This is a genomic window from Klebsiella sp. GN_Kp190, assembly GCF_040061795.1.
GTDB lineage: Bacteria > Pseudomonadota > Gammaproteobacteria > Enterobacterales > Enterobacteriaceae > Klebsiella > Klebsiella michiganensis.
The window spans coordinates 1-115,343 of sequence record NZ_JBEAFN010000014.1 but is presented as its reverse complement, the minus strand read 5'-3'; the positions used below and the strand labels follow the sequence as shown (position 1 = coordinate 115,343).

98 protein-coding genes and 1 pseudogene (1 of these 99 running past the window's edge) are annotated in these 115,343 nt (G+C 56.4%); 33 read left to right on the top strand and 66 right to left on the bottom strand.

From position 1 onward, the window contains the following. A protein-coding gene (gene bcp / locus ABLU67_RS11800; RefSeq protein WP_004104423.1) for a thioredoxin-dependent thiol peroxidase crosses the window boundary here: on the top strand, positions 1-157 show its final stretch. 314 nt of this gene lie to the left of the window's left edge; the window shows 157 of its 471 coding nt (coding positions 315-471); its start codon lies off the left edge, out of view; its stop codon occupies positions 155-157. Between the two features lie 78 nt (positions 158-235). On the opposite strand, the gene ABLU67_RS11795 is transcribed toward bcp, so the two are convergent. Then, on the bottom strand, positions 236-1,303 hold the full coding sequence (locus ABLU67_RS11795; RefSeq protein ID WP_102803369.1) for an AI-2E family transporter: 1,068 nt from the start codon (positions 1,301-1,303) through the stop codon (positions 236-238). 229 nt (positions 1,304-1,532) lie between these two features. On the opposite strand from ABLU67_RS11795, the gene bepA reads away from it, so the two are divergent. Together bepA and arsC are read left to right on the top strand one after the other, a co-directional pair. Continuing rightward, positions 1,533-2,996 (top strand): beta-barrel assembly-enhancing protease, encoded by a 1,464-nt coding sequence (gene bepA / locus ABLU67_RS11790; RefSeq protein WP_004853093.1) that lies wholly within the window; start codon positions 1,533-1,535, stop codon positions 2,994-2,996. 9 nt (positions 2,997-3,005) lie between these two features. Continuing rightward, entirely contained in the window at positions 3,006-3,365 is a 360-nt protein-coding gene (arsC, locus tag ABLU67_RS11785; protein ID WP_004853095.1) for an arsenate reductase (glutaredoxin), read from the top strand. A gap of 26 nt (positions 3,366-3,391) precedes the next feature. Here the strand turns inward: arsC and ABLU67_RS11780 are convergent, their stop codons facing one another. The 5 genes from ABLU67_RS11780 to bglK form a co-directional block, all read right to left on the bottom strand. Then, positions 3,392-4,093, bottom strand: coding sequence for a DnaA inactivator Hda (locus ABLU67_RS11780; RefSeq protein WP_211800913.1), 702 nt, complete (start codon positions 4,091-4,093; stop codon positions 3,392-3,394). Positions 4,094-4,188: 95 nt separating this feature from the next. Continuing rightward, the gene (gene uraA / locus ABLU67_RS11775) at positions 4,189-5,478 is read right to left on the bottom strand and encodes a uracil permease (RefSeq protein ID WP_004853099.1); all 1,290 of its coding nucleotides are present in this window, start codon (positions 5,476-5,478) and stop codon (positions 4,189-4,191) included. Between the two features lie 96 nt (positions 5,479-5,574). Next, the gene (gene upp / locus ABLU67_RS11770) at positions 5,575-6,201 is read right to left on the bottom strand and encodes a uracil phosphoribosyltransferase (protein WP_004123492.1); all 627 of its coding nucleotides are present in this window, start codon (positions 6,199-6,201) and stop codon (positions 5,575-5,577) included. A 182-nt stretch (positions 6,202-6,383) separates the two neighbouring features. After that, positions 6,384-7,814, bottom strand: a complete 1,431-nt coding sequence (locus tag ABLU67_RS11765) for a 6-phospho-beta-glucosidase (protein ID WP_014230344.1) — start codon at positions 7,812-7,814, stop codon at positions 6,384-6,386. A 9-nt stretch (positions 7,815-7,823) separates the two neighbouring features. Then, on the bottom strand, positions 7,824-8,717 hold the full coding sequence (gene bglK / locus ABLU67_RS11760; RefSeq protein ID WP_224384633.1) for a beta-glucoside kinase BglK: 894 nt from the start codon (positions 8,715-8,717) through the stop codon (positions 7,824-7,826). A gap of 265 nt (positions 8,718-8,982) precedes the next feature. Between bglK and purM the strand changes: the two genes are divergently transcribed. Both purM and purN read left to right on the top strand, forming a co-directional pair. Continuing rightward, positions 8,983-10,020: a phosphoribosylformylglycinamidine cyclo-ligase gene (gene purM, locus ABLU67_RS11755; RefSeq protein ID WP_046878248.1), complete on the top strand. Its 1,038-nt coding sequence runs from the start codon at positions 8,983-8,985 to the stop codon at positions 10,018-10,020. After that, entirely contained in the window at positions 10,017-10,658 is a 642-nt protein-coding gene (gene purN / locus ABLU67_RS11750; protein ID WP_004853109.1) for a phosphoribosylglycinamide formyltransferase, read from the top strand. Before purM ends, purN begins: the two co-directional genes overlap by 4 nt. Before the next feature lie 43 nt (positions 10,659-10,701). On the opposite strand, the gene ABLU67_RS11745 is transcribed toward purN, so the two are convergent. Next, positions 10,702-12,060: a glycosyl hydrolase family 28 protein gene (locus ABLU67_RS11745; protein ID WP_046878249.1), complete on the bottom strand. Its 1,359-nt coding sequence runs from the start codon at positions 12,058-12,060 to the stop codon at positions 10,702-10,704. A gap of 422 nt (positions 12,061-12,482) precedes the next feature. On the opposite strand from ABLU67_RS11745, the gene ABLU67_RS11740 reads away from it, so the two are divergent. Together ABLU67_RS11740 and ABLU67_RS11735 are read left to right on the top strand one after the other, a co-directional pair. Continuing rightward, positions 12,483-13,937: an MFS transporter gene (locus ABLU67_RS11740; protein ID WP_025106613.1), complete on the top strand. Its 1,455-nt coding sequence runs from the start codon at positions 12,483-12,485 to the stop codon at positions 13,935-13,937. Continuing rightward, the gene (locus tag ABLU67_RS11735; protein ID WP_032693135.1) at positions 13,912-15,009 is read left to right on the top strand and encodes a glycoside hydrolase family 88 protein; all 1,098 of its coding nucleotides are present in this window, start codon (positions 13,912-13,914) and stop codon (positions 15,007-15,009) included. Before ABLU67_RS11740 ends, ABLU67_RS11735 begins: the two co-directional genes overlap by 26 nt. Before the next feature lie 3 nt (positions 15,010-15,012). Here ABLU67_RS11735 and ABLU67_RS11730 read toward each other — a convergent pair whose 3' ends face one another. After that, positions 15,013-16,686 (bottom strand): hypothetical protein, encoded by a 1,674-nt coding sequence (locus ABLU67_RS11730; RefSeq protein WP_348852304.1) that lies wholly within the window; start codon positions 16,684-16,686, stop codon positions 15,013-15,015. A gap of 177 nt (positions 16,687-16,863) precedes the next feature. Here ABLU67_RS11730 and ppk1 point away from each other — a divergent pair, with 177 nt between their 5' ends. Both ppk1 and ppx read left to right on the top strand, forming a co-directional pair. Continuing rightward, positions 16,864-18,924, top strand: coding sequence for a polyphosphate kinase 1 (ppk1, locus tag ABLU67_RS11725; protein WP_004123499.1), 2,061 nt, complete (start codon positions 16,864-16,866; stop codon positions 18,922-18,924). Positions 18,925-18,927: 3 nt separating this feature from the next. After that, the gene (gene ppx / locus ABLU67_RS11720) at positions 18,928-20,469 is read left to right on the top strand and encodes an exopolyphosphatase (protein ID WP_064358819.1); all 1,542 of its coding nucleotides are present in this window, start codon (positions 18,928-18,930) and stop codon (positions 20,467-20,469) included. A gap of 39 nt (positions 20,470-20,508) precedes the next feature. Here ppx and ABLU67_RS11715 read toward each other — a convergent pair whose 3' ends face one another. Next, positions 20,509-22,728 (bottom strand): EAL domain-containing protein, encoded by a 2,220-nt coding sequence (locus tag ABLU67_RS11715; RefSeq protein WP_025106610.1) that lies wholly within the window; start codon positions 22,726-22,728, stop codon positions 20,509-20,511. A gap of 370 nt (positions 22,729-23,098) precedes the next feature. Between ABLU67_RS11715 and ABLU67_RS11710 the strand changes: the two genes are divergently transcribed. Next, positions 23,099-23,290, top strand: a complete 192-nt coding sequence (locus ABLU67_RS11710; protein WP_048260607.1) for a YfgG family protein — start codon at positions 23,099-23,101, stop codon at positions 23,288-23,290. A 14-nt stretch (positions 23,291-23,304) separates the two neighbouring features. Here ABLU67_RS11710 and ABLU67_RS11705 read toward each other — a convergent pair whose 3' ends face one another. Further along, positions 23,305-24,192: a LysR family transcriptional regulator gene (locus ABLU67_RS11705; protein ID WP_014230353.1), complete on the bottom strand. Its 888-nt coding sequence runs from the start codon at positions 24,190-24,192 to the stop codon at positions 23,305-23,307. Positions 24,193-24,290: 98 nt separating this feature from the next. On the opposite strand from ABLU67_RS11705, the gene ABLU67_RS11700 reads away from it, so the two are divergent. Further along, on the top strand, positions 24,291-25,487 hold the full coding sequence (locus tag ABLU67_RS11700) for an MFS transporter (RefSeq protein ID WP_025106609.1): 1,197 nt from the start codon (positions 24,291-24,293) through the stop codon (positions 25,485-25,487). A gap of 137 nt (positions 25,488-25,624) precedes the next feature. Here the strand turns inward: ABLU67_RS11700 and guaA are convergent, their stop codons facing one another. Further along, positions 25,625-27,202, bottom strand: a complete 1,578-nt coding sequence (gene guaA / locus ABLU67_RS11695) for a glutamine-hydrolyzing GMP synthase (RefSeq protein ID WP_200914030.1) — start codon at positions 27,200-27,202, stop codon at positions 25,625-25,627. 68 nt (positions 27,203-27,270) lie between these two features. Then, positions 27,271-28,737: an IMP dehydrogenase gene (gene guaB, locus ABLU67_RS11690; protein ID WP_014230355.1), complete on the bottom strand. Its 1,467-nt coding sequence runs from the start codon at positions 28,735-28,737 to the stop codon at positions 27,271-27,273. 158 nt (positions 28,738-28,895) lie between these two features. Between guaB and xseA the strand changes: the two are divergent. The 3 genes and pseudogenes from xseA to ABLU67_RS11675 form a co-directional block, all read left to right on the top strand. Next, a pseudogene (gene xseA, locus ABLU67_RS11685) lies at positions 28,896-30,279 on the top strand (exodeoxyribonuclease VII large subunit); the annotation flags it as partial. 71 nt (positions 30,280-30,350) lie between these two features. Continuing rightward, positions 30,351-31,379, top strand: coding sequence for a M4 family metallopeptidase (locus ABLU67_RS11680; RefSeq protein ID WP_224293067.1), 1,029 nt, complete (start codon positions 30,351-30,353; stop codon positions 31,377-31,379). Further along, positions 31,376-31,720 carry a protealysin inhibitor emfourin gene (locus ABLU67_RS11675; protein ID WP_064375076.1) on the top strand — a complete coding sequence of 115 codons (345 nt, stop codon included), beginning with the start codon at positions 31,376-31,378 and terminating at the stop codon, positions 31,718-31,720. The genes ABLU67_RS11680 and ABLU67_RS11675 overlap by 4 nt, the downstream gene beginning before the upstream one ends. On the opposite strand, the gene ABLU67_RS11670 is transcribed toward ABLU67_RS11675, so the two are convergent. The 13 genes from ABLU67_RS11670 to ABLU67_RS11610 form a co-directional block, all read right to left on the bottom strand. Then, positions 31,717-31,932: a zinc ribbon domain-containing protein gene (locus ABLU67_RS11670; RefSeq protein WP_004853184.1), complete on the bottom strand. Its 216-nt coding sequence runs from the start codon at positions 31,930-31,932 to the stop codon at positions 31,717-31,719. The two genes, ABLU67_RS11675 and ABLU67_RS11670, sit on opposite strands and share 4 nt — an antisense overlap. Positions 31,933-32,051: 119 nt before the next feature. Continuing rightward, a complete protein-coding gene (locus ABLU67_RS11665; RefSeq protein ID WP_048260601.1) occupies positions 32,052-32,444 on the bottom strand; it encodes a cell envelope integrity TolA C-terminal domain-containing protein in 393 nt (130 codons plus the stop codon). Between the two features lie 58 nt (positions 32,445-32,502). Beyond that, the gene (locus ABLU67_RS11660; protein ID WP_025106606.1) at positions 32,503-32,880 is read right to left on the bottom strand and encodes a TonB family protein; all 378 of its coding nucleotides are present in this window, start codon (positions 32,878-32,880) and stop codon (positions 32,503-32,505) included. A 158-nt stretch (positions 32,881-33,038) separates the two neighbouring features. Continuing rightward, a complete protein-coding gene (gene der / locus ABLU67_RS11655; RefSeq protein ID WP_014230361.1) occupies positions 33,039-34,517 on the bottom strand; it encodes a ribosome biogenesis GTPase Der in 1,479 nt (492 codons plus the stop codon). A gap of 115 nt (positions 34,518-34,632) precedes the next feature. Beyond that, a complete protein-coding gene (gene bamB / locus ABLU67_RS11650; RefSeq protein ID WP_004104478.1) occupies positions 34,633-35,811 on the bottom strand; it encodes an outer membrane protein assembly factor BamB in 1,179 nt (392 codons plus the stop codon). Positions 35,812-35,821: 10 nt separating this feature from the next. Then, positions 35,822-36,442, bottom strand: coding sequence for a YfgM family protein (locus ABLU67_RS11645; RefSeq protein WP_025106605.1), 621 nt, complete (start codon positions 36,440-36,442; stop codon positions 35,822-35,824). A 34-nt stretch (positions 36,443-36,476) separates the two neighbouring features. Continuing rightward, positions 36,477-37,751, bottom strand: a complete 1,275-nt coding sequence (gene hisS / locus ABLU67_RS11640) for a histidine--tRNA ligase (protein WP_025106604.1) — start codon at positions 37,749-37,751, stop codon at positions 36,477-36,479. 91 nt (positions 37,752-37,842) lie between these two features. Further along, on the bottom strand, positions 37,843-38,964 hold the full coding sequence (ispG, locus tag ABLU67_RS11635; RefSeq protein ID WP_004104485.1) for a flavodoxin-dependent (E)-4-hydroxy-3-methylbut-2-enyl-diphosphate synthase: 1,122 nt from the start codon (positions 38,962-38,964) through the stop codon (positions 37,843-37,845). Positions 38,965-38,990: 26 nt separating this feature from the next. Next, on the bottom strand, positions 38,991-39,962 hold the full coding sequence (rodZ, locus tag ABLU67_RS11630; RefSeq protein ID WP_025106603.1) for a cytoskeleton protein RodZ: 972 nt from the start codon (positions 39,960-39,962) through the stop codon (positions 38,991-38,993). A gap of 277 nt (positions 39,963-40,239) precedes the next feature. Beyond that, the gene (locus tag ABLU67_RS11625; protein WP_004123586.1) at positions 40,240-41,406 is read right to left on the bottom strand and encodes a bifunctional tRNA (adenosine(37)-C2)-methyltransferase TrmG/ribosomal RNA large subunit methyltransferase RlmN; all 1,167 of its coding nucleotides are present in this window, start codon (positions 41,404-41,406) and stop codon (positions 40,240-40,242) included. Between the two features lie 413 nt (positions 41,407-41,819). Continuing rightward, complete coding sequence (gene ndk, locus ABLU67_RS11620) at positions 41,820-42,251, bottom strand: nucleoside-diphosphate kinase (protein WP_004114414.1); 432 nt, start codon at positions 42,249-42,251, stop codon at positions 41,820-41,822. 170 nt (positions 42,252-42,421) lie between these two features. After that, entirely contained in the window at positions 42,422-44,746 is a 2,325-nt protein-coding gene (gene pbpC, locus ABLU67_RS11615) for a peptidoglycan glycosyltransferase PbpC (protein ID WP_064375079.1), read from the bottom strand. Continuing rightward, a complete protein-coding gene (locus tag ABLU67_RS11610) occupies positions 44,747-49,693 on the bottom strand; it encodes an alpha-2-macroglobulin (RefSeq protein ID WP_049101695.1) in 4,947 nt (1,648 codons plus the stop codon). Between the two features lie 400 nt (positions 49,694-50,093). On the opposite strand from ABLU67_RS11610, the gene ABLU67_RS11605 reads away from it, so the two are divergent. From ABLU67_RS11605 to sseA, 3 genes are all read left to right on the top strand, one after another. After that, positions 50,094-51,305: a hypothetical protein gene (locus ABLU67_RS11605; RefSeq protein WP_049101696.1), complete on the top strand. Its 1,212-nt coding sequence runs from the start codon at positions 50,094-50,096 to the stop codon at positions 51,303-51,305. A 35-nt stretch (positions 51,306-51,340) separates the two neighbouring features. Then, positions 51,341-52,525 carry a M20 family metallopeptidase gene (locus tag ABLU67_RS11600; protein WP_049101698.1) on the top strand — a complete coding sequence of 395 codons (1,185 nt, stop codon included), beginning with the start codon at positions 51,341-51,343 and terminating at the stop codon, positions 52,523-52,525. A gap of 124 nt (positions 52,526-52,649) precedes the next feature. Beyond that, complete coding sequence (gene sseA / locus ABLU67_RS11595) at positions 52,650-53,495, top strand: 3-mercaptopyruvate sulfurtransferase (protein WP_014230369.1); 846 nt, start codon at positions 52,650-52,652, stop codon at positions 53,493-53,495. A 39-nt stretch (positions 53,496-53,534) separates the two neighbouring features. On the opposite strand, the gene sseB is transcribed toward sseA, so the two are convergent. The 11 genes from sseB to trmJ all read right to left on the bottom strand — a co-directional run bounded on the left by sseB (position 53,535) and on the right by trmJ (position 62,428). Beyond that, positions 53,535-54,311, bottom strand: a complete 777-nt coding sequence (sseB, locus tag ABLU67_RS11590) for an enhanced serine sensitivity protein SseB (protein ID WP_048260591.1) — start codon at positions 54,309-54,311, stop codon at positions 53,535-53,537. 111 nt (positions 54,312-54,422) lie between these two features. Further along, positions 54,423-55,709, bottom strand: coding sequence for an aminopeptidase PepB (gene pepB / locus ABLU67_RS11585; protein ID WP_064358815.1), 1,287 nt, complete (start codon positions 55,707-55,709; stop codon positions 54,423-54,425). Between the two features lie 106 nt (positions 55,710-55,815). Then, on the bottom strand, positions 55,816-56,016 hold the full coding sequence (gene iscX, locus ABLU67_RS11580; RefSeq protein WP_004104502.1) for a Fe-S cluster assembly protein IscX: 201 nt from the start codon (positions 56,014-56,016) through the stop codon (positions 55,816-55,818). A 1-nt stretch (position 56,017) separates the two neighbouring features. Next, complete coding sequence (gene fdx / locus ABLU67_RS11575; RefSeq protein WP_004104503.1) at positions 56,018-56,353, bottom strand: ISC system 2Fe-2S type ferredoxin; 336 nt, start codon at positions 56,351-56,353, stop codon at positions 56,018-56,020. 1 nt (position 56,354) lies between these two features. Next, entirely contained in the window at positions 56,355-58,205 is a 1,851-nt protein-coding gene (gene hscA, locus ABLU67_RS11570; protein WP_032750897.1) for a Fe-S protein assembly chaperone HscA, read from the bottom strand. A 15-nt stretch (positions 58,206-58,220) separates the two neighbouring features. Further along, on the bottom strand, positions 58,221-58,736 hold the full coding sequence (gene hscB, locus ABLU67_RS11565; protein WP_064358814.1) for a co-chaperone HscB: 516 nt from the start codon (positions 58,734-58,736) through the stop codon (positions 58,221-58,223). A 75-nt stretch (positions 58,737-58,811) separates the two neighbouring features. After that, positions 58,812-59,135 (bottom strand): iron-sulfur cluster assembly protein IscA, encoded by a 324-nt coding sequence (gene iscA / locus ABLU67_RS11560; RefSeq protein ID WP_004104506.1) that lies wholly within the window; start codon positions 59,133-59,135, stop codon positions 58,812-58,814. Positions 59,136-59,154: 19 nt separating this feature from the next. Next, positions 59,155-59,541, bottom strand: a complete 387-nt coding sequence (gene iscU, locus ABLU67_RS11555) for a Fe-S cluster assembly scaffold IscU (protein WP_002913991.1) — start codon at positions 59,539-59,541, stop codon at positions 59,155-59,157. A gap of 26 nt (positions 59,542-59,567) precedes the next feature. Continuing rightward, entirely contained in the window at positions 59,568-60,782 is a 1,215-nt protein-coding gene (gene iscS, locus ABLU67_RS11550; RefSeq protein WP_004134936.1) for a cysteine desulfurase, read from the bottom strand. Between the two features lie 176 nt (positions 60,783-60,958). Further along, the gene (gene iscR, locus ABLU67_RS11545) at positions 60,959-61,450 is read right to left on the bottom strand and encodes a Fe-S cluster assembly transcriptional regulator IscR (protein WP_004853217.1); all 492 of its coding nucleotides are present in this window, start codon (positions 61,448-61,450) and stop codon (positions 60,959-60,961) included. Between the two features lie 237 nt (positions 61,451-61,687). Then, the gene (gene trmJ / locus ABLU67_RS11540; RefSeq protein WP_025106595.1) at positions 61,688-62,428 is read right to left on the bottom strand and encodes a tRNA (cytosine(32)/uridine(32)-2'-O)-methyltransferase TrmJ; all 741 of its coding nucleotides are present in this window, start codon (positions 62,426-62,428) and stop codon (positions 61,688-61,690) included. A gap of 120 nt (positions 62,429-62,548) precedes the next feature. On the opposite strand from trmJ, the gene suhB reads away from it, so the two are divergent. Beyond that, positions 62,549-63,352 (top strand): inositol-1-monophosphatase, encoded by an 804-nt coding sequence (gene suhB / locus ABLU67_RS11535; RefSeq protein WP_004853221.1) that lies wholly within the window; start codon positions 62,549-62,551, stop codon positions 63,350-63,352. Positions 63,353-63,406: 54 nt separating this feature from the next. Here the strand turns inward: suhB and ABLU67_RS11530 are convergent, their stop codons facing one another. Further along, the gene (locus tag ABLU67_RS11530) at positions 63,407-64,393 is read right to left on the bottom strand and encodes a nickel/cobalt transporter (RefSeq protein WP_025106594.1); all 987 of its coding nucleotides are present in this window, start codon (positions 64,391-64,393) and stop codon (positions 63,407-63,409) included. Then, complete coding sequence (locus ABLU67_RS11525; protein WP_025106593.1) at positions 64,384-65,022, bottom strand: DUF1007 family protein; 639 nt, start codon at positions 65,020-65,022, stop codon at positions 64,384-64,386. Before ABLU67_RS11525 ends, ABLU67_RS11530 begins: the two co-directional genes overlap by 10 nt. A 124-nt stretch (positions 65,023-65,146) precedes the next feature. Here ABLU67_RS11525 and csiE point away from each other — a divergent pair, with 124 nt between their 5' ends. Then, positions 65,147-66,424: a stationary phase inducible protein CsiE gene (csiE, locus tag ABLU67_RS11520; protein WP_032750899.1), complete on the top strand. Its 1,278-nt coding sequence runs from the start codon at positions 65,147-65,149 to the stop codon at positions 66,422-66,424. Here csiE and ABLU67_RS11515 read toward each other — a convergent pair. From ABLU67_RS11515 to ABLU67_RS11500, 4 genes are all read right to left on the bottom strand, one after another. Next, entirely contained in the window at positions 66,421-67,554 is a 1,134-nt protein-coding gene (locus tag ABLU67_RS11515) for a 3-phenylpropionate MFS transporter (protein ID WP_348852303.1), read from the bottom strand. The two genes, csiE and ABLU67_RS11515, sit on opposite strands and share 4 nt — an antisense overlap. 77 nt (positions 67,555-67,631) lie before the next feature. Further along, entirely contained in the window at positions 67,632-68,468 is an 837-nt protein-coding gene (locus ABLU67_RS11510; protein WP_025106591.1) for an aldose 1-epimerase, read from the bottom strand. Continuing rightward, positions 68,468-69,904 carry a sugar porter family MFS transporter gene (locus ABLU67_RS11505; protein ID WP_348836667.1) on the bottom strand — a complete coding sequence of 479 codons (1,437 nt, stop codon included), beginning with the start codon at positions 69,902-69,904 and terminating at the stop codon, positions 68,468-68,470. The genes ABLU67_RS11510 and ABLU67_RS11505 overlap by 1 nt, the downstream gene beginning before the upstream one ends. A gap of 70 nt (positions 69,905-69,974) precedes the next feature. Then, positions 69,975-73,250 carry a DUF5107 domain-containing protein gene (locus tag ABLU67_RS11500; RefSeq protein ID WP_348852302.1) on the bottom strand — a complete coding sequence of 1,092 codons (3,276 nt, stop codon included), beginning with the start codon at positions 73,248-73,250 and terminating at the stop codon, positions 69,975-69,977. 112 nt (positions 73,251-73,362) lie between these two features. Between ABLU67_RS11500 and ABLU67_RS11495 the strand changes: the two genes are divergently transcribed. Together ABLU67_RS11495 and ABLU67_RS11490 are read left to right on the top strand one after the other, a co-directional pair. After that, complete coding sequence (locus ABLU67_RS11495) at positions 73,363-74,559, top strand: ROK family protein (RefSeq protein ID WP_275050769.1); 1,197 nt, start codon at positions 73,363-73,365, stop codon at positions 74,557-74,559. A 73-nt stretch (positions 74,560-74,632) separates the two neighbouring features. Then, entirely contained in the window at positions 74,633-75,055 is a 423-nt protein-coding gene (locus ABLU67_RS11490; RefSeq protein WP_025106587.1) for a DoxX family protein, read from the top strand. Between the two features lie 55 nt (positions 75,056-75,110). Here ABLU67_RS11490 and glyA read toward each other — a convergent pair whose 3' ends face one another. Then, a complete protein-coding gene (glyA, locus tag ABLU67_RS11485) occupies positions 75,111-76,364 on the bottom strand; it encodes a serine hydroxymethyltransferase (RefSeq protein ID WP_009654385.1) in 1,254 nt (417 codons plus the stop codon). A gap of 325 nt (positions 76,365-76,689) precedes the next feature. On the opposite strand from glyA, the gene hmpA reads away from it, so the two are divergent. Next, positions 76,690-77,880 (top strand): NO-inducible flavohemoprotein, encoded by a 1,191-nt coding sequence (gene hmpA, locus ABLU67_RS11480; protein WP_348852301.1) that lies wholly within the window; start codon positions 76,690-76,692, stop codon positions 77,878-77,880. Between the two features lie 58 nt (positions 77,881-77,938). On the opposite strand, the gene glnB is transcribed toward hmpA, so the two are convergent. The 5 genes from glnB to purL form a co-directional block, all read right to left on the bottom strand. After that, positions 77,939-78,277 (bottom strand): nitrogen regulatory protein P-II, encoded by a 339-nt coding sequence (glnB, locus tag ABLU67_RS11475; RefSeq protein WP_002914032.1) that lies wholly within the window; start codon positions 78,275-78,277, stop codon positions 77,939-77,941. A 65-nt stretch (positions 78,278-78,342) separates the two neighbouring features. Beyond that, a complete protein-coding gene (gene glrR, locus ABLU67_RS11470; RefSeq protein WP_014230390.1) occupies positions 78,343-79,680 on the bottom strand; it encodes a two-component system response regulator GlrR in 1,338 nt (445 codons plus the stop codon). Continuing rightward, the gene (gene qseG / locus ABLU67_RS11465) at positions 79,667-80,371 is read right to left on the bottom strand and encodes a two-component system QseEF-associated lipoprotein QseG (RefSeq protein ID WP_348852300.1); all 705 of its coding nucleotides are present in this window, start codon (positions 80,369-80,371) and stop codon (positions 79,667-79,669) included. Before qseG ends, glrR begins: the two co-directional genes overlap by 14 nt. 13 nt (positions 80,372-80,384) lie before the next feature. Further along, complete coding sequence (locus ABLU67_RS11460; protein ID WP_025106584.1) at positions 80,385-81,821, bottom strand: HAMP domain-containing sensor histidine kinase; 1,437 nt, start codon at positions 81,819-81,821, stop codon at positions 80,385-80,387. A 562-nt stretch (positions 81,822-82,383) separates the two neighbouring features. Beyond that, a complete protein-coding gene (purL, locus tag ABLU67_RS11455) occupies positions 82,384-86,271 on the bottom strand; it encodes a phosphoribosylformylglycinamidine synthase (RefSeq protein WP_348852299.1) in 3,888 nt (1,295 codons plus the stop codon). Between the two features lie 174 nt (positions 86,272-86,445). Between purL and mltF the strand changes: the two genes are divergently transcribed. Then, entirely contained in the window at positions 86,446-88,062 is a 1,617-nt protein-coding gene (mltF, locus tag ABLU67_RS11450) for a membrane-bound lytic murein transglycosylase MltF (RefSeq protein WP_014839219.1), read from the top strand. Here mltF and tadA read toward each other — a convergent pair. Beyond that, positions 88,059-88,565 carry a tRNA adenosine(34) deaminase TadA gene (tadA, locus tag ABLU67_RS11445; protein WP_014230397.1) on the bottom strand — a complete coding sequence of 169 codons (507 nt, stop codon included), beginning with the start codon at positions 88,563-88,565 and terminating at the stop codon, positions 88,059-88,061. The two genes, mltF and tadA, sit on opposite strands and share 4 nt — an antisense overlap. A gap of 58 nt (positions 88,566-88,623) precedes the next feature. Next, positions 88,624-89,259 (bottom strand): phosphatidylglycerophosphatase C, encoded by a 636-nt coding sequence (gene yfhb, locus ABLU67_RS11440; RefSeq protein WP_004853258.1) that lies wholly within the window; start codon positions 89,257-89,259, stop codon positions 88,624-88,626. Between the two features lie 209 nt (positions 89,260-89,468). Here yfhb and ABLU67_RS11435 point away from each other — a divergent pair, with 209 nt between their 5' ends. Together ABLU67_RS11435 and ABLU67_RS11430 are read left to right on the top strand one after the other, a co-directional pair. Then, complete coding sequence (locus tag ABLU67_RS11435) at positions 89,469-90,317, top strand: MurR/RpiR family transcriptional regulator (protein WP_014230398.1); 849 nt, start codon at positions 89,469-89,471, stop codon at positions 90,315-90,317. Positions 90,318-90,483: 166 nt separating this feature from the next. Continuing rightward, on the top strand, positions 90,484-90,744 hold the full coding sequence (locus ABLU67_RS11430) for a YfhL family 4Fe-4S dicluster ferredoxin (protein ID WP_004114478.1): 261 nt from the start codon (positions 90,484-90,486) through the stop codon (positions 90,742-90,744). Positions 90,745-90,790: 46 nt separating this feature from the next. Here the strand turns inward: ABLU67_RS11430 and acpS are convergent, their stop codons facing one another. From acpS to rpoE, 11 genes are all read right to left on the bottom strand, one after another. Further along, a complete protein-coding gene (gene acpS / locus ABLU67_RS11425) occupies positions 90,791-91,171 on the bottom strand; it encodes a holo-ACP synthase (protein WP_014230399.1) in 381 nt (126 codons plus the stop codon). Next, the gene (pdxJ, locus tag ABLU67_RS11420) at positions 91,171-91,902 is read right to left on the bottom strand and encodes a pyridoxine 5'-phosphate synthase (protein ID WP_014230400.1); all 732 of its coding nucleotides are present in this window, start codon (positions 91,900-91,902) and stop codon (positions 91,171-91,173) included. The genes acpS and pdxJ overlap by 1 nt, the downstream gene beginning before the upstream one ends. Before the next feature lie 11 nt (positions 91,903-91,913). Then, a complete protein-coding gene (gene recO, locus ABLU67_RS11415) occupies positions 91,914-92,651 on the bottom strand; it encodes a DNA repair protein RecO (protein ID WP_004853269.1) in 738 nt (245 codons plus the stop codon). 198 nt (positions 92,652-92,849) lie between these two features. After that, positions 92,850-93,755, bottom strand: coding sequence for a GTPase Era (era, locus tag ABLU67_RS11410; RefSeq protein WP_004104571.1), 906 nt, complete (start codon positions 93,753-93,755; stop codon positions 92,850-92,852). Then, positions 93,752-94,432 carry a ribonuclease III gene (gene rnc / locus ABLU67_RS11405; RefSeq protein WP_004104573.1) on the bottom strand — a complete coding sequence of 227 codons (681 nt, stop codon included), beginning with the start codon at positions 94,430-94,432 and terminating at the stop codon, positions 93,752-93,754. The genes era and rnc overlap by 4 nt, the downstream gene beginning before the upstream one ends. Positions 94,433-94,658: 226 nt before the next feature. Continuing rightward, entirely contained in the window at positions 94,659-95,633 is a 975-nt protein-coding gene (lepB, locus tag ABLU67_RS11400) for a signal peptidase I (protein WP_224384639.1), read from the bottom strand. A gap of 15 nt (positions 95,634-95,648) precedes the next feature. Then, positions 95,649-97,448 (bottom strand): translation elongation factor 4, encoded by a 1,800-nt coding sequence (gene lepA, locus ABLU67_RS11395; protein ID WP_004853275.1) that lies wholly within the window; start codon positions 97,446-97,448, stop codon positions 95,649-95,651. Between the two features lie 185 nt (positions 97,449-97,633). Then, the gene (gene rseC / locus ABLU67_RS11390; protein ID WP_025106579.1) at positions 97,634-98,113 is read right to left on the bottom strand and encodes a SoxR-reducing system protein RseC; all 480 of its coding nucleotides are present in this window, start codon (positions 98,111-98,113) and stop codon (positions 97,634-97,636) included. Beyond that, positions 98,110-99,066, bottom strand: coding sequence for a sigma-E factor regulatory protein RseB (gene rseB, locus ABLU67_RS11385; protein ID WP_004853278.1), 957 nt, complete (start codon positions 99,064-99,066; stop codon positions 98,110-98,112). Before rseB ends, rseC begins: the two co-directional genes overlap by 4 nt. After that, on the bottom strand, positions 99,066-99,716 hold the full coding sequence (gene rseA, locus ABLU67_RS11380) for an anti-sigma-E factor RseA (RefSeq protein WP_004853279.1): 651 nt from the start codon (positions 99,714-99,716) through the stop codon (positions 99,066-99,068). Before rseA ends, rseB begins: the two co-directional genes overlap by 1 nt. 32 nt (positions 99,717-99,748) lie before the next feature. Further along, complete coding sequence (rpoE, locus tag ABLU67_RS11375) at positions 99,749-100,324, bottom strand: RNA polymerase sigma factor RpoE (RefSeq protein WP_004104583.1); 576 nt, start codon at positions 100,322-100,324, stop codon at positions 99,749-99,751. 424 nt (positions 100,325-100,748) lie between these two features. On the opposite strand from rpoE, the gene nadB reads away from it, so the two are divergent. Further along, positions 100,749-102,368, top strand: coding sequence for an L-aspartate oxidase (gene nadB / locus ABLU67_RS11370; RefSeq protein ID WP_004853280.1), 1,620 nt, complete (start codon positions 100,749-100,751; stop codon positions 102,366-102,368). Here nadB and ABLU67_RS11365 read toward each other — a convergent pair. Beyond that, positions 102,353-103,093 carry a tRNA1(Val) (adenine(37)-N6)-methyltransferase gene (locus ABLU67_RS11365; RefSeq protein WP_014230403.1) on the bottom strand — a complete coding sequence of 247 codons (741 nt, stop codon included), beginning with the start codon at positions 103,091-103,093 and terminating at the stop codon, positions 102,353-102,355. The two genes, nadB and ABLU67_RS11365, sit on opposite strands and share 16 nt — an antisense overlap. A gap of 132 nt (positions 103,094-103,225) precedes the next feature. Here ABLU67_RS11365 and srmB point away from each other — a divergent pair, with 132 nt between their 5' ends. Continuing rightward, entirely contained in the window at positions 103,226-104,557 is a 1,332-nt protein-coding gene (srmB, locus tag ABLU67_RS11360) for an ATP-dependent RNA helicase SrmB (protein WP_004853282.1), read from the top strand. A gap of 44 nt (positions 104,558-104,601) precedes the next feature. On the opposite strand, the gene grcA is transcribed toward srmB, so the two are convergent. Next, the gene (grcA, locus tag ABLU67_RS11355; RefSeq protein WP_004104596.1) at positions 104,602-104,985 is read right to left on the bottom strand and encodes an autonomous glycyl radical cofactor GrcA; all 384 of its coding nucleotides are present in this window, start codon (positions 104,983-104,985) and stop codon (positions 104,602-104,604) included. A gap of 311 nt (positions 104,986-105,296) precedes the next feature. Here grcA and ung point away from each other — a divergent pair, with 311 nt between their 5' ends. Then, positions 105,297-105,986, top strand: coding sequence for a uracil-DNA glycosylase (gene ung / locus ABLU67_RS11350; protein WP_048260572.1), 690 nt, complete (start codon positions 105,297-105,299; stop codon positions 105,984-105,986). A gap of 55 nt (positions 105,987-106,041) precedes the next feature. Here ung and ABLU67_RS11345 read toward each other — a convergent pair whose 3' ends face one another. Then, complete coding sequence (locus tag ABLU67_RS11345) at positions 106,042-107,115, bottom strand: tRNA/rRNA methyltransferase (protein ID WP_004123719.1); 1,074 nt, start codon at positions 107,113-107,115, stop codon at positions 106,042-106,044. Positions 107,116-107,318: 203 nt separating this feature from the next. Between ABLU67_RS11345 and trxC the strand changes: the two genes are divergently transcribed. The 5 genes from trxC to ABLU67_RS11320 all read left to right on the top strand — a co-directional run bounded on the left by trxC (position 107,319) and on the right by ABLU67_RS11320 (position 113,041). Continuing rightward, complete coding sequence (gene trxC / locus ABLU67_RS11340; RefSeq protein WP_004104599.1) at positions 107,319-107,744, top strand: thioredoxin TrxC; 426 nt, start codon at positions 107,319-107,321, stop codon at positions 107,742-107,744. Between the two features lie 69 nt (positions 107,745-107,813). Then, positions 107,814-108,512, top strand: a complete 699-nt coding sequence (locus ABLU67_RS11335; protein WP_014839228.1) for a tRNA-uridine aminocarboxypropyltransferase — start codon at positions 107,814-107,816, stop codon at positions 108,510-108,512. Positions 108,513-108,547: 35 nt separating this feature from the next. Further along, positions 108,548-111,226, top strand: a complete 2,679-nt coding sequence (gene pat / locus ABLU67_RS11330) for a protein lysine acetyltransferase (RefSeq protein WP_128334626.1) — start codon at positions 108,548-108,550, stop codon at positions 111,224-111,226. 93 nt (positions 111,227-111,319) lie between these two features. Continuing rightward, on the top strand, positions 111,320-112,675 hold the full coding sequence (gene pssA / locus ABLU67_RS11325; RefSeq protein ID WP_014230410.1) for a CDP-diacylglycerol--serine O-phosphatidyltransferase: 1,356 nt from the start codon (positions 111,320-111,322) through the stop codon (positions 112,673-112,675). Positions 112,676-112,714: 39 nt separating this feature from the next. Next, positions 112,715-113,041 (top strand): YfiM family lipoprotein, encoded by a 327-nt coding sequence (locus tag ABLU67_RS11320; protein ID WP_014839230.1) that lies wholly within the window; start codon positions 112,715-112,717, stop codon positions 113,039-113,041. Positions 113,042-113,043: 2 nt separating this feature from the next. Here the strand turns inward: ABLU67_RS11320 and ABLU67_RS11315 are convergent, their stop codons facing one another. After that, positions 113,044-114,342, bottom strand: a complete 1,299-nt coding sequence (locus ABLU67_RS11315; protein WP_004853296.1) for an MFS transporter — start codon at positions 114,340-114,342, stop codon at positions 113,044-113,046. A gap of 281 nt (positions 114,343-114,623) precedes the next feature. Then, positions 114,624-115,079 carry a DUF4385 domain-containing protein gene (locus tag ABLU67_RS11310; RefSeq protein ID WP_064358942.1) on the bottom strand — a complete coding sequence of 152 codons (456 nt, stop codon included), beginning with the start codon at positions 115,077-115,079 and terminating at the stop codon, positions 114,624-114,626. Positions 115,080-115,343: the final 264 nt, after the last annotated feature.

The window sequence follows — 115,343 nt, the reverse complement described above, 5'->3', positions numbered from 1 at the left end:
CTGGGGTGAAAAAACCTTTATGGGGAAAACCTACGACGGTATCCATCGTATTAGCTTCCTCATCGACGCCAACGGCAAAATCGAACATGTGTTTGATGATTTCAAAACCAGCAATCACCACGACGTGGTGCTGAACTGGCTGAAAGAAAACGCCTGACGCTAAGATAAACGCAAGACGCCGGGTCGTTCTCAACCACCCGGCGTCTTTTTTTAGGGCATTCCTTGCGGCTTAGCGCTAATGCTCGTCTTCCATTATCAGGCCATCCGGCCAGGCGTGCACCACCGCTTTGATGAGCGTCGCCAGCGGAATAGCGAAGAACACGCCCCAGAATCCCCACAGACCGCCAAAAATAACCACCGACAGAATAATCACCAGCGGATGCAGGTTAACGGCTTCCGAGAAGAGTACCGGCACCAGCAGGTTGCCATCCAGCGCCTGAATAATCAGGTACACCGCAAACAGGCTCCAGAACTCGGTTCCCGCGCCAAACTGGAACAGCGCCACGCCCACCACCGGAATGGTGACCACAAACGCGCCGATATAGGGGATTAATACCGAGAACCCTACCAGCACCGCCAGCAGCAGCGAATAGTTGAGGCCAAAAAGGATAAAGCCAATCCACGTCGCCACGCCGACGACAATCATCTCCAGCACTTTACCGCGAATATAGTTGGTAATTTGCTGGTTCATCTCTTTCCATACCTGTCCGGCCAGGCCGCGGTTGCGCGGCAGCACCCGGCGTACGGCGTTAAGCATCTGCTCTTTATCTTTCAGCAGAAAGAAAACCATCAGCGGCACCAGCACCAGATAGACCGCCAGGGTCAGCAGCCCGACCAGGGAGGCCAGCGAATATTTCACCACCGAGTCGCCGACGGTTAACATGCGGCTGCGCATATTCTCCGCCATCGCGTCGATAATGCCGGCATCCATGAGGGCCGGATAACGGCGCGGCACCGTGGCGGCGAAATCGGAAAGTTTATTCAGCATCCCGGGCATATCGCGAATCAGATAAATGCCCTGCTGCCAGGCAACCGGCATCACCACAAACGCCATCAGCAGCAGAATGCCGACGAACAGAATCAGAACGACCGAGGTGGCCCAGGTACGTGAAAACCCGATACGCTCCAGTCTGACGGTGGGCCACTCCAGCAGATAGGCCAGAACAATCGACACTAACAAAGGCGCCAGCAGGCCGCTGAAGAAAAACATAATGCCGAACCCAGCCAGCAAAATGACCAGCAGCGCTATCGCCTCCGGGTCGCTGAACCGACGACGGTACCACTGCATTAACATCTGGAGCATAAAACCCTTCCCTGAAGAGCGGAGCTGTAACAATCTCAGGAATTGTATCGAAATGTCACAAAAAAGACTTCGCTTTTTATGGGTAAAACCACAAACATTACTGGCCGGATGAATATCATATTTGCAACGCCGCGAACGACGGCTAAACTCGCTGGACCTGCTTGCGGTCAGGGAACATTACGCCGCACAATCGGTCAAACTGGCACACCTACATTACAGGACAGAGGTTATGTTCAGGCAGTTGAAGAAAACGCTGGTGGCGACCGTCATAGCGTCGCTGACGCTGGGTTCAATATTACCTGCTTTTGCCGATACCGCAGACACTCTGCCGGACATGGGCACCTCCGCAGGAAGCACGCTCTCCATCGGCCAGGAAATGCAGATGGGAGATTACTACGTGCGCCAGCTGCGCGGCAGCGCGCCGTTAATCAACGATCCGCTGCTGGTGCAGTATATTAACGGTTTAGGCATGCGCCTGGTGTCGCACGCCAATTCCGTTCGCACCCCGTTCCACTTTTATCTGATTAATAACGATCAAATAAACGCCTTTGCTTTCTTCGGCGGTAACGTCGTACTGCACTCGGCCCTGTTCCGCTACTCGGATAATGAAAGCGAGCTGGCGTCGGTAATGGCGCACGAAATTTCTCACGTCACCCAGCGCCATCTCGCCCGCGCGATGGAAGACCAAAAGCGTAACGCTCCGCTGACCTGGGTCGGCGCGCTGGGGTCGATTCTGCTGGCGATGGCCAGCCCGCAGGCCGGGATGGCCGCGCTGACCGGCACCCTGGCGGGCAGCCAGCAGGGGCTGATCAGCTTTACCCGTCAAAACGAAGAAGAGGCCGACCGCATTGGCATTCAGGTCCTTCAGCGCTCCGGGTTCGACCCGCAGGCAATGCCGGCGTTTATGGGTAAGCTGCTCGACGAGTCGCGCTACTCCACCCGGCCGCCGGAAATGCTGCTGACCCACCCCTTACCGGAAAGCCGTCTCGCCGACGCCCGCAACCGTGCGAACCAGATGCGCCCGGTTGTGGTGCAGTCCTCCGCTGACTTCTACCTGGCGAAGGCCAGAACGCTGGGCATGTACACCTCCGGCGACAATAAGCTGGGCAACGACCTGCTGAGCAGCTGGGAAAAAGGCAATATTCGCGAGCAGCACGCCGCCCAGTACGGCCGCGCGCTGCTGGCCATGGGCAATAACAATTACGATCTGGCGCGCAAAACGCTGCAGCCGCTGCTGAGCGCCGAACCGCAGAACGCCTGGTACCTTGACCTGGCGACCGATATCGATCTCGGGCAAAAGAGAGCCACAGACGCGATTAATCGCCTGAAGGGCGCCCGCGAGCTGCGTACTAATCCGGTGCTGCAGCTCAACCTCGCCAACGCCCTGCTGGAAGGCGGGCAGCCGGGGGAAGCGGCGACGATCCTTAACCGCTATACCTTCAATAATAAAGATGACGTCAATGGTTGGGATTTGCTGGCGCAAGCGGAAGCTAAACTGGGAAATCGCGATCAGGAGCTGGCAGCCCGAGCGGAAGGCATGGCGCTGGTTGGCCGACTCGATCAGGCCATTACCCTGCTCAGCAGCGCCAGCTCACAGGTAAAATTAGGCAGCCTGCAGCAGGCCCGCTACGATGCGCGTATCGATCAGCTGCGTCAGCTGCAGGAACGCTTCAAACCGTACCAGAAAATGTAAGGAGACCTCATGTCCGATACGGTCAAAATCTATCACAACCCGCGCTGCTCCAAGAGTCGCGACACGCTGAGCCTGCTGAAGGCTAACGGCATCGACCCCGAAGTGGTGCTCTATCTGGAGACGCCGCCGGATGCCGCCACGCTGCGCCAGCTGCTGAAGATGTTGGGGATGGCCAGCGCGCGCGACTTAATGCGGCAGAAAGAAGATCTCTATAAATCCCTCGATCTCGCTAACCCGCAGCTGAGCGAAGATGCGCTGATCCAGGCGATGGTTGATAATCCAAAGCTGATTGAACGGCCTATCGTCGTTAGCCACGGCGAGGCCCGTATCGGTCGCCCGCCGGAGCAGGTTCTGGAAATCGTTAACTAAGTTGTCGATCCTCAGGCCGCGGCCCGCTAAAGCTTGAGGATCTCTTTCACGAAAGGAATGGTCAGCTTGCGCTGGGCGGTAATGGAAGCGCGATCGAGCTGATCGAGCGTCATAAACAGCGAACGCATTTCGCGATCCAGCCGCTTAAGCAGGAACCGACAGACGTCTTCCGGCATTTCGAAACCGCGCAGTCTGGCGCGAAGCTGAAGCGCCTGGAGTTTGTCTTCATCCGACAGCGGCTGCAGCTTGTAGATTTGCCCCCAGTCAAGACGCGAAGCCAGATCCGGCAGGCCAAGCTTGAGCTGGCGCGGCGGTCGGTCGCCGGTAATCAGCAGCCGGGTTTTACCGGACTCGAGAATGCGGTTGTAGAGGTCGAAAATCGCCATTTCCCACAGTTCATCGCCCGCTACGCACTCAATATTATCGATACAAACCAGCGACAGGTGCTCCATCCCGTCCAGCACTTCAGGAACAAACCACGTCCGTTTATCCAGAGGTACGTAGCCCACCGCATCGCCGCGCTGAGAGAGCTCCGCGCAGGCCGCGTGCAGGAGATGGCTGCGCCCCGCCCCTTCCCGTGACCAGATGTAGATGTATCCGCTATGTTCCTGCCGCAGCACGTTCTGAAGGGCGGCAAGAAGAGAAGGGTTATCGCCCGGCCAGAAACTCGCGAAAGTTTCATCATCGGGAAGATACAGTGGCAAAGAGAGCTGTGCCGGTGCGTTCAGATGGACCTCAACATAGGCTTGCAGAAAAACGCGGAGAGTTTAGCACAGAAATACGCAAGGAGAGAACCGGGCAGGATCGCCGCCCGGTATAAGGATCAATGTTTTGCTTCTTCGCTATCCGCAGCGTCGAGAACCACCTCTTCCGGACGCAGCACGCTAATCAGTTTGAAGATCAGGCTCAGCCCGACGCCAACGATGGTCGCCAGCGCCATGCCTTTCAGCTCGGCGGCGCCGATATGCACTTTTGCCCCGCTGACGCCGATGATCAGGATAACGGAGGTCAGAATCAGGTTCTGCGCCTTGTTGTAATCAACTTTAGATTCGATCAGCACGCGGATACCCGAAGCGCCGATAACCCCGTACAGCAGCAGCGAGACGCCGCCCATTACCGGCAGCGGGATAATCTGGATCGCCGCCGCCAGCTTGCCGACGCAGGAGAGCAGAATCGCGATGATCGCCGCGCCGCCGATAACCCAGGTGCTGTAGACGCGGGTGATCGCCATCACGCCAATGTTCTCGCCGTAGGTGGTGTTTGGCGTGGAGCCAAAGAAGCCAGAGATCACCGTAGACAGGCCGTTGGCAAACATTGAACGATGCAGGCCCGGATCGCGGATCAGATCTTTTTTGACGATATTGGCCGTGACTACCAGATGTCCAACGTGCTCGGCGATCACCACCAGCGCGGCGGGGAGAATGGTGAAAATCGCAAACCATTCAAAGCGCGGGGTGTAGAAGGTCGGCAGCGCGAACCAGTGGGCCTCGGCGATGGGCGTGGTATCGACGACGCCCATCACGAAGGAGAGCGCGTAGCCGACCAGGACGCCGATTAAAATCGGGATAATCGCCAGGAAACCGCGGAACAGCACCGAACCGAAAACCGTCACCGCCAGCGTCACCATCGAAATAATAATGGTTTTGCTGTCCGGCGATTGCCCGTCAGCGGGCAGCAGACCGGCCATATTCGCCGCCACGCCCGCCAGCTCCAGGCCGATAACCGCGACAATCGCGCCCATCGCCGCCGGTGGGAACATCACGTCCAGCCAGCCGGTTCCGGCTTTTTTGACAATAAAGGAGACGATGCAAAACAGCACGCCGCACATGATAAAGCCGCCGAGAGCGACTTCGTAGCCCAGCGGCAGCAGAAGCAGCACCGGGGAGATAAACGCAAAGCTCGATCCGAGATAAGCCGGAATTTTGCCTTTGCAGATGAAAAGATATAACAGCGTTCCGATGCCGTTAAACAGCAGTACCGTGGCCGGGTTGATATGGAACAGAACGGGCACCAGTACCGTTGCGCCAAACATGGCGAACAGATGTTGCAAACTAAGCGGGATTGTCTGTAAAAGCGGCGGTCTTTCACTCACCCCGATAGCACGGCGCGTCATGGCATTTTCCTCTGAGAGTCGTTTGTTGATTGCTGTTGGTGTGTTTTTATTCAAAAAAAAGCCGACTCTCAAAGTCGGCTTTTTCTACTTCATCATTTATTTCGTACCAAAAATCTTATCGCCGGCGTCGCCGAGCCCCGGAATAATGTATCCGTGCTCGTTCAGGCCCTGGTCGATGGACGCGGTGTACAGCTCAACGTCCGGATGCGCTTTCTCCAGCGCGGCGATGCCTTCCGGCGCCGCCACCAGAACCAGCACCTTAATGCTGGAGCAGCCCGCTTTTTTCAGCAGGTCGATGGTGGCGATCATGGAGCCGCCGGTCGCCAGCATCGGGTCAACCACCAGCGCCATGCGTTCGTCGATGTTGGATACCAGCTTCTGGAAGTAAGGCACCGGCTCAAGGGTCTCTTCGTTACGATAGATGCCCACCACGCTGATACGCGCGCTCGGCACGTGCTCAAGCACGCCTTCCATCATCCCCAGACCCGCGCGCAGAATCGGCACTACGGTAATTTTCTTGCCTTTGATCTGCTCAATTTCTACCGGGCCGTTCCAGCCTTCGATGGTGACTTTTTCGGTCGCCAGATCGGAAGTAGCTTCATAAGTCAGTAAGCTGCCAACTTCTGAGGCGAGTTCACGGAAGCGTTTGGTGCTGATGTCGTGCTCACGCATCAGGCCCAGCTTGTGTTTGACGAGTGGGTGTTTCACTTCCACGATCTTCATTCTCTTTCTCCTCTGAGGGGCAGCCACAAAAAAAATCGCCGGATTATACCGCCTTTTTCCTTTTACGCCATAGCCGATATGTTTGACCGGGATCAACCAAAATGCTTTACGCTGCCTGAGCCAGTATAAGACAAAATAAAAAAACCCCGCGAAGGCGGGGCTGAATGGGGCTTTACGGCCGTTTATAGCTTTTCGCCGTTGCTGCCGATAACCTGCTGATACCAGGCAAAAGATTTCTTACGGCTACGCGCCAGCGTGCCGTTGCCCTCATTATCTTTATCCACGTAGATAAAGCCGTAGCGTTTTTTCATCTCACCGGTTCCCGCGGAAACCAGGTCGATACAGCCCCACGGGGTATAGCCCATCAGGTCGACGCCATCCTCAACAACCGCTTTTTTCATTTCGGCGATATGGGCGGAAAGGTAGTCAATACGATACTGGTCATCCACCGAGCCGTCCGCTTCGCGCACGTCGATGGCGCCAAAGCCGTTCTCCACAATAAACAGCGGCAGCTGGTAATGATCCCAGAACCAGTTCAGGGAGTAGCGCAGCCCGACCGGATCAATCTGCCAGCCCCAGTCTGACTTCTGCACGTACGGGTTGGAAACCAGGCTCTTGCTTTCATCGTAATCCAGCTGCGGATTATCATCCGTTGCTTTCGTGGCGAACGACATATAGTAGCTAAAGCCGATATAGTCGACGCAGCCCTGAGTCAGCGCCACGCGGTCTTCTTCGGTGATGTCCAGCGCAAAACCGCGACGCTCGAAGTAGTTCAGCAGGTGCTGCGGATAGCGGCCGCGCACGTGAACGTCGGTAAACCAGTAGCGGCGATGCATGGCGTTCATCGCCATCATCATGTCGTTGGGCGCGCAGCTCAGCGGGTAAATCGGACACATGGCGATCATGCAGCCAATCTGCAATGACGGGTTAATTTCGCGGGCGGCTTTAACCGCCAGCGCGCTGGCGACCAGCTCATAGTGCGCCGCCTGAAACATGACCGGCTCGCGGTCCTCCCCCGGCAGATATTTCAGTCCGGAGTTGGTGAACGGCGCAAAATCTTCGTGGAAGTTGGCCTGGTTATTGATCTCATTGAAGGTCATCCAGTACTTCACTTTGTGCTGGTAGCGGGTAAATACCACCCGGGCAAAGCGGACGAAGAAATCAATCAGTTTACGGTTACGCCAGCCGCCGTACTCCGTCACCAGATGGTACGGCATTTCGAAGTGGGAGAGCGTAATCACCGGCTCAATACCGTGCTTCAGGCACTCATCGAACAGGTCGTCGTAAAACTGCAGCCCGGCCTCGTTAGGTTCTTGCTCATCGCCCAGCGGAAAGATGCGCGTCCAGGCAATAGAGGTGCGGAAGCATTTGAAGCCCATTTCGGCAAACAGCCGAATGTCGTCTTTATAGCGATGATAAAAATCGATCGCTTCGTGGTTGGGGTAGTTTTTCCCCGGCAGCACGCCATCGGTGATTTCGCGCGGTACGCCGTGCGCGCCTGCGGTCATCACGTCGGCGACGCTCACCCCTTTACCACCCTCTTTCCAGCCGCCTTCCAGCTGATGCGCCGCCACCGCGCCGCCCCACAGAAAACCTTCTTTAAATCCGGACATGTTCTCTCCCTATGCGCAGTCGCCGCTCTGCGACCGGTATTGCTGATTGAAATGGTAAACCGCGCCTACCAGCCCGGCATCGTTGCCGTGGCTGACGGTGTCGATATATTCCGCAATGCCAAACCAGGCCAGATGTTCGCGCAGCAGCGCCAGAAAGCCCGGTCGTTCCACAATCCCGCCGCCGATCAAAATCGTTTGCGGGTCGAATAAGTTGACGAGGTTGTAAAGCCCGGTACCCAGGCCGTTAAAGAATTCAGCGACCAGACGTCGACAGGTGGCGTCGCCCGCATCGTAGCGGTCAAAAATCTCTTCGCCAGTGACGTCATCCAGCGCCTTGCCGATATGTTCAGCGTAGCGATGGCGCAGCACGCGCAGCGTGCAGTTTTCGTTCATCGAATAGCGCCGCACATCGCGGGTGCCCGGACGCGCGGTTTGCATATAGCCGAACTCGCCGGCGCGGAAGCGCGCGCCGTGGACCAGCTGGTTATTACAGAAAATCGCCCCGCCGATGCCGGTGCCGATGGTCAGGACCAGAAAGTTGCTCATGTCGGCGGCTTTACCCCGCCAGCGCTCGGCTAGCAGCACGCAGTTGGCATCATTCTCAATGGCCACGGGCAGGCGAACCTGCTGCTCAAGCCAGCGCTTGATGGCGAAGTTATCGAATTTACGGATGGCGCCACCCATTTCGATAAAGCCGGTGTGCGGGTTAACGTAGCCGGGCGCGCTGATTGCCACCCCTTCACACGCCGGGTGAGCGGCGATCCACGCCAGCGTCGCCTGCAGGATCTGGTCGCCGTCGCTGTCGACGATGTTCTGCTTTCCTTTCTCCAGCAGCGTGCCTTCGCGCGTCATTACCCCCATTTTTAACGCCGTGCCACCGATATCAAATGCGGCAATGTTCATCCTCAGCTTTCCTCCAGAATCCATCACATTCGCGGTTTATCTCTCCAGAAATCAGGAAAGAAACCGGTTTCACTGGCATGATGATTATTCCCGACAACGCTGGCAAGCAGAAGAATGTACCCGGTTTCATTTTCGTGAACAGTATCAAATTTGCGCACTTAACGGCCGTTTTGCATCGGCTGCAAAGCAGGCTCGCAAACGTTTGCTATCCCTGTTAGAATTGCGCCGTTTTTTATTGCTACCGCAAACGCGTGGAGACTTCGCAGTGACCGATAAAACCTCTCTCAGCTATAAAGATGCCGGCGTGGATATTGATGCAGGCAACGCTCTCGTCGACCGTATTAAGGGCGTGGTGAAGAAAACCCGCCGCCCGGAAGTGATGGGTGGACTGGGCGGATTCGGCGCGCTGTGCGCGCTGCCGCAGAAGTATCGCGAACCGGTTCTGGTCTCCGGCACCGACGGCGTCGGCACCAAGCTGCGTCTGGCGATGGACCTCAAGCGTCACGACACTATCGGTATCGACCTGGTCGCTATGTGCGTAAACGACCTCGTGGTTCAGGGCGCAGAGCCGCTGTTCTTCCTTGATTACTACGCGACCGGCAAACTGGATGTCGATACTGCGTCGAGCGTAATCAGCGGCATTGCCGAAGGTTGTCTGCAGTCAGGCTGCGCGCTGGTGGGCGGCGAGACGGCGGAAATGCCGGGCATGTACCACGGCGAAGATTATGACGTGGCCGGTTTCTGCGTTGGGGTAGTAGAAAAATCAGAAATTATCGACGGCAGCAAAGTGGCCGATGGCGACGTGCTGGTGGCGCTGGCTTCCAGCGGCCCGCACTCTAACGGCTACTCTCTGGTGCGCAAAATTATCGAAGTCAGCGGCGTTGACCCGCAAACCACCGATCTCAACGGTAAGCCGCTGGCCGACCATCTGCTGGCGCCGACCCGCATTTATGTGAAATCCGTACTCGACCTGATCGCCAACGTTGACGTGCACGCCATCGCCCACCTGACCGGCGGCGGCTTCTGGGAAAACATCCCGCGCGTGCTGCCGGACAACACCCAGGCGGTCATTGATGAATCCTCCTGGCAGTGGCCGGACGTGTTCAACTGGCTGCAAACCGCGGGTAACGTTAGCAGCCACGAAATGTATCGCACCTTTAACTGCGGCGTCGGCATGGTCATCGCGCTGCCGGCGGAAGAGGCGGATAAAGCCATTGCCTTCCTGAACGACAAAGGTGAAAGCGCGTGGAAAATAGGGTATATCAAAGCCTCTGATTCCGAACAGCGTGTGGTCATTGAATGAAAAACATCGTGGTGCTGATTTCCGGTAACGGTAGCAACCTGCAGGCGATTATTGACGCCTGCGCCCGGAAAAAAATCAACGGCACCCTGCGTGCAGTCTTCAGCAACAAGGCCGACGCGTTCGGCCTTGAGCGCGCGCGCGCGGCCAATATTCCGGCTCACGCGCTCGCCGCCAGCCAGTTTGCCAACCGAGAAGCTTTCGACCGCGAGCTGATGCACGAGATCGATGCTTACGCGCCGGATCTGGTGGTTCTCGCCGGCTACATGCGTATTCTTAGCCCGGCTTTTGTCGCCCACTACCAGGGGCGCATGCTGAATATCCACCCTTCCCTGCTGCCAAAATATCCGGGGCTGCACACCCATCGTCAGGCGCTGGAAAATGGCGATGAGGAGCACGGGACGTCGGTGCATTTTGTGACCGATGAGCTGGACGGAGGTCCGGTGGTTCTGCAGGCAAAGGTACCGGTTTTCGCTGAAGATACCGAGGACGACATTACCGCCCGCGTACAGGCGCAGGAGCACGATATCTATCCCCTGGCTATCAGCTGGTTTGTCGACGGCCGCCTGCGCGCGGAAGGAAACGAAGCCTGGCTTGATAATGTTCCTCTTCCACCGCAGGGATATGCGGCAGAAGAGTAAACTTCCCCGCCTCTGGCGTCCGCTGGAGGCGTTTTTCATTAGCTCAGGTTTCCCGCACGGATGACCGCTCGCATTTTTCCAGACACAGCGCTTGCGTATTCCAGCCTGCCGGTAGGGGAACTGGACGCTGCCAATCAAGTTCTGTGATGACTAAATCGGAAACCCCCTGCGCAAACAGGACGGGTAGCCCTCCGGGATAGGGTTCGACTCCCCAGGCCTTTCCCGTTTCTGGGTTGAGGCACCAGGCGTTATCGATACCCATTCCCGTTGGCGAAAGAGGATTACACGGCGGACGAATATCATAATTCCCCTGCCAACCGTGGCAATGCAGTCGCTGGGTAAGCTGAATACTCTCGAGTCGTATTCGGTTGATCATGGAAGGGGTTTCACTGTGCATATTGATGGCGCCTTCACATTCTCCGCAAAGCCCACGAAACTGGATTTGCGTAATCTCACCGGGCTCGATCTGCGGATTCCTGCGGCGCGCGGAGAGGAAAATCGGGTCCGCCTCCCCCCAGTGACAGGCTGGCGCCGCCACACACTCAAAAGTCATGCTGGTAAAGAGCATTCTTCGTAGCCGGCCGCCATCTCGTGAAATCAGGCCGATACCGCGATTCGAATCATAGATAGTGCAGTTGCTGACCACAATATCTTCAATATCTTGCCAGGTTTCCGTGCCGATTTTAAAAGCGCAGCTTTTTGAGCGCAGGGTACAATTGACGATCGTCACCTGACGTAGAGGACGTTGGATAGCCGCCGGTTTATCGGTGGTTTTCAGACAAATTGCATCGTCCGCCGCACTAAAAAAACTATTAGCAACGTGTACCTGCTGACAGCTATCGATATCCAGCGCATCAGTATTTGCCATTGTCAGATCGTTATCGACGGTAATGCCATCAATCACCACCTGTGAACATGAAACAAGATGAATTGTCCACATCGGCGCATGGTGTATACAGATATTTTCCAGCCTGACCCGCTGGCAATTTTCCAGAAGAATCATGCGCGGCCGCTGTTCGGCGGGCGTGCGATAGCCCATATCATCAACCGATGAGGAGAACCAACCATCGGCATTACCGTAAATAGTACCGCCCCCACAAATCGAGATATTTTCGGCATCCTGGGCATAGAGGAAAGCCCGGTCTGAGCACTCTGCGCGGCTTAAGGCCACCGCCTGGGTGAAGTCAGCATAATTATCGCTGACGATGAGTTCTGCACCGGGTGACAACCACAGGCAGGTGTTTGACCCCATGCGTAACCCGCCAAGGTAATATTTTCCACTTTCCACCACCAGCGTACCGCCGCCCGCTTGCGATAAGGTATCCAGCGCTTTTTGAAAAATCTCAGTGTCGCGAGTAATACCATCTGCGTGCGGATGCCAGTTTGAAAGAAAAATGTTCATAGGATTTCCTGAGATGAAATGGAAATGCTATCTGAACACAGTCATTATCGATCGCCGTAGGGCAAAACAGCATCGACATAAGTAATCTGTCGCCGTTCTCACAACGTCCTTTTTTCCCGCAGTGCATCTGTGATTTCGGACACATTTCTTCTCGCTCCTTCCGCAGAAATAGCGATGGCTATCACATTTCATTTTTTCGCCCGTCCTAATACTGCCGGCCATATCACGCTATTTATTTCATTTAATCCGCTTTCTCCGCCCCGCTCTCAGTTCTTAACAAAAGCGCCTTAATGACGATTCCGCAAAATTTTCACCTCTTTTACTGTGCTACTTCCTCTTTACTGACAGAAGAGACAGGAAAAATGACGAGGACAGTAACGGCACCACGGGAAGTAAAAACACGCAATATTCTCTGCTGGGGGATGGGCGATATCTTCGGCAGCGGGGCAATGACGATCACCGGGCTTTGGCTGCTTTATTTTTATATTGAAGTGGCGGGCCTTTCTCCCGCCGCCGCCGCATCCATCTTTGCGATCGCCAAAATTTGGGATGGCATCACCGACCCGATCATGGGTTATATCACCGACAATATTCGCACGCGCTGGGGGCGACGCCGAATATTCTTTATTATCGGCGCGCCGCTCTCCTTTTGCTTTGCCCTGATGTGGGTAAGCGGTTTTGGCTATTCCTGGTATCTTGGTACTTATTTGTTATTCAGCACCGTTTTTACCCTCTTGATGGTGCCCTACGATACGCTGCCTGCGGAGATGACCTCGCGTTACGATCTGCGTTCAAAAATGTCTGGCGCGCGGATGCTATTTGCCCAGGCGACAGCGTTTTTATCTGCACTTATCCCAGGACAAATTTTGGCGCACGTCGCCGATAAATCGCAGGCATTTTTATATATCGGCCTGGTCTTTTCCGTACTCTTCGCCCTACCGTGGATCTTCGTTTGGCGGGGAACCTGGGAACGGGAGAATCTCCCGCCGCCTTCGACTCAGCGCGGGATGGGGAAAACAATTATTTCGCTGTATCGAGAAATGGCTTCAACTTTCCGTTTACGTACTTTTCGCATTCACATCATGATGTACGTTGGCGGAGCCGTCGCCCTGGATATTTTCGGCTCGCTGTTTATGCACTATCTTACATATGTACTTCAGGTCGGCGCATCCTTAGCTTCCCAGGCAATGAGCCTGATGACGCTATTTCAATTTTTTGCCATCCCTTTCTTTACCTGGCTTTGTATTCGCATCGGCAACGGCAACGCCTACAAACTGGCAATTGCACTGATTATGTGCGCTCTACTGTGGTTCAGCCAGCTTTCCGCCTCCATTAGCCATTTATCAGGGTTCTTATTCGGCGGGGCCATCGTGATGGGCATCGCACGCGGCGGAACCTATCTTATCCCATGGAACGTCTACAACTTTTTACCTGATGTGGATGAAGCTTATACCGGCGTCAGACGTGAAGGCATTTACGCGGGCGTCATGATGCTAACGCGCAAATTTTCCCAGGCCCTCGCCCTGTTTATTGTTGGACTGGCGCTGGAGGCGTTTGGCTTTACCAAAGGCGCAGAGTCGCAAGATGCCGCCGCGCTAAACGGCATCTGGTGGGTATTCCTTATCGGACCGGGTTTACTCACTCTGCTGGCGATGTACGGCGCGTTTCGCTTTCGTCTAAGCCAGGAGTGTCATAAGACGCTTACCTTCGAGCTAGAGCGTCTGCGGTCTGGCGGTAAACCCGAAGATGCATCAACACAGGTACGACAAACCGTAGAGTTACTTACCGGGCATCCGCATATGAATACCCACTGGCAGCATACAGCTGAAACGACAGCGCAAAGGAATCACTATGTCGCAGAAAATAAGCCATCCTGAAATCATCCGTCTTATCGAAAAACTGATCGATAGCCTCACCGCAATTCAGGATGACAATGGTCAATTCCTGCAGCGCCTGCCTGACGGGCGCGTGATTGATACAAAAGGCTGGGCTGGATGGGAATGGACACATGGTATCGGCTTGTTTGGTCTCTACCGCTACCATGAACTTACCGGCTCATCTCGCGCCAGGCAGATTATTGACGACTGGTTCAGCGCCCGTTTCGCCGAAGGAACGCCGGAGAAGAATATTAATACCGCGATCCCTTTTTTGACGCTTGCCAGTCGCTACCAGCAGGACGCTCGTCACGAATGGCGCGCGTATCTGGAAGTGTGGGGAGATGCGCTTTATCGTCAGATTCCGCGCACTGATGAAGGCTGCATGCAGCATGTCACCTACGAAAACGCGCATTATCAGCAAATCTGGGATGACACCTTGATGATGGCGGTCCTGCCTCTGGCCAGGATTGGGCTTTTATTGCAAAAACCTTACTGGGTAGAAGAAGCAAAATTTCAATTTCTACAGCACATTCACTACCTTACGGATAGAAAAAGTGGTTTATGGTTTCACGGCTGGAATTTCGACGGCAGGCATCATTTTGCCGGTGCCCGATGGGCTCGTGGCAATAGCTGGATAACACTGGCGATTCCTGAACTACTGGAAATGCTCAATCTTGATGAGCATGACGCCTTCTATCGCCAGCTCTGTAACATCCTGCAGGGCCAGGTATCCGCCCTCGCCCGCTGTCAATGTGAAAACGGGCTATGGCCGACGCTATTAGATGATGCAACAAGCTACGCTGAAGCCTCAGCAACAGGGGGATTTGCAGCCGGTATCCTGAAAGCGATACGTCTCGGCTACCTGGACGACAGCTATCTACCCGTTGCCGAACGAGCAATCGCAGGCATTATTGAGCATATCTCGCCGGAGGGAGAGTTAACCCAGGTTTCATTTGGCACGGCAATGGGACACGACCTTGACCATTACCGACGAATCCCCCTAACTGCGATGCCATATGGCCAGGCGCTGGCGATGCTCAGCCTGGTCGAGGCTTTATACCGCACGCGTTAATACCTAATGCCTGAGTGCCGATAGTTCGCTACTCAGGCTATCAGCCAGGCTACGAACCCGACCCGCATCGAACATGATATAAAACCCAGGCGATGCTTCGTTCATCTGCTGGCAAAGCATCTCCATTTCGGATGCCCCCTGATACAACGCCTGCACGTTGATATGGCAGATTTCTCTCATACTCCAGCTATTCTCCACCTCACGAGCAAAATGCAGCGTAAAAAAAGCTTTCTGTGCATGCGTGAACAGCTGACAGTAGAGTGCGAGCCCCCGCCATTCATTCTGCCAGAGCCGATAGAGCGCCGTGGGAAACGCGGCATTCTCGGCAAACTCCAGCGCCTGCGCGCATAGCTTCAGGGCATCTGCCGCTACCTCATCCTTCTCTTGCGCAATTCGCGTGAGGTTTTCCATCGATATTTGCGGATCGTCACGCGTGAAGTGGATATCCTGGGCCGACCCCGGCAGCCAGTGATTACGCGCCAGCTGGCTGTACAAACTCCATACTGCCTGACCATAGCTTTCCGGTAGCTGACTATGGCGGTGAAAAACGTGATCGCGAACATAAATCGCCTGGTAAAGCACCTCCGTTGCCTGCTCAAGTAGCTGCTGAAAACGGCGGGCGACTGTAACATCGGGGCACCAGCCGTAACGCTCAGCCAGCCAGAGATCCAACAGCTGCTCCTGGGTCTTTCCCGCACCATGACCTAACAGCTGGCTACAGGCAAACAGATTGCATTCGCTTAACGTTTCCGGTATCCAGTGGTTATCAACGCTCTCCCAACTGGTTTTGCATATCGCACCGGTGATTCTGGGATTCGCGCTTTGGCACCACAGCAGTCGGCCTTTTAACTCATCAATGCGCAAGAAAGGCATAACGCCCCAGCCCACCTCTTCGCCTGCTAAATCAATATCAACCCAGACGTCTCGCATAGTGACCTGAAGCAGTGCGGGATTATTTGGAAATGCTGGCCAGAAACGTTCTGGCGTTAACTTGATCGATACCGAAACGGTTGGCGGAAGCGGCTCGATAGCATCGAGAACGGTACCAAGATCATCATTACTTGCAGGGAAAACCCGCAAAACCAGATGTTTATTTTGTGCGGTAACCACCTGGCTGAGCGCTTGAAAACAACGGCGATAGAGCACAAAGCTTTGCGACGGTTGCCGGGTATTTTCAGGTTCATCCCTGGCGTTTATATCCCATTTAGGGCGCGTAATCGGCAATAAACCATCGGTGCTGGAAAGCGCAATAATTAACCCTGTTAAAGCTGGAATTCCCTGACAAACGCCGCGAATTTTGTCTGTCAGCCAGCGGCTCCAGAAATCCACATCAAAAAGGATCCCTTGCTGGTTATCCAGTAGATACTTATGCGACAACAGCAATTCCGTTGGGAAACCCAGCTCTTTTGCCTGTAAATAAAATCGCAGCCCCTGCTCACGGCAATACATGGCGAGACGATTAAGGTAGATACAGCGCGCTCTCTGCTGGCTGGAAACGCTATCGTTATAGTGAAAAGGCGTATATCCCTTCGGGGACACCAGCTTACCGAAGAGATCTGCCTGCCCCACCACGATAGTATTAAAGCCATGCTGAGAGGCATACCTGACCAGATTGCATACCGATGACCAGTTCCATATATCCTGATTATTCAGTTCTAACGCCCGCGTCTCCCACATGGTTTTGCTCCTGAATCTCACCTTGCCTTGAACATAACGTAAGTCGTGAAAATCGTCTGTTTTTCTTCGCTATATACTGAAAGAAAACAGTCATACTTCTTTGACATAATTGGACATTCAGTGGCAAAGCTCGCCATAATGAAAAAGCAACATACATCTACCGGAGTGTGAGCTGTAATGGGCCAGGAAAAGCTATACATCGAAAAAGAACTCAGCTGGTTATCCTTTAACGAGCGCGTACTTCAGGAAGCGGCGGACAAAAGCAACCCGCTGATCGAGCGCATGCGCTTTTTAGGGATTTACTCCAATAACCTCGATGAATTTTATAAAGTGCGCTTTGCCGAGCTGAAGCGCCGCATCATCATCAGCGAAGAACAAGGCAGTACCGCACACTCTCGCCATCTGCTGGGCAAAATTCAGGCCCGCGTGCTCAAGGCCGATCAGGAGTTTGACGGCTTATACAACGAGCTGCTGCTGGAAATGGCGCGTAACCAGATTTTCCTGATCAACGAACGCCAGCTCTCCGTCAACCAGCAGTCCTGGCTGCGTAACTACTTCAAGCTGTATCTTCGTCAGCACATCACGCCAATCCTGATTAACCGCGAAACGGATCTGGTGCAGTTCCTGAAGGATGATTACACCTACCTGGCCGTCGAGATTATTCGCGGGGATACCATCAATTACGCGCTGCTTGAAATTCCGTCAGACAAGGTGCCGCGTTTTGTGAACCTGCCGCCGGAAGCGCCTCGCCGCCGCAAGCCGATGATTCTGTTAGATAACATCCTGCGCTACTGCCTGGATGATATCTTCAAGGGCTTTTTTGATTACGACGCGCTGAACGCCTACTCGATGAAAATGACCCGTGACGCCGAATACGATCTGGTGCACGAGATGGAATCGAGCCTGATGGAGCTGATGTCCTCCAGCCTGAAACAGCGCCTGACCGCCGAGCCGGTGCGCTTCGTTTATCAGCGCGATATGCCCGACGCGATGGTCGAAATGCTGCGCGATAAGCTCTCCATCTCCAACTACGATTCAATGCTGCCGGGCGGTCGTTACCACAACTTTAAAGACTTTATCGGCTTCCCGAACGTCGGCAAAGCCAATCTGGTTAACAAACCGATGCCGCGTCTGCGTCATCTGTGGTTTGATAAATTCCGCAACGGCTTTGACGCAATCCGCGAACGCGACGTGCTGCTTTACTACCCGTACCATACGTTTGAACACGTCCTTGAGCTGCTGCGCCAGGCCTCTTTCGACCCAAGCGTGCTGGCTATCAAAATCAACATCTATCGCGTCGCGAAAGATTCACGGATTATCGACTCGATGATTCACGCCGCCCACAACGGTAAGAAAGTGACGGTGGTCGTGGAGCTGCAGGCGCGTTTCGATGAAGAAGCCAATATTCATTGGGCTAAACGCCTGACCGAAGCCGGCGTGCACGTTATCTTCTCCGCGCCGGGCCTCAAGATCCACGCCAAGCTGTTCCTGGTTTCGCGCAAAGAGGGCGATGAAGTCGTGCGCTATGCGCATATCGGCACCGGCAACTTCAACGAAAAAACCGCGCGTCTTTACACCGACTACTCGCTGCTGACCGCCGATGCGCGCATCACCAATGAAGTCCGCCGGGTATTTAACTTTATCGAAAACCCCTACCGCCCGGTCAGCTTCGATTATCTGCTGGTGTCGCCGCAAAACTCGCGTCGCCTGCTTTATGAGATGATCGATCGTGAAATCGCCAACGCGCAAAATGGCCAGCCGTCGGGCATCATGCTGAAGCTGAACAACCTGGTCGATAAGGGGCTGGTAGACCGTCTCTACGCCGCTTCCAGCTCCGGCGTGCCGGTTAATTTGCTTATTCGCGGTATGTGCTCGCTGATCCCCGGTCTGGAAGGAATCAGCGAAAACATTCGCGTGACCAGCATTGTTGACCGTTTCCTTGAGCATGACCGCGTTTATTGCTTTGAAAACGGCGGCGATAAGCAGGTTTGGCTATCGTCCGCGGACTGGATGACGCGCAATATTGACTATCGTATCGAAGTGGCCGCGCCGCTGCTGGATCCGCGCCTGAAACAGCGGGTGCTGGATATTTTCGATCTGCTCTTCAACGATACGGTGAAAGCACGCTATCTTGATAAAGAACTGAGTAATCGCTACGTGCCGCGCGGCAATCGCCGCAAAGTGCGCGCACAGATGGCGATATACGACTACCTCAAATCACTTGAACAGCCCGATTAACCTATGCCAATAAACGAAAATGCCCCTCGGCCGCAGGAGTTCGCTGCGGTCGACCTCGGTTCGAACAGTTTTCATATGGTGATCGCCCGTGTCGTTGACGGGGCAATGCAGATCATCGGTCGTCTGAAGCAGCGCGTACATCTGGCCGACGGCCTGGATGAAAACTCTGTACTGAGCGAAGAGGCTATTGCGCGCGGGCTGAACTGCCTGTCGCTGTTCGCCGAGCGCCTGCAGGGTTTTGACCCATCAAGCGTCTGTATCGTCGGCACGCACACGCTGCGCCAGGCGACAAACGCCGCAGATTTCCTCAAACGCGCGGAGCAGGTCATCCCCTACCCGATCGAAATCATTCCCGGCAACGAAGAAGCGCGTCTGATTTTTATGGGCGTGGAGCACACGCAGCCGGAGCGAGGCCGTAAGCTGGTCATCGATATCGGCGGCGGCTCTACCGAGCTGGTTATAGGCGAGGATTTCGAGCCTCGCCTGGTGGAAAGCCGCCGTATGGGCTGCGTGAGCTTCTCTCAGGCCTACTTTGCTGGCGGCGTCATCAACAAAGAGAATTTCCAGCGCGCGCGTCTTTCCGCCGTGCAGAAGCTGGAAACTCTGGCCTGGCAGTTCCGCATCCAGGGGTGGAACGTCGCCCTGGGCGCGTCGGGCACCATTAAAGCCGCTCACGAAGTGCTGGTGGCCATGGGCGAGAAAGACGGCTTCATCACTCCCGAGCGCCTCGAGATGCTGGTCGAAGAGCTGCTGAAGTATAAAAACTTCGACTCGCTAAGCCTGCCCGGGCTGTCTGAAGATCGGAAAGCCGTTTTTGCGCCCGGTCTGGCTATCCTGTGCGGGGTGTTTGACGCGCTGGCGATTAAAGAGCTGCGCTTGTCCGACGGCGCGCTGCGCGAAGGCGTACTGTACGAGATGGAAGGACGTTTCCGTCACCAGGATATCCGTAGCCGCACCGCGCAGAGCCTGGCGAACCAGTACAATATCGATCGCGAGCAGGCGCGTCGGGTGCTGGAGACCACCACGCATATTTATGAGCAATGGCAGGAGCAGAATCCCAAGCTCGCGAACCCCCATCTGGCGGCGCTGCTGAAATGGGCGACCATGCTGCATGAAGTCGGCTTGAATATTAACCACAGCGGCATGCACCGTCATTCGGCTTATATCCTGCAAAACAGCGATCTGCCGGGCTTTAATCAGGAACAGCAGATGCTGATGGCCACCTTAGTTCGCTATCACCGTAAAGCGATTAAGCTGGATGATTTACCGCGTTTCACGCTGTTCAAGAAGAAGCAGTTTCTGCCGTTAATTCAGCTGCTGCGCCTTGGCGTGCTGCTGAATAACCAGCGTCAGGCAACGACAACGCCGCCGAGCCTTACGCTGAAAACCGAGGCAAACCACTGGACGCTAACCTTCCCGCACGACTGGTTTAGCCAGAATGCGCTGGTGCTGCTCGATCTGGAAAAAGAGCAGGAATACTGGGAAGGGGTACCTGACTGGTGGCTGAAAATCAGCGAAGAAGAGAAGCCTGACGCGGCAAGCTAGTTTCGCGCATATGGGCCGGACGTCCGGCCCATTCGCTTATCAATCCTCAACCAGCGCCTCAAGCGGGGCCGGTTTGCCGATATCATAGCCCTGCATATAATCAATCCCCAGCGAAACCACAGCCTGCCGAATCTCGGGCGTTTCGACATATTCGGCCACCACCTGCATATTTTTCATCCTCGCCAGAAGGCAAATAGAGGCAACGGCCTGATAGTCCAGACTGCTGGTCACCAGATTACGAATAAAACTACCGTCGATTTTCAGCAGATCCGCATTCATCGTTTTCAGCCGCGCGTAGCTGGCATAGCCGGTGCCAAAGTCATCAATCGCTACCCGACAGCCCAGGTCCTGAAGCTGCGCCAGGGTTTTCCGCGCCTGCTCGGGATTGGTCAGTGAATGGTTCTCCGTCAGCTCAAAAATAATCTGCCAGGGCTCAATGTCATAATGCTCCAGCAGCGTTTTTACCTGCTGATGAAAATAACTGTTACTCACTGAAAACGGCGAGATATTTATCGCCAGGCGCATTCCAGGAAGCTTTTTGCGCCGCTTGTCCATAAAGATCAGCGTATGTTCGAGGACCCAGCTATCGATACGCGCCGACAGTCCAAACTCGTGCGCCACCGGTAAAAAGACATCCGGCATGATGATTTCATCGTTGTCGTTCAGCATTCTCAGCAGAACTTCATGATAGCTATCCCCCCGGATGCCGACGATCGGTTGTGCCATCAGAACGAAGCGATCGTGCTCCAGCGCCTTCACCAGCTGATTCATTATCATGACTTTGTCTTTCAGCTCCTGCTGCGTATTAATGGCGCCGCGACGCTGTAAATTTTCAGGACTTCCGGTCGCCAGGGAAAGGTCAGCCGCGCCGCTGAGTTCTCCAAGCAGTAAATGCAGATGCATCACCGGAGAGCGAACGTTGCAATAGCTGAATCCCACGGGCGGCTGCAGCGGCATACCGTTCCAGACAAAGCGAAACTTTTTGAGATGGTCAAACAGCAGGGGGACTCGCTGCTGATGGTCTTCACTGTGCAGATGGATAACCAGCTCGTGCCCGGCCATCTGATAGATATCCTCCCCGGGCTGCAATAGATCGCCAAGCGACTCGGCCAGCAGCTGCTTGTACTGAATGCGCAACAGAACGCCGTAATGGCGGCCCAATATTTCCAGCTCGGGAATGCGTAAGAAGCACAGTACTGACCAGGAGGATTTATTTAACGCCCGGCTCAGCGCGCGGATATTGGGCAAGCGTACAACCGGATCAATGAAGGCCATCCGCCGCATCCGCGCATAAAAAATTCTCTGCTGCGTCGCCAGCATCGCCATATAGGCGATAATAAATGAAAACACCAGATAGCTTGAGGAGATAATAGCCAGCTGATTACTGTAAATCGGTGAATGCGGGAGATATTGATAATGAAAGTGGATAATAACAATTAATATAGGGGACCAGACCAATGAAATGAAGCGATAGCCAAAACGCATCGCCCCCCACAGCATCACCGGCATAAGCAAGGACAAGGTATAATTTGTACTAAAAATAGTGCTCGTACTACTTAGCGGCATTAATAGCAAAACTAATAAAATTAACAGCACTACCGCCCATAAAATAAACTCAAAGTACTTTATTTTCGGATCGATCTGCAGGCGAATCTGAGAAACAAAACCCCGAATATAGAGCGGGTTGCGGATAATTCGAATCAGAAAGTAGCATAGCGGCACGCCGGTCAGGCATCCGGCCATCAGGGCCTGAAAGGTGATAAGCGAACGCAAACTTAAGGGGTTGACCCCGATCAACCCGGTCGCGCGAGGATGGATCCCCAAATACTCGGCGAGCTGGGAAAGGATAAGAAAGATCAGTGATGGCAGCAACATTTGCCAGAACAATCGCTGAGGCATCAGTCGCACATTGCCATGCGAGATTTGCTGTCTTCGCGGGACAAAAACGCGATACCCGCCCCAGCAAAGGACGGTCGGAATAAGAAAATGGAAAATCACGCCGATGGAATCTTCCAGCGCCATGCCGCGCGTAATGGAAAGCAGCAAACCGACAACGATCCCCGGTAAAGCAGCCCAGCCGAAAAACAGCATCAGGCTCAGCACTAACGCCAGAGGTAAATAGTAAAGATAAACTTCATTACCATTCAGTACAGCAACGGTGTTCGCCCATCTTGCCAGGGGGAGTAAAAGGATGGGTAAGATGAGCGGCAGCGACCACCATTTATCCCGATATCGTCTGTAAAGTTTAATAATGTTCATAGATGCTCTACGGATAACCCTAAATCCTGCAGGGTATATTCAGGCAGGCATCCAACCAACCGTCATAATCGCGCAAGGAATAACAACGCGGAACTGGCTGGTGATTTTAGTTGTCGGTGAGAATAGACGATTGATATAAATCAAAAAATCACGTCGCTAATATTAATAATGTCTTTTTTTTAACATCAATTTGCGATAAGCAGAAAGCATGTAAATACGAGGATTATCTTATATAACATTAATTAATGTTTTACCCCTGGGATTTTTACATCCTCATCAATTGACCCTTCCGCGTTACTGTGCCTTAATACGCACATCGCCCATCCTTTGGGTATACTTTAAGGAACCTTTTGTGAGTCAGGCACCCAGTATGCGTAAACGACATCGATTTAACCGTCGCATGACCCGTATCGTACTGCTTATCAGCTTTATCTTCTTCTTTGGACGCTTTGTCTACTCCTCCATCGGTGCCTGGTACCATCATCAGGACAAAAAGCAATCGCAGCAATCCACTATCACCGCTGAACCTTCAGATCCGCTAAAAACGCCGGTACAAAAATAAGCGCGGTACGCTGTTCAGCAACCGGCCTGAGAGAGCAAACGCAGCACTTCAGCGATGCCTTTGCTGATGATTTTATCCTGCCGCATGACGATGCCTAACTGCCGATACAGGCGCGGAGTCAACGATTGCACGTTCAGGCCGACGCGATCCTGCGGATCCTCTACCGCCATACGCGGCACGATGCTGTATCCCAGCCCCGCTCGCACCATGCGCTTAATCGCCTCAATGCTGCCTAACTGCATGACTGGCACGACCATCAGTCCATTATGGCGAAACCAGCCGTCAATCAGATCCCGGGTTCCGCTCCCCGCTTCAAAAGCAATTAGCGGCAATGATTGCAGAACCTCTGGCGTCAGCGGCGAGGGCAGGTCGTCCTGAGCATCGCTAAAAATACCGACAAACTCTTCATCTAAAACTGGCGTCACCGCCAGGCTGCGTCCGTTCGCCGGAAGCGTACAAAGGCCCAGATCAAGCCGGTTCTCCTCGATAGCCCGAACCACTTCCAGGGTATTGCCAACCGTGACCCTCACCGTCAGCAGAGGGTGATCCTGATGCAGCTTCTGCAGCAGCGGCGGTAACAGGTGGATACAGGCGGTCGCCCCGGTACCCAACGTTATCGAGCCGCTGATTTCTCGATTGAATTCGCTAACCGATTGCACTGCCGCGCCCACCGCCAGTTCAATCCGCTCGCTGTGCGCCAGCAGGGCGATGCCGGCCGCCGTCGCTTTGATGCCTCGTCCTGTTCGCTCAAGCAGTCTGGTTTGGAGAAATTGTTCCAGCTGACGTACCTGCAGACTTACCGCAGGCTGCGACAGCCCCAGCAGGTCAGCTGCGGCGGAAAAGCTTCCGCGCTGTACCACCAGGCGGAACGTCGCCAGATTTCCCAGATTGAGCGTCATCATCACAAAGTTTCTCTTATAAGGGTCATAAATGGACCGGCCTGCCTCCACAATAGCGTGCAGGGTATGCTGCCGACAACAGCGTAACAAAATGGACGATCATGAAAACATCTGCAAAACCACTCTCCGCGCCGGGCGCTGTCACGCTTGCCGCCGGGTGCAACCAGCTAATAAACTGGGGAATCTCATTTTATATGCCCGGCACTTTCGCCAGAGCTATTGCTCAGGAGACCGGCTGGGCCGCAACGGAAATCTACTTTGGCCTGACTATCGCCATGCTGATGATGGCGATGCTCTCCCCGTTTGTCGCCCGGCTACTGGCCCGCTTTGGGGGCCAACGGGTGGTGGTCACGGGTACGCTAATGATTTCAGCGGGCTGCCTGGTAATGGCTTACGTCCAGAGTCTGCCGGGCTGGTTCGCCGCCTGGGTTCTGACCGGCGCCGGGATGCGTCTGGCGCTCTACGACGCGCTGTTCGCCGCGCTGGTGAATATCTATGGGCAAAGCGCCAGATTAACTATCTCGCGCGTGACGCTGGCCGGCGGCCTGGCTTCGGCTCTGTTCTGGCCGCTCGGCGCCGGGTTGTTGACGCAGATGGACTGGCGGCATGCGCTGCTGATTTATGCCCTGTTTGGCCTGCTTAGCGCGATGCTGCTGTGGAAAATGCCAAATCACAGACTGCCGTCACCGAAACGGATAATGCAACGCCAGCGGCTCTCCCACCGCGATAAACGCCCTGCCCTCCTGTACGCGTCGCTGATTGCGCTGGTAACCTTTGTTTCCAACGGTACCTCGACGCATCTCCCCGAGTATATCGCCAGCGTCGGGCTTCCTGTCGCGGTGGGAATGCTGTGGGGGATTGGGCAAACCGGCGCGCGCTTTCTCGAAGTGGCATCCGGTTCTGTCCTTACGCCGTTGCGGCTAACGATACTGACCACCCTGTTGATGCCGCTCTGCTTTGCGCTCGGCCTGAGCGGGCCATATCTGTCGTGGGCGGCCGGCGGATTTGTGCTGGGTTACGGCGCGATCAACGGCCTGACGACCGTATTTAAAGCTACTCTGCCGCTGCAGCTTTTTGCCGCCGAGGATTATGCCCGACGAACCGGTATTCTGTTGATTCCCGCGCAGTTGCTGGCCGCCGCCTCGCCGTTTGCCTACGCGTGGCTGAATGATCATCTCGGGATAAGGGGCAGTTTAGCGGTTTCCGCCGCGCTGGCCCTGGTGGTGGCAGCTCTGGCGATGGCCATTGCATGGTGTCAGCGGGAGAATACGCCAGCGGCGATTGAAGAACGGGGTTGACAGTAGAAACCCGGTGTATCGGTATTCATCGTCTCAGGGAATGCCGTAATTCGGCGATCTTGTTAAGAAAAATGCCATTAATGACGTCAATCATTAATGGCATTATTTTTTTATTCAATTAACGCAAAGAATAAAGTTTATTCCCACTCAATAGTCGCCGGCGGCTTACCGCTGATGTCGTACACCACGCGGGAAATACCGTTGACTTCATTGATGATACGGTTGGATACGCGGCCGAGGAAATCGTACGGCAGATGCGCCCAGTGAGCGGTCATAAAGTCGATGGTTTCAACCGCACGCAGGGAAACGACCCAGTCGTACTTACGGCCATCGCCCATGACGCCGACGGAACGGACCGGCAGGAACACGGTGAACGCCTGGCTCACTTTGTTGTACAGGTCGGCTTTGTGCAGCTCTTCAATGAAGATTGCGTCCGCGCGGCGCAGCAGGTCGCAGTACTCTTTCTTCACTTCGCCCAGCACGCGCACGCCCAGACCCGGCCCCGGGAACGGGTGGCGGTACAGCATATCGTACGGCAGACCCAGTTCGAGGCCAATCTTACGCACTTCATCTTTGAACAGCTCGCGCAGCGGTTCAACGAGGCCCATCTTCATCTCTTTCGGCAGGCCGCCCACGTTGTGGTGAGATTTGATGACGTGCGCTTTACCGGTTGCGGAAGCAGCGGACTCGATGACGTCAGGGTAGATGGTCCCTTGCGCCAGCCATTTCACGTCTTCCAGCTTCAGCGCTTCTTCGTCAAACACTTCAACGAACACGCGGCCGATGATTTTACGCTTCGCTTCCGGATCGTTTTCGCCCGCCAGCGCAGCCAGGAAACGCGCCTCGCCTTCGACGTGAACGATGTTCAGGCCGAAGCGATCGCCAAACATATCCATAACCTGCTGGGCTTCATTCAGACGCAGCAGACCGTTATCCACAAAGACGCAGGTCAGGTTTTTACCGATGGCGCGGTGCAGCAGCATGGCGGTCACGGAGGAATCCACGCCGCCGGACAGGCCGAGGATCACTTTATCGTCGCCAACCTGCTGACGAATGCGCTCGATGGCATCGTCGATAATTTTAGCCGGGGTCCACAGCGCTTCACACTGGCAGATATCGCGTACGAAACGCTCCAGCATGCGCAGACCCTGACGGGTGTGGGTGACTTCCGGGTGGAACTGTACGCCGTAGAAGCGCTTCTCTTCGTTAGCCATAATGGCGAACGGGCAGGTTTCGGTGCTGGCAACGGTGACGAAGTCAGACGGGATGGCGGTGACTTTGTCGCCGTGGCTCATCCAGACGTCCAGCATCGGCTTACCATCCGCGCTCAGCGCATCTTCGATACCGTGAATCAGGGCGCTATTGGTCTGCACTTCAACCTGCGCATAGCCAAACTCACGTTCATTAGAGGCTTCAACGTGGCCACCCAGCTGCATCGCCATGGTCTGCATGCCGTAGCATACGCCGAATACCGGCACGCCGGCTTCAAAGACATACTGCGGCGCGCGCGGGCTGTTATCTTCGGTGGTGCTTTCCGGACCGCCGGAAAGAATAATGCCGTTAGGATTAAACTCACGAATTTGAGCTTCAGTCACGTCCCATGCCCACAGTTCACAGTAGACACCTAATTCACGAACGCGACGCGCAACCAGCTGGGTGTACTGAGAACCGAAGTCCAGGATAAGAATACGATGTTTATGAATGTTATCCGTCATTGACGATAATTCCGAGGCAAGTGATACAGGTTAAATAAATCGCCCGGCGCGTGGCCGGGCGATGAAAATCAGGAGCCCATGCGGTAGTTCGGGGATTCCTTGGTGATAGTCACGTCGTGAACGTGGCTCTCCTGGATACCCGCGCCGCTGATGCGCACGAATTCCGCTTTGGTCCGCAGGGTGTCGATGGTACCACAACCGGTCAGGCCCATACAGGAGCGCAGGCCGCCCATCTGCTGGTGAATGATCTCTTTCAGGCGGCCTTTATAGGCGACGCGGCCTTCGATACCTTCCGGTACCAGTTTGTCGGCGGCGTTATCGGTCTGGAAGTAGCGATCGGAGGAACCTTTAGACATCGCGCCAAGGGAACCCATACCACGGTAAGATTTGTACGAACGGCCCTGATAGAGTTCGATTTCACCCGGGGACTCTTCGGTACCGGCCAGCATTGAGCCAACCATGACGGCGGCTGCGCCTGCGGCAATCGCTTTCGCGATATCGCCGGAGAAACGAATACCGCCGTCGGCGATAACCGGGATACCGGTGCCTTCCAGCGCTTCAACCGCGTCAGAAACGGCGGTGATCTGCGGAACGCCCACGCCGGTCACGATACGAGTCGTACAGATGGAGCCAGGACCGATACCCACTTTCACCGCGCTGCAGCCGGCTTCCGCCAGCGCACGTGCGCCCGCGCCGGTCGCCACGTTGCCGCCGATGATTTGCAGGTCAGGATATTTCGCACGGGTATCGCGGATACGCTGCAATACGCCTTCAGAGTGGCCGTGAGAGGAGTCGATCAGCAGAATATCTACGCCCGCGGCAACCAGCGCATCCACGCGCTCTTCGTTACCGGCGCCCGCACCCACCGCCGCACCGACGCGCAGGCGACCCTGCTCATCTTTACAGGCGTTTGGTTTACGCTCCGCTTTCTGGAAATCTTTAACAGTGATCATGCCGAGAAGATGGAAGCTGTCATCAACAACCAGCGCTTTCTCAACGCGTTTTTCATGCATTTTGGCAAAAACCACTTCGCGGCTTTCGCCTTCGCGAACGGTCACCAGACGCTCTTTCGGCGTCATATAAACGCTCACCGGCTGATTCAGGTCGGTGACGAAACGCACGTCGCGACCGGTGATGATGCCGACCAGCTCGTTGTCTTCGGTCACCACCGGATAGCCAGCAAAACCGTTGCGTTCAGTCAGCTCTTTCACTTCGCGCAGAGTGGTGGTCGGCAGGACGGTCTGCGGGTCGGTAACCACGCCGGACTCATGCTTCTTCACGCGCTTAACTTCTTCCGCCTGGCGTTCGATGGACATGTTTTTATGAATAAAGCCGATGCCGCCTTCCTGTGCCAGGGCAATTGCCAGACGCGCTTCCGTCACGGTATCCATTGCAGCAGAGAGCATTGGAATATTCAGACGAATGGTTTTCGTCAGCTGAGTGCTGAGATCGGCGGTATTTGGCAGAACGGTTGAATGAGCGGGAACGAGGAGGACGTCGTCAAACGTCAGGGCTTCTTTAGCGATACGTAGCATGGGCAATATCTCGACCAGGGTGGATAAATATTGCCGTGGCATTATACAGAGCGTAACCGATTGCATCTACCCTTTTTTGCAAATAATACTTGCGATCCCCTCCCAGCAGGTTACTATCGACTGAATAACCTGCTGATTTAGAATTTGATCTTGCTCACATGTTGCCATCTCAATCCCCCTCAATTTACACGGTTAGCCGCCTCAATCAGTCGGTTCGACTGCTGCTCGAACGTGAAATGGGTCAGGTATGGATCAGCGGCGAGATTTCCAATTTCAGCCAGCCCTCTTCCGGCCACTGGTACTTCACCCTAAAAGACGATAACGCCCAGGTGCGCTGCGCGATGTTCCGCAACAGCAACCGCCGCGTGACGTTCCGTCCGCAGCACGGGCAGCAGGTGCTGGTCCGCGCCAATATCACGCTGTACGAGCCGCGCGGCGATTATCAGATCATCGTGGAAAGCATGCAGCCTGCGGGCGAAGGTCTGCTTCAGCAGAAGTATGAACAGCTCAAGACCGCGCTGGCGGCGGAAGGCTTGTTCGATCAGCAGCATAAAAAAACGCTCCCCTCTCCCGCGCACTGCGTCGGCGTCATCACCTCTAAAACCGGTGCTGCGCTGCACGATATTTTACACGTGCTCAAGCGCCGCGATCCTTCCCTGCCGGTGATTATTTACCCGACCGCCGTCCAGGGGGAAGATGCGCCGGGGCAGATCGTTCGCGCGATTGAGCTGGCCAACGCGCGCCAGGAGTGCGACGTGCTGATTGTCGGGCGCGGCGGCGGTTCGCTGGAAGATTTATGGAGCTTTAACGATGAGCGAGTGGCGCGGGCGATTTTTGCCAGCCCTATTGCCATCGTCAGCGCCGTAGGCCATGAGACTGACGTCACTATCGCCGATTTTGTCGCCGACCTGCGCGCCCCTACGCCTTCCGCGGCGGCGGAAATGGTCAGCCGCAACCAGCAGGAGCTGCTGCGCCAGCTCCAGTCCGGGCAGCAGCGCCTTGAAATGGCGATGGACTACTTCCTTGCCAACCGCCATCGTCGCTTTACCCAGGTTTTTCACCGCCTGCAGCAGCAGCATCCTCAGCTGCGGCTGGCCCGTCAGCAAACGGAGCTTGAAAGATTGCGTCAGCGCATGCGTTTCGCTCTTGAGACGCAAATAAAGCGCGCCGACCAGCGCCAGCAGCGCGCCGCGCAGCGCCTGAATCAACAAAACCCACAGCCGCGAATTCACCGCGCCCAGAGCCGTATTCAACAGCTGGAATACCGGCTGGCGGAAAACATCCGCGCGCGTCTTGGCGAGCAACGTGAACGCTTCGGTAATATGGTCACGCACCTGGAAGCCGTCAGCCCGCTGGCGACGCTGGCCCGCGGCTATAGCGTCACTTCCGCCAGCGACGGCAAGGTGCTGAAACAAACGAAACAGGTGCGCGAGGGAGACGTTCTCACTACCCGTCTGAACGATGGCTGGGTAGAGAGCGAAGTGAAGAACATCACGCCGGTGAAGAAAACCCGTTCCCGCAAAAAAGCCGGATAAGCCTGCCATTTCGACCGAGGATAACTATACTGCTGTCATGCCCTTTTTAAACGGTTCTATCCGGCTAAGGAGCGTGATATGCCAGATGCTTATCCTCGTTATGTGATTCCGCCCTACATTTTACGCCGCATTGTCGATCGCGGTTCCCTTCAGCAGCAGCGCTGCGCGCAGAATACCCTCAGCCACGTTCAGACCCTGATGGCGCACGTTCCGGGGCGTCCTGCCGCGCCCCACGTCACCACGCCGGGCCTGCTTGAACGCGATATTTATGATGCCGGGCAGACCCAGGATCTACCGGGTACTCAGGTCCGTTTTGAGGGACAGCCCTCCAACGGCGACGTTGCCGTTGATGAAGCCTATGACTATCTCGGCATCACCCATGATTTTTTCTGGAAGAGCTACCAGCGCGATTCGCTGGATAACCGCGGATTGAAGCTCACCGGCAGCGTCCACTATGGTCACGAATATCAAAACGCATTCTGGAACGGCCAACAAATGGTGTTTGGCGACGGGGATGGCGAGATTTTTAATCGTTTTACTATCGCCATTGACGTGGTGGCGCACGAACTAAGCCACGGCGTGACGGAGAGCGAAGCCGGTCTGATCTATTTCGAACAATCCGGCGCGCTGAACGAATCGCTTTCGGATGTTTTCGGTTCGCTGGTCAAACAGTATCAGCGCCAGCAGACGGCAGACAAAGCGGACTGGATCATTGGCGAGGGGCTACTCGCGAAAGGCATCCACGGCAAAGGTCTGCGCTCAATGTCGCAGCCGGGTACCGCATACGATGACCCTGTCCTTGGCAAAGATCCGCAACCCGCCCATATGAAAGATTTTGTTCATACCCAGCAGGATAACGGCGGCGTGCATATCAACTCCGGCATTCCTAATCACGCCTTTTATCTCGCCGCCAGCGCCCTCGGCGGTTTTGCATGGGAGAAAGCGGGATACGCCTGGTACGACGCGGTGTGCGATCAATCTCTGGCGAAAGACGCCGATTTCTCAGCCTTTGCCAGACTGACGATTCACCACGGCGAGAAACGCTCTGGCAAAGAGACCGCAGAGGCGATTACTCAGGCCTGGGTGCGGGTCGGAGTGGTGCTATGAAGCTTGCCGATCTTAGCGATGACGCGGTGATTGAGCTGGCACGCGAGGGTGGCGTTGCCTGGATCCCGGCGCTCAGCGGGATGCGTAAGATCGTCGTGGCGAAGCTCAACGAGCAACAGAAGCAGCGGATCGCGACGATTCTCCAACAGTCGCTACCGCTGGGCAAGCCGCCGGGCCAGCCCGACTCGCCTGGACGGGGCGACCAGCGTTTTTTTCGCATCCAGATCGTCAGCGAGCAGCACTACCACAGCCTGATTATTCTCATTCCGGAGGATCGTGCGCCAGATTCACTGGTTGAACTCTGGCGCGACGGCGAAGGCTGCGTCAGCGATAAAGATTAAATCGGCACAAACTCGACGCGTTTTTTCGAAATCAGCCCGTGGCCATTCTGGCAAAAATAATCCACCGCGCCGCAGGCTTTTAACACCTCCAGCGGCTTGTGGCAGTCCGGGCAGCGGGCTTCGACAACATACTCTTTCGCACAACGCTCGCAGCGGGCGCTATTGCCCTGCACAGCAAGCTGCGCATGGCACACGGGGCAATCAAATTCCATGGTGACTCCTGACGAGGGGTATATCGCTTTATTTTATCACGGTTGCACAATCTGTGGCTGCTGCCAGTCATTATCCTCCAGCAGGTTATTCGCCCCCAGGCGGTCCGCCGCCTTTAATTTTATTCACCCTGCATACTGAATCGGGACTGAGCAAAAGCATCATAGACCTGCTTATCGGTAAACGGCGGAAAAGTGGCCCGTTTAGCGGCATCAACCAGCGCGGCACAATAGGCTTTATGACCTTCACTCGTTGTCACGCTATTCAGTTTCCCCTCATCGCTAAATCTCAGATGTATTCTGCATTTTTTCCCCGTCCAGCCGTAGCGATTGGATAACCGGGAATCAATAGACTCTTTTATCGCTCTCGCCTGTTTGCCATATTTATCGTCATCGCTGAAGCGTCCGGAGCTACAGCTCCCAAGCGCTGATGTTTTATGGCAGTCAGAAGGATGAAACGGCGTACAGCTGCTGGCTAAAATAACCAAACCGACCATCACTATTGTTTTTTTCATATCCCTGCCCCCATCGTTTGACACGATTCTCCCTACGCTCATTTACCTGCGTTCTACTTTAGCGAAAAGGAACGCCGCTGCTTTGAATACTGCCGGGCTGGTTTGGCGCTGGCACCTCTACGCAAGGCGGCCCCGGCTTGAAATGAATGGTAATGATGTTATTGCTGGAAGGCTTCCCTTTGATGTATCGCCATTTTTCCATTGCGGCCCTGACTTCATTATCAAACATTCCGGAAGGATCTGAGCTTAATAACCGAACGTGAGTCACCCTCCCATTCTCATCAACGTCAAATTGCGCTTTAACCTGACCCGGTATCCCTTTTTTTTCGGCTTTCGCGGGATAAGCAGGCTTAACGCGCGGTTCAATCGGTTGTGATTCAGCGGCACAGGCTATGGGAATAAGAAACAGCATCAGGAGAGTTAAAAGGCTTTTCATTCTGACCTCATTGTCACAAAAATATTTATCCTCCCTGGTTTTTCTCACATTTATAACCCGGCCTCAAGCGAGTTTATTATTATTCTGCGCATGTACAATGGCGATAATAAAAAAGCCCGGCGGATGCGGGCTTTAGGTTTTTGATGCTGGCGGATAGCTTATTTGCTTTTCTTGATGTGCTTAATCAAGCGCTTACGCTTACGCATCTGGTTCGGCGTCAGGGTATTGCGTTTGTTGGCAAACGGGTTTTCCCCTTCCTTGAACTGAATACGAATCGGCGTGCCCATCACTTCCAGCGATTTACGGAAGTAGTTCATCAGGTAGCGTTTATAAGAATCCGGCAGATCTTTAACCTGGTTACCGTGAATAACCACGATCGGCGGGTTATAACCACCGGCGTGGGCATATTTCAGCTTCACGCGACGGCCGCGCACCAGCGGCGGCTGATGGTCTTCAGCAGCCATGGTCATGATGCGGGTCAGCATAGCGGTACCCACGCGACGGGTTGCGCTGTCGTACGCCTCGCGCACGGATTCAAACAGATTGCCTACGCCGCTGCCGTGCAGCGCGGAGATAAAGTGCACGCGGGCAAAGTCGATAAAGCCCAGACGGAAGTCCAGGGTCTCTTTCACCTGCTCTTTTACTTCCTGGCTCAGGCCGTCCCATTTATTGACGACAATCACCAGCGAACGACCGCTGTTGAGGATAAAGCCCAGCAGGGAGAGATCCTGATCGGAAATCCCTTCGCGCGCATCAATCACCAGCAGCACCACGTTGGCGTCTTCAATCGCCTGCAGCGTTTTGATCACCGAGAATTTTTCGACGACATCGGTAATTTTTCCGCGCTTGCGCACGCCTGCGGTATCGATAAGGACGTATTCACGCTCATCGCGCTGCATCGGGATGTAGATGCTGTCGCGAGTGGTTCCCGGCATATCGTAAACCACCACACGATCTTCACCCAGGATACGGTTGGTGAGCGTTGATTTACCCACGTTCGGGCGGCCCACAATCGCCAGCTTAATCGGCAGATCCTGCGGGTTAAAATCATCTTCCGGCTCTTCAAGCGCTTCGCCGTTCTGCTCGGCTTCGAACTGCGCCCAGTATGCCGCGTCTTCGTCCACTTCTTCCGGCGGGTTCACTTCGTCAACCCACGGCAGCAGCACGTGCTCGAGCAGGCTGGTGACGCCGCGGCCATGGGAAGCGGCGATAGGATAAATCTCGCCTAACCCCAGCGACCAAAAATCGGCAATCGCCTGATCGGCATCGATACCGTCAGTTTTGTTTGCCACCAGGAAAGTCGGTTTCTCACGGGAGCGCAGATGTTTCGCAATTGCCGAATCCGCCGGCATCAGGCCCGCACGCGCATCGACCATAAACAGCACCACGTCCGCTTCTTCAATCGCCAGCAGCGACTGTTCCGCCATTCGCGTTTCTACGCCATCTTCGGTACCGTCGATCCCGCCGGTATCGATACAGATAAATTCGCGGCCTTCCACTTCAGCACGACCGTACTTACGGTCACGAGTCAGCCCCGGGAAATCCGCGACCAACGCATCGCGAGTGCGCGTTAAGCGGTTAAAGAGCGTGGATTTTCCAACGTTAGGGCGCCCGACAAGCGCGACCACAGGTATCATGTTAAATGCCTCATACAAAAATCGATACAACGCCCGTTTTCACGGCGTTTTTAAAAAAGCCAAAACGGCCCCTGTCTGCCAGGGGCCGTTTCTCAAAAATAGACTACCGCTGTTGTTAACGCGTAATCGCGTACAGCGTGCCGTCTTTCGCCTGAATCAGTAGTTTGCCGTCAGCAACAACCGGATCGGTCAGGAAGCCTGAGCTGTCCACCTTCTGCTGAGCCACAAAGTGACCATCTTCAGGGTTGACCCAGTGCATATAGCCTTCGCTATCGCCAACAACCAGATTGCCATTATACAGCACAGGCGCCGTCAGCAGACGGTGCAGCAGATCGCTTTGCGTCCACAGCGTCACGCCGCCGTCGGTGGTGAGCGCCAGCAGACGGTCATTCTGGTCAACCAGGTAAATACGGTTGCCGTCGACAATGAAATCGTTCACTGAACCCAGCTCGCGTTTCCACATAATCTGGCCGCTGCGCAGATCCAGCGCCGTCAGGTTGCCGTTGTAGGCCAGCGCGTAAATCACGCCGTTCACGATAACCGGCGTCGTGTCGACGTCGTTAAGACGGTCGATTTCCGTCGGACCGGTCGCGGTAGAGATACGCTGCTGCCAAATCATCTGGCCCTGCTGCATCAGCACCGCGCTGACGCGACCGTTGTCGCCGCCTACAATAGCTGCGCCGTAGGCGGTAGCCGGAGCGGATTCGCCGCGCAGGGAGAGCGCTGGCATATCAAGGTTAACGGTCCATTTCACCGCGCCATCGGCTTCGTTCAGCGCCTGAAGCTGACCGTTAGTGGTATGAATCAGCACCATACCGTCGCTGACGACCGGACGAGAAATCGCTTCACCCGCCACGCTCGCTTCCCACGCGACGGTGCCGTCGCTGGTGTTCAGCGCATAAACTTTCGCTTTTTCGCTACCGATATAAACGTGGCCGCCGGAGACGGTCACGCCGCCGGAGAGCAGCGCAGGCGCGCGGGAGAACCAGCCGTCTTTCTCTGCCAGATTAACCGACCACACCTCTTTGCCGTCGCCTGAATTAAGGGCTTTAACGGTACCTTTACGATCGGCGGCATACACGACGCCATCAGCAAAAGCCGGGTGCAGGTTAGAGTAGAATTCGCCAATACCGCCGCCAACGGAGGTGCTCCAGGAGGTGGACGGCGTAAACTGGTTTTCCACCGTCGGCAGTGGCGACATTTTCACCACATCTTCTTCGCTGTTAAACAGCGAACAGCCGCTCAATAAGGTAACGGAAAGCAGCCCTGGCAGAAGTAATTTACGCAATTGCATCGAGTCCCTCTCAGATGGACAAATTATTTATTTTCATACGCATCATTTCGCTGAGCGCCGGTGAGGCATCGCTTTTCGCGCCCGCTTCCCATGCTGCTTTCGCCCCTTGCTTATCGCCTTTGCTCAGCAGGATCTCGCCGCGCAGGTCAGCGACAATCGCGGTCCAGCCTTCGCCTTTCACGGCATCCAGGGTTTTCAGCGCGGCATCAGGCTGCTTAAGCTGCAGCTGGACGCGAGCAAGACGCATATTGATAACCGATTTCAGGTTATCATCAGAAGCGGCCGTAAGCCCCTGCTGAAGCTGCTTTTCAGCGTTCTGCAGGTCGTTTTTCTCAACAAACTGCTGCGCCAGCTCAAGAGAAGCAAACGCACCATAGGTGTTTTTGCTGTCGGCGGCAAATTTCTGCGCAGCGTTCAGCGCTTCTGGTTTATCCGATTTGAGGGCGGAAATCGCATTTTCATAAGCCAGAGACGAGCCTCTGGCGGTATCCAACTGATGGGAGGTCCAGTAGCGCCAGCCAACCAGCGCGCCAACACCCAAAATCACCCCAACGGCCAGCGCCTTGCCATTTTCAGCAAAGAAACGCTTCAGCGCGTCGACCTGATCGTTTTCGTTATTGTAAAGTTCCACGCAGTCCTTCTCCTGACTAATGATTCCCGGGAGATTAACCCAGAAGTGTGCGCAAATGCGCGGCAACGCTATCCTGCGTTACGGTAGTTTGCTCTCCTGAGCGTAAATCTTTCACTACCACGTTTCCGTCAGCGATTTCTGACTCGCCCAGCACCAGCGCAACGCGAGCGCCCCATTTATCAGCGCGCGCAAACTGCTTCTTAAAGTTGCCGCCGCCGTGGTTGGTCATCAGCTTAACGCCGGGTAACGCATCGCGTACCTGTTCAGCCAGACGCATTGCTGCGGACTGGGTGTCAGTTCCGGAGGCTACCAGGTATATATCGACAACAGGATCGGCTTTAAATTCCGGATTCACTGCCTGAACCAGTAAAACAAGACGTTCCAGCCCCATCGCAAAGCCGACGCCAGGGGTTGCGCGACCGCCAAGCTGCTCAACCAGACCATCGTAACGGCCACCGGCGCAGACGGTGCCCTGGGAACCGAGGCTGGTGGTGACCCACTCAAACACGGTGCGGTTGTAATAGTCGAGACCGCGCACCAGACGCTGATTCACGGTATAGCGGATACCGGCATCATCCAGCAGCGCGCAAAGTCCCGCAAAATGCGCTTTGGACTCTTCATCAAGATAGTCGCCCAGCGTCGGGGCGTCGTTCAGCAGCGCCTGGACGTCCGGGTTTTTAGAATCCAGCACGCGCAGCGGGTTAGTGTACATGCGGCGTTTGCAATCTTCGTCCAGCTTATCTTTATACTGCTCAAGATAGGCCACCAGCGCGTCGCGATAGTTAGCGCGAGCCTCCAGCGAACCGATAGAGTTCAGCTCCAGCGCAACGTGGCTGGAGATGCCCAGCTCGCGCCACCAGCGGGCGGTCAGCATAATCAGCTCGGCATCAATATCCGGCCCCTGCAGGCCGAACGCTTCCGCGCCAATCTGGTGGAACTGGCGATAACGCCCTTTTTGCGGACGTTCGTGGCGGAACATCGGCCCGATATACCACAGGCGCTGTTCTTGATTGTACAGGAGACCATGTTCGATGCCGGCGCGTACGCAGCCAGCGGTACCCTCCGGACGCAGAGTCAGGCTATCGCCGTTACGGTCCTCAAAGGTGTACATCTCTTTTTCAACCACGTCGGTCACTTCGCCGATAGCGCGTTTGAATAACGGGGTCTGCTCTACAATCGGCAAACGGATTTCGCTGTAACCGTAGCTACCAAGCACCTGCTTCAGTGAGCCTTCAATGCGCTGCCAGAGAGCGGTTTCGCCCGGCAGATAATCGTTCATGCCACGGATGGCTTGAATGTTCTTTGCCACGTTTATTCTCTTTATATATACAAAAATGAACCCCGGCGCCTCGCGCCCGCAGGTTCAATCATACACGGGAAGCGTATCGCTTCCCAACACGTTATTTCGCTTCAACCTGCTGAATATCGATGCGACGCGCCTCATCAAGCATCGATGCTTTAGCGCGAATACGCGCTTCCAGCTGATCGATCATATCGTCGTTATCCAGTCTGTCTTTACGTACGCCGTCTTCGTACAGGCCGCTTTTCTTGTTGCCGCCGGTCACGCCGAGGGTGGAAACCAGCGCCTCGCCGGGACCGTTTACCACGCAGCCAATGATCGAAATATCCATCGGCGTAATGATATCTTCCAGCCGCTGCTCCAGCGCGTTAACGGTACCGATAACGTCAAACTCCTGACGTGAACATGTCGGGCAGGCAATGAAGTTGATCCCGCGAGAGCGAATGCGCAGCGACTTGAGAATATCGAAGCCCACTTTGATCTCTTCAACCGGATCCGCCGCCAGGGAGACGCGCAGCGTATCGCCGATCCCTTCAGACAGCAGCAGGCCGAGGCCGATCGCGGACTTCACCGCGCCGCTGCGCGCCCCGCCCGCTTCGGTGATCCCGAGGTGCAGAGGCTGATCGATCTGTTTCGCCAGCAGGCGGTAGGATTCAACCGCCAGGAACACATCGGAAGCTTTCACGCTGACTTTAAACTGATCGAAGTTAAGACGATCGAGGTGATCGACATGGCGCATTGCCGATTCCAGCAGCGCCTGCGGGGTGGGTTCACCGTATTTTTCCTGGAGATCTTTTTCCAGAGAACCGGCATTCACCCCGATACGGATAGGGATGTTTTTATCGCGAGCGCAGTCCACCACCATGCGGATACGCTCTTCGTTGCCGATATTGCCCGGGTTAATGCGCAGGCAATCAACGCCGTATTCCGCTACCTTCAGGGCAATGCGGTAATCGAAGTGGATATCGGCAACCAGCGGTACGCTAACCTGCTGTTTGATAAGCTTGAACGCTTCCGCCGCATCCATCGTTGGTACCGAAACGCGCACGATATCCGCGCCAACGCGCTCAAGGGCTTTAATTTGATTTACCGTCGCCGCCACATCGGTGGTGCGCGTGTTTGTCATCGACTGTACGGCGATGGGAGCGCCATCGCCAATCGGCACATTCCCAACGTAAATTCGCTTTGATTTTCTACGTTGAATCGGAGCCTGGTTATGCATGAAAAATCTCCCGCGTTACCCGTCTGTTACTGCGCCGGTGATTGTTCGGCATTGAGGGTCAGACGTGCAACCTGGTTAGTTCTGATAAAACGACTCAAATCGACTGGTTTACCCAGATACTGTATCTGTACCGCCGCCGGGGCACCGATTTTCAGCTTATAAGGCGCCTGGCCGCTCAGATTGAGGTTACCGCCTTTACGCTGTAAACCGCTGAACAGCTTTTTACCGGTCGCATCGCTCACTTCCAGCCAGCAGTCGGCGGTAAAATTCAGCACCAGATCCTGGGCGGAGGCCGCCGCAGCGGTCACGTTTGCCTGGTCGGTCGGTAACGGCGAAGTTGCCGGCGCTGCCGCCGTATCGACGTTGGCCTGAGAAGGCGCGACAACGGCGTTATTCTCGGCCGGAGCCGGGGCCGGAGTCGACGCCGCTGGCGCCGGAGACGTTTCTACAGGCGCGCTGTTGGCGGCGGTATCCGGTGCAGAATTCGCCGATTGATTATCCAGAGGGATGCTTTGGCTGTTGCTATCGCCCGCATTCAGTTCGGCGGAGGATTGATCGGCCATCGTGGAGATCTCGTCCTGCTGCGCTTTGTGGTCCTGCCACCACCAGGCGCCGCTGAGGCCAATCACCACGAACAGCACCAGCCAGGTAAAGCTCATTAGCCAGCCGTCGCGCTTTTTACGGCGTTTACCCAGCGAGAAGCTCTGCATGGGGGCAACTTTCGCCGCCCGGATCGGAGCCTGCTTGGCCATCATCGGCAGCAGCTCTTCTTCAGGAATGTGCACAAGGCGGGCATAAGAGCGGATATAGCCGCGCAGGAAGGTTGAAGCAAGATCGGCGGGTGCCTTATCGTCTTCAATATCACGAACCGTGGAAACCTTCAGGCATAAGCGTTCAGCCACCGCCTGCTGGCTGAGCCCGAGTTGTTCGCGGGCATTACGCAGACGCGCGCCCGTGGTGTTTGCTTCTTGATGGTCTTGAGTGGCTTCAGTATTCATTCGCTACAACTACTGGTACGTGAAATTTAAAATTCAGCGCCGGTGACCCCGCGCCGCGAGACATCTGCTCAACGTCAGACAAACAGTATAAGTCCGTATGACCTGGTATCACAGAGACTTATCAATATTGAATGCTAAGCGGTTGTTGTACCGCTACATACTGCCTCAAAGTCGACAAAAACGCACCGTAATTATTAACCACAACAGCGTATTTCGCCCGGCGATTCCACATAAATATGCAGCGCACCGCCAGGGCTGTGCGCTGCATCATTGATTATCAGACCGCCTTCACGTCGATGGCTTCGCCCTGCATACGTTTACGCAGCGTACGCTTGGTACGGTCGATAACGTCGCCGGCCAGCTGACCGCAGGCGGCATCAATATCGTCGCCGCGGGTTTTACGCACGATCGTGGTGAAACCATACTCCATTAACACCTTGGAGAAACGGTCGATACGGCTGTTGGAGCTACGGCCATACGGCGCGCCCGGGAAGGGGTTCCATGGGATCAGGTTGATCTTGCACGGCGTATCTTTCAGCAGCGCGGCCAGCTCGTGCGCATGCTCGGTGCCGTCGTTGACGTGATCCAGCATGACGTATTCGATAGTGACGCGTCCCTGGTTGGCGTTGGACTTCGAAATATAGCCACGCACCGAGTTCAGGAAGGTCTCAATATTGTATTTCTTGTTGATCGGCACGATTTCATCACGAATGGTATCGTTCGGCGCGTGCAGAGAGATGGCCAGCGCGACGTCAATCATATCGCCAAGCTTATCGAGCGCCGGCACCACGCCGGAAGTGGAGAGCGTGACGCGACGTTTAGAGAGACCAAAGCCGAAGTCGTCGAGCATGATCTCCATGGCCGGCACCACGTTAGTCAGGTTCAGCAGCGGCTCGCCCATCCCCATCATCACCACGTTGGTAATCGGACGTACGCCGGTGGTCTTCACCGCGCCGACGATTTTCGCCGCGCGCCAGACCTGGCCGATAATTTCCGAAACCCGCAGGTTGCGGTTAAAGCCCTGCTGGGCCGTAGAGCAGAATTTACACTCCAGCGCGCAGCCCACCTGGGAAGAAACGCACAGGGTGGCGCGATCGTCTTCCGGGATATACACGGTTTCGACGCGCTGATCGCCAACGGCAATCGCCCACTTAATGGTACCGTCGCTGGAGCGCTGCTCTTCAACGACTTCCGGGGCGCGAATCTCCGCGACTTCCTTTAATTTGCCGCGCAGAACTTTGTTGATATCGGTCATCTCATCAAAGTTATCGCAGCAGTAGTGATACATCCATTTCATCACCTGATCGGCGCGGAAAGGCTTTTCGCCCATGTTTTTGAAAAACTCGCGCAGCTGCTGACGATTCAAATCCAGCAGGTTGATTTTGGCATCTTTGTTCGGCACCGTCAGAGCGGCGCTATCAGGTGTGACTATTTGTTCAGACATAATTGATTCCGGCCTCGTTATTACACGTTATGGCCCCTGGAGGGTTGAAAAAAGAAACGCCCCGGGAGCGACTGCTCATCCGGGGCGCTGTATTCTACAAATTCTGGTCCATCAATACCACGTTTGCACGCAGCAATGATGAAAAAATCTGTAACTGCCTGGCAGATCCTCTAAGGATTTTCGATTGTCGCAAGGCGGTAAGCAAGCGAAGCCCCGGGAGCAAAGATAAGCGACCGGGGTGAACGCGCGCAGCCAACACCGCGATAGTCGAAAAGACGACGAGGATGGGTATCTCCAAAGTATTTTACGTCACGGCGAGGCGGCGAATTCGCAAATCCCGGGAGCATAGATAACTATGTGACCGGGGTGCGCGAATGAAGCCAACAAAGCGGTGGCGTGAAAGACGCGGGAGATTAGCGGGTGCGCGGACAAACCTCGCCTTCAGCAAAGAAAAACGCGATCTCGCGCGCAGCGGATTCAACGGAATCGGAACCGTGGGTGCCGTTCTCGGTGAAGCTGTCAGCGTAGTCTGCGCGCAGGGTACCCGCCAGCGCGTTCGCCGGGTTGGTTGCGCCCAGCAGGTCACGATGACGCTGAACCGCATTTTCGCCTTCCAGCACGGAAACCACGATCGGGCCGGAAGTCATGAATTCAACCAGACCGTCAAAGAACGGGCGACCTTCGTGCTCAGCATAGAAGCCGCGAGCCTGCTCAACGGTCAGATGCAGCATTTTGGTGCCAACAATTTTGAACCCTGCAGCTTCAAAGCGAGAAAAGATGCCGCCAATAACGTTTTTTGCCACCGCGTTTGGTTTGATGATGGAAAAAGTACGTTCAATAGCCATGATAACCTCTTTATATATGTTGTTCTGTTTTGCAGATGAGCAGATGAGACCGATAAATACGGCGCGAATTATAATCATCATCTAAGGCGATTGCCTATGTGTTTAGGTAACATTTTTTTAAAAAAAAGCGACCTTAAACAACAAATCCCGCCAATTAAGGCACGTTACGTTTATTGCACGGTGAAGTTCGCGGCAACAATTTGCCCCGCCTCGTCCATCACCACCAGCTGATAACGGTCAGGGCGATCGATGTTAAGGGTCGCGCTGGCGCCTTCCGCCGACAGAGGCTCACCGTTAAGAAACCACCAGCGGCGCCCTTCCCCGCCGGTCGTTTGCAGCGGCAGCATCACCTTTTGCTCGCCGGGCAGCCGTTTAACCACCGCGCCTTCACGAAGACCGGAGAGCACCAGCGGAGCGGCATCAGCGGTTTGCACCGGCGGACACGCCGCCGAAACCGCAGGCAGCCTGACGCGACGCCGTTCGCCTGCGGGTAGCCAGGGTTCAAGCGGCAGCGGCCAGACGTCGAGGCTTTTCTCTACCGCGCCGGGGCAATCTGCCGCCACCCGCAGCCCTTTCTCATTCAGCCACACCGGGAAGCGAATCCCGCGGATACCTTCCTGGCCGGGCAGCAGCAGGGTCGGCGGCTGGCTCTCATCGAGCAGCCAGGTGGCCAGCCGTCGGCGGCAGTTCGCGTCGCCCGCGGGTAAATTCTGCCCGCCGGGCCAGCAAACCGTCCCGGCGCTGACCGACGACGGGCGAGGGTCGGCAGGCAATCCGCCGCGGCTCATCGCCGGGCGCGCCAGCAGCATATTATTCACCTGGTTCAGCAGCGGCACCGCGCTGGCGAAGCCAAACTGCCCGACGACCGGCGTGCCGTCGGGTCGCCCGGTCCAGATACCTATCAGATAGCGGGCGTTCACGCCGATCGCCCAGGCATCGCGGTAGCCGTAGCTGGTTCCGGTTTTCCACGCCAGCGGCACCACCTGCACCAGCGACGCATCGGGCACCGGCTGCGCTTCGCCGGCCAGTATGCGCCGCACGATCCACGCGGCGCCCGGCGACAGCAGCGGCCTCTCAACCAGCGGTGAGTCTGGCGTGATGCGCAATTGTCCCGCCTTACCATGGCGGGCAAACGCGCTGTACGCCGCCACGATATCCGCCAGACGCGCGCCGCCTCCGCCGAGGATCAGCGACAGATTCGGCTCCGCGCCGGCGGGCAGCATCAGCGGCAATCCGGCATTGCGTAGCCTGGCGGCAAAACGCTTCGGCCCGTAGGCCTCCAGCACCTGCACTGCCGGAAGGTTCAGCGAGCGAACCAGCGCGTCGCTGGCGCTCACCGGCCCGTGAAAACCGCTGTCAAAATTCCCCGGCCGGTAGTCGCTAAACCGTCGCGGCACATCCTGTAACAACGAAGCCGGATGGATCAGCCCCTCATCCAGCGCCATACCATAAACAAACGGTTTCAGAACCGAGCCCGGGGAGCGGATCGCCGAGACCATATCAATATGACCAAAGCGGCTATCATCGTTGATATCCACCGACCCTACCCAACCGCGCACCTTCATATTGGTATGGTCAACTACAATCATCGCTAAAGAGCTGCGCGGCGGCAGGCGCGATTTCCAGTTCAGCGCCAGGTCTTCCAGCTGCCGCTGCAGTCCGGCATCCAGCGTCGTTACCACCTTCTCTGCGCGGCTGCTCGCCAGCGCGCGGCGGGCAAAAAGCGGCGCCAGCTGCGGCATCTGCCGCGGAAAGAGCCAGACGGGCTCTTCGATAGCTTCTCGTACCGGCTGCGCCGGCCACACGCCCTGATTTTCCATCCGCAGCAGCACTTTATCGCGCGCCGCCTGCGCTCGCTCCGGCCAGCGATCCGGACGCAGCCTGCTCGGCGCCTGCGGCAGTACCGCCAGCAGCGCCGCTTCGCCATAGCTAAGCTGCGCGGGCGGTTTACCGAGATAGGCCCAGCTGGCTGCGCCGATCCCCTGCAGCGTACCGCCGAACGGCGCCCGGTTGAGGTAGAGCGTGAGGATCTCGCTTTTTGACAGATGCCACTCCAGCTGCAGCGCGCGCCATAGCTGACGCAGCTTGCCGCCGAAGGTTCGGGGATGCGGATCGAGCAGGCGCGCCACCTGCATGGTCAGGGTGCTGCCCCCGGAGATCACCCGCCCGGAAGTGAGATCCTGCCAGGCAGCGCGAACGATCGAGAACGGATTAACGCCGGGGTGATCCCAGAACCAGCGATCTTCATACTGGATCAGCGCCTGTAAATAGCGCGGCGAAACGTCAGCCAGGGTCACCGGATAGCGCCAGACGCCCTGCGCGTCGGCGAAACGCCACAGCGGCGTCCCGTCTTCCGCCACCACCACTCGGGCAGGCGTCACCTCGCGCAGCGGCAGCGGCCACAGGCGATCGGCGGCCAGCAGCAGCAGCCACAGCAAAAAAATAAACGCCGCCAGCCAGCGCCAGCGGCGTTTAATGCGCTTCAGTGCCCGCATTTAGGGTACAACGGTGAGCGGTCCGCTGGCCGCGCCGGTTGCCCGCCACTGCGGCACGTACATTGACTCGACCTGCGGCTGCGGTACCTGATAGGTGCCCGGCGTCACCGCGCGCGCCAGATAAACCAGCGTCACCGGCTGGCCTTCATTGATAGCCACCGCGGCGACGAAGCGATCGTCGCGAAACTCAATGTGCTGAATATCGGCCTGCTGCATCTGGTTAAGCAGATTCTGCACCACCTCGCCGTTCTCCTGCAGGCTGGCGCTGCTGTTGGCCAGATTCTGGTTTTCCAGCTCCAGCCCCGCCGGGAGTAAATCCACCACCAGCGCGTCCGGGACGTTACGCTTAGCCGTCACTTCCAGCTTCACCAGCACCAGTTCGCCGCTGCGCAGCGAAGAGAGCGATTTCTGCTGGCCCTGGGTATCGAAAATTTGCCGTTCAATGCCAAGCACGTTGCCCCCCGGCTGCGGCGCGTTCTGCGGATAGCCGCTGCTGTCGAGACGGAGCCACAGCGGCTGCTGGCCGGTATTGGTCACCTGCAAGGCCGCCAGCTGGTCGCCGGTCAGGTTGCGGGTTTGCGCTTTCTCGCCGGAGAGCGGTTCGGCCTGCACGGAGGTTTGCGCCTGCCAGCTGCCGGGGAGATCCTGCAGCGTACGCCCGGCCAGGAACAGGGCGTTACTCTCCTGCGTCGAGAGCCAGCGCTGGCCGTAGGCTTCGTCCGCCAGATGGCTGAGCAGCGTATTTTGCGCTTCCGGCAGCAGTTTGTTCTCCTCCAGCAGCGCCAGCTTCAGCGCATCGTCGCGCAGCTCGCTGCCGTAATCGCCGAGCCAGCGATTCGCGTCCTGCCGCGGCGTCGTCAGCGCCAGCTTCAGGGCTTCGTCGCCGCGCGGCGCATCGCCCATCAATTTCAGGGCCACGCCCAGCTGCAGCAGCGGCAGACCGGAACGCGCCTGGTCGTGACGGCTCCAGATTTCGCGCAGCGCGCCGAGCGGCGCTTTCTGCTGCCGGGCCAGTACCAGCGCGGCGTAGGCCTGAGCGGCAAAGCGGCTGGCCTGGGCATCATCGCTATAGCGGACGGTCATCAGCCCCGGCTCCTGTAAATAACGCAGCAGGCGCTGGTTGCCGTTATTGACGGCGTTCGTTGGTACGCTGTAGCCCTGCTCGCCCGCCCGGACGAGGAAGTCCATCGCGTAGGCGCTCAACCAGTACTCCTCCGGCCCTTCTTTATCCCACAGGGCGAAACCGCCATCATCGCGCTGCATCTGCAGCAGACGAGAAATGCCGATATCCACCGCCGCGCGTCGCTTTTCATCGCTATCGCCGCCGATCCCCAGGGCTTTAAGCTGGGCGGCGTTGGTATAGAGCGACGGGAACAGCCCGCTGGTGGTCTGCTCCAGGCAGCCGTAAGGATAGGCCTTCAGGTCGCGTATATAGCGCGCCAGGTTCAGCGGCGGCTTACCGCTGAACACCAGCTGCCCCTGCAACGTGGCCGGCGAGAAGCCCTCGCTTTGCGCCGCCGGAGCCTGCCAGCTTTCACCCGGCTGGAGGACAGCGCCGGAATTCACGGTTTGCGCCGGGAAAGCCGGACGCACGCCCAGCTGCCACTGCTTCTGCATCGGCGCGAAGGTTTCACCCGGCAGGTTCAGGCCGCTGATGGTGGCATTCACCTGACCATCGCCAAAGCCTTGCTGCGCGCGAACCGGCACAAACAGGGTGCTGCGCGCGCCGGGAGCCAGATGCACCGGCGGTATTTCTCCCCCTTCAAGCTGCAGCAGACCGCTGGCGGCCAGCGCAACGTTGAGGGTCTGCGGCTTATCGGTCAGATTGCTGAGATCCAGCGCCAGGCGAGTGGTATCTCCGCTGGCGAGGAAGCGCGGCATATTCAGCTCGGCAATAACCGGCGCCGCCACGATCGTTTTTCCTTCGCTGCTGCCAAAATCCTCTGCGCTCCACGCCTGGGCCATAACCCGCAGTTCGCCGTTAAAGTCGCCAATCGGCAAAGTCACCGTCCCTTCGCCTTTCTCATCCAGCACCACCGGCTGCGCCTGCTGAGCGATAATCGTCACGTGATTAACCGGCGGTTTGCCGCCGCGTTTGAGTTCATCACCGTCGCCGCCGAAGCGCAGGCTGGCGAGTCTCCCCTGCCCTTCGATCACCTGACCATAGATATCGTAAATATCGGCGCCGTAGCGTTTCTGGCCAAAGAAGGCGTTCCACGGATCCGGCGTTGCATAGTCGGTGATATTGAGTACGCCGCTATCGACGGCGGAGAGCAGCACGTTAACCTGTTTCGGCGTCTCGCCTTCTTTGACGCTGGCCTTAACGTTGACCTTCAGCGGCTGGTTGGGGCGCATTTTATCCGGCGCTTCCAGCGTCAGGTTCAGACGGCGATTTTCATCGCCAAGCGGCAGATGCAGCAGACCCACCGCCCGTTTTGGCGTCGCGGACTGGGATTTATCCCCCGGACGAATCACCAGGGTGCTGAGGTAGAGGTCGTGACGATTCCACGCTTTATCCACCGGGATCGATAGCTCCATCCCTTCCGCCGGGACGTCAATCTCCTGCCACCACAGCGGCCCTTCGCTTGATTCCACCAGCGCGTAGCCTTTACCGGCTGCCGGAGCGGCGATATGCAGCTTGATCGTATCGCCCGGTTTATAGGCCGGTTTGTCCAGCTTCATGGTGACGCGATCCGGACGCGCCGCCCCCTGGCCATCGCTGTTATCCTGCCAGCTGTATCCGGCCCAGAAGCGCGCGCTGCTGACCGCATCATCCGGCCCTTTAACTTCCAGGCGATAAGAACCCCACTCGACCGGGAAGCTCACTTTCGCCGTTTGTCCGGCTGAAATATCCAGCGACTCCTCGCCTTCCTGAAGATCTTTTTGATCGAACTGCGACTGCCAGCCTTCGCTCTCGGACCAGTTCCAGTAGTAGTCGCGGCGTTCGCGAATCAACCGAACCTGCAGCCCGGAGACCGCTTTCTTCTCACCTTTGGCGTCGGCATACACAATCTCAAACGCGGCGGTGCCGTTTTCATCCACCACCGGCTGCTTGATAGTGCTGTCGGTGCGATAGTCGTAAACCTCTTTCAGGGCAAATTCCGGTCGGATACCCGGCAGCGTTTCGGCCGGCCAGATCGGCTGCCTGACGGTGCGCGTGACCGGTCTGCCGCCGGACTCCAGCAGGCTGGCCTGCAGGATCACCTGCAGCGGCGAGCGGCTCTCCTGCCACTGGCTGGCGGCGGTGACTTCCGCATGTCCGCGATCGTCCAGGGTGGTCTGCACTTCATCCAGGCTGCGGGAAAGGTTCTCTTCGGCAATGTCGCCAAACTGGAAGCCCGGCAGCGCAGGCACCGCATCGCGCAGCGGACGCAGGAACAGTTTACCCTGCAGCGAGTTGCCGCTGGCCGGCGCGCCGTACAGATACGCCCCGCTCACGGCAAAGCTGACATCCGCAGCCGGCGAAACCGGGGCATTTTGCGCCGTGAGATTCAGCGCCATGCGCTCAGGCATAAAATCTTCAACGTGAAAATCCCACTCGCGCGGCTGGTTGTCGCCGGTGCTGGCGCGAATGTGCCACATCCCGGTCGCCGCGCCGCTATCGAGCGGATAAGTCAACTGATACAGGCCGTTAACCGGTTTGCTGACCGTCGAACGAATAACCTGGCCATCCGGCTGCACGACTTCCAGCTTCACCGGCTGCTCGGGGAGCGGTTTACCGTCACTATCGCGCAGTAGCGCGTTGAGAATAACCGTTTCGCCCGGACGATAGAGATCCCGTGGGCCAAACATAAATAGCTGCTTGCTGAAGCCCGGCGCGCCGGCGATGGAAAATTCAGCCAGGTCCAGCGCCGGAAGTTTGAGATCCAGCAGAGTGGTTTGCCCGTCCTTACGCGCCAGCAGCAGCGCCGCTTCTTTGTCCGTTTGCAGCGTCACGTGCCCCTGAGCGTCGCTCTTCGCCTGCGCCAGGGTTTGCCCTTTGGCGTTCAGCAGCTGCACATCGATACCGGACTGCGCCGCGCCGTTCTCCAGGCTCTGGGTAAAGACATCCAGCCGGTTGTGGTAGCGGTGCGCGGATACGCCGATATCGCTGAGGGTGAACAGCGTCGCGGCGTTGCTATAGCTGTAGCGGCCCGCCTGGTTCATCACCGCGATATAGACGCCCGGCTCCTGCAACGGCTTGATATCCGCCAGCGGCAGCAGCAGTTTTTCGCGCGTATTGCGCGCCGGGTTAAGGTCAAAACGGCCGGTGTAGACCAGATCGGCCATCTTCAGCAGCTCGTCCGACTCCCAGTTGCTCAGGGAATTGCGGTATTCCCATTGGCTGACGAAGGCGGAGAGCGATTCAGGTTTGATGCGGAAAAAATTGACGTCGATGTTATCGACATTCAGCGCCATCACCGGCAGTCCGGCCACCACTTTCCCCGGCAGCAGCGAGCCGCGGCTGGCAAAGCCGATGCTCGGGGCGATATCGCGGGTGGTAATGGTTTTTTCAACGCTGCTGTCTAAGGTCGCTTTATTCAGCGCGGTCAGGGTGGGGTCGAGCGAAACGATCAGCTCGCGTTTTGGCTCAAGATGACGTAGACGCAGCTCTTTAAGGTTGGGCGCCAGCTCCCATGCTCCATCGACTTTGCCGCTTTTTTTGTCGACCAGATGCACGCTGCGGGAGAAATCCTGATCCGGCTGCAGAGGAATAGAGAAGGTCAACACCAGCGTCGCCGCGCCGTCGAGCTGAACTTCAGAAGCATCCAGCAGCGTTAACGCTTTGCCTTTGCTTTTTTCAGCCAGCGCCGCCAGCTGGGCGCTGTCCGGCTTCGCGGGCGCGCTATCTGCCGCCGCGGATGGCGCCGACGCGACCGCCTGCGGTTTGCCGCTGTCGTCACAGGCGGTCAACGATAGTGCGGTAAGTAGCGCCAGAGATAGCGCCGCCAAACGAAATGGTTTCATCCTTCTAACCCCTCGGCCCGCAGGCCAGATAATTTCAGTGAACACATTATTATGCGTTAGCGGCAGAATTACCAATAGCGCGCTAGCAAGCAATATTGGTAGGGATCACGGATAGCTGGAGTGGATTAATTTAACGGATATACCGCGCTACGATTTTTCTTATATCAACTTTTAATATCCTCAGCTATCGATACTTTTTATTCTGAAATCCCACTCTCTCTGCCCATATAAATTGACAAGGCGCGCGCTTTCTATTTATTGTTCGGGATATCATTGCCTTTAAAATATAAATTATTACGCCGGCGATGATATTGACTGTCCGTTCCAGCGTTTACCAGATAACACAACATCAACCCATCTCATATAAATATATATGGGATTAATAATATGGAAGTTATTTATGTCTCAGATGGTCGCACTGTCGATTATTATTTTAATTCTTTATATCGGCGACGTTGTTTCAACCCGCACAAAAGCCTGGATTCCCTCCGTATTTGTCTGTGCGGTCCTGTTTTTAATCGGGTACTGGACATTTTTCCCGGCAGATATTATCAGCCGGGCCGGAATCGGCACGCCGGTTGCCATAATGCTGATGTATCTGTTAATCACCAATATGGGCACCCTGCTGTCGCTAAAAGAGCTGGCGCAGCAGTGGAAGACCGTGGTCATCTCCCTCGCCGGCATTGCCGGGATCGCGGCGGCGGTCTTTGCGGTGAGCCTGGCGCTGTTCGACCGCAACACCGCGCTGGTCACCATTCCTCCGCTGGTCGGCGGTATCGTCTCATCGCTGATTATGTCGCAGGGCGCGAGCAGCGCCGGCCTGGTCGACCTGTCGGTTTTTGCCATTTTGATTTACGTGATGCAGGGGTTTGCCGGATATCCGCTCACCGCCATCATGCTGCAGCGCGAAGGTAAAACGCTGCTTGCCCGCTACCGCAGCGGCGAGCACCGACCCGATGACATCACCGATGAGCACGCGATGCTCACCGTTGGCGAGGAGAAAATGCCGCGCCTGTTCAGTAAAATCCCCGTTAGCTACAACAGCAACTACTTTAAATTCCTGCGGCTGGCGCTGGTCGGCTGTCTGGCCTGGCTTGTCGCCGACCTCGCGAAGCCGATCGTGAATATCAGCCCCTTCGTGCTGTGCCTGTTTTTTGGCGTGGTGTTTACCTCGTTAGGCTTTCTTGAAAAGCATATGCTGCATAAGGCGAACGGCTTTGGCTTCGCCATTATGGCATTGATGCTATTTATCTTTGATACCTTAAACAAAGCCACGCCGGAGATGCTGCTGCGCCTGCTTTTCCCGATGGTGGTGTTAATCGCCACGGCGGCGATCGGGATGTTTGTTGTCTCCTGGCTGGTCGGGAAACTGCTTGGCGTCAGCGGCCCGATGGCTTTCGCCATCTCATTGACCGCGCTGTACGGTTTCCCCGCCGACTATATTATTACCAACGAGGCCATCAACGCCCTCACCCACGATGAAAAAGAGCGCCAGATGCTGACCCACCATATGCTGGGCCCGATGCTGGTCGGCGGATTCGTCTCCGTCACCATGGTGTCGGTGGTGTTAGCCGGAATTCTGGTCGGCTATCTGACCCCCGCTGTCGGCTGAGCACGTTGAATTTTTAGCAAATGATGGAGCCATTGATGATTAACCCTGACATCACCGCGATTATCGCCAGAGAAGAACAGGCGATGATCGCTTTTCGTCGCGACCTGCACGCCCATCCGGAACTTCCCTGGGAGGAGAAGCGCACCACGGATCGCGTCGCCGCCGGACTGGAGGCCATCGGTATCCCTTACCGCCGGACGCATCCCACCGGAATCATCGCCGACATCGCCGGCGGCCAGCCGGGTAAAACCGTGGCTCTGCGCGCCGATATGGATGCGTTACCGGTGGTGGAGCTGAACGACCCGCTCGACTATAAATCACAAACTCCCGGGAAAATGCACGCCTGCGGCCATGACGCCCATACCGCCATGCTGCTGACCGCCGCCCGTGCGTTATATGACGTCCGCGAGCAGCTGGCGGGCAACGTCCGGCTGATCTTTCAGCCTGCGGAAGAGATTGCCGAAGGGGCGAAGGCGATGATTCAGCAGGGGGCTATCGATAACGTGGATAACGTTTTCGGGATGCATATCTGGTCCGGCACGCCGTCCGGAAAAATCTCCTGCAACGTCGGTTCCTCCTTTGCCTCAGCCGATTTGCTGAAAGTGACCTTCCGCGGCCGCGGCGGCCACGGTTCGATGCCGGAGGCCTGCGTCGATGCGGCGGTGGTCGCTTCCGCTTTCGTGATGAATCTGCAGGCTATTGTGGCGCGAGAAACCTCCCCGCTGGAGTCCGCGGTAGTCACCATCGGCAAAATGGATGTCGGCACGCGCTTTAACGTCATTGCCGAAAACGCCGTTCTTGACGGTACCGTGCGCTGCTTCAGCCTGGAAGCGCGCCAGCGCCTGGAAACGGCCATTACCCGCTATGCCGAGCATACCGCCGCGGTATATGGGGCGACCGCTCAGGTTGACTACTGCTACGGTACGCTACCGGTGATCAACGAAGAGCACAGCGCGCTGCTGGCGCAGTCGGTTATCCGCGACGCGTTCGGCGATGGCGTCCTTTTCAATGAAAAACCGACCACCGGCGGAGAAGATTTTAGTTTTTATATGCAAAATATCCCCGGCGCCTTTGCGCTGCTCGGCTCGGGCAATAAAGAGAAAGGCAGCGACTACGCGCACCATCACGGCTGCTTTAATATCGACGAGCAGGTGATGAAAAGCGGCGCTGAACTGTACGCGCAGTACGCCTGGCGCTACCTGCAGCAAAACGCGTTTTAAGCCAACCCTCCCCCGACGCCGCTCGGGGGAATATCACATTCCCGCCGCCTCTCCTTGAAAATGCCTTGTCGATATCGCAAAAAACAACAACAATCACTCTATTGTTGATGACACGGAGGCACTCATGTCTACCTCGTTTTTTGTCGCTGCCGACTGGCTGGCAGAGCATATTGATGACCCGGAAATCCAGATTATCGACGCGCGGATGGCCCCCCCGGGACAGGAAGAGCGCGATCTTAACGCTGAGTATCAGGCAGGCCATATTCCCGGCGCCGTCTTTTTCGATATCGAAGCCCTCTCTGACCACACCAGCCCGCTGCCGCACATGATGCCGCGCGCGGAGGCGTTTGCCGTCGCCATGCGCGAACTTGGCGTCAGCAGCGATAAGCATCTGGTGGTATACGATGAAGGCAATCTCTTCTCCGCACCGCGCGCCTGGTGGATGCTGCGCACGTTCGGCGTTGAAAAGGTGTCGATTGTCGCCGGTGGGCTGGAGGGCTGGCGCCGCGATGGGCTACCGCTGGAGCAGGGCCTCCCCGAACTGCCGGAAGGTGATTTTGACGGCCGCGTCGATCCGCTGGCGATCAAGCGCCTGACGGATGTGCTGCTGGTCAGCCACGAAGGATCGGCGCAGATCGTCGATGCGCGCCCGGCAGGACGCTTTAATGGCCAGGTGGCAGAGCCGCGACCGGGACTGCGCAGCGGGCATATTCCCGGCGCGCTAAACGTACCGTGGACGGAACTGGTGATTAACGGCGAACTGAAAACCACCGATGAACTCAACGAGATCTTCGCGCGTCAGGGCGTCGATTTTGAACGGCCGATTATTGCCAGCTGCGGCTCCGGCGTAACGGCGGCGGTCGTCGTGCTGGCGCTCACCACCCTCGGCGTTAACGGCGTTAGCCTGTACGACGGCTCATGGAGCGAATGGGGCGCGCGGACGGATTTGCCGATTGAACCGGCGCAGTAGGCAGTAAAGAGAACAACGGGGGCCTGAGCCCCCGTTGAGTTAAATAATCCGATTGTGCTTAAAGTCGCGCAGGAAGCTGCCCCAGCGCTTTTCATAAAACGGCGTGATGTGGGCGATCATAAAGTGGCTAATCCCCTTTTCCCCCTCCACCACCTGACAGATATCAATCGGCTCGTCGCCGGGAAGCGTATCGGTCGCCACGCTGCCGGTCGCCTGAATAACCTCCTCAATATCGCCTTCCGCTTCAATGCCAATCAGCAGGTTGGCTGGCGCATCGGCGCTGTCTTTGATAGAGCATAAAAACGCGCGCTTCACCGTTTTCAGGGTCTTAAACAGCGCGGTCAGCGAGTCCACCATCTGCGCGGGCGGCTCGACAACCTCAGACAGCAGCAGCGACTCTCCACCTTCAAGCACGGTCTGGGTGCTGAGCGGGCTGCCCTCTTCCCCCAGCAGATGGCTAATCTCACGCGGCGCAAACTCTTTGCCGGTGGCGAGTTTGGCATTGAGATAGAGCGTTTCGCCGAGGGTCATGGCGAACAGCGTGCGCACCGGCATCACCACAAAAGACTGTTCGTCCTCAACGGCCTGCTGCAGCGCTTCCAGCGAGGTGAAAAAAGGAATGACCGATGTGCCATCATCTTTTTCCCAGTGCTGCAGATCCAGCACGCTGTCTTCAACGACCTGCTCGCCCTGAGCGGCGGCTCCGGGTACCCACACGGTAGCTTCCAGCAGCGTACGGAAAAAAGCCGGACGATGGCCTGGCTCGGTAGCCGCCTTCTCCAGCAGGGTTTCTAGCTCATTTTTAGTTTCGGACATAGTAGTTCCACAACGAAAATCCCCTCACCCCGGCTCTCTCCACGAAGGAAGCGGGAGAAAGCCGAACGTGACCTCCCCGTGAAACATCAGGGGGAGGGTCAGGGGAAAGGGTTATTCCGCGGTCAGCAAATTAGCAATAGTGCGCACGCCGAGGCCGGTCGCGCCCGCCGACCACTGCTCAACCGCAGATTTGCGGTAGGTCGCCGAACAGTCGATATGCAGCCAGCCTTCATGATAATTCTCCACGAAGTGGGACAGGAAGCCCGCCGCGGTGCTGGCGCCGGCCGGATAGGCCGCGCTGCCGGTATTGTTCAGTTCAGCAAAGTTGGACGGCAGCTGGCCGCGGTGGAACTCAGCCAGCGGCAGGCGCCAGAAAGCTTCGTTTTCAGCCTGCGCGCTCGCCAGCAGGCGATTCGCCAGCGCATCATCAAAGCTGAACAGCGCGTGATAATCATTGCCCAGCGCGGTTTTCGCCGCGCCGGTCAGCGTGGCGGCATCGATGATCAGCGCCGGCTTTTGCGCCGAAGCATCGATCAGGCCGTCCGCCAGCACCAGGCGACCTTCCGCATCGGTGTTCATGATTTCCACGGTTTTGCCGTTGCGATAGTGAATAATATCGCCCAGTTTGAAGGCGTTACCGCTAATCAGGTTATCGGCGCAGCACAGATACAGCTTCACGCGCTTGTTCAGGCCGCGCGTGATGGCGAACGCCAGCGCGCCGGTTACCGTCGCCGCGCCGCCCATATCGGACTTCATCGAGTCCATAAACGCGCTCTGCTTGATGCTGTATCCGCCGGAGTCAAAGGTGATGCCTTTACCGACCAAGCAGGCGTACACCGGGGCTTCTTTGTCGCCGGTTGGGTTATAGTCCAGCGCCAGCAGGACCGGCGGACGCTCGGAGCCGCGGCCGACGGTGTGGAGGCCCAGGTAGTTCTGTTCGCGCAGATCTTCGCCCTTGGTGATGCGATAAGAGACGTTATTGCAGGCCACGCTGCACAGCAGGTCTACCGCACGCTGCGCCAGCTGTTCCGGCCCCAGCTCTTCCGCCGGGGTGTTGATGGTGTCGCGGACCCAGTCAATAATGGTCAGGCGGTTATCCAGTTCGCTTTTCTGCGCATCGTCGAGGGCCGGCCACTCCACTTTGCGGCTGCCTTTCGGGCCTTTATAACCGGCCCAGAACGCCCATGCGCGATCGGTATCCCAGCCCTCGCCGTCAAGCGCGACATGTTTGATGCCCATGCCGTCAATTTTTCGCGCCGCGCGCTGAATCAAACCGAGGTCGTCTTTGCCGTTCAGATGCAGGGCGATGCCGTCGTTATTAATGCTGTAAGATGCTTTTTCTCCCCAGCGCGCATCGGCTGGCTGAGCGGTAAGCGTAATTTTCATAGCTTCGGTCATTATCATTATCCTTCTTAGCAAACGGGCCGCCGTATGGCAGCCCGTAAAGTTCTTTCGCTCGTTGATTCATCCGGCTTAAACCACCGGGTAAATCATGACGCGAAAATTATTCTGCTTCGTCTAACCAGACTAGCAGAATCGCCTCAAGAATTTTTTCATTGGATGCGTTCGGATCGTCATCAAACTCTTCCAGATCGCAAATCCACTGATGCAGATCGGTGAAGCGAACGGTTTTCGGGTCGAGATCCGGGAAAGCGTCGTACAGCGCTTCCCCGATTTCACGACTATCGGTCCATTTCAGTCCCATATTAATGCTCGCGTGCGTGGTTGATGGTGTAACGCGGAATTTCGATGACCAAATCTTCGTCAGTCACCCGCGCCTGGCAGCTCAGACGGCTGTCGGGCTCAAGCCCCCAGGCCTTATCCAGCATGTCGTCTTCATCTTCGGTACTTTCCGCCAGCGAGTCAAAGCCTTCACGCACGATGCAGTGGCAGGTGGTGCAGGCACAGGATTTTTCGCAGGCGTGTTCAATCTCAATACCGCTACGCAGCGCTGCATCAAGAATGGTCTCACCGGTCTCAGCTTCCACAACTACGCCATCCGGACACAGGTCCTGGTGGGGCAGAAAAACAATTTTTGGCATTTTAAACCTCGTCCACGGATTGGCCTTTCAGCGCGATACGGACCGATTGATCCATACGACGTGCGGCAAATTCCTGGGTTTGTGTGTCGATATTTTTAATCGCTTCTTTGATTGCATCAGCATCATCGCCTGCCGCTGCGGCGCGCACTTGCTCCGCGGCGTCATCGATAGCCTGACGCTCTGCGGCGCTTAACAGCGCGGCGTCGGCGGCCAGCGCGCTGACCAGACTTTCCAGTACGCGCGCGGCTTCAACTTTTTGCTCGGCCAGCATACGCGCCTGGACATCCTGTTCGGCGTAGCTCATCGAATCTTTAATCATGCTGGCGATCTCGCCATCGGTCAGACCGTAGGACGGTTTCACCTGGATAGAAGCCTCAACGCCGGTCGATTTCTCCATCGCCGTCACGCTCAGCAGGCCATCGGCATCCACCTGGAAGGTCACGCGAATATGCGCCCCGCCCGCCGGTAATGCCGGAATGCCGCGCAGCGCAAAGCGCGCCAGGGAGCGGCAATCCTGCACCAGCTCGCGCTCGCCCTGCATGACGTGGATAGACATCGCCGTCTGACCATCTTTGAAGGTAGTGAACTCCTGCGCGCGCGCCACCGGAATGGTGGTGTTACGCGGGATAACCTTTTCCACCAGGCCACCCATGGTTTCCAGCCCCAGAGAGAGCGGAATGACATCAAGCAGCAGCAGCTCGCTGTCCGGCTTATTGCCCACCAGGATATCCGCCTGAATCGCCGCGCCGATGGCGACGACTTTATCCGGGTCGATAGAGGTCAGCGGCGTACGGCCAAAGAATTCGCCGACGCGTTCGCGCACCAGCGGCACGCGGGTCGAGCCGCCCACCATCACCACTTCCAGCACCTCTTGCGCCTCAACGCCGGCGTCTTTCAACGCGCGACGGCAGGCCAGCAAGGTGCGTTTGACCAGCGGCGCGATCAGCGCATTAAACTGGCTACGGGTCACCTCCCCCTGCCAGCCGCCGACGTTCACTCGCGCCGTCTCGGCATCGCTGAGGGCGATTTTCGCCGCGATCGCCGCGTCAAGCAGCTCACGCTGCAGGCGGTTATCGCTGCGATCGTTCAGGCCAGCCTGCTCGCGCAGATAATCGGCCAGCAGATGATCGAAATCGTCGCCGCCGAGCGCGGAATCGCCGCCGGTGGCCAGGACTTCAAACACGCCGCGGCTCAAGCGCAGCACGGAGATATCAAAAGTACCGCCGCCGAGATCGTAAACCGCGATGACCCCTTCCTGACCGGAGTCCAGGCCGTAGGCTATCGCCGCCGCGGTCGGCTCGTTCAGCAGACGCAGCACGTGCAGGCCCGCCAGACGCGCCGCGTCTTTGGTTCCCTGCCGCTGAGCATCATCGAAGTAGGCCGGCACGGTAATCACCACGCCGTCGAGCTCGCCCGCCAGCGCCTCGGTGGCGCGTTCAGCCAGCGCTTTTAGAATGTCGGCAGATACGCGGATCGGATTGAGCAAACCTCCCGTAGTCTGAATCATTGGCAGGCCGTTTTCGCTGGCCTGCAGCTGATAAGGCAGATGTGGGTAGCGGGCCTCGATATCGGCCAGAGAGCGGCCCATCATGCGTTTGACGGAGCTGATGGTGTTGACCGGATCCAGAGCGGCGTTTTGTCGCGCGTCATAGCCCACCGTCAAACCCGAAGCCTGATAGTTCACCACCGACGGCAGCAAATAGCGCCCCTGATGGTCGGGCAGAGTTTCGGCCTGGCCGCTACGCACGGTAGCCACCAGTGAATTGGTGGTGCCCAGGTCGATACCCGCCGCCAGACGTCGCTGGTGCGGCGCGGCGCTCAGTCCGGGCTCACTAATTTGTAATAAGGCCATAATTGCTTCCGAAAATTAAAAATCGAGCAGTTTTTCTTCGAGTTGTTCCGCACTGCTTCGCAGTTTATCGAGAAAACGCAGCTTGCGCACGGTATCCGCCGCCGCCTCCCACGTCTCGTTATTCAGTTGTTCAACCATCAGCTGATGCCGGGTATCAAATTGCGCTTTGAGCCGCTTGATAAAGCTTTCCAGCCGCGCTTCATCTTTCGCCTTGCCTATCTCATCGAGCTCTTCGCGCAGTTCCAGCTGTTCCATCAGGAACGCGGTATCGCGCACGGTATGCTGCTCGCTGGCGAGATCGAAACCGTGAAGTGAAAGGAGATATTCGGCGCGGGTCAGCGGATGGCGAAGGGTTTGCCACGCCTGATTAATGGTGGCGGACTGCTGCACCGCGGCGAGCTGTTCGGCCGCGCTGCCGCTGGCGAACTTATCGGGATGATACTGGCGCTGTAGCTCCTGGTACCGGGCAGCCAGGGGTTCTAACGAAAGGGTATAGCTGGCCGGTAACCCGAAGAGGGTAAAATAGTCCATAGCAACCTCAGGGTTAACGAGATAAAGCAAACCCCACTTACGGACGTCCGCAGTGGGGTTTAGATTACATTGCGATTATACGTTAAAGCTTTCGCCGCAGCCGCACTCGTCTTTCACGTTCGGGTTGGTGAACTTAAACCCTTCGTTAAGACCTTCTTTGACGAAGTCCAGCTGCGTGCCGTCGAGGAACTGCAAACTCTTGCCGTCGATCACGACCTTCACGCCTTTGTCTTCAAACACGGTGTCTTCTGCCGCCGGCTCGTCAACAAACTCCAGTACATAAGCCATACCCGAGCAGCCGGAAGTTCTGACTCCCAGACGCAGACCAAACCCTTTACCGCGGTTGGCCAGAAAGGTGTTGACTCGCGCTGCTGCACTGTCGCTTAAAGTAATCGACATAACAAACCTCAACTCTTAATTATTTTGCTTCACGTTTGCTTTTGTAATCCGCAATCGCGGCTTTAATCGCGTCTTCCGCCAGAATAGAGCAGTGAATTTTCACCGGCGGCAGCTCAAGCTCGTCTGCGATATCGGTGTTTTTGATCGCCTGAGCTTCGTCCAGCGATTTCCCTTTCACCCACTCGGTCACCAGGGAGCTGGAAGCAATAGCGGAACCGCAGCCGTAGGTCTTGAAACGCGCGTCTTCAATGATACCTTCATTGTTGACTTTAATCTGCAACTTCATCACGTCGCCGCACGCCGGCGCGCCAACCATGCCGCTGCCGACGTTTTCGTCGCTATTGTCGAAGGAGCCGACGTTGCGCGGATTCTCGTAATGATCGATAACTTTTTCGCTGTAAGCCATGATGAATTCTCCTTATTGGTGCCGAATTAGTGATGTGACCATTCAATGCTGTTCAGATCCACGCCCTGCTTGAACATTTCCCACAGCGGAGAAAGTTCGCGCAGACGACCAATGGAGTTGCGAACCAGATTGATGGTGTAGTCAATCTCTTCTTCGGTAGTAAAACGACCTAAAGAGAAACGAATAGAGCTATGCGCCAGCTCGTCGGTCATCCCCAGCGCACGCAGCACGTAGGACGGCTCGAGGCTTGCGGAAGTACAGGCGGAACCAGAAGAGACCGCCAGGTCTTTCAGCGCCATAATCAGCGACTCGCCTTCAACATAGTTAAAGCTGACGTTGAGAATGTTCGGCGCGCCCTGCTCGAGATCGCCGTTCAGGTAGACCTCTTCCATATCTTTTACGCCGTCCCACAGACGGTTACGCAGGCCGCGCAGGCGGGCCATTTCGCTTTCCATCTCTTCTTTCGCGATACGGTAAGCTTCACCCATACCGACGATCTGGTGGACAGGCAGCGTCCCGGAGCGCATGCCGCGCTCGTGACCGCCGCCGTGCATCTGCGCTTCGATACGAATACGCGGTTTACGACGCACGTACAGCGCGCCGATGCCTTTCGGGCCATAGATTTTGTGGCCGGAGAAGGACATCAGATCAACTTTCAGCTGGCTCAGGTCGATAGGCAGTTTGCCCACGCTCTGGGTCGCGTCAACGTGGTAAATGATACCGCGGGCGCGGCACATCTCGCCGATGGTAGCGATATCCTGCACCACGCCGATTTCGTTATTCACGTGCATAATGGAAACAAGGATGGTGTCATCACGCATCGCAGCTTCCAGCTCTTTTAAATCGATAATGCCGTTACGCTGCGGGGCGAGGTAGGTCACTTCAAACCCTTCGCGCTCCAGCTGACGGCAGGTGTCCAGCACGGCTTTATGTTCGGTTTTGCTGGTGATGATGTGCTTGCCTTTTTTCTGATAAAAGTTGGCTGCACCTTTAATCGCCAGGTTGTCGGATTCCGTCGCGCCGGAAGTAAAAACGATTTCGCGCGGGTCAGCGCCGACCAGCTCGGCAATCTGATTACGGGCGATATCTACCGCCTCTTCAGCCTGCCAGCCAAAACGGTGTGAACGCGAGGCCGGGTTACCAAAGGTCCCGTCCAGGGTCAGGAACTGCATCATTTTCTCGGCAACACGCGGGTCCACCGGCGTGGTTGCGGAGTAATCGAGATAGATCGGTAATTTCATTGCTCTATAAACTCCGTACATCGCTTCAATGCAAGGAATCAGGCAACCGGCTGGATGTACGACCGAGTACACAGGATGTCGGAACATCCTGGCCTGATTCGAAAATCTTTTTTATCTTTTTTACTCAGCTCGTTTCAGCTTGCAGCCGATAGCTGCAAGCTGAAACTGAACGAGAACTACGCGCGCAGTTTGACGTCGATGGCGTCCTGAGCGCGGGTGCTACGCTGGGATTCATGGTTGTGCTGACGGCCGGAGACATCAAGGATTTCCTGGTTATTCACCAGTTCGCCCAGCGTGATGTTATTCAGAAAACCGGTCAGTCGCTCGCTCAGATCGCGCCACAGCGCGTGAGTCAGACACTTATCGCCGCCCTGGCAGCCGCCTTTACCCTGACAACGGGTGGCGTCAACGGATTCGTCCACTGCGCTGATAACTTCGCCAACCGCGATGCTACCCGCTTCTTTACCTAACAGATAACCGCCGCCTGGACCACGTACGCTGGAAACCAGGCCATTTTTGCGCAGGCGAGAGAACAGCTGTTCCAGATAGGAAAGCGAAATTCCCTGACGCTCTGAAATATCAGCCAACGGAACCGGACCCGATTCAGAGTTGAGCGCAACGTCAAGCATCGCGGTCACGGCATAACGCCCTTTAGATGTCAGTCTCATGTCTTACTTAACCTCAAACTCGCCCCTGCCCGGGCTTTTTATTAATATGGGTATTGCATAGCAAGGGCAAGTCTGACATTCCCGAGTAAATTGGTCAACTATTTACTTGACTGTTTTAGTCAGGTATTTGGCTTTCCGTGCCGTTTCACTTCAGCGCGGCCTGGTGCCCTCGCCCCGGCCCTCTCCCACAAGGAGAGAGGGAGCCCGCAGTACCGCGCCGCCGGGCAACGGCGTGCACTATGACTCTTTATTTTTCTGCTGCTGCTCAATTGACGCCAGCATGCCGCGCAGGATGTTCAGCTCCTGGCTTTCCGGGCGGGCGCGGGTAAACAAACGGCGCAGCTTGTTCATCACCTGGCCCGGGTGGCTGGCGCGGATAAACCCGGTTGCCAGCAGCGTCTGCTCCAGATGACCGTAGAAACGCTCTAAATCATCCACCAGCGGATACGGGGTTTCTTCATGCTCGACGACAGGTTCATTTTGCTCCTGCGCCGCCAGCCAGGCCATACGCACTTCATAGGAGATAACCTGCACCGCCATCGCCAGGTTCAGCGAGCTGTATTCCGGGTTGGCAGCGATTGCCACATGGTAGTGACACTTCTGCAGCTCTTCGTTAGTCAGGCCGACGCGTTCGCGGCCAAAGACCAGCGCGATCGGCGCATGCTGCGCTTCAGCAACGCTTTTCAGGCCGCATTCACGCGGGTCGAGCATCGGCCACGGCAGCGTACGGGAGCGCGCGCTGGTCCCCACGACGAGGCTACAGCCCGCCAGCGCTTCATCAAGGGTATCAACGATGTGTGCATTGCCAATGACGTCGCTGGCCCCCGCCGCCAGAGCGATGGCCTGAGAATCGGGTTTGACCAGAGGATTGACCAGCCACAGGTTGGTTAACCCCATGGTTTTCATTGCGCGGGCGACGGAGCCCATATTGCCGGTGTGTGAGGTTTCTACCAGTACGATTCGAATATTTTGCAGCATTATGGTTCTTCGGCTAAAGATTATTCGTGCATGCTATCATAAAACGAAGACATAAGGAGATTTCACTGTTACTATATGCGCCGTTTTTTCCCGTTCTTTAACATCCAGTGAGAGATACCGATGCATCCGATGCTGAACATCGCCGTGCGCGCAGCGCGCAAGGCGGGTAATTTAATTGCCAAGCACTACGAAACCCCTGACTCCGTAGAAACCAGCCAGAAAGGCAGCAATGATTTTGTGACCAACGTCGATAAAGCCGCCGAGGCGATGATTATCGAAACCATTCGCAAATCTTACCCGCAGCACACCATCATCACCGAAGAAAGCGGTGAGCACGCTGGTGAAGATCAGGATGTTCAATGGGTTATCGATCCACTGGATGGCACCACCAACTTCGTCAAACGTCTGCCGCACTTCTCCGTCTCCATCGCCGTACGCATTAAAGGCCGTACTGAAGTGGCCGTGGTTTACGATCCGATGCGTAACGAACTGTTCACCGCGACCCGCGGTCAGGGCGCGCAGCTGAACGGCTACCGCCTGCGCGGCAGCAGCGCTCGCGACCTGGATGGCACGATCATCGCCACCGGCTTCCCGTTCAAAGCAAAACAGCACGCGACCTCTTACATGAACATCCTCGGCAACATGTTCACCGAATGCGCGGATTTCCGCCGCACCGGTTCCGCTGCCCTGGATCTGGCCTACGTTGCCGCTGGCAGGGTTGACGGTTACTTTGAAATCGCGCTGAAACCGTGGGATTTCGCGGCAGGCGAGCTGATCGCCCGTGAAGCAGGCGCTATCGTCTGCGACTTTACCGGCGGCCATAACTACCTGCTGACCGGCAACATCGTTGCAGGTAACCCGCGCGTCGTTAAAGCGATGCTGGCCAATATGCGCGAGCATCTGAGTGAAGCGCTGAAGCGTTAATATCTCACTGAATGAAAAGCAAAAAGGAAGCCGCGGCTTCCTTTTTTTATCGCATTAAAACGGCCGCAGGCCGCCGCCCGATGGCATCGCGCTACTCCACATCACGATGGCCGCCGCCAGTAAAATCACGCCGCCGGCCAGCGCCAGCGTTGCCCAACCGATCTGCTTCCACAGCGCCGGCGCCCGATTCGCGCTCAGCCTGACCGCCAGCTGGCGGAAACCATGAACCAGCAGCGCCAGCGCGCTAATCGTCAGCGAGGTTCCCGCCGCCATCGCCATCGCGGCCGCCATGCCCCAGCCAAATACGCCGATAACCTTGCTGAATAACAGCACCATAATGGCTCCGGAGCAGGGCCGCATCCCCATTGACAGCACGATAGCCAGCCGCGCCCGCCAGTCATCGCCGCTTTGCAGCTGTTCCGGCGCCGGCAGATGCTGGTGTCCGCAGCCGCAGCCGCAGCTGGCGTGATGAACGTGATGCGCGGTGAAGGCGGTGAATGTCGGCCGGCGCAGCAGCATCCGCAGCTTTTTCAGCGCCCGCCAGCACAGCAAAAGGCCCAGCGCGCCGACCAGCAGATAGCTTCCCTTTTCCAGCCAGAAGCTGCTCAGATGCAGCTGTCTTGCCGGCAGCCGCAGCAGCGTCAGTACCACCACCACTAAGACGATAGCCACCAGTCCCTGCAGCAACGAAGCGGCCAGCGTCAGGCCGATGCTCGATTTCAGCTTCGACGGATGGGTTGCCAGCCAGGTGGTTATGACCACCTTGCCGTGCCCCGGCCCCAGCGCATGCAGGATGCCGTAGGCGAAGCTAAACCCCAGCAGCGACAGCCCGGCGGCGGCAGGATTCTCCGCAACCGCCTGCAGAAGCCGACTCAGTTCGACATTCAGCGCGCGCTGCCAGACCGCGCTTTGCAGCAGCACCTGCGGCCAGGCCCGCCATAGCCAGAAGCCAGCTCCGGCTGCCAGCAGCAGAAACAGCGCCAGCGGCCACAGCTGACGCCAGCGCGGCGAACGGCCGGTTTGAGCAAAAATCACTGACATTGCAGCGTCACCTTTTGCGCGAAGTAATTCCCCAGTTCCATATCCTCCGGCGGCGCATCCGCCTTATCCAGCGACTGCGCGTAGGACAACATTTTTTCGTTAGGCTTCGGCGTCATCACTTTTGCCGTGCAGCTTGTCTTCATCGCCGTCGGTAGTGTGAAGTCTGCGTCTTTGTCGTAATACATATCAACATAATAGGTCGGGTCGTAGGTGGAAAAGGTGAAGGTTTGCCCGGCCAGAGGCTGCGGCTTCGCCAGCGGCAGGGTAAAGGTGAGCACCGCCTGATGACCGCTGCGTTCAAGGCCATAACCAGCGGGCCGATTATCAAACTTCACCCGCTGGCCGTTGTGCCATAGCTCGCTGAAATAGTGCTGGCCCAGCACGTTCGCCATCACTTCCGCCGCCAGCTTTTTCCAGATTTCGCTACCGGGTTTAGCGTTGCCCGCATCATAGAGCAGATCGGCGGAGGTGATTTCATCCATCGTCCAGCGCATTTTAAAGCCGGTGAGCAGCCCATTTTCCGCCACGGCCTCCGTTTGCAAACTGATGAAACTGTGCGGATGCGCCGCCGCAGATAGCGATAAAAACATGAAAAACGCTACGCTGACGCATTGTTTCACTCTCTTCATCTGTTCCTCGCGTGAAAAATTCTGTGAACCCCGCCAGCAATCCTGATGTAAAGACCCGGAAATGCCCTGTTCACCCTCAATACATTAACTACTCTTAACGAAAACCCTAACTGGAACTAACCGGATGATGACAGTGATTGAACCACCATCTGTGCTTTCCAGTCCACAGCGCCGTAGCCAGGTGCTCCTGATGTTTTATCTGCCCGGGCAGTCCGTGACGCCCGAATGGCTGGGTAACCTCACCCAGGTTGATGAGGATACCGCCCGGCAGGACATTGCGGAGACGGGACGCGAGATTCAGCGTTATCACCGCTTGACCCTTGCTTCACAAGCGGACGGCAGCTATCGGATGGAAGGCGCCGCGCTCGATCAACGCTTATGCCTGCTGCACGGCCTGCGCCGCGGGCTGCGCCTGTGCCCGCATTTTGTCAGCCACCATTTTACCCCGGCATTGAAAACGCAGCTTAAACAGCAGGGTATCGCACGCACGCTGTATGACGACACCAATCTTCAGGCATTGGTCAACCGCTGCTCGCGCGCCCTGAACCGGCAGTTTGACTGCCGCGACGTGCATTTTCTGCGTCTTTATTTACAGTATTGTTTGCTGCAGCACCACCTTGGACAGAGCCCCACTTTCACCCACGAGCAGCAGCGCTGGGCGCAAGCCGCCGCCGAGTTTTCCCTCGCCGAGGAGATTGTCCGCCACTGGCAGCGGCGGGTTGCGGCAACGCCCCATGCCGGAGAACAGCTGTTTCTGGCCCTGCTGTTTATGCTGTTGAAAACCCCCGATCCTATCCGCGATGGTCATCAGCACGATCGCCGTCTGCATCTGGCCATTTCCGGGCTGATTCACCGCTTTCAGAACCTGGCGGGCCGTCCGTTTAGCGATGAACAGGGGCTGAGCGATCAGCTCTATATTCACCTTTCGCAGGCGCTACACCGCAGCGTTTTCGCTATCGGTATCGATAACGCGCTGCCGGAGGAGATTGGCCGTCTTTATCCCCGCTTGATGCGCACAACGCAGGCTGCGCTGGCGGAGTTTGAAGCCAGCTGGCAGGTACGCTTTAGCCAGGAGGAAGTCAGTTTAATCGCGGTGATCTTCGGCGCCTGGCTGATGCAAAAAAGCGATCTGCAGGAGAAACAGGTGGTTCTGCTGACCGATGATAACCCGGACCTTGAGCAGTCGCTGGAGCAGCAGCTGCGCGAGTTAACCCTGCTGCCGCTCAATATAAAGTATTTGAGCGTGAGCACCTTTCAGAAAGAGGGCGCGCCGAAGGAAGTGACGCTGATCGTCACTCCCTATGCCACGGCGCTGCCGCTGTTTTCGCCGCCGCTGTTTCACGCCGAAGAGACGTTCAGCGATCATCAGCAGCAGCAGATTTGCAAAATGCTGGAGGCCTAAGCCACCGCTTTTGGCCGCACCACCAGCGCCGGTAAGGCCACCAGCGCCATCACCCAGAAAACGCCCTGGTGCAGATGCTGGTAGAAGAAACCGGCAAAGACCGTCATCACCGCAATGCTGCCGCCCATCGCGACGGCGGAGTAGACCGCCTGCAGGCGGATCACTTCGCTGCCCTGACGCGCCGCAATGTAGCGCATCGCCGCCAGATGGCACACCGTAAAGGTGCCGCAGTGGAGGATCTGCGCGACGATAAGCCAGGGTAGCGCCGTCGTCCAGCCCATCAACGTCCAGCGAATTAGCCCGCACACCGCGGACAGCAGCAGCAGATCGCGGGCGCTAAAGCGGCGGAAGACTTTTTTGCTCAGCGCGAAAATCACCACTTCCGCCACGACGCCAAGCGACCACAGGTAGCCCACGGCGGAGGCGGAATACCCCGCTTCCTGCCAGTAGATAGCGCTAAATCCGTAGTAGGCGGCGTGCGCGCCCTGCAGCAAACAGACGCAGGCGAGGAAGCGCCAGCTTTGCCGCACCAGCGTAAGCCAGGCCGCCAGGCCGGCCGCTTCCTGCTGGCGGGATTCGCCCTGCGGCTGCACCGATGGCTTCAGCAGCATGCCGAGCAGCATGGAGGCAATACCGACGCTGAGCATCACCAGTATCATCCGGTAGTCATACAGGCTGACCAGCTTCCCGGTCAGCGCCGAGCCAATGACGAAAGCTATCGACCCCCACAGGCGCACGCGCCCGTAGTCCATGGTGATCTGCTTTTGCCAGGTATTCGCCAGCGCGTCGGTCAGCGGCACCAGCGGCGAGAAAAAGAGATTAAAGCCGACGATAATCACCATCAGCCAGGCAACCTGGTGGCCGATCCAAAATGCGAGCGCAAAGAGCAGCGTCAGCAGCGCCAGAATGCGCAGAGAAGAGATAAGACGGGACGGGTCGCTGACCCGCGGCGCAATCAGCAGGCTGCCAAGAAAGCGCGACACCAGCCCGGCGCCGAGCAGCATGCCGATGGTTTCCGGCGTCAGGCCAAGTCCGGAAAGCCAGACGCTCCAGAAAGGCAGGAAGATACCGTAGCTAAAAAAATAGGTGAAGTAACTTAGCGCCAGCCAGCGCGTGGAGTGTAAGACCATGATTCCCTCCCGAATGGAGGCGACAGTCTGGCGATAAAGCGGGGCGGGCGCAAGATACCCTCGCCCCAGATATGGCGCTATTCGCGCCCCTGTACGTCTATTTTCAGCGAAAAACTCAGCGTATCTCCGGCGCCTAAAACCCGCAGCCCCGGCTGTCCGTCCATGTTATGGGCGTTTACCGGATGACTTTGCGGCTCGAGGCAAAGGAACGGCTCGCCCTGCATTCTGAAAAGCATCAACCACGGAGTTTGCGAAAGAATTGTGATATCCATCACATCACTAATCACCCTCGCCCGCCCGCTCCAGCCGGAATAGCCCACGTTCAGCCAGCGATCCTCACCGTACTGCGCGTGGCTGAAATCGGCGTAGCCGGGCAACTGGCCTTGCCAGCCGAGAGGAAGATGCTGCTCCCCTTCCGGCCAGTAGCCGGCGGCTGCAAACTGCACCGTACCGCGCTTATCAAAAGGAAAAAACGGATGAAAACCGCAGCCATAGGGGATGGGCGTGCTACCGCAGTGGGTAAGCGTCAGCGCAGCCACCAGCTGGTTACGCAGCAGCTGGTAGCGGATCTGCGCCAGGTAATCGAAACCGCAGGCATGCTGCCGACGTAGCTGTAACACGCAATAGCCGCCGCCGCGCGCAATCATATCCCAGCGCTGCAGCCAACCGTCGCCGTGGAGAAAAAAATGCGCGTCGGCGTGGTGGCGAGGCAGAACTATCTCACGTCCCTGAAAAATAAAGCGGTTCCCGGCGACGCGATTGGCCAGCGGCAGCATCGGAAACATGCCGCCGGCGGGGTTTTCATACAGCACCGGCGCCTGATAATGCCGCGAGTATAAACTTTGCACTTTGCCGCCCAGAGAAGCGACGCGCATCCGCAGATGCGCGTTTTCCAGAATCCACTCTTCCGCCATTAGCGCGTCTGCTCCTGCTTCATCGCCTGAGCGCCCGCATGACGTTGCGCCAGCTGCTCTTCCAGGGCTTCGAGAGTGACCCCCTTCGTTTCCGGCACGTTGCGCAGAATATAGAGGTAGCCGGCAGCGCAAATGACGCCATACAGCAGGAAACTGCCCGCCGCGCCCAGTCCAGCATTAAGCAGCGGGAAAGTGTAGGTTAACAAGAAACAGGCAATCCACAGCGCCAGGGTGCCTAAGGACATCGCGAGTCCGCGAACGCGGTTGGGGAAGATTTCCGCCAGCAGTACCCAAGTAACCGGCGCCAGGGTCAAGGCGTAAATAGCAATCGCCGCCAGCACCAGCAGCAGAACGGGCCAGCCCATGATGCCCATGCCATAGGCGGCGGCAATCAGAACATAGATCAGCGTCAACCCTGAGGCACCGAGCAGCATTAATTTACGGCGGCCGATTTTATCCACCAGCGGCAGCGCGGCGAGGGTAAACACCAGGTTGACGATTCCCGTTGCGACGATCGATTTCAGCGTGCTGTTAATATCGAATCCCGCCGAGGCAAAAATCTCCTGCGCGTAGTTAAAGATGACGTTAATTCCGCACCACTGCTGGAAGACGGCGAGGACCATACCAATGATAACGATCGGTTTAACCTGCGGAGCCAGCAGCGCGCCGTAGGATATTTTATGGTTATCTTTTTCCAGCGTGTGCGCGATGTCGTGTAATATCCTGTCGGCATAGTCGGCGGAGCCAATGCGCTCCAGCGCGGCCCGGGCGCGATCCGGCTTACCGGCCTTCATGAGCCAGCGCGGCGACTCAGGAACAAAAAACATCAGCACCAAAAACGCCAGCGCAGGCACCAGTTCCGCGCCGAACATCCAGCGCCAGCCCATCTGCCCGTTCCAGGTCTCCACAATCATCTGCTGCGTCGCCCCCGTCGCTACGGGTTCCGCAATCATCAGGTTGATAAGCTGAGCGGCCAGCACGCCAATCACGATAGTGAGCTGGTTTATCGCAACAAAGCGCCCTCTTTTTTCTGCCGGGCTGACTTCCGCGATGTAAAGCGGGCTGAGCGCGGATGCCAGACCAATGCCCACGCCGCCCACAATGCGGTAAACCACAAACATGTCGAAACTGCTGGCGACCGCCGTCCCCCACGCCGAAGCGCTGAACAGCACGGCGGACAGTATTAAGGGCAGCTTGCGCCCCAGTTTATCGGCGCACCATCCCGAGATTAATGCGCCGAAAACGCAGCCCACCAGCGCTGAGCTCATTGCCCAGCCGGACTGCGCCGGGTCGGTAATGGAAAACCAGGCTTCATAAAACGGCTTTGCGCCGCCAATCACCACCCAGTCATAGCCAAAGAGTAAACCACCGCAGGCGGCGACCAGACAGATAGTCCAGACGTAGCCCATTTTCAGATGTGTCTGCGCGTTATTCATAATGATTCCTCTATAAGGGAAACGCAGGGAACAGTAGGGTTCAGGCGGGCCAGGCCCGCCCGTTTCAGGTTCAGGAAAACATGCCGCTTTGCAGGGCATGACGAATCAGATGCGCCTTATCATGAGCCGGGTTCAGCTGCAGCAGCCGCTGCATCGCCTGCTGGCTGGCGGATAAGTTGCCCAGCCCCAGATGGCCCAGCGCTTCAATAAACAAACAGTGCTGCTGATGCTGCTGCTGCGCTGAAACATCGAGCACCACCAGATCCGGGAGAGAAACGGCAAAAAAGTCGGCTTGCGGAACGTCATCCCGATGCTGCCTGGCCCAGGCGATAAAATTCTGGAAGTGCTGCTCGGCCTGCGCCGGATTACCGCTCTTACGCAGCGCGATGCCCTGCCAGAAAAGGTAATCGGCGGGCTGATCGTTGTAGTAACGCCCGGCGTCCAGCGTTGAGCCCCCTTGCAGGGCAAGCTGGTAATATTCCGCTGCCCGGTGCGCATCCCCAGTCTGTTCCGCGCAATAGCCCAGCAAATACCAGATATCGTTGTCCGTCTGCCCGGGCAGCCGCCCCTCTCCCAGGTTATCGGGATAGCGTAACGCTTCATTCAGGCAGCGAGCGGCCTGCGTGAACGCCTTACGTTCGATCAACTGTAAAGCGCGATGGAGCTGATTGAGCAAATACTGGCCGGTAACTTTCCCCTCCCCGCCTTCCCAGGGATGAAATACGCGCGTACCGAGAATAGCGGCGGCATCGGCATAATGGCCGGCCGCGTTCCACAGGCTTAACAGCTCAGCGGTCAGGTCATCCCGTTTCAGCACCACCGCTTTGCGCGCCGCCAGCGTTTCCAGTCGTTCGTTTACCGGCGTACCCAGTGATTTTTTCAGGAAATCAAGCTCAAAGAGGAAGCGCGCGTTTTCGGGCTCAAGCTCTACGGCCCGCTGCAGATAAGCCAGCGCCTGCGCGGCATCCTGTTGTTTGTTCCAGGCGTAGACCCCCAGCAGACGATGAGCGGGCGCATAGTCGGGAGATTTTTCCAGCGTCTCGCGCCAGCAGCTTACCGCCTCTTCATAGCGACGTTTGCTGTACCAGAAGCAACCGAGCAGATAGCGGGCAAAAGCGCTATCGCTCAGGGTTTGCAGCATCTGGACTTCATCGAGCGTATTGGGGAAACGCACTTTTCGCGCATGGCAGCGCTCGGCTTCGGCAATTAACCGTTGCCGTTTATTCACATCATCGCTTAACGAGGCGCGCCACAGTATCGGCAGCGCCTCCTGGCAATCCAGAACCTCAAGCACCTCCTTCGCCGCCTGCTTCTGACCGATGGAGAGCAGCCAGCCCGCCAGCAGGCTGCCGTTGATCCCTCTGCGCCCCGTTACGCGCAGCAGGCTCGCGCGCGCCTCATCGCCCGGCGCAATCATCCAGCGCGCGCAGTGCAGCGGATAGCTCAACGGGTATTGTTCGAGGCAGACGACAATATACGCCTGCGCTTCCTTCGCCCGCCCGCTGTTCGCTAACGCCAGCGCTTTCAGCCCCATAGCCAGATGGTTGCTGGCGTTAAACTGCAGGCTGGTGTTGACCTTTTCCAGCGCGTCGGCGGTATCGCCACGCTTCATCGCCAGCCTTGCCAGCGCCCACCAGGCGGCATCGCGGCAGTTACCGCTCCAGGACGCTTTGTAATAGCAATCCCATGCTCCAGCTTCATCGCCCTGCCTTTCCAGCGCGCTGCCAAGCAGCATGCTGGCTTCGCCATCGCGCGGATTTTTATTCAGACGATGGGCGCGAAGTAGCGCGGCCCGGGCACATTGCTCCGCCAGCCCCCAGTCGGCGCAATTAAACGCCAGCGTCCCGAGGGCAACATTATTGCGGTAATCCTGCGGATCGAGGGCTATCGCCCGGCGATAGTAATCCGCGGCATAGCGGCTTGCATGATTGTATTGTTCAAGATGCTGGCCGATAAAATAGAGCTCATCGCCGTTGTGAATCTCTTCCGGCATCGCCGGCGCGCAGGCAGGTTCGGGCAGGGGCGTCTGCTGAGTAATATGTTCCTGATAATCCAGCAGCGGCTGGTTGTCCGCGGTTTTCACCTTAAGGGTTAAGCGCCGGGCGTCATTTTCCGGCAGCGTATGCTGCCAGCTCTCGCCGGGCTTCAGCGTAAGCTGAGTTTCATACAGCGGCTGCTTTTCCGCGCTGAGTTCAACAACAATATTTTCCAGCGGCGCAATGGCGTAAACGCCGAGCTGCAGCTGCTCCGTCTCACGAACCAGCTTCAGCGCCAGCTGCGTATTGGCATTTTGCACCATCCCCAGCTCGCTATAGGGAAGGAAGTTTTGCACAAACACCTTCTCTTCATAAGGCGCAAGCCAGGTAAAGTCAGGCTGGTTATCGGTGTAGACGCCGGTCATCAACTCGATATAGGGGCCATTTTCGTCGGTCAGATTGCGGTCCCACGCCTGGCCAAAGTCGCCATAGCCCCAGCTCCACTGTTTTTTGCCCGGCGAGACGTGATGGTCGGCAACATGCAGCAGCCCACCCCGCTCGTCGTGGTGATAAGCGCCGACAAAGTCGTAGTCCGATTTCTCCGCCATATACGAGGTGGGTACCGGAACGTTTTTATACCGGGAGATATCGACGCCCGCAGAATAGTCCACTTTGTAGTAGGTGCCGGTGGCGATGGGAAAAGCGGAAACATCGCGCTTGCCGTGATCGAATACGGCGGTGACGTCGGGTGGAAACACGCTCTGGTGAGCATCGCCGCCTTTGACCGCCGGGTTGGCCCACCACAGGAAATGACGCGGCGTTGCGTTACCATTAAAAACCTTACCGGTGATTTCAATCAGCGCGCGGTCAGGATAGAGAGTAAACCCGGTCATGACCTGTAAACCGCGCATGGGCTCCGCTTCCCCCATCCATACGGTCTGCACGCCGTTTTCCCCGCGCTGGATCGAAAAATCGACCGGCATAAAGGTCGTCGGGCGGTGATGCTGCGGCCAGTTGAACTCGATACCGCCGGAGATCCAGGGCCCCAGTAGCCCTACCAGGGCGGGCTTAACGACTTCATTGTAATAGACGAAATCGCGCTGTTTGACTTTGTCATACGCCCGGTGAATACGTCCGCCAAGCTCAGGCAGCAGCATGATACGAATGAAATCATTCTCCATCCATACTGCCTGATAATCGCGCATTTCACGCTCGCCGGTCAGGGTATCTATCACGCCATAGGGATAGACGTTGCCGGAGGAACCCTGATAAACGCGCTTTTCCAGAAACATGGGGTTCGGATCCTCCGCCCCCGTCGTCCACGTAGGTAATGTAATTGTTTCCTGCCAGACCTTAACCGAACCGTACATGACGCCTCCACTAAACGAAATAAAGTAAAACTTGCTATAGGAGGAGTTTATATCGCCATTTAGCTGCTAAAATGCGCAACGCTCACGCAATATAGTTAAGGGAGTTAAGTGTATGCAGCGCACCGGTTTGAATAACGCCCGGGTCAGGCAGGCCAACAAATCTATTTTTCTCTCCCACCTCTGGCGGGAGAAACAGCTCAGTAAATCCCAGCTTTCCCAGCTCACCGGGCTCTCTATTCCGGCTGTGAGCAACATTCTTGCCGAACTGCTTAGCGAGGAATTGATCGGCCATTCCACGGAAAAAATGAGCAAACGCGGCGTGAACAGCGGAAGCTACCAGATCCCCGAACACGGTGCCTGGACGCTATGCATGAACATCACGCCGACCAGCATTGAGTATCAGCTTGCCGATGCCCGACTGCTGGCGGTTGACGGCCACCAGCATTTGCCCATCGATGCCCCCACGCCGCAGGCCCTTCTGGAGGCCATCGTGGAATGCTGGCGACGTATACACCGCCGCTACCCGCAGCACAGCATCAATCTCGCGCTTGGCGTTCATGGGCAGGTTGATCCGGTAACCGGGGTGTCACAAACCATGCCCCAGGCGCGCTGGAAAACGCCGATTGAAATAAAGTATCTGCTGGAGGAACAGCTCGGCGTGCAGGTGCGGGTGGATAATGACTGCGTGATGCTGGCGCTGGCGGAGAAGTGGCAGCATCAGGGTATACAGCCGGATTTTTGCGTGATTAACGTCGATTACGGTATCGGCTCGTCATTTGTGATTAACGATCAGATTTATCGAGGAAGCCTCTACGGCAGCGGGCAGATAGGACACACGATTGTGAATCCTGACGGCAAGGCCTGCGACTGCGGGAGATACGGTTGCCTCGAAACCGTAGCGTCCCTCAGCGCGTTGAAAAAGCAGGCGCGGATGTGGCTCAAAACGCAGCCGGAAGCGCAGCGCTCTCCCGAGCAATTAACCACGGCATCGCTCATTGAAGCCTGGGAACAGGGAGACGTGCATATTCGCGCATGGGTTGATAGCGCGGCCAACGCCATTGGCTTAAGCCTTTATAATTTCTTAAATATTTTGAATATTAATCAGATCTGGCTATACGGACGCAGCTGCGCCTTTGGCGAACAATGGCTGGAAAGTATCGTTAAACAAACCGGCTTTAATCCCTTTGACCACGGCGATACGCCGCGAGCGCACGCCACTCAAATCGGCTTTGGCAAACTGACCCGCGCCCAGCAGCTGATGGGGATCGGTTATCTGTACGTGGAGGAACAGCTGCAAACGCTGCGTTAATCGTCAGCGGACGTGGCGGAGCGCAAATTTGTGTATTACGTTTAAATCACACGTCTCTCATAACGAGCTGATTATGAACACTCTACGCTACTTTGACTTTGGCTCCTCCCGCTCTCTGCTGCTGCTGATTGCGCGTATCGCGGTGGTGGTGCTGTTTATTCTTTTCGGCTATCCCAAGCTGCTCGGCTTTAGCGGCACGGTGCAGTACATGGCCTCCTCCGGCGCGCCGATGCCAACGCTTGCGGCCATCATTGCCATTATTATGGAAGTGCCGGCGGCCATTTTAATTGTGCTGGGCTTTTTCACCCGCCCGCTGGCGGTGATCTTTATTTTTTATACCCTCGGTACCGCGGTGATTGGCCATCACTACTGGGATATGACCGGCGATGCGGTTCTGCCGAACATGATTAACTTCTGGAAAAACATCAGTATTGCCGGCGCCTTCCTGCTGCTGGCGATAACCGGTCCCGGAGCGATTTCGCTCGACCGCCGCTAATCAACAGACGCAAAAAAGGCCGCATCAGCGGCCTTTTTTATGTCAACGCTAACGCTTACGCATAAACCGGGAAGCGTGCGCAGATATCCAGCACTTTACCCTTCACGCGCTCAATGACCGCTTCGTCATTGATGTTGTCCAGCACGTCGCACATCCAGCCGGCCAGCTCTTTCACTTCCGCTTCTTTAAAGCCGCGACGGGTGACCGCCGGAGAACCGATACGGATGCCGGAGGTCACAAACGGGCTCTTCGGATCGTTCGGCACGCTGTTTTTGTTGACGGTGATGTTAGCACGGCCCAGCGCAGCGTCCGCTTCTTTACCGGTCAGGTTTTTATCGACCAGATCCAGCAGGAACAGGTGGTTTTCAGTGCCGCCGGAAACCACTTTGTAGCCGCGGTTCAGGAACACTTCTACCATTGCCTTCGCGTTTTTCGCTACCTGCTGCTGGTAAACTTTGAACTCCGGCTCCATCGCTTCTTTCAGCGCAACGGCTTTCGCCGCGATAACGTGCATCAGCGGGCCGCCCTGGGCGCTCGGGAATACGGCAGAGTTCAGTTTTTTGTACAGCTCTTCGCTGCCGCCTTTCGCCAGGATCAGGCCGCCGCGCGGACCGGCCAGGGTTTTGTGGGTAGTGGTGGTCACGACGTGAGCATGCGGAACCGGGTTCGGGTAAACGCCAGCGGCGATCAGACCGGCAACGTGGGCCATGTCGACGAACAGGTATGCGCCGATGCTGTCAGCGATTTCGCGCATTTTTGCCCAGTCAACCACGCCGGAATAAGCGGAGAAACCACCGATAATCATCTTCGGTTTATGTTCCTGAGCCTGCTTAGCCATGTCTTCATAGTCAATTTTACCGGACTCATCGATGCCGTAAGGAATGATGTTGTACAGTTTGCCGGAGAAGTTGACCGGGGAGCCGTGAGTCAGGTGACCACCCTGCGCCAGGTTCATACCCAGAACGGTATCGCCCGGCTGCAGCAGTGCAGTATAGACCGCGAAGTTAGCCTGGGAGCCGGAGTGCGGCTGCACGTTAGCGTAGTCAGCGCCGAACAGCTCTTTGGCGCGATCGATAGCCAGCTGCTCTACGATATCGACGTATTCACAGCCGCCGTAGTAGCGCTTGCCCGGATATCCTTCAGCGTATTTGTTGGTCAGCTGAGAGCCCTGCGCCTGCATAACGCGCGGGCTGGTGTAGTTTTCGGAGGCGATCAGTTCGATGTGCTCTTCCTGACGTACTTTTTCTTGCTCCATAGCCTGCCACAGTTCGGCATCATAATCGGCAATGTTCATTTCACGCTTTAACATCCGCATCTCCTGACTCAGCTAACAATAAAATTTCGGCCTAAAAAGGCGGTCCACCTGGACAACGGCCCACAGTATAACTGAATCATTCTGCGATAACAGGTCTTGACAAAGGATTTTACGCAAACGATTGGCTCCGCGTTACACAAGGCTTTGAGCAATAAAGCACCTTCGATTATCAACGGATTTCTTTTCAGGTTTGTGATGCAAATAATTCATGTTGTAACTGCCTTATGGGAAAGTGTTAAAGAACCATTTACAAAGCAGGGTTATTTTTATAAGATGCATTTTAAATGCATCATTAAGATAACCTATAAAGGAAGCTGCTATGCTCGACGCGCAAACCATCGCTACGGTGAAAGCCACCATCCCTCTGCTGGTTGAAACCGGTCCGAAACTGACCGCCCATTTTTACGACCGCATGTTTGCTCATAATCCCGAACTCAAAGAAATCTTTAATATGAGTAATCAGCGCAACGGCGACCAGCGCGAGGCGCTGTTCAACGCCATTGCCGCCTATGCCAGCAATCTTGAGAACCTGCCCGCCCTGCTGCCGGCGGTGGAAAAAATCGCCCAGAAGCACACCAGCTTCCAGATCCAGCCCGAGCAGTACAATATTGTCGGCACCCACCTGCTGGCCACCCTTGACGAGATGTTCAGCCCGGGTCAGGAAGTGCTGGATGCCTGGGGCAAGGCCTACGGCGTGCTGGCCAACGTCTTTATTAATCGTGAAGCGCAAATCTACAGCGAAAGCGCCAGTAAAACCGGCGGCTGGGAAGGCACCCGCGCGTTCCGCATCGTCAGAAAAACGCCGCGCAGCGCGCTGATTACCAGCTTTGAGTTTGAGCCGGTCGACGGCGGCGCGGTCGCTGAATACCATCCGGGCCAGTACCTGGCGGTCTGGCTGAAGCCGGAAGGCTTTCCGCATCAGGAAATTCGTCAGTACTCTTTGACCCGCAAACCCGACGGTAAAGGCTATCGCATTGCGGTTAAGCGTGAAAACGGCGGCCAGGTTTCAAACTGGCTGCATGATTCTGCGAAAGAAGGCGACGTGATTTACCTGGCCGCGCCGGCCGGCGATTTCTTCCTCAACGTGGCGCCGGAAACGCCGGTCACGCTGCTCTCCGGCGGCGTCGGTCAGACGCCGATGCTGGCGATGCTGGACACGCTGGCAAAAGCACAGCATCCGGCGCAGGTGAACTGGTTCCACGCGGCAGAGAATGGCGACGTGCACGCCTTCGCGGAGGAAGTGAAAGCGCTGGGTGAAACCCTGCCGAAGTTTACTTCTCACGTCTGGTACCGCAGCCCGAGCGAAACGGACCGTGACGCCGGCGCGTTTGACAGCGAAGGTTTGATGGATTTAGCGGCCCTGGCCGACAAGATCGGCGACCCGCAGATGCAGTTCTATCTCTGCGGCCCGGTGGCGTTTATGCAGTTTGCCGCGAAGCAGCTGGTAGATCTGAGCGTGAGCAGCGGCAACATTCATTACGAGTGCTTCGGCCCGCACAAGGTGCTGTAAACAGAGCCATGGATGCAGGCGGCCCGGAAATTATCGGGCCGCCATTCGGTTTGTCAGCTTAAATCGCCGCGTCGTCTTCTTCGCCGGTGCGGATACGAATCACGCGCGCGACATCGAAAACAAAGATCTTACCGTCGCCGATTTTGCCAGTCTGCGCCGTACGGATAATGGTATCCACGCAGGTATCGACGATATCATCGGTGACAACGATTTCGATTTTCACTTTCGGCAGAAAATCGACCATATACTCCGCGCCGCGATACAGCTCGGTATGCCCCTTCTGGCGGCCAAAACCTTTCACTTCCGTTACCGTCATCCCGGTGATGCCGACTTCGGCCAGCGCTTCACGCACGTCATCCAGTTTGAAGGGTTTAATAATCGCATCAATCTTTTTCATGGTGTTCCTGTTTTAGTCGCGTAACCGGTTGCTAACCGTATCATAACTTGCGTCATCACACGGAGCTACTCTTTAAAGTCGTTAGCGTCGAGCTCGTGGCGCGACAGCAGCTTATAAAATTCGGTGCGGTTGCGCCCCGCCATCCGCGCCGCATGCGTGACGTTGCCTTTAGTGATTTGCAGCAGCTTGCGCAGGTAATTGAGCTCAAACTGATTCCGCGCCTCAACAAAGGTTGGCAGCGCGGTGTTTTCCCCTTCCAGCGCCTGCTCCACCAGGGCGTCGCTAATGACCGGCGAAGAGGTTAGCGCCACGCACTGCTCAATCACGTTCACCAGCTGGCGCACGTTGCCCGGCCATTTTGCGGCCATCAGCCGCTTCATCGCATCGGTGGAGAACGCGCGAACAAAGGGTTTGTGGCGATCGGCGGACTGGCGCAGCAGATGGTTCGCCAGCAGCGGAATATCTTCCGTACGCTCGGCCAGCGGCGGGATTTTCAGATTCACCACGTTGAGACGATAAAACAGATCTTCGCGAAACTCGCCGCGCGCCATGGCCTTCGGCAGGTCGCGATGGGTCGCAGAAATAATCCGCACATCAATGTCGATATCGCGGTTGCTGCCCAGCGGGCGCACTTTACGCTCCTGCAGAACGCGCAGCAGTTTAACCTGCAGCGCCACCGGCATATCGCCGATTTCATCAAGAAACAGGGTCCCGCCTTCTGCAGCCTGGAATAGCCCCTCGCGATTGCTGACCGCGCCGGTAAAAGCGCCGCGGGCGTGGCCAAACAGTTCTGACTCCAGCAGCTGCTCGGGAAGCGCGCCGCAGTTAATGGCGACAAAAGGTTTATCGCGGCGCGGGCTGGCGTTATGAATTGCCTGGGCGACAATCTCCTTGCCGGTACCGCTCTGGCCGTTAATCAGTACGCTGACGTCCGACTGCGCCACCATCCCGGCCTGCTCCAGCAGACGCTCCATCAGCGGGCTGCGGGTCACAATCGCCTGGCGCCAGCGCTCATCGGTGGTGGGCGCGCTCTGCTCCAGCGCGTCATCAATCGCTTTATACAGAGCGTCTTTATCCACCGGCTTGGTGAGAAAGCTAAATACGCCCTGCTGGGTCGCGGCAACGGCGTCCGGAATGGAACCGTGCGCGGTGAGAATGATCACCGGCATTCCCGGCTGAACCTTCTGGATTTCGCTGAACAGCTGGAGGCCGTCCATCTCGTCCATCCGCAGGTCGCTGACTACCAGGTCGACTTTGTCACGGCTCAGGGTGCGCAGGGCCTCCGGCCCGCTCTCGGCGGTCAGTACGCTGTATCCTTCGCTGACAAGACGCATGCCCAGCAGCTTCAGCAGCCCCGGATCGTCGTCCACCAGCAGCAGGCGAGCGGGTTTACGGATCGTCATGAATCACCTCCGGGACCTTCTCGCCGCCGTACCCGGCGTCCGGGCTGAAGTTCCCGCCGGGTTTACGGCTGGAGAGCTGGCGCTCGATGTCGGTGAGATTCTCCAGCTTGCGGGTCGTCAGTTCGAGCTGACTGCGAAGTTCAATTTCCTGCTGACGCAGCGTCTCCAGCTCCGCATCGCTTGACTGCTGCAATTTGGCGTAGCGGGAGCGCTCCTCAATCAGCTGAAGCTGCCGGCCCTGGGCATCGCGCCAGAGCTGATAAAGCGGGCGAACCTGGGCGGCGATTTGCGGGCTGAAGGCATCCAGACTGGCTACCAGATCGCGACGTTCGTTGGGCGTAATTTTGGCATCGGCCAGTAAAATGCCGCGTTTAAAGGCATCCTGCCAGCTGTTGGCATCGTGCTGCCGGGCTTCAGCCCGCGCCTGTACCGGAGCAAGGCGATCCGCGCAGTCAATTCCCCGCAGCCAGTAAAGCGGGTTTTTATCACTGGCCTCGCTTTGCAGGCTCCAGATGTCGGCGCACTCCACCGAAAGAAAATCGGCGACCTGATGCTGCGGCAGCACGGAGAGCGTTTTACCATCCGCGGCGTGTGGTGATGTAGAGGCGGAACATCCCGCCAGCGCCAGGCAGGACATGCCTGACAGCAGCCATCCCCTGAGGGGACGGACAAGTGCGAAGAAGTGGGACATATTCACCCGATAGTTATACGTTATTTTGTCCAGACTCGGCGACGGGGAGCGTGATACGAAAACAGATTAGCCCTGATTTATCATCAACCAGGCTCAGCTCGCCCTGCATTTGCCGTACGCAGTCGCGGGCAATGCTCAGCCCCAGACCGCTGCCTTTTACCGCCCCTTTACGCTGGTGGCTTCCCTGATAAAAAGGCTCAAAAATCATGTTTCTCTCTGCGGGCGGGATCGGCTCGCCGTCGTTAATGACGTCAATGCGCACCTGCTCGCCGTGCCGATAGCTATGAATGCGAATGTTACCGGATTCAGCACCATAGTGCACCGCATTGGAGTAGAGATTATCCAGGACGCTCACCAGCAGAGCGGGCTCCGCTTCGCATAAACGCTCGCTGAGCAACAGTTCGGTATGCATCATTTTAGCTCTTGCCGGCAGGCTATGGGCAGAAACCACATTTTCCACCAGTTCGGCCAGGTTTACCGTCTCGCGCGCAATCGGGCCATCGGCCTGTTTACGGTTGTAATCCAGCAGCTGCTCGATCAGCTTTTGCAGGTTGCGGCTGCTGTTATCGAGAATTTCAACGATCTCCTGCTGCTCGGGCGTCAGCGGCCCGGCCACCCGGTCGGCAAGCAGCTCCGTCCCTTCGCGCATGCTGGCCAGCGGCGTTTTCAGCTCATGGGAAAGATGGCGCAGGAACTGATGACGCTGGGATTCCAGCCAGGCAAGGCGTTCGCTCAGCCAGATAATGCGTTTACCGACGGAGCGCAGCTCGCGTGGACCGGTAAACAGCGCGGCGTCGTCCAGCGACTTCCCCTCCCCCAGTCGGTTGATCATTCTCTCAATGCCCTTCACCGGGCCGATAATCATGCGGGTGAACAGCAGCACCAGCGCCAGGCTGAGCAGGAACAGCACCAGCGCCTGCCAGCCGAAGAACTGCCCGCGCTCGGCGATTTCCTGCTGCAGCTGCTGCCCGCGCGAATAGACCACCGTTCGGGTTGCCTGCACCATGTCGCTATTGGCCGAGGCAAACGCTTCCAGGCTGGCGGCTGACTTCGCCGCCGGACCGCTATTTTTACACTGCAGCTCGGCCAGATCGTCGAGATCCTGACGCAGCGCCTGCCAGATTTTCTCATCGGGCAGGACGCCCGCGTGAGCATCAAGCATTTCGCTGTAGCGTTGGCGCTGATTCTGGTAGACCCGCGCCAGCGTCGGATCGTCCAGCACGCAGTACTGACGGTAGCTACGTTCCATCTCCAGCGATGCGTTGATCATCGCTTCGCTGCGGCGGGCGTCGATAAGGGTAGTACGGTTGATATGCGCCGCCTGCGCGCTCAGCGCGTTGAGGCTTTGCCACGCCTGCCATGCCAGCACCAGCAGCGGCAGCAGGATCAGCACGAAGGATAGCGTGACCAGCTGGCGCAGCGAACGGGGGAAAAGGGAGAGTCGCTTCACGGATAGGGTCTCAATCATTAGCTCATGACGATGCTAACCGAGGACGCAATAAACATCTACGCCGGAAATAATAAAGCCAGGCTACAGGAGCCTGGCTTTATTAAGAAATGAGGCGGTGCCTTACTCGACGTTTCGCCCGATGACTGATAAAGCGGAGCTGTTATCAGGAGTTGGACGGCAGGCACCTGTTTGTGCGTCATTCGAAGTTTATGTAGCGCGTCCCGAAGGGGCTGACATAAGAAGGTGAATGAGCCACTGGTTATAATTATGCACGAACTATGCCACATCTCAAAACATTTTATTAACACAATGAAATATAATACCTTTTTACTATTCATGGGCATGAATGATGATGGTCGGTTTTCGCGCAAAGTGTCGCTGATTAGCAACAACGGATGAATGGTTTAGCAATGCTATTATAAATCAATAAGTTAAGTGTCACCTTTTGACGACACCGCTATAGCGCGTTTGTCGGCGATCCCCGACACCTGCTGTCGATACGCCTCACCAATAAAAAAGCCCCCTGCGCGGGCAGGAGGCTTAATGCGATTTGTGAGCGGTTTTAGCCCAGCTGTTTACGCGCGTTGCGGAAAATACGCATCCACGGGCTGTCTTCGCCCCAGTTTTCCGGATGCCAGGAGTTCGACACGGTGCGGAACACGCGTTCCGGGTGCGGCATCATGATGGTCGCGCGCCCGCTTTCGCTGGTCACCGCGGTGATACCGTTCGGCGAACCGTTCGGGTTAGCCGGATAGTTTTCCGTCACCTTACCAGCGTTGTCGACAAAGCGCAGCGCCACCAGGCCTTTACTTTCCAGCTGCGCCAGATGCGCGCCATCGCGAACTTCCACCTGCCCTTCACCGTGGGATACGGCAATCGGCATCATTGATCCCACCATCCCCTGCAGCAGCAGAGACGGGCTCTGGGTCACTTCAACCAGGCTGAAGCGGGCTTCAAAGCGGTCGGACTGGTTACGCACAAAGCGCGGCCACAGCTCGCTGCCCGGGATCAGCTCGCGCAGGTTAGACATCATCTGGCAGCCGTTGCACACGCCCAGCGCCAGGGTTTGCGGACGATGGAAGAAGGTGGCAAATTCGTCGCGAACCCGCTCATTGAACAGAATCGATTTCGCCCAGCCCTCACCCGCGCCTAAAACGTCACCGTAGGAGAAGCCGCCGCAGGCCACCAGCGCCTGGAAGTCAGCAAGACCGGTACGGCCCGCCAGCAGGTCGCTCATGTGCACGTCGATGGCATCAAAGCCCGCGCGATGGAACGCCGCGGCCATTTCTACATGGGAGTTCACGCCCTGCTCGCGCAGCACCGCAACCTTCGGACGCGCGCCGGTGGCAATATAAGGCGCAGCGATATCCTCATTGATATCGAAGGAGAGCTTCACGTTGAGGCCCGGATCGGCATCGTTGGCTTTCGCCTCGTGCTCCTGGTCGGCGCACTCCGGGTTATCGCGCAGACGCTGCATTTGCCAGGTGGTTTCTGCCCACCACATGCGCAGCGTTGTGCGGCTTTCGCTGAATACCGGATGACCGTCGGCCTCGATGACAAAGCGATCGCCCGTCGTGGCCTGGCCAAGATAGTGAACGCAATCCGCCAGACCATGAGCGGCCAGCAGCGCTTCCACCGCCTGGCGGTCGGCGGCACGAACCTGAATCACCCCGCCAAGCTCCTCGTTAAACAGCGCGGCCAGACGATCCTCGCCGAGCGCGGCGATATCAACCTTGACGCCGCAGTGGCCGGTAAAGGCCATCTCGGCCAGCGTGACCAGCAGGCCACCGTCAGACCGGTCGTGCCACGCCAGCAGCTTACCTTCGGCCACCAGCGCCTGCATTGCGTCCCAGAAGCCTTTCAGCTGTGCGACATCGCGCACGTCGGCGGTCACATCGCCAAGCTGACGATAAACCTGCGCCAGCGCGGTCGCGCCCAGCGCATTGTTCCCCTTGCCTAAATCAATCAGCAGCAGGGCGTTGTCTTCGGTCGCGAGCTGTGGGGTGACGGTACGGCGTACGTCTTCCACGCGAGCAAAGGCGGAAATCACCAGCGACAGCGGAGAGGTCATCTCGCGCTGTTCAGCGCCTTCCTGCCAGCGGGTTTTCATCGACATGGAGTCTTTACCCACCGGAATGGTCAGTCCCAGGGCCGGACAGAGCTCTTCGCCAACCGCTTTTACCGCTTCATATAAACCGGCGTCTTCGCCCGGGTGACCGGCTGCGGCCATCCAGTTTGCCGACAGCTTCACGCGATTGAGCGCGCCAATCTGCGTCGCCGCGATGTTGGTCAGCGCCTCGCCGACCGCCAGTCGGGCGGAAGCGGCAAAGTCCAGCAGCGCCACCGGCGCGCGCTCGCCAATAGACATGGCTTCGCCATAGTAGCTGTCGAGACTGGCGGTGGTCACCGCGCAGTTAGCCACCGGGATCTGCCACGGACCCACCATCTGATCGCGCGCCACCATACCAGTGACGGTACGGTCGCCGATGGTGACGAGGAAGGTTTTCTCCGCCACGGTCGGCAGGTGCAGCACGCGATTCACCGCGTCGGCAATAGTGATTCCCTGGCGTTCCAGACTCTGGCCCTGGGCTTTGAGCGTCTGCACGTCGCGGGTCATTTTCGGCGTTTTGCCCAGCAGCACGTCAAGCGGCAGGTCGATCGGGCGATCGTCAAAGTGAGTATCGTCGAGGCTCAGATGCAGCGCTTCGGTCGCTTCGCCAATCACAGCATACGGCGCGCGTTCGCGGCGGCACAGCTCATCAAACAGCGGCAGCTGCTCCGGCGCGACCGCCAGCACATAACGTTCCTGCGATTCGTTACACCAGATCTCCAGCGGGCTCATGCCCGGCTCATCGCTGAGGATATCGCGCAGCTGGAATTTACCGCCGCGTCCGCCGTCGCTGACCAGTTCAGGCATCGCGTTCGACAGACCGCCGGCGCCGACGTCGTGGATAAACAGAATCGGGTTGGCGTCGCCCAGCTGCCAGCAGCGGTCGATAACTTCCTGGCAACGACGTTCCATTTCCGGGTTGTCGCGCTGTACGGAGGCGAAATCGAGATCGGCATCGGACTGGCCGGAAGCCATTGAAGAGGCCGCGCCGCCGCCAAGACCGATGTTCATCGCCGGACCGCCGAGAACAATCAGCTTCGCGCCGACGACGATCTCGCCCTTCTGCACGTGTTCGCCGCGAATGTTGCCGATACCGCCCGCCAGCATAATGGGCTTGTGATAGCCGCGCAGCTCTTCGCCGTTGTGGCTGCTCACTTTCTCTTCATAGGTACGGAAGTAACCGTTGAGCGCCGGACGACCAAATTCGTTGTTAAACGCCGCGCCGCCCAGCGGGCCTTCGGTCATGATATCCAGCGCGGTGACGATACGCTCCGGCTTACCGAAATCCTCTTCCCAAGGCTGCTCAAACCCCGGAATACGCAGGTTGGAAACCGAGAAGCCCACCAGACCCGCTTTCGGCTTCGCGCCGCGCCCGGTGGCGCCTTCATCGCGAATTTCGCCGCCGGAACCGGTCGCCGCGCCCGGCCACGGAGAGATCGCCGTCGGGTGGTTATGGGTTTCGACCTTCATCAGAATATGCGCGTCTTCCTGGTGGAAGTCGTAGCGGCCGGTTTCGTGGTCGGCGAAGTAGCGCCCCACGGCTGAACCTTCCATTACCGCGGCGTTGTCTTTATAAGCAGACAGCACGTAGTCCGGGGTTTTCTCGAAGGTGTTTTTGATCATTTTAAACAGCGACTTCGGCTGCTTTTCGCCATCAATGACCCAGTCGGCGTTAAAAATCTTGTGTCGGCAGTGCTCGGAGTTAGCCTGCGCGAACATATAGAGTTCGATATCGTTCGGGTTGCGACCCAGCTTCTGGAAAGCATCCTGCAAATAGTCGATTTCATCATCCGCCAGCGCCAGCCCCAGACGGAGGTTGGCGTCAATCAGCGCCTGACGGCCCAGGCCCAGCAGATCAACGCTGGTGACCGGGGTTGGCTGATGGTGGGCGAAGAGTTTTTCACCCTCTTCCAGCGCGCCAAAGACGCTTTCCATCATGCGGTCATGCAGTTCGGCCGCCACCTGCGACCACTGTTCGTCATTCAGGCTGCTCGCTTCGACGTAATACGCCACGCCGCGCTCCAGGCGCAAAACCTGTGACAGGCCGCAGTTATGGGCGATGTCGGTAGCTTTAGAAGACCAGGGAGAGATGGTGCCGGGACGGGGGGTAACGAGCAGTAGCTTGCCGGTCGGGGTATGGCTGCTTAAGTTCGGGCCATACTTGAGCAATCTTGCCAGGCTCTCGCGATCGTCGCCGCTGAGCGGGGCGCTGAGGTCGGCAAAATGAACGTACTCGGCATAAAGGGTGCTGACCGGAAGGTTGGCCGCCTGGAAACGTGCCAGCAGTTTATTGATACGGAATGCCGACAGTGCAGGTGAACCACGCAAAATTTCCATCATAAGTCTCTCGTCTTCGAAGCTTTCATGGTGAGCCAGGGGGGAAACGGGCGCCATTATAGTGAATCCTGCGCCCCGACGAAACCGTTTGCGTAGAAATAAAATGATTGCCGGGGTTTATCAATTAATGTGACTCATCTCGCGAATAAGTTGCCAACTGGCGCATTCTTAAGCAAAATGCCGCTCATTCCAGGACAACCTTTTACTTTTTCTGGTCATAATCTGCTGAGGAACGCGAAGCTGCAGAAGATTAACTATCTGAAAAAACTAAAGATTAATTATCTGCTCATCGGCATTGTGACCCTCCTGCTGGCGGCTGCCCTGTGGCCGTCTCTCCCGTGGATGGGAAAACCAGAAAACCGCGTGGCGGGGATCATGGCGCGCGGAGAACTGCGAATCAGCACCATTAATTCGCCGATGACCTTCGCGACCATCAATGACAAGACCTACGGTTTTGATTATGAGCTGGCGCAGCAGTTTGCCGACTACCTCGGCGTCGAGCTCAAAGTCACCGTCAGGCAGAATATCAGCCAGCTATTCGACGACCTCGATGAAGGCAAAGCCGACATGCTGGCAGCCGGGCTGGTCTACAACTCCGAGCGGGTGAAAAACTATCAGGTCGGGCCGACCTACTATTCCGTTTCGCAACAGCTGGTGTATCGCAAAGGCAACCTGCGTCCGCGCACCCTGGCAAACATCACCGCCGCGCAGCTGGCCATCGCTCCCGGGCACGTGGCGATTAACGATCTCCAGGCATTGAAAAAGCAAAAATATCCCGACCTTGAGTGGCACGTGGACGATAAGCGCGGCACGACGGCGCTGATGCAGGCGGTTATCGATGGCAAACTCGACTATACCGTCGCTGATTCGGTCGCCGTCAGTCTGTTCCAGCGCGTCCACCCGGAGCTGGCCGTCGCCCTCGATATCAGCGACGAACAGCCGGTCACCTGGTTTAGCGAAAAAGGTGAGGATAATTCCCTGCCGGCGGCAATGCTCGATTTCTTCAATAACATTAACGAAGATGGCACCCTGGCGAGGCTGGAGGAGAAATACCTCGGCCACGGCAACGATTTTGACTACGTTGACACCCGCACCTTCCTGCGCGCCGTGGAGAGCGTCCTCCCTGACCTGCAGCCGATGTTTGAAAAATACGCCCGACAGATAGACTGGCGGCTGCTGGCGGCTATCTCATGGCAGGAATCGCACTGGGATCCGCAGGCCACCTCTCCGACGGGCGTTCGCGGGATAATGATGCTGACCCGCAATACGGCGCAAAGCCTGGGCCTGACCGATCGTACCGACGCCGAGCAAAGCCTCGACGGCGGCATGCGTTATTTACAGGACATGATGAATAAAGTGCCGGAGTCGGTCCCACAGGACGAGCGCATCTGGTTTGCGCTGGCGGCTTATAATATGGGCTACGCGCACATGCTTGACGCGATGGCGCTGACCAAAAAGCAGAAAGGCAACCCGAATAGCTGGGCGGATGTGAAGCAGCGTCTGCCGCTGCTAAGCCAGAAAAACTACTACAGCCGACTGAAGTACGGATTTGCACGCGGGCACGAAGCCTACGCTTACGTCGAAAATATCCGCAAATATCATATCAGCCTCGTGGGCTATCTCTCTGAAAAAGAGAAAAAAGACGCGCAGATGGCGGCCTTAGGCGAACACTATCCGGCGGTCATGCCGGATGAGCTGGATAAAGAAGAGCAGTACACCAGGTCCTTTTTTAACTTTCGCGCCGAAACGCTGGTCGATAACGCAAAATTAAAAATCCCCGGAATGGGGCATTAATCTTGCGCCTGTTGGCCAGCTCGCTTTAGCGCTTTTTTCTCTTCCCGCCGCCAGCGGAAGAAATCGCTCAGCATGCCGGAACAGGCCTCCGCCATAACACCTTCCGCTATTTCTACCCGATGGTTCATGCCCGGATGATGCAGCACATCAATCAGCGACCCTGCGGCGCCGGTTTTCGCATCCCTGGCGCCAAACACCAGCCGGGAAATACGGCTATGCACCATTGCGCCGGCGCACATCACGCAGGGCTCGAGAGTAACGTACAGCGTTGCGTCAATCAGGCGATAGTTTTGCAACACCAGCCCGCCCTGACGCAGCGCCATAATCTCGGCGTGCGCGGTGGGATCGTGGCGGCCGATGGGCCGGTTCCAGCCCTCGCCGATGACCTGATGATTATGCACCAGCACGGCGCCGACCGGCACCTCGCCCTCTTCCCAGGCGCGTTTGGCCAGCGTCAGGGCGTGACGCATCCAGTATTCATCATTTAATTCATGGTCAGACAAAGCGGGCACTCCTGCAGAAAAGCGGGGCGCATTATACATGGGCGCTATGTATTACACACTATTCTAACTGCTGAAGATCGCCCTGCGGCGTTACCCGCCAGCGGTGCTGGCAAAAAGAGAGCAGCGGGTTGTCCTGCTCGCTGTCGCTGTAGCCGCTATACAAGCGCAGCGGTGCGCCGATCTTTTGTTCCAGCTGCGTCACTTTTTCATTACCGAGACAGCGCAGGGTTAACCCCCAGCCGCCGTAGCGTCGCTCCATTCGGCTGGCGATCAGATTCACCCGCGGCAGCCAGGCGGTATCAAAATAGACCTGTTCAACCAGCGACTGCGGCGAACCGGTGATCAGCCAGACGTCAGCGTCCGTGCTGGTCAGATAATGTTTAAGCCGCGCCTGAACAACTGGGAATGCCGTGACGTGCTGGCGAAACCAGCGAACAAAATTGGCCTCCAAGCGTTTAAGCTGCTGCTCGCTGCGTCCGAAGGTTGATGCCCAGAGCAGCAGGCTCATCGGCCAGCGCGCGGCGCGACCGTATAACATCAGTCCGGCCGCGATAACCGGCAATAAAGGAAGCAGCAGCAGCGCGTTCAGCGGCTGATGGCGCAGGGCATAGCGCAAAAAGCTGCCGAACATATCCTGCTGATGCAAGGTTCCATCCAGATCAAAGAAAACCACTCTCCGCGTGCTGCTATTCAAAACCCACTCCCCTGAACGATCGCATGATAACCAATAGCTTAACAGCCTTACGTCGCCAATAGCGAAAACATACGCTGCTGTTGAATCCGTATTAAGAAAACGTCTTTGCCGAGAAATCTTAGGCACAGAATTTTTAATTCGCGATAATCCTCTTATAATCGAATACAAAATTCTTTCAGCCGAGGGTGAAGCTGTCCTCCGGAGCCGCTATGAACTGTTTGACCCGTATTCGCCAGCGCTATCCGACGTTGGCCGCAAGCGATAAAAAACTGGCCGATTTCATTCTGGCTCAACCGGATCAAACCCGCCACCTCAGCTCGCAGCAGCTGGCGGGCGAAGCCGGCGTCAGCCAGTCAAGCGTAGTGAAATTTGCGCAGAAGATGGGGTTCAAAGGCTTCCCGGCGTTAAAGCTGGCGTTGAGCGAAGCCCTGGCAAGTGCGCCGACTCCGCAATCCGTACCGGTGCATAACCAGATTCGCGGCGACGATCCCCTGCGCCTGGTTGGCGAAAAGCTGATTAAAGATAACGTCGCGGCCATGCACGCCTCGCTGGACGTCAACACCGAAGAGAAGCTGCTGGAAGCCGTCACGCTGTTGCGCCACGCCCGTCGGGTCATCATTACCGGCATCGGCGCGTCGGGCCTGGTGGCGAGAAACTTTAGCTGGAAGCTGATGAAAATCGGTATTAACGCGGTATCAGAACAGGATATGCACGCCCTGCTGGCGACGGTACAGGCGATGTCTCCGGACGATCTGCTGCTGGCCATCTCCTATTCCGGTGAACGACGCGAGATCAATATGGCGGCCGGTGAAGCGCTGCGGGTAGGAAGCCAGATCCTGGCGATCACTGGCTTTAACCCCAACGCGCTTCAGCAGCAGGCAACGCTGTGCCTGTACACCATTGCGGAAGAGCAGGCCACGCGTAGCGCTGCGATCTCCTCCACCAGCGCGCAAATGATGTTGACCGATCTTCTGTTTATGGGGCTGGTGCAGCAGGATCTTGAGCACGCTCCGGAGCGGATTCGCCATAGCGAAGCGCTGGTGAAAAAGCTGGTGTAACCCCGGGTGCCCTGCCCGCTGTCAAAAGCACACACTCTCTTATTGGCTCAGGCCGGGCAAAATTTCTCCGCTGCGGATGGTCGCACCGCGGTTGAAAAGAGCTGGCCCGGGCGAAAAATGGGCGTATAATGCCCGCCCTGTTTGTGTTGTTTCTGAGAATTTCCTGATGGCGCTGTTAATCACCAAAAAATGCATCAACTGCGATATGTGCGAGCCGGAGTGCCCGAATGAGGCGATATCCATGGGTGATAGCATTTATGAAATTAACAGCGATCGCTGCACCGAATGCGTTGGCCACTATGATACGCCGACCTGCCAGAAGGTGTGCCCGATCCCAAATACCATTCTGAAAGATCCGGCCCATAACGAAAATGAAGAGCAGCTGTGGGATAAGTTTGTCCTGCTGCACCACGCGGACAAACTGTGATATTGCCGGATGGCGGCGTTAACCGACCTCTCCGGCCTGTAACACTCTAGCTTTCGATAATCACCGTGGCGCAGGCATAGTGACGCTCGTCGGCCAGCGTCACGTGAATGCTGCTTACGCCCATGCGCTCGGCCAGACTCTTCGCTTCGCCCCACAATCGCAGCTTTGGCTTACCCAGCTCGTCGTTGTAAACCTCAAACTGATTAAACGCCAGCCCATTGCGGATGCCGGTACCAAGCGCCTTGGCCGCCGCTTCTTTAACGGCAAAACGCTTGGCCAGAAAACGGACCGGCTGCTGATGCTGTTCCCATATCGCCCACTCGCTATCGCTCAGGACGCGACGCGCCAGACGATCGCCGCTGCGGGCAATTACCGCTTCAATACGGGCAATTTCTACAATATCAGTACCCAGTCCGAGAATGGCCATCAGGCGCGCGCTTCCTGCATCAAGCGCTTCATTTCCGCCACCGCCTCTTTCAGGCCGCTCATCACCGCACGGCCAATAATCGCGTGGCCGATGTTCAGCTCGTGCATTTCCGGCAGCGCGGCAATGGCCTTCACGTTATGGTAGGTCAAACCGTGACCGGCATTAACCTTCAGCCCCAGGCTGGCGGCATAGGTCGCCGCTTTGGCAATACGCTCCAGCTCTTTTGCCTGCTCAGCGTCAGTTTGCGCATCAGCGTAGCATCCGGTGTGAATTTCGATATAAGGCGCGCCAACGTCCGCTGCCGCCTTAATTTGCGCGTTGTCCGCGTCAATAAACAGCGAAACCAGGATACCGGCATCGGCAAGGCGTTTACAGGCGTCGCGCATTTTGTCGAGCTGGCCCGCCACGTCCAGTCCACCTTCGGTGGTCACTTCCTGACGTTTTTCCGGTACCAGGCAGCAAAAATGGGGCTGAGTCTCACAGGCAATCTTCAGCATCTCTTCCGTCACCGCCATCTCAAGGTTCATGCGGGTATCCAGCGTCTGGCGCAAAATACGGACATCGCGATCGGTAATATGGCGACGATCTTCGCGCAGATGGACGGTAATACCGTCAGCGCCGGCCTGCTCGGCGATAAAGGCCGCCTGTACCGGATCCGGATAAGCGGTACCGCGAGCGTTGCGTAATGTCGCAATGTGGTCAATATTGACCCCCAACAGTAATTCAGCCATGACAATCCTCGTTAATCGTTATTTGTTTTATCGGCTCGCGCTGCCCGCGCGGGCAAAAACTGACGAAAAAGCTCGCGACTTTTTAGCGGCTTCCCGCCCAGATAGGGCTTCAGGGCGATACGGGTGAAACGCTTTGCCGCGCGCAGCGCATCGCTGTCCGGAAATTCACGGCTCGCCAGCGCCTTAAGATGGTGCCCGGTAAAGGTGTTGTTATCAATAACCACGCTGGCGATAAAGCCTTTTTCTTCACGGTAGCGATAGGTCATTGCGTCGTCAACCGCTTCTCCGCTGCCGGCGCAGTGCAGGAAATCCACGCCATATCCCAGATGCCCCAGCAGCGCCAGTTCAAAACGCCGTAGCGCCGGTTCCGGCGAGCCGCTTGCGCCAGCCAGAGACTGGATACAGTGCAAATAATCGAAGAAGAGTTCGGAAAAGCGCGTTTCATGCTCAAGCACGCGAGAGAGAAGTTCGTTGACGTAAAGGCCGCTGTAGAGCGTGATGCCGCTGAGAGGGAGCGCCAGCGAGACGGCTTCCGCGCTGCGCAGCGTTTTGACTTCGCCGCGCCCGCCAAAGCGAAGCAGTAAGGGAGTAAAAGGCTGAAGCGCGCCTTTGAGGTTCGAACGTTTGGAACGTGCGCCTTTAGCCACAAGGCGCACGCGGCCGGATTCTTCCGTGAAGACGTCCAGCATCAGGCTGGTTTCGCTCCAGGGACGGCTATGCAGTACGAAAGCGCGTTGCCAGCCTTCCATCATACTCGTCGTCTTTCAAGCCGCAGGTGCGTTGGCTGCGCCCACTCACCCCAGTCACTTACTGAAGTAAGCTTCCGGGGACTCGCGGTCTTGCCGCGTGACTCAGCCTCTGGCCTCGCTCCTTCGCAGCCAGCGCAAGCGCTGTTCAAAACACTTTGTGTTTTGTCCTGCACCTCGAAAGCCATAGAGTATCCAAACTTAGAGATCGTCGCCGTAACCGAGACTGCGCAGCGCGCGTTCGTCATCAGCCCAGCCGGACTTCACTTTCACCCACAGCTCGAGGTGAACCGGCGCTTCAAACATATCCTGCATGTCTTTACGCGCTTCGATACCGATGGTTTTGATTTTGGCCCCTTTGTTGCCAATCACCATCTTCTTCTGCCCTTCACGCTCAACCAGAATCAGACCGTTGATATCGTAGCCGCCGCGCTCGTTGGTTACAAAACGTTCGATTTCCACGGTAACGGAATACGGCAGTTCAGCGCCGAGGAAACGCATCAGCTTTTCACGAATGATCTCGGAAGCCATAAAGCGCTGAGAGCGGTCGGTGATGTAATCTTCCGGGAAGTGATGAATCGCTTCCGGCAGATGCTTACGCACGATACCGGCGATGGTATCAACGTTCAGCCCCGTTTCCGCGGAAATCGGCACGATATCAAGGAAGTTCATCTGGCTGCCAAGGAACTGCAGGTGCGGCAGAAGATCGGCTTTTTCCTGTACGTTATCGACTTTGTTGACCGCCAGAATCACCGGCGCTTTACCATCGCGCAGCTTGTTGAGCACCATCTCGTCGTCCGGCGTCCAGCGGGTACCTTCAACGACGAAAATAACCAGCTCTACGTCGCCAATGGAGCTGCTTGCCGCTTTGTTCATCAGACGGTTAATCGCGCGTTTTTCTTCCATATGCAGGCCCGGGGTATCGACGTAGATCGCCTGATACGGGCCTTCAGTATGAATACCAACGATGCGGTGACGCGTCGTCTGCGCTTTTCGGGAAGTAATCGAGATCTTCTGCCCGAGCAGCTTGTTCAGCAATGTGGATTTGCCCACGTTTGGACGACCAACGATGGCAATAAATCCGCAGTAGTTCTTTTCTTCGCTCATTCCAGCTCCAGCTTTTTCAGCGCCTGTTCGGCGGCAGCCTGCTCCGCCTTGCGACGGCTAGAACCCGTGCCAACCACCGGTTCACTCAGGCCGCTAACCTGGCAGTGGATAGTAAATTCCTGATCGTGCGCTTCACCGCGAACCTGTACCACCAGGTAAGACGGCAGCGGCAGATGGCGCCCCTGCAGATACTCCTGCAAGCGCGTCTTCGGATCTTTTTGCTTGTCGCCCGGGCTGATTTCATCCAGACGACTCTGGTACCAGGAGAGAATAAGGCGCTCAACGTTCTGAATATCGCTGTCGAGGAAAATCCCGCCGATTAACGCTTCAACGGTGTCCGCCAGTATAGATTCACGGCGAAAGCCCCCGCTTTTCAGTTCACCCGGCCCAAGACGCAGACATTCACCTAATTCGAACTCGCGGGCAATTTCTGCCAGCGTGTTGCCTCGTACCAGGGTCGCGCGCATGCGGCTCATATCGCCTTCGTCTACCCGAGGGAAACGATGATAGAGCGCGTTCGCGATCACAAAGCTCAATATTGAGTCGCCTAAAAATTCCAGGCGCTCATTATGTTTGCTGCTGGCACTGCGGTGAGTTAATGCCTGTTGCAACAGCTCCTGATGATGAAAAGTGTAGCCCAGCTTCCGTTGAAGCCGATTAATTACGATGGGGTTCATGCGTTACCAATAGATGAATGCGTCAAAAATGCAGCACACGAAACCGACCTGAGTAAAAACCAACGCGGTTTCGTGTGCTGTGTCAATCTTACGAGAGACAACCTAAAACTTCGGGGGGATATTCTATACGCAACGACAAGGGATGTCGTTAGTTTGAATAGATTTAAATTTTAAATAATTCACGCTGCCGTTATTGCGTCGGCAGCGTGAATAAAGCAGGAAAAATTTACTGGATACTACCGATACGCGATAAACGTACGCCGGTAGGCCATTCGCCTTCCTGTTTTTCGAAACTCATCCAGATTGCGGTTGCTTTACCCACCAGATTCGCTTCCGGCACAAAGCCCCAATAACGGCTATCGGCGCTGTTATCGCGGTTGTCACCCATCATAAAATACTGCCCCGGCGGGACAATCCAGGTCGCCAGCGGCAGACCGGACTGATGGTAATACATCCCCATCTGGTCCTGAGCAATCGGTACGGTCAATATACGGTGCGTCACTTCGCCCAGCGTCTCTTTACGTTCGGTCAGACGGATGCCATCGGCTTTCGTCTCGCCTTTCGGCAGTTGCCAGAAACCGCTGGTCGCTTCGCCGCCGTTGCTGCGGGAGAAGGTCTGTACGAAATCACTCGGCTCAACGTTGGAGTAAGTGACCGGCAGCGCATTGCCGCAGGCCTGGCCAGAACTACAGCCCGGCTGGATAGTGACCTGCTTGGCAATCGGATCGTAAGTCACTTTATCACCCGGTAAACCGACCGCACGCTTGATATAATCCAGGCGCGGATCTTGCGGATATTTAAAGACGACAATATCGCCGCGCTTCGGATGTCCGGTTTCGATCAGCGTCTTCTGGTAAATCGGATCTTTAATGCCGTAGGCAAACTTCTCAACCAGAATAAAATCGCCGATCAGCAGCGTCGGCATCATCGATCCGGAGGGGATCTGGAAGGGCTCATAAATGAATGAGCGAACCACCAGCACAATCGCCAGTACCGGGAAGATTGACGCGCCGGTTTCCAGCCAGCCCGGTTTCGGGCCGACCTTTTTCAGCGTTTTCTTGTCCAACTGGTCGCCGGTCGCCGCCTGCGCAGCGGCCTGACTTTCGCGACGTTTTGGCGCAAAGATAAACTTATCCAGGCACCACAACAGACCCGTCACCACAGTAGCGATGACCAGGATCAGGGCAAACATGTTCGCCATGCCAACTCCTTAGGGTTATTTGCCGTCTTTACCAACGTGCAGAATGGCGAGGAACGCTTCCTGCGGAAGCTCAACGTTACCGACCTGCTTCATGCGTTTCTTACCGTCTTTCTGCTTCTGCAGCAGCTTTTTCTTACGGCTGACGTCGCCGCCATAGCATTTCGCCAGAACGTTTTTACGCAGCTGTTTTACGGTAGAGCGGGCAATAATATGGTTGCCGATGGCAGCCTGGATAGCGATATCGAACTGCTGACGCGGGATCAGCTCTTTCATCTTCTCTACCAGTTCGCGGCCGCGGTACGGCGCATTGTCGTTATGCGTGATCAGCGCCAGCGCATCCACACGCTCGCCGTTAATCAACACATCCACACGCACCATGTTGGAAGCCTGGAAGCGCTTGAAGTTGTAGTCCAGCGATGCATAGCCGCGGGAGGTAGACTTCAGTCGGTCGAAGAAGTCGAGCACCACTTCCGCCATCGGGATTTCATAGGTCAGCGCAACCTGATTGCCGTGGTAGACCATGTTGGTCTGTACGCCGCGTTTTTCGATACACAGGGTGATGACGTTGCCCAAAAACTCCTGCGGCAGCAGCATGTGACACTCCGCGATCGGCTCGCGCAGCTCCTGAATATTGTTCAGCGGCGGCAGCTTGGACGGGCTGTCGACGTAGATAACCTCTTTCGAGGTGGTTTCGACTTCATAGACTACCGTCGGCGCCGTGGTGATCAGATCCAGATCGTATTCACGCTCCAGGCGCTCCTGGATGATCTCCATATGCAGAAGACCCAGGAAGCCGCAGCGGAAACCGAAGCCCAGCGCCGTAGAGCTTTCCGGCTCATAGAACAGAGAAGCATCGTTGAGGCTCAGTTTGCCCAGCGCGTCGCGGAAGTTTTCATAATCATCGGAGCTGACCGGGAACAGGCCGGCATAGACCTGCGGTTTCACCTTTTTAAAGCCGGGCAGTGCTTTATCTGCCGGGTTGCGCGCAAGCGTCAGCGTATCGCCGACCGGCGCGCCGAGGATGTCTTTAATGGCGCAAACCAGCCAGCCTACCTCGCCGCATTTCAGCTCGGTACGGTCCACTTGCTTCGGCGTGAAGATGCCCAGGCGATCGGCGTTATACACCTGCCCGGTACTCATCACCTTAATTTTATCGCCTTTGCGCATGGTGCCGTTTTTGATACGCACCAGAGAAACGACACCGAGGTAGTTATCAAACCAGGAGTCGATAATCAGAGCCTGCAGCGGCGCTTCCGGATCGCCTTCCGGCGGCGGAATATCGCGCACCAGGCGCTCCAGCACGTCCGGTACGCCAACGCCGGTCTTCGCTGAACAGCGCACCGCATCGGTGGCATCAATACCAACGATGTCTTCAATCTCTTCCGCTACGCGTTCCGGATCGGCTGCGGGCAGGTCGATTTTGTTCAGGACCGGTACGACTTCAAGGTCCATTTCCATCGCCGTATAGCAGTTAGCCAGCGTCTGGGCTTCGACGCCCTGGCCGGCATCAACCACCAGCAAAGCGCCTTCACAGGCGGCAAGCGAACGAGAAACTTCATAAGAGAAGTCGACGTGGCCGGGGGTGTCGATAAAGTTCAGCTGATAGGTTTCGCCATCAGTTGCTTTGTAATCCAGGGTGACGCTCTGCGCCTTGATAGTGATACCGCGCTCACGTTCAAGATCCATGGAGTCCAGAACCTGGGCTGCCATTTCACGATCGGAAAGGCCACCGCAAATCTGGATAATACGGTCAGACAATGTCGACTTACCGTGGTCGATGTGAGCGATGATGGAAAAGTTACGTATATTCTTCATATTTAGAGTTAATTATGCCTTACGCGAATCATGAGGCCGCTGTTCTGTGCCTGACGTTTTTTAATCCGAAAACGCCGCATTCTACACTACATCCACGAAACCAGGAAATGCTCTTACCGCTAGCATAACCGGAGTAAACGATGAGTTCTTGCGGGAGTTGTAAATAAAGATAAGGGCCAGTGAAATCACTGACCCAGCTGGGAGGAAGGCGTCTCGATGCGGACTAAATCTGGCGGTAAACCGACGCTGATAATAACCGGCTGCCACGACTGCCGGGAGGCTAAGCCAGGCGAAAGACCGCGAGCGACCAGAAACCCGCCAACGCCGCCCAAAATTGCCCCGCAAAGCGAGGCAAAGTCGTTGGCAAACAGCACCTGGAATATCGATGCCATCAAGAACAAACCGACTAACGGCGCCATATAAACCAATACCGCCGACCCGAGCAGGCTGCTTTCGGCAATGCCCAGTTCGACTTTTTGCCCGGCCGACAGCGGCTGTTCGCAGGGGACGCTAAGGGTATGGCTGGTTTGCGGCCCAAGCTTATTCAGCACCCGGCTTCCGCAACCGGCGCGAGAAGCACAGCTGCTGCAGGAGGCTTTCACATCGCAGTGCACCAGCGCAACGCCATTTTGCCAGGAAACGACCGTCGCCCACTCTTTAATCATTGTACTGCCCTGAATTTAATACTATCGGAAATACGCTTCGCCGTTTGCGGCGGCAGCTCGCCAACGATGGTTATCTCTGCGTTATCACGCACGGTAGTCGCCACGGTACGACGGCCGGTACGCAGCAGCTGATCGCTGCTATTTGCCGTGGCGCGATTGATATTGACAGAGAAACTAAACAGCCCGTCGGAATACAAACGGGACTCTACCGGGCCATCGAAAGTGGGCAGACGACGCTGGCTGCTGGAGACTTCGGCCACGCCCTGCGGCAGCCAGGTTGGCGCCCAGTTAAAGTTGGCCTTATTGCCCCCTTCCGGCACCGACAGCTGCGGAGGCAGGTTAGCCTTAGACAGGGTTTCCATACTGGCGCTAACGTTATCGCCAACGTTGAACGAGACGACGCGGAACTGCTCAAGCGTTTCGCCGTCGCGATCAAGCAGATCAACGCGCAGAGGCAGCTTAGTTTCAGCATCTAACCATGCGATATAGCTATAGCGGGTGCCATCGCGAGCCACGACGCGCACAACATCGCATAAACGATCGGCAATACGCGTCCGCCCCACGGAAATGAAGTCGTAATAGGATGACAGACGTTTAAAGTCGGAGTAGACCAATGAAGGCAGCGAATCAACGATATAGTCGCCGTTCAGGGTGAAAGGATCGAGTCCGGGCTCAAAATAGCTGATTTCCGTTCCGCGCAGCACCACTTCCCGACGCGGCCCGTCAAGCTGGAGCAGCTGTGCCAGGGTGCGATTGTTTAGTTTAGCGTGTCGATAACGCAGCGACTCAACACCCTGCTTGTTGATGCTGACGAAAGAGAGCTCGTAATTAAGGGACTGGCTGGCCAGGTTCATCTGCTGCAACAACGCCCCGGACGATGTATCAGCCGAGGCGTTGACGGAGAAGAACAGGCTGCCTGCCATGAGCGACATGGCACACCAAAGTTGCTTCATTACTGCGATTGTGTTCCTAAAGTTTGATAGCCCGGCACCTGAACAGCGGCTTGCTGAGTCTGGGCCTGGCCAAACTGAAGCTGTTCCGCATGCAGGCGACGCTGCAATTCATAGTCCTGCAGCATAGCATTAATTCTGCGGCGCTGTTCCTGCACCTGAGCCTGCTGACCGCTACCTGCCGAAGCATCCGCCGGCACGCCCAGGCTGACCGGGCTGGCCTTACCCATCATCGGCATGGTGTTAAACACCGGCGCCTCTGGCTGCTGGGATGAATCAGACTGGCCATTATACTGCTGAACGCCGACAATCACAGCAAGGGATACGCACGCGGCAACGCCCATCTGGGTAAGCGAGCTGGCCCACGGGCGTACTTTTTGCCAGAAAGGCATCTGACGCCACTGGTGCGGTGCGGGCTGAGATTCAGGAATTAGAGGAACCGTCTGACGAACGGGCTCGTTTTCAATGGCGGCCATGACGCGAGCTGAGATATCAAAATGGAGCACCTCACTCGTATCGCCTCGCAGCGTATCGCGGATGAGATGGTAGCTCTCCCAGGTTTTTTGCATTTCAGATGAACGCTCCAGCTCGTTGAGCAGTTCGTTATCCAGCGTTTCACCATCCATTAAGGCCGAAAGTTTTTCTTTCTGCATGCCTGATACCCTTTTCCAGTATTCCGCTATCGTCAACGCCTGATTAGCGGTTGAACTTTATTATCAATAGCCTCTCGCGCCCGGAAGATGCGCGAACGCACTGTGCCCACCGGACAATCCATGATGGCGGCTATTTCTTCATAGCTCATGCCATCCAGCTCCCGCAAGGTAATTGCCATGCGTAAATCTTCCGGAAGCGATTCAATGGTACGAAAAACTATTTGTCTCAGCTCTTCTGACAACATTAAGTTCTCAGGGTTCGAAATTTCTTTCAATGCCCCGCCACTTTCGAAGTTTTCAGCATCATTCGCATCAACATCGCTGGATGGCGGACGGCGTCCCTGAGCAACCAGATAATTCTTCGCCGTGTTTACGGCGATGCGATATAACCAGGTGTAAAAAGCGCTATCCCCCCGGAAAGAATCCAGCGCACGCCATGCTTTAACGAACGATTCCTGAACAACGTCAGCGATATCGCCCGGCGGCACGTAGCGGGAGACCAGACTTGCAACCTTATGCTGATAGCGCACCACCAGCAGGTTAAATGCTTTCTGATCTCCTTTCTGGACCCGTTCAACGAGGACCTGATCCGTTAACTGCTCGCTCATCCGAGGTAATGTCTCCCCAAACCCAATTCCCATGCGTATTCAAAAACACCACCCAATTACTGCATCAAGTGAGCAAGCAGAGGGTTGGAGTGTCTGAAAACAATAAAGTTCCGTTACGCCTTTGTTTTTCGTCCGGCACCGGCTGACGGATTGTTATCTCTCATTATATGTCCCGGTTGCTAAACGATATGTAAGATAATAAGAAAAAGCGCAAGACCCGCCAGAAGGGTAACGTAACCCGGCTTTTATTTCACTATAAAATCTGAAGCTCACGAGCCGCTTCGCAAAACCTTTTTTCCATTTACAGCCCGCCTCATTACGCCGCTATGTTTAGTCCTCACAACGCTGAGTAAAAAAAATGTACGATTTCTCGCTGGCTGGTGCTATTGTTCGCTTATTGTGTTTAGTAAATTAAACAAAGGCCATGAAAACAACTTCCGATTCCTCCTGTGATGTGCTGATTATTGGCAGCGGCGCTGCCGGATTATCCCTTGCCTTACGCCTGGCGGAACGCTGCGCGGTCACGGTTCTCAGCAAAGGCCCTATCAGTGAAGGTTCTACTTTCTACGCTCAGGGCGGTATTGCCGCCGTATTTGATGAAACCGATAGCGTTGAATCGCACATCGAGGATACGTTGATAGCCGGAGCGGGTCTTTGCGATCGCCATGCGGTCTCATTCGTGGCGAGCAACGCTAAACCCTGCGTTCAGTGGCTAATCGATCAGGGCGTGCTGTTTGATACTCAGGTTCAGGCGAACGGCGAAGAGAGCTACCATCTGACCCGCGAGGGAGGTCACAGCCACCGCAGAATTCTCCACGCCGCCGATGCGACCGGTAAAGCCGTTGAGACTACCCTGGTGAGCCAGGCGCTGGCCCACCCTAATATCCGCATACTGGAACGCAGTAACGCCGTTGACCTTATTATCTCCGATAAAATCGGCCTGCCCGGCACGCGCCGGGTGGTGGGCGCGTGGATCTGGAATCGTAATAAAGAAGCGGTTGAAACCTGTAGCGCAAAGGCCGTGGTGCTGGCTACCGGCGGCGCGGCTAAAGTTTATCAATATACGACGAATCCTGACGTCTCTTCCGGCGATGGTATCGCGATGGCCTGGCGTGCCGGCTGCCGGGTCGCCAACCTCGAATTTAATCAGTTCCACCCAACCGCGCTGTACCATCCGCAAGCGCGCAACTTCCTGCTGACGGAAGCGCTGCGCGGCGAGGGCGCGCTGTTGAAACGCCCTGATGGCACGCGGTTTATGCCGGACTTTGACGAGCGCGGCGAGCTGGCTCCGCGCGATATCGTCGCCAGAGCCATCGATCATGAGATGAAGCGCCTTGGCGCTGACTGCATGTATCTGGATATCAGCCATAAACCGGCAGAATTTATTCGCCACCACTTCCCGATGATCTACGAGAAGCTGCTGGGGCTGGGCATCGATCTGACAAAAGAAGCGGTGCCCGTGGTTCCTGCCGCGCACTACACCTGCGGCGGCGTCATGGTTGACGATCACGGGCGCACCGACGTCGACGGGCTGTATGCCATCGGCGAAGTAAGCTATACCGGATTACACGGCGCTAACCGGATGGCATCAAACTCGTTGCTTGAGTGCCTCGTCTACGGGTGGTCCGCCGCCGAAGATATCGTTAAGCGTCTGCCGTTCGCGCAGGCAGTCAATGAACTGCCATCATGGGACGAAAGCCAGGTTGAAATACCTGATGAACTGGTCGTGATTCAGCACAACTGGCATGAGCTGCGCTTGCTGATGTGGGATTATGTCGGCATCGTGCGCACCACCCGCCGTCTTGAGCGCGCCCTGCGCCGCATTACTATGCTGCAGCAGGAGCTGGACGAATACTACGCCCGCTTCCGCGTCTCCAATAATTTACTGGAGCTGCGGAACCTGGTGCAGGTTGCCGAGCTGATTGTGCGCTGCGCCATGCTGCGTAAAGAGAGCCGCGGGCTTCACTACACGCTGGACTATCCTGACCAGTTGCCGGAGAGCGGGCCGTCGGTGCTCTCGCCGTTGGCTCACATAAAAAGATAAAAGTCCTGGGTCAGAGCGGTAAATCCTTCGGAATACTGCTGCTCTGGCCCACGGATGATCAATCTGTCGCTAAAGCACTCCTCCCCCGCCGTCGGCGAAAAAGCCAACAGAACCCGATGCGGCGGGCGCACTTCCGTTTCCGCCACGTCGGTACGCAGACGCAGATGCCAGCCCATATTCTGCGCCCGCTGCACAAAGGCGTTACCAATGTCGACCGGAAGCACGACACAGAAAAACCCCTCCTCCGTAATAAGCTCGGCGGCGCAGGTTAATAATGTTGCGTGATCGAGGGAGGAGGTATAGCGAGCCTGCTCGCGCTGCGAGGTGGCGCAAGGTACGCCTTCAGCGAAAAAAGGCGGATTGCTGACAATCAGCTCATAGCGGCGGGTTTGCTGCGGCTGCCATTGCTGAATATCCGCCTGATGAATCTGCAGGCGATCGGCCCAGGGAGAATCCGCGGCGTTTTCTCGCGCCTGTTCTGCCGCCTCTTCATCCAGCTCCACGGCATCCACAATCACCGTCTCGCCGGTTCGCTGCGCGAGCATCAGCGCTAACAGACCGCTGCCCGCGCCGATATCCAGCACGCGCTTAACCTGAGCGATGGGGGCCCATGCGCCGAGTAAAATGCCGTCGGTACCCACTTTCATCGCACAGCGATCGTGGGCGACAAAAAACTGCTTAAACGTAAAACCATTGCGCGGCAGCGCGAACTTCGACTGGGACATCCTCGATAACCTTGCGGGCAAAAAACTCCTGAGCTTAAGGCTATGCACAATACCGGAGAACAGATAGCCTTACAAACAGATGAACATTGCGTCCGTAACGTCTATAATCGGCGGTCCACTCAGAGGTAGATCATGACTGTAACGACTTTTTCCGAACTTGAACTCGACGAAAACCTGCTGGACGCCCTCCAGGATAAAGGTTTCACACGCCCGACAGCCATTCAGGCCGCCGCTATTCCGCCTGCGCTTGATGGCCGTGATATTCTCGGTTCAGCCCCGACCGGCACCGGTAAAACGGCGGCGTATCTCCTGCCAGCGTTGCAGCATCTGCTCGATTTTCCGCGCAAGAAGTCTGGTCCGCCGCGCATTCTTATCCTGACCCCCACGCGCGAACTGGCGATGCAGGTTGCCGACCATGCGCGTGAGCTGGCAAAACATACTCATCTGGATATCGCCACAATCACCGGCGGTGTCGCCTATATGAACCATGCTGAAGTGTTCAGCGAGAACCAGGACATCGTGGTCGCCACGACCGGTCGCCTGCTGCAATATATTAAAGAAGAAAACTTTGATTGCCGCGCCGTTGAAACGCTGATCCTTGATGAAGCGGACCGCATGCTGGACATGGGCTTCGCGCAGGATATCGAACACATTGCCGGTGAAACCCGCTGGCGTAAGCAGACCATGCTGTTCTCCGCCACCCTCGAAGGTGACGCCATTAAAGATTTTGCTGAGCGTCTGCTGGAAGAACCGGTGGAAGTCTCTGCGACTCCCTCCACCCGCGAGCGTAAAAAGATTCACCAGTGGTATTACCGCGCCGATGACGTCAAGCATAAGACCGCGCTGCTGGTCCATCTGCTAAAGCAGCCGGAAGCGACGCGTTCTATCGTCTTCGTCCGTAAGCGCGAGCGCGTGCATGAGCTGGCGGGCTGGCTGCGTGAAGCGGGTATCAACACCTGCTGGCTGGAAGGCGAGATGGTACAGGCAAAACGTAATGAAGCGATTAGCCGCCTGACCGATGGCCGTATTAACGTGTTAATCGCCACCGACGTTGCCGCGCGCGGGATCGACATCGCGGACGTCAGTCACGTTTTCAACTTCGACTTGCCGCGCACGGCCGACATCTATCTGCACCGTATCGGTCGTACCGGACGCGCGGGTAAAAAGGGAACGGCCATCTCTCTGGTCGAAGCCCACGACCATCTGCTGCTGGGTAAAATTGGCCGCTATATTGAAGAGCCGTTAAAAGCCCGCGTCATCGATGAACTGCGCCCGACCACTCGCGCACCCAGCGAGAAGCAAACCGGTAAACCTTCCAAGAAGGTTTTAGCCAAGCGTGCAGAGAAGAAAGAGAAAGAAAAAGAGAAACCGCGCGTGAAAAAACGCCATCGCGATACCAAAAACATTGGTAAGCGTCGTAAACCAAGCGCAGCGGATGCTCCGCAGAAGTCAAACGAAGAGTAAAAAAACGCCGGGATATCCCGGCGTTTTCACATTAAAACGGAATCTTACAGGCTTTCAGTAAAAGTACGGGCGATAACGTCGCGCTGCTGTTCCGGAGTCAGAGAGTTAAAGCGTACCGCATAGCCAGACACGCGAATGGTCAGCTGCGGGTATTTTTCCGGATGTTCAACCGCGTCCAGCAGAGTTTCGCGACGCAGCACGTTAACGTTCAGGTGCTGACCGCCTTCAACGCGGACTTCAGGCTTCACGTCTACCGGGATTTCACGGTATTCGATTTCACCCAGATTGCTCACTGCAACCACGTCATCTTCAGCAAAACCGGCTTTCGCGCACAGGCAGCGGGCTTCGCCTTTTTCGCTATCCAGCAGCCAGAAAGAGTTCAGCAGGTCGTCGTTTGCAGCTTTAGTAATTTGGATACCAGTAATCATTTTATGCCTCCCAGGCAGGGTTTGTTCGATTATTGGCCTTCGCGGCCAATTGGTAAAACCATTGTTCTATGAGTGTATATATATCAGCCGTACACCCGGCATTCTTTGATTTAAATCAACAAAAACCACATCACAAAAGTGGTCATAGGCGGATATTATTGTTTTACATCAAGTTACGCCATGCCGCCTACCAAATAAATTTGTAAGTTTTCAATTTTTTTTGCATAAAGAGCGTCAATCGCGTGGGGCAAATTTTGTGATGTTGAAAGATGCAGTTAAGCTATGGCAATGACACTTTGCAGGAGAGCAAAATGACCGCCCCATTAACCTGGCATGACGTGCTGGCAGAAGAGAAGCAGCAACCCTATTTTGTTAATACCCTGAAAACCGTTGCTGACGAGCGGCAAGCGGGAATCACCATCTATCCCCCGCAAAAAGATGTCTTTAACGCGTTTCGTTATACTGAGCTAAGCGACGTTAAAGTGGTGATTCTCGGCCAGGATCCTTACCATGGACCAGGGCAGGCGCACGGCCTCGCCTTCTCGGTTCTACCGGGCATTCAGATCCCGCCATCGCTGCTGAATATGTACAAGGAACTAGAAGGGACGATACCAGGCTTTCAGCGCCCGACTCACGGTTATCTCGAAAGCTGGGCGCGCCAGGGCGTGTTGCTGCTCAATACCGTATTAACGGTACGTGCCGGACAAGCGCACTCTCACGCCAGCCTCGGTTGGGAAACCTTTACCGATAAAGTCATTTCGCTGATTAACCAGCATCGGGAAGGCGTCGTCTTTCTGCTGTGGGGTTCGCATGCGCAGAAGAAAGGCGCGATAATCGATCGCCAGCGCCACTGCGTGCTCAAAGCGCCGCACCCGTCGCCCCTCTCCGCCCACCGCGGGTTCTTTGGCAGTAATCATTTCGTGCAGGCGAATCAGTGGCTGACCGAACGCGGCGAAGCGCCCATTGACTGGCTGCCCAGGCTACCGGCTGAAAGCGAATAGCTCTGAAAATGAAAATGCCAGCATTACGCTGGCATTTTGACTCTGAGACAAGGTGTTACGCCTTGTTCTGCCGCCACCATTCAGCCAGCAGCACGCCGGTTGCTACGGACACGTTCAGGCTTTCAACGTTGCCGGTGCCTTCAATCGCGATGTTCAGATCGGCGCTGGAGATAGCGGCGTCAGAAAGACCGTCACTCTCCTGCCCTAACACCAGCACCATTTTCTTCGGCAGCTCGGCTTTGAACAGCGGAGTCCCGTTATGGCTGGAAGTAGAAACAATCGCGTAGCCCGCTTTACGGAAGCGCTCGAGCGTATCGATGAAGCTGTCGCCCGTAATCGGCTCAACGTGCTCAGCGCCGCCTTCCGCAGTACGAATCGCGGCGCCGGACTCCATAACGCCGGCATCCTGCACAATCACGCCTTTGACGCCAAAGTGCGCGCAGCTGCGCATAATCGCGCCGAGGTTGTGCGGGTTGCCGACATCTTCCAGCGCCAGAACACAATCTTCAGCGTCGGCTTTAGCCACCCACTGCTCAACGGAAGTGCCGTGGCGCTTTTTAATCAGGAAGCAAACCCCGCCGTGGTGTTCAGTGCCGGACGCTTTCGCCAGCTCTGCTTCATCGACCACGTGATAGGCTTTACGATTCGCCGCCATCCAGCGCAGAGCTTCTTTGAAGCGCGGGGTCACGCTCTGGATAAACCAGGCGCGAACGATGGCGTCCGGACGGCTCTGGAACAGCGCCTGGCAGGCGTTTTCACCATAAACGCGGGTTTCTTCCGCGCGCTGGCGGCGCAGCACTTCAGGATCGATAAAGCTTTTTCCGCTGATCCCGCCGTGATCCGCTTTTACCGGCGCCTCATCGCCCGGCGCGCGGGATACGGTACGCCACGGAGAGGAGCCCTCGCCGCCAAAGCCTTCACGCTTGCGATCGTCACGTTTACGATCGCCACCGCGGCTCTCTTTTTCATCGCGCGCGGGGCGGTTACGACCGTCAACACGAGACTTTCCTGGACGTCCCCCGCCCTTCCCGGTACGCGGGTTATGGGTACGTCGGTCAGAATCATCATCACTGCGGACATACATCACTTTGACCTTGCCGCTTTTATTTTTCAGTTCGTCGTCGCTCATTCATTTTCTCCACCTGCGCTGCGCGAAGCGCGCAGATTACCCGATGTGCCATCACTTAGCCATTATTTCATTTAAAAGCCTGAGTCTATCGTATTCATTGAATAAAACTCATTGTCCTTTATTCGCAGTGCATCGATAATATGTAACATTACAGAAACAAATCGGCCACGTGCCGCGCTGCAACCCATAACCAGAGGTTAGTTATGAATACCGTTTGTGCCAGTTGTCAGGCTCTGAACCGCATCCCCGACGATCGTAGCGCCGATGGCGCGAAATGCGGGCGCTGCGGTCACGATCTTTTTGATGGCGATGTGATCAACGCGACCGGGGCAACGCTGGATAAACTGCTGAAGGACGATCTGCCCGTGGTTGTTGATTTCTGGGCGCCGTGGTGTGGCCCCTGCCGTAACTTTGCGCCAATCTTTGAAGATGTGGCTGAAGAACGCAGCGGCGAAATGCGTTTCGTGAAAGTGAATACCGAGATGGAGCGTGAATTGAGCGCTCGCTTCCGCATTCGCAGCATCCCGACCATTATGATGTTTAAAAATGGCGAAGTTATCGACATGCTCAATGGTGCCGTACCTAAAGCACCTTTCGATAGCTGGCTAAACGAAGCAGGCCAGCAGTAAACCTTACGGGGCACCGCTTGTGCCCCGTTTTCTCCTCTGCGACAATGGCGTTTTTTCTTAGCGATCCCCATGACTGATAACGCCGTCCTTCGCCTTCGCGCCGAACGCCTCGCGCGCGCCACCCGGCCTTTTCTTGCTCGCGGCAACCGTATCCACCGCTGCCAGCGTTGCTTGCTGCCGTTGAAGCAGTGCCTTTGCGCCACCCTCAAGCCGGCTGCTGCCGCCAGCCGTTTTTGCCTGGTGATGTTCGATACCGAGCCAATGAAGCCCAGCAATACCGGTCGCCTGATTGCCGATATCCTGCCGGATACGGAGGCCTTTCAGTGGTCACGAACCGAACCGCCGCAGGCGCTTCTCGATCTCGTCGCCGACGCGCAATATCAGCCGATGGTGGTTTTTCCTGCCTCTTATGCTGGCCCGGAGCGTCAGGTACTTGATTCACCGCCCCCGGGTAAACCACCGCTGTTTATTATGCTCGACGGCACCTGGCCCGAAGCGCGAAAAATGTTCCGTAAAAGCCCCTGGCTTGACGCGCTGCCGATGATTTCCGTCGATCTGTCGCGTATCTCCGCTTATCACCTGCGGGAAGCTCACGCAGAAGGCCAATACTGTACTGCCGAAGTCGCGATTGCGCTGCTGGATCTCGCGGGGGATAAAAGCGCAGCCACGGCCCTTGGCGGGCACTTCAGCTTATTCAGAACGCGCTACCTGGCAGGAAAAACTCAGCATAAGGGCAGTATCACAGCACAACTGACAGAAAACGTTTAAAATCATCCGGTCACTGGGGATCAAAGGAGACCGGTATGAGCCAACGAGGCCTGGAAGCATTGCTGCGGCCAAAGTCGATCGCCGTTATTGGCGCATCAATGAAACCACAGCGCGCCGGTTATCTGATGATGCGCAACCTGCTGGCGGGCGGATTTAGCGGCCCCGTTCTCCCCGTAACGCCAGCGTGGAAAGCGGTTCAGGGCGTACTGGCCTGGCCTGACGTCGACAGTCTGCCCTTCACGCCCGATCTCGCCGTGCTTTGTACTAACGCCCGCCGAAATCTTGAGCTGCTGGAAGCGCTGGGGCAAAAAGGGTGCAAAACCTGCATCATTCTCTCCTCCATCCCCGAACAGTATCCCGCGCTGCTTGAATGCGCCTCCCGCTACCAGATGCGTCTGCTCGGCCCTAACAGCCTTGGCCTGCTTGCGCCGTGGCAGGGCCTCAACGCCAGCTTTTCGCCGGTGCCTATTCATCGCGGCAAACTGGCGTTTATTTCGCAATCGGCGGCGGTCTCCAATACCATCCTCGACTGGGCCCAGCAGCGCGAGATGGGTTTTTCTTACTTTATTGCGCTGGGGGATAGTCTGGACATCGACGTTGATGACCTGCTTGATTTCCTCGCTCGCGATAGTAAAACCAGCGCCATTTTGCTTTATCTCGAACACCTCAGCGATGCCCGTCGTTTTGTCTCTGCGGCCCGTAGCGCATCGCGTAATAAGCCGATCCTGGTGATAAAAAGCGGACGCAGTCCGGCTGCGCAGAAGCTTCTGCACGTCAACTCTGGCATGGATCCGGCCTGGGACGCCGCTATTCAGCGCGCAGGTTTATTGCGCGTACAGGACACGCACGAGCTGTTCTCAGCGGTCGAAACCCTCAGCCACATGCGCCCGCTGCGCGGCGAGAAACTGATGATAATCAGCAACGGCGCCGCTCCGGCTGCGCTGGCGCTGGATGAGCTCTGGCTGCGTAACGGCAAACTCGCCGCGCTCAGCGAAGAGACCAGCAGCGCTCTCCGTCAGGCATTACCTGAAACCATCGATATTGCCAACCCGCTGGATCTCCGCGATGACGCCAGCAGCGAGCGTTACCTCAAAGCGTTGAACGTACTGCTGGATAGCCATGACTACGATGCGCTGCTGGTGATCCACTCTCCCAGCGCTGCCGCACCGGGAACAGAGAGCGCGCTGGCGCTGATTGACGCCCTGAAGCGCCACCCGCGCGGCAAATACGTTACGGTTCTTACCAACTGGTGCGGTGAGTTCTCTTCACAAGAAGCGCGGCGCCTGTTTAGCGATGCGGGGCTGCCGACCTATCGAACGCCTGAAGGAACCATTACCGCTTTTATGCACATGGTGGAGTACCGGCGTAACCAGAAACAGCTCAGGGAAACCCCGGTCCTGTCAGATTCGTTAACCACTAACGCTGCCGAAGCGCACAACCTGCTGCAACGGGCAATGAATGAAGGCGCAACGTCGCTGGATACCCATGAAGTGAGCCCCGTTCTGCACGCTTACGGTATTCATACCCTGCCGACGTGGATTGCCGCCGATAGCGCCGAGGCTGTACATATTGCCGAGCAGATTGGCTACCCCGTCGCTCTGAAGCTGCGCTCGCCTGATATTCCGCACAAGTCGGAAGTTCAGGGGGTTATGCTTTATCTGCGCACGGCTACCGAGGTACAGCAGGCCGCGGACGCGATTATCGATCGCGTCAAAATGACCTGGCCTCAGGCGCGTATTCACGGGCTGCTGGTGCAAAGCATGGCTAATCGCGCCGGGGCGCAGGAGCTGCGGGTTGTCGTTGAGCACGATCCGGTTTTTGGGCCGCTGATCATGCTGGGGGAAGGCGGCGTCGAATGGCGGGCTGAGGATCAGGCCGCCGTCGCGCTCCCGCCGCTGAATATGAACCTTGCGCGCTATCTGGTTATCCAGGCCATCAAAAGTAAAAAAGTGCGCGGCCGCAGCGCGCTGCGCCCTCTCGATATTCCTGGCCTGAGCCAGCTTCTGGTACAGGTATCGAATTTGATCGTCGACTGTCCGGAAATACAGCGCCTGGATATTCATCCTCTTCTGGCTTCCGGCCACGAGTTTACCGCGCTTGATGTCACGTTAACTCTCGCACCGTTTACCGGCGATAGTGAAAGTCGCCTGGCCATACGCCCTTACCCTCAGCAGCAGGAGGAGTGGGTGGTGATGAAGAATGGTGAACGCTGTCTTTTCCGTCCCATCCTCCCGGAAGATGAGCCGCAGCTTATGGCCTTTATCGCTCAGGTCACGAAAGAAGATCTTTATTATCGTTACTTCAGCGAAATCAACGAATTTACTCATGATGATTTAGCCAATATGACGCAGATCGACTACGATCGAGAAATGGCCTTTGTTGCTGTGCGCACCACCGCCGAGGGGAACGAGATCCTCGGCGTAACGCGAGCGATCTCCGATCCGGATAATATCGATGCCGAGTTTGCTGTACTGGTGCGCTCCGACCTGAAGGGTATGGGGTTAGGCCGCAAGCTCCTGGAAAAGCTGATTGTCTACACGCAAAACCACGGCCTGCAGCGTTTGAATGGCATTACCATGCCGAATAATAAAGGCATGATCGGACTCGCCAGAAAGCTAGGATTCTCGGTTGATATTCAGCTTGAAGATGGAATTGTCAGTTTGTCTCTACAGCTTGTACCTGAGCAATTACAAACGGCTGGCCGCAATTGTTGACTACTTTAACGGGTAGTAATGGTATTATTGCCCGCTTACGTCGTCTGCATGGTACAGAAGACCCTTCAATAAACAGAGAAGAAACGCACTGTGATGTTGTCAAAATTTAAACGCAATAAACATCAACAACACCTTGCCCAACTCCCTAAGCTTTCTCAGTCAGTTGATGATATCGAGTTCTTTTACGCTCCGGCAGATTTTCGGCAAGCGTTACTGGCCAGGATAGCTCAAGCCACCCAGCGTATTTGTATCATTGCGCTTTATCTGGAACAGGATGATGGCGGCAAAGGAATTTTGCAGGCGCTCTATGACGCTAAGCGTCAGCGTCCCGAATTAGATGTTCAGGTGTTGGTCGACTGGCATCGCGCCCAGCGCGGGCGTATTGGCGTCGCGGCGTCAAACACCAACGCCGACTGGTACTGCCGCATGGCGCAGGAAAATCCCGGTGTCGATATCCCGGTTTATGGCGTTCCGGTCAATACCCGGGAAGCGCTCGGCGTCCTCCACTTCAAAGGTTTTATCATTGATGACAGCGTTCTCTACAGTGGCGCCAGTCTGAATGATGTTTACCTGCATCAACACGATAAGTATCGCTACGACCGCTACCAGTGCATTCGCAACGGTAAAATGGCTGATGTGATGTTCGACTGGGTTGAGAATAACCTGGTGCAAGGGCGTGGCGTTAACCGCCTTGACAGGGCCGATCGGCCAAAAAGTCCGGAAATCAAAAATGACATCCGCCAGTATCGCCAGGAGCTCCGCGATAGCAGCTATCATTTTATCGGCAATGCTGACGATGACCAGCTGTCGGTCACTCCGTTAGTGGGCCTCGGGAAGACGAGTCTGCTGAATAAAACCATTTTTCATCTGATGCCCTGCGCTGAGCATAAGCTGACTATCTGCACCCCCTATTTCAACCTGCCCGCTCTGCTGGTACGTAATATCATCCAGCTGCTGCGTAGCGGGAAGAAAGTCGAAATTATCGTTGGTGATAAAACCGCTAATGATTTCTATATTCCGGAAGATCAGCCGTTTAAAATTATCGGCGCGCTGCCCTATCTTTACGAAATCAATCTGCGACGCTTCCTGAGCCGACTGCAGTATTATGTCAATACCGATCAGCTGATTGTCCGTTTATGGAAGGACGACGATAACAGCTACCACCTGAAAGGCATGTGGGTTGATGACGAATGGATGCTGCTGACCGGCAATAACCTGAACCCGCGCGCATGGCGGCTGGATTTGGAAAACGCGATACTTATCCACGATCCAAAACACCAGCTCGGCGCAATGCGTGAAAAAGAGCTCAATCTCATCCGCAAACATACTACGATCGTTCAGCACTATCGCGATCTACAAAGTATTGCCGATTACCCGATAAAGGTACGCAAACTGATCAGGCGTCTGCGACGTATCCGAATCGACCGCCTTATCAGCCGTATTCTCTGAATTCACGCCCCGCCCAGCGGGGCTTTTTCTGGAATTAGTATGCGCGTCATCATGCTTATTGCCCCACTATTATTACTGACTGGCTGCAGCCATATGGCTAATGATTCATGGAGCGGCCAGGATAAAGCCCAACACTTCCTCGCCTCAGCCATGCTTTCCGCCGCAGGCAACGAATATGCCCAGCATCAGGGCTATAGCCGCGACCGGAGTGCCGCTATAGGCTTTATGTTTTCCGTGAGCTTAGGGGCATCGAAGGAGCTATGGGACAGCCGCCCGTCAGGGAGCGGCTGGAGCTGGAAAGATTTTGCCTGGGATGTGGCAGGTGCCACTACCGGCTATGCGGTATGGCAGCTGGCACATCAGTAATGCTACAAACGTAGCCCCTTGCCTTTACGATGCAGCGTCAGGGAGACCAGGAAGGCAATCGCGCCCATGACGGTCACGTACCAGTAAAAGGCGTGCTCAATTCCCGCTGATTTTAGCGACAGCGCGACATACTCTGCCGAGCCGCCAAATAGCGCATTGGCCACCGCATAAGAGAGTCCAACCCCCAGGGCACGAACCTGAGCCGGAAACATTTCGGCCTTCAGAATGCCGCTGATTGAGGTATAGAAGCTTACTATCAACAGGGCGCATATCACTAAAGCAAATGCCGCATACGGTGAACTCACGTTCTGTAATGCATTGAGAATCGGGACAGTGAAGACGGTGACGAGTACGCCAAAACAGAGCATTGAGGTCCGGCGGCCAATCTTATCCGAAAGCGCGCCGAAAAGCGGCTGAACAAGCATATAAACAAATAAGGCAGCGGTCATAATCATGCTGGCGGTACCCGCACTCATGCCTGCGGTGTTGACCAGATATTTCTGCATATAGGTTGTAAAGGTATAAAAGCTTAACGACCCTGCGGCAGTGAATCCGAGCACCATGATAAATGCCTTACGGTTACGCCATAATCCTTTAAACGATCCCGCTTCTTTTAACGCGCGCGTTTCCTGTTTAGACGTTTCGTCCAGCTGTCGTCTCAGCCACAGGGCAACGATAGCCAGGACTGCGCCAAGAGCAAACGGGATACGCCATCCCCAGGCATGAAGCTCTTCATCGCTGAGGATCTGCTGTAAGGCAACCACAACAAGCACGGCCAGAAGTTGCCCACCAATCAGCGTGACGTATTGAAATGAGGCATAGAAACCTTTCTTTCCTTCCACCGCGACTTCGCTCATATAGGTCGCGCTGGTACCGTATTCTCCGCCAACGGACAGGCCCTGGAACAGGCGTGCAAGTAGCAGCAGAGCCGGGGCCCAGGTCCCTATCGTTGCATAACCCGGCAGGCAGGCAATCACCAGTGAACCAAAACACATCATGCATACGGAGATAAGCATAGAGGTTTTACGTCCACGACGATCGGCAATGCGCCCGAATATCCATCCCCCGATCGGACGCATCAGAAAACCCGCCGCAAATACCCCTGCAGTTTGTAACAATTGCGTAGTGGTGTTGCCAGAAGGAAAGAAGATGTGCGCAAAGTAGAGTGAGCAAAATGAATAGACGTAGAAATCAAACCATTCCACCAAATTCCCTGATGATGCCCCCACAATTGCCCATATACGGCGCCGGGTATCACCCTGATCCTGGGATCCGCGTTCGCTAATACTGCTTTCTGTCATTGTAATTCTGCTCCAGCAAAGACTGCAATCTGCCGCGTCGGGTGACCCCGCTCAATCAGACAAATCGATTAGTAAATTAAATGTTATATAATTGTTATTTTTTAGTTTGTGATGCCATTCACATTTTTTTTCGTACTGCAGGTTTTCGCGATTAAAAGGAGATTCTTCAGGATTAGCAAAGTGAAATATGGTGAATAGCGGGCCAGAACAGGTTTTTATACAGGCGATATTGCGGCACAATTTTATGTGTTTATGTGGGGCAGGAAGATCGATGCTGAAAATTATCCCCAATGAGCCTGATGTTTCTTTTTTCGCTGGAGATAATCTTCATCCTGGCGAAGCTTATTCCACCATTGTTTGAAAACTGCCGCAGCTGCCGCCTTAACAGGATCATTACCTCGCGAATTCAGGTGCCCCTCCTTCGCGTATTTTTTACCACCTTTGTAATTGGCATAACGCCTTGCCCGGGTGTAGCCCATCTGAATAAATTTGCGCGCCATATCCATACCGACAAAATCATTCTGCTGTCGATAAAACTCGAAGAGCTGATAAATTTTCCTGGCAGATTCAATCGCCGATGCTTCATCTTTATAGCGCCAGTAGGGAAGAATTTCGCTTTTATAGGGTTCAACCAACAACACGCCCTGTTCACCTCTTCCTACCTGATAAAGCTCCGGATGCTGGCGAAAATCGATGCTGGAAAAGTCTTGCTGGTAATTAAAAGGCTTAATGGCCATTATTTTCTCACGGGCTGGCTGATAGACATTATAAGCCTGGTACATAAGACTGAAGTGTGGCTAGTGGAATCTTCTGTATCTTTATACAGAGAGCCCGCATAAAACCGGCAGGTTATTATTATGAAGATGTGGATGAAAGCAGGGAGTAAAAGGCAGAAATGACCGCGGAGATGGGTTTTATGGGTAAACCGATGTCCGCTCGGTTCAGACGACAAAAACGCAAAAAGCCCATCCGTCAGGATGGGCTCTTCACTTGTTTGATGC

Excerpts from the sequence above, each read along its gene's own strand:
- ABLU67_RS11795 (WP_102803369.1), bottom strand. The coding sequence starts at position 1,303 with ATGCTCCAGATGTTAATGCAGTGGTACCGTCGTCGGTTCAGCGACCCG.
- bepA (WP_004853093.1), top strand. The coding sequence starts at position 1,533 with ATGTTCAGGCAGTTGAAGAAAACGCTGGTGGCGACCGTCATAGCGTCG.
- arsC (WP_004853095.1), top strand. The coding sequence starts at position 3,006 with ATGTCCGATACGGTCAAAATCTATCACAACCCGCGCTGCTCCAAGAGT.
- uraA (WP_004853099.1), bottom strand. The coding sequence starts at position 5,478 with ATGACGCGCCGTGCTATCGGGGTGAGTGAAAGACCGCCGCTTTTACAG.
- upp (WP_004123492.1), bottom strand. The coding sequence starts at position 6,201 with ATGAAGATCGTGGAAGTGAAACACCCACTCGTCAAACACAAGCTGGGC.
- ABLU67_RS11765 (WP_014230344.1), bottom strand. The coding sequence starts at position 7,814 with ATGTCCGGATTTAAAGAAGGTTTTCTGTGGGGCGGCGCGGTGGCGGCG.
- bglK (WP_224384633.1), bottom strand. The coding sequence starts at position 8,717 with ATGAACATTGCCGCATTTGATATCGGTGGCACGGCGTTAAAAATGGGG.
- purN (WP_004853109.1), top strand. The coding sequence starts at position 10,017 with ATGAAAAACATCGTGGTGCTGATTTCCGGTAACGGTAGCAACCTGCAG.
- ABLU67_RS11745 (WP_046878249.1), bottom strand. The coding sequence starts at position 12,060 with ATGAACATTTTTCTTTCAAACTGGCATCCGCACGCAGATGGTATTACT.
- ABLU67_RS11740 (WP_025106613.1), top strand. The coding sequence starts at position 12,483 with ATGGGCGATATCTTCGGCAGCGGGGCAATGACGATCACCGGGCTTTGG.
- ABLU67_RS11735 (WP_032693135.1), top strand. The coding sequence starts at position 13,912 with ATGTCGCAGAAAATAAGCCATCCTGAAATCATCCGTCTTATCGAAAAA.
- ABLU67_RS11730 (WP_348852304.1), bottom strand. The coding sequence starts at position 16,686 with ATGTGGGAGACGCGGGCGTTAGAACTGAATAATCAGGATATATGGAAC.
- ppk1 (WP_004123499.1), top strand. The coding sequence starts at position 16,864 with ATGGGCCAGGAAAAGCTATACATCGAAAAAGAACTCAGCTGGTTATCC.
- ppx (WP_064358819.1), top strand. The coding sequence starts at position 18,928 with ATGCCAATAAACGAAAATGCCCCTCGGCCGCAGGAGTTCGCTGCGGTC.
- ABLU67_RS11715 (WP_025106610.1), bottom strand. The coding sequence starts at position 22,728 with ATGAACATTATTAAACTTTACAGACGATATCGGGATAAATGGTGGTCG.
- ABLU67_RS11710 (WP_048260607.1), top strand. The coding sequence starts at position 23,099 with ATGCGTAAACGACATCGATTTAACCGTCGCATGACCCGTATCGTACTG.
- ABLU67_RS11705 (WP_014230353.1), bottom strand. The coding sequence starts at position 24,192 with ATGATGACGCTCAATCTGGGAAATCTGGCGACGTTCCGCCTGGTGGTA.
- ABLU67_RS11700 (WP_025106609.1), top strand. The coding sequence starts at position 24,291 with ATGAAAACATCTGCAAAACCACTCTCCGCGCCGGGCGCTGTCACGCTT.
- guaA (WP_200914030.1), bottom strand. The coding sequence starts at position 27,202 with ATGACGGATAACATTCATAAACATCGTATTCTTATCCTGGACTTCGGT.
- guaB (WP_014230355.1), bottom strand. The coding sequence starts at position 28,737 with ATGCTACGTATCGCTAAAGAAGCCCTGACGTTTGACGACGTCCTCCTC.
- ABLU67_RS11680 (WP_224293067.1), top strand. The coding sequence starts at position 30,351 with ATGCCAGATGCTTATCCTCGTTATGTGATTCCGCCCTACATTTTACGC.
- ABLU67_RS11675 (WP_064375076.1), top strand. The coding sequence starts at position 31,376 with ATGAAGCTTGCCGATCTTAGCGATGACGCGGTGATTGAGCTGGCACGC.
- ABLU67_RS11670 (WP_004853184.1), bottom strand. The coding sequence starts at position 31,932 with ATGGAATTTGATTGCCCCGTGTGCCATGCGCAGCTTGCTGTGCAGGGC.
- ABLU67_RS11665 (WP_048260601.1), bottom strand. The coding sequence starts at position 32,444 with ATGAAAAAAACAATAGTGATGGTCGGTTTGGTTATTTTAGCCAGCAGC.
- ABLU67_RS11660 (WP_025106606.1), bottom strand. The coding sequence starts at position 32,880 with ATGAAAAGCCTTTTAACTCTCCTGATGCTGTTTCTTATTCCCATAGCC.
- der (WP_014230361.1), bottom strand. The coding sequence starts at position 34,517 with ATGATACCTGTGGTCGCGCTTGTCGGGCGCCCTAACGTTGGAAAATCC.
- bamB (WP_004104478.1), bottom strand. The coding sequence starts at position 35,811 with ATGCAATTGCGTAAATTACTTCTGCCAGGGCTGCTTTCCGTTACCTTA.
- ispG (WP_004104485.1), bottom strand. The coding sequence starts at position 38,964 with ATGCATAACCAGGCTCCGATTCAACGTAGAAAATCAAAGCGAATTTAC.
- rodZ (WP_025106603.1), bottom strand. The coding sequence starts at position 39,962 with ATGAATACTGAAGCCACTCAAGACCATCAAGAAGCAAACACCACGGGC.
- ABLU67_RS11625 (WP_004123586.1), bottom strand. The coding sequence starts at position 41,406 with ATGTCTGAACAAATAGTCACACCTGATAGCGCCGCTCTGACGGTGCCG.
- ndk (WP_004114414.1), bottom strand. The coding sequence starts at position 42,251 with ATGGCTATTGAACGTACTTTTTCCATCATCAAACCAAACGCGGTGGCA.
- pbpC (WP_064375079.1), bottom strand. The coding sequence starts at position 44,746 with ATGCGGGCACTGAAGCGCATTAAACGCCGCTGGCGCTGGCTGGCGGCG.
- ABLU67_RS11610 (WP_049101695.1), bottom strand. The coding sequence starts at position 49,693 with ATGAAACCATTTCGTTTGGCGGCGCTATCTCTGGCGCTACTTACCGCA.
- ABLU67_RS11605 (WP_049101696.1), top strand. The coding sequence starts at position 50,094 with ATGTCTCAGATGGTCGCACTGTCGATTATTATTTTAATTCTTTATATC.
- ABLU67_RS11600 (WP_049101698.1), top strand. The coding sequence starts at position 51,341 with ATGATTAACCCTGACATCACCGCGATTATCGCCAGAGAAGAACAGGCG.
- sseA (WP_014230369.1), top strand. The coding sequence starts at position 52,650 with ATGTCTACCTCGTTTTTTGTCGCTGCCGACTGGCTGGCAGAGCATATT.
- sseB (WP_048260591.1), bottom strand. The coding sequence starts at position 54,311 with ATGTCCGAAACTAAAAATGAGCTAGAAACCCTGCTGGAGAAGGCGGCT.
- pepB (WP_064358815.1), bottom strand. The coding sequence starts at position 55,709 with ATGACCGAAGCTATGAAAATTACGCTTACCGCTCAGCCAGCCGATGCG.
- iscX (WP_004104502.1), bottom strand. The coding sequence starts at position 56,016 with ATGGGACTGAAATGGACCGATAGTCGTGAAATCGGGGAAGCGCTGTAC.
- fdx (WP_004104503.1), bottom strand. The coding sequence starts at position 56,353 with ATGCCAAAAATTGTTTTTCTGCCCCACCAGGACCTGTGTCCGGATGGC.
- hscA (WP_032750897.1), bottom strand. The coding sequence starts at position 58,205 with ATGGCCTTATTACAAATTAGTGAGCCCGGACTGAGCGCCGCGCCGCAC.
- hscB (WP_064358814.1), bottom strand. The coding sequence starts at position 58,736 with ATGGACTATTTTACCCTCTTCGGGTTACCGGCCAGCTATACCCTTTCG.
- iscA (WP_004104506.1), bottom strand. The coding sequence starts at position 59,135 with ATGTCGATTACTTTAAGCGACAGTGCAGCAGCGCGAGTCAACACCTTT.
- iscU (WP_002913991.1), bottom strand. The coding sequence starts at position 59,541 with ATGGCTTACAGCGAAAAAGTTATCGATCATTACGAGAATCCGCGCAAC.
- iscS (WP_004134936.1), bottom strand. The coding sequence starts at position 60,782 with ATGAAATTACCGATCTATCTCGATTACTCCGCAACCACGCCGGTGGAC.
- iscR (WP_004853217.1), bottom strand. The coding sequence starts at position 61,450 with ATGAGACTGACATCTAAAGGGCGTTATGCCGTGACCGCGATGCTTGAC.
- trmJ (WP_025106595.1), bottom strand. The coding sequence starts at position 62,428 with ATGCTGCAAAATATTCGAATCGTACTGGTAGAAACCTCACACACCGGC.
- suhB (WP_004853221.1), top strand. The coding sequence starts at position 62,549 with ATGCATCCGATGCTGAACATCGCCGTGCGCGCAGCGCGCAAGGCGGGT.
- ABLU67_RS11530 (WP_025106594.1), bottom strand. The coding sequence starts at position 64,393 with ATGTCAGTGATTTTTGCTCAAACCGGCCGTTCGCCGCGCTGGCGTCAG.
- ABLU67_RS11525 (WP_025106593.1), bottom strand. The coding sequence starts at position 65,022 with ATGAAGAGAGTGAAACAATGCGTCAGCGTAGCGTTTTTCATGTTTTTA.
- csiE (WP_032750899.1), top strand. The coding sequence starts at position 65,147 with ATGATGACAGTGATTGAACCACCATCTGTGCTTTCCAGTCCACAGCGC.
- ABLU67_RS11515 (WP_348852303.1), bottom strand. The coding sequence starts at position 67,554 with ATGGTCTTACACTCCACGCGCTGGCTGGCGCTAAGTTACTTCACCTAT.
- ABLU67_RS11510 (WP_025106591.1), bottom strand. The coding sequence starts at position 68,468 with ATGGCGGAAGAGTGGATTCTGGAAAACGCGCATCTGCGGATGCGCGTC.
- ABLU67_RS11505 (WP_348836667.1), bottom strand. The coding sequence starts at position 69,904 with ATGAATAACGCGCAGACACATCTGAAAATGGGCTACGTCTGGACTATC.
- ABLU67_RS11500 (WP_348852302.1), bottom strand. The coding sequence starts at position 73,250 with ATGTACGGTTCGGTTAAGGTCTGGCAGGAAACAATTACATTACCTACG.
- ABLU67_RS11495 (WP_275050769.1), top strand. The coding sequence starts at position 73,363 with ATGCAGCGCACCGGTTTGAATAACGCCCGGGTCAGGCAGGCCAACAAA.
- ABLU67_RS11490 (WP_025106587.1), top strand. The coding sequence starts at position 74,633 with ATGAACACTCTACGCTACTTTGACTTTGGCTCCTCCCGCTCTCTGCTG.
- glyA (WP_009654385.1), bottom strand. The coding sequence starts at position 76,364 with ATGTTAAAGCGTGAAATGAACATTGCCGATTATGATGCCGAACTGTGG.
- hmpA (WP_348852301.1), top strand. The coding sequence starts at position 76,690 with ATGCTCGACGCGCAAACCATCGCTACGGTGAAAGCCACCATCCCTCTG.
- glnB (WP_002914032.1), bottom strand. The coding sequence starts at position 78,277 with ATGAAAAAGATTGATGCGATTATTAAACCCTTCAAACTGGATGACGTG.
- glrR (WP_014230390.1), bottom strand. The coding sequence starts at position 79,680 with ATGACGATCCGTAAACCCGCTCGCCTGCTGCTGGTGGACGACGATCCG.
- qseG (WP_348852300.1), bottom strand. The coding sequence starts at position 80,371 with ATGTCCCACTTCTTCGCACTTGTCCGTCCCCTCAGGGGATGGCTGCTG.
- purL (WP_348852299.1), bottom strand. The coding sequence starts at position 86,271 with ATGATGGAAATTTTGCGTGGTTCACCTGCACTGTCGGCATTCCGTATC.
- mltF (WP_014839219.1), top strand. The coding sequence starts at position 86,446 with ATGCCGCTCATTCCAGGACAACCTTTTACTTTTTCTGGTCATAATCTG.
- ABLU67_RS11435 (WP_014230398.1), top strand. The coding sequence starts at position 89,469 with ATGAACTGTTTGACCCGTATTCGCCAGCGCTATCCGACGTTGGCCGCA.
- ABLU67_RS11430 (WP_004114478.1), top strand. The coding sequence starts at position 90,484 with ATGGCGCTGTTAATCACCAAAAAATGCATCAACTGCGATATGTGCGAG.
- acpS (WP_014230399.1), bottom strand. The coding sequence starts at position 91,171 with ATGGCCATTCTCGGACTGGGTACTGATATTGTAGAAATTGCCCGTATT.
- pdxJ (WP_014230400.1), bottom strand. The coding sequence starts at position 91,902 with ATGGCTGAATTACTGTTGGGGGTCAATATTGACCACATTGCGACATTA.
- recO (WP_004853269.1), bottom strand. The coding sequence starts at position 92,651 with ATGGAAGGCTGGCAACGCGCTTTCGTACTGCATAGCCGTCCCTGGAGC.
- era (WP_004104571.1), bottom strand. The coding sequence starts at position 93,755 with ATGAGCGAAGAAAAGAACTACTGCGGATTTATTGCCATCGTTGGTCGT.
- rnc (WP_004104573.1), bottom strand. The coding sequence starts at position 94,432 with ATGAACCCCATCGTAATTAATCGGCTTCAACGGAAGCTGGGCTACACT.
- lepB (WP_224384639.1), bottom strand. The coding sequence starts at position 95,633 with ATGGCGAACATGTTTGCCCTGATCCTGGTCATCGCTACTGTGGTGACG.
- lepA (WP_004853275.1), bottom strand. The coding sequence starts at position 97,448 with ATGAAGAATATACGTAACTTTTCCATCATCGCTCACATCGACCACGGT.
- rseC (WP_025106579.1), bottom strand. The coding sequence starts at position 98,113 with ATGATTAAAGAGTGGGCGACGGTCGTTTCCTGGCAAAATGGCGTTGCG.
- rseB (WP_004853278.1), bottom strand. The coding sequence starts at position 99,066 with ATGAAGCAACTTTGGTGTGCCATGTCGCTCATGGCAGGCAGCCTGTTC.
- rseA (WP_004853279.1), bottom strand. The coding sequence starts at position 99,716 with ATGCAGAAAGAAAAACTTTCGGCCTTAATGGATGGTGAAACGCTGGAT.
- rpoE (WP_004104583.1), bottom strand. The coding sequence starts at position 100,324 with ATGAGCGAGCAGTTAACGGATCAGGTCCTCGTTGAACGGGTCCAGAAA.
- nadB (WP_004853280.1), top strand. The coding sequence starts at position 100,749 with ATGAAAACAACTTCCGATTCCTCCTGTGATGTGCTGATTATTGGCAGC.
- ABLU67_RS11365 (WP_014230403.1), bottom strand. The coding sequence starts at position 103,093 with ATGTCCCAGTCGAAGTTCGCGCTGCCGCGCAATGGTTTTACGTTTAAG.
- srmB (WP_004853282.1), top strand. The coding sequence starts at position 103,226 with ATGACTGTAACGACTTTTTCCGAACTTGAACTCGACGAAAACCTGCTG.
- grcA (WP_004104596.1), bottom strand. The coding sequence starts at position 104,985 with ATGATTACTGGTATCCAAATTACTAAAGCTGCAAACGACGACCTGCTG.
- ung (WP_048260572.1), top strand. The coding sequence starts at position 105,297 with ATGACCGCCCCATTAACCTGGCATGACGTGCTGGCAGAAGAGAAGCAG.
- ABLU67_RS11345 (WP_004123719.1), bottom strand. The coding sequence starts at position 107,115 with ATGAGCGACGACGAACTGAAAAATAAAAGCGGCAAGGTCAAAGTGATG.
- trxC (WP_004104599.1), top strand. The coding sequence starts at position 107,319 with ATGAATACCGTTTGTGCCAGTTGTCAGGCTCTGAACCGCATCCCCGAC.
- ABLU67_RS11335 (WP_014839228.1), top strand. The coding sequence starts at position 107,814 with ATGACTGATAACGCCGTCCTTCGCCTTCGCGCCGAACGCCTCGCGCGC.
- pat (WP_128334626.1), top strand. The coding sequence starts at position 108,548 with ATGAGCCAACGAGGCCTGGAAGCATTGCTGCGGCCAAAGTCGATCGCC.
- pssA (WP_014230410.1), top strand. The coding sequence starts at position 111,320 with ATGTTGTCAAAATTTAAACGCAATAAACATCAACAACACCTTGCCCAA.
- ABLU67_RS11320 (WP_014839230.1), top strand. The coding sequence starts at position 112,715 with ATGCGCGTCATCATGCTTATTGCCCCACTATTATTACTGACTGGCTGC.
- ABLU67_RS11315 (WP_004853296.1), bottom strand. The coding sequence starts at position 114,342 with ATGACAGAAAGCAGTATTAGCGAACGCGGATCCCAGGATCAGGGTGAT.
- ABLU67_RS11310 (WP_064358942.1), bottom strand. The coding sequence starts at position 115,079 with ATGGCCATTAAGCCTTTTAATTACCAGCAAGACTTTTCCAGCATCGAT.